Here is a 115343-nt window from a genome sequence, read left to right as displayed (position 1 = left end):
AATCGTGTTGAAATTATATCCCGGCGAGGACGACGGCTGCCGGGGCGTAAACGTTGCTGCAGGTGAAGGAGTCGGAACTCGGACCGGCTGCTGTACCGTCGGCGCCGGGCGTGTCCGCTGGCCGCCCGGAGGCATTCCATTCTCATCTCCCGTCACGGCCGGATGCACCGGCTCAGAGATCCGGATCGACGGCTGCCTGGTCGGCTCGTGAATGACACTTGGGACATTCTGATCCGGCTCTTCGGGCCCGGTTCTCTTTCTCGGCTCGGGGTTGAGCGAAGGATATTTTCCGGAGTTGTTCCGAAGATATTGATCACGCACCGCCGGGTTCAGAGGCCTCCCGCCGTTTTGCTTCTGCGCGTCAACGTCGAGCATTCCAATTTGTTTGATAACTTCAGGCCTTCGGGTTCTGTTGGACGTGAAGTCGGGGGGGAGATAATCCCTATGCTGATGAATCCACTCGTGAACGATGGCTGAATTTCCTCCGGACGACCTCCGCCCTTCCCCGTAATGATCGATGTAACCGTTTGCGAGATGAGGATAGCGGCGAATATGTTCCGGATAATAGAAGTACCAATTCGTAAAGTAGCGGGACGGAGGACCGATGACGACGATATCGCCGTGACGGTTATGATAAAATCCGCAATCGAACCAATATGGATACGGATACCAGTAATCGTACGGATACCACGTTGGATACCCGAACCAATACGGATACGGATAGCAAACGTAGTTCTCTACGTAGACCGGGTCGGGGGCTGTGGTGACGTCCTCCTGCGAATACCCGTTCTCCGTCGCGTAATCGTTTGCAGCGCTTTGGAGATCGGCAGCTTCATCGGGATTTTGCTCGATGGTTTGCTTCCACGCTTCCGCATCCTGCGCATTCTGCCGTGTCTGCGCGAGATTGAGTGAGTCGGCCCTGTGAATGACCGCATCGGGGTTTCTTCTGTACCGGTCGCCTACCCTCACTGTCAGTCCCAGATGGTCGTTGAGAAGATTGATGATCTCGGGGAACTGGATCAGCACCCGCAAGGCCGCCTGAGTCTCGGGGGGGTAATCGGCGAGGGTCTGGTCAAACTGCGAATCTGTCTTTACCTGGATCGCATCCATTTTCTGCAGGACGGAATAATATCCCATCCCGTATTTTATTGCAGTCTCGTGAATCTCCGCGGGATAATCTTTCACGATATTGTTGATCTGGTCGACCGACTCCTTACCTTCCTGCACCAATCTGGAGATCAAACCGGGATACCTGCTCAGGTTCCAGAAATCCTCCTGCTCGCTTTTCGAGTAGCTCCCGATCAATGTTACGAATTCATCGCTCGAATTTTTCTGCAGGCTGGCAATGCTGACGATCGCCGAGGGATACTCGCACGCCTCGAAGATATGGAGGCGGATCGTGTCGGGATACATCACCAGCGCATTAAGAGCCGCCGAATCTTCTTTCATTAAATGAGTGCGGCTTTGCGGTTGTGTCTGTGCGGCCGTGTGATCGCTGGAAACAACAATAGCGAAAGCACACAGCATCCAGAATAAAAGCTTCGTTTTCATAGGTTTTCAAGAGAAGTTGTCAGGTTCAGTTGTCGACTGCTACTCATTATACAATAGTACCTCTGAAAAGGATTAATTGCAAATGACTCGGGGACAAAGATATATTTCTGCAGGTGCGCTTCCGCCGAAAAATCGGATAAAAACAGGTATTCCCGGAATGAGGTGATTCCGGTCGTCTCAACATTATTGATTGTCGCCCCTGTTTTAGCTACAATAGCTTGAGTTTTGCGGAATCAAAGTTAGATCTTTGATGCTTTGACTTGCGGCCCATGAAGGTAATTCATCAATCTCAATTTCTTTGACATGGTCATGATACGAAGAGCGATGGCGATCCTTCTTTTCTCCATTCCTTTTTTCTCCGACGCTCAGTCAGTACTTGACTACACGATGCTCACAGCCGCCGTGAAGCAGTTCGAAAAAGCAGAATCGAGCATTTCGGACAGCGGATCGTACAAAAATCCATTCGACTCAAGGGAAGTCTCACTGGATATGGAGATCACCAGCCCATCCGGCAAACCGCTTGAGCTCCCCTGTTACTTTGACACACTTCAACCGAAAGGGACTTTGTGGAAAGCTCGATTCGCTCCTCAGGAAACGGGATTGTACTCGTACACGTTCCGGCTGCAAACCCGAACTGGGACCGTCGAATCTCGCTCCGGAAATTTTACTTCTCTGCCGGGGACAAAACCGGGTTTCCTTCATAAGAACAACCTGTGGACGTTCGAATTTGACGACGGAACTCTGTTCAGGGGAATCGGCGAGAACATCGGCTGGGAGTCGAGGTCTTTTGAAAACCCGAAGTGGACCTACGATTATCTCCTCCCGAAGCTTGCAGCAAACAAGGGAAATTTCTTCAGGACGTGGCTCTGCAGCTGGAACCTTCCGTTAGAATGGAAGAAAGTCCATCCTACTGTTCGTTATACAAACAGCGACCGCTATTTCAATCCGGGGGCGATACAACGACTCGACGAACTGGTTGCTCTCTGCGACAGCCTGGGGTTGTATTTCATGCTGACGATCGATTGGCATGGCGCGTTGATTCCGGATGCCGAATGGCGATCCAACAGCTACAATTCCGCAAACGGGGGTTCGGCATCGACGCCGACGGAATTCTTTACGTCGCAGCCGGCACAGGAACAATATAAGAACAAGCTACGCTACCTCGTAGCCCGATGGGGCTACAGCACGAGCATCGCCGCATGGGAGTTCTTCAACGAAATCGACAACGCTGCCTTCACACGACAGGACAGCATCCGCATTCCGCATGCCGCCGTCACCGAATGGCACATGGAGATGAGCAGATATCTGAAGGACATCGACCCGTACGGCCATCTGGTCACGACAAGCATCTCCCACCGCGACATCCAAGGACTCAATTCGATCGCATCCATTGACTTCAATCAGAAGCATATTTACAAACACACTGAAAAAATCCCGAAAATTTATCCTTCCTACATTGAAACCTTTGGCAAGCCGTACGTCGTCGGGGAATTTGGATACCGATGGGAGGACGACGACTCCGCCTATGGTGCATCCTTCGACTTTGATTTCAAGCGGGGGCTTTGGTACGGCCTCTTTAGTCCAACCCCGATTTTGCCGATGAGCTGGTGGTGGGAATTATTCGACAAAAGAAACATGACGCCGTATTTCCGAAGCGTCAGCCTGATCAATCAAAAAATGCTCGATGCCGGGCGAGGCTCCTTTTTTCCGTTCACGATTTCGTCGGGCAAACTGGAAAGTTATGGAGTCCGGTGCGGCAGCACGTATTTCATCTACCTGCTGAACAACACCGATACCGTTATCGCTGCACCCGTTTCTTTCTCTGCCGACATGATCGGGGGGATGAGTGTCCAATCGTTCACTCCGGAGAGAAGGTCCTTTGCAAACATCTCTAATTTTTCATTGCATAAAAAAACCGTTGCCATCAACGTGAGAGTCGCCGGCAAAAAGGAACTCGTTCTTATCATCAGCAAACGGGAAAAGCCCCTTTAGTGGAAACGTTTGTGAAAGGAAATGAGCGGGCAACTACGTACGACATCTCCTTCGATGCATCGAGGCACTCGAGCGGCGTGGACCTTTTCCGGTTTCAGGCGTGAAGCTGCATTGAAGTGCGAAAGATAGTCCCCCAAAAATAGACATCGTTCTTTTGCGGTCCGCTCGGTCATCAATCCCTCTCACCTCATCCCCGTGATTTTTTCGGCTTCGGTATGCCTTTGGGATGGCAGTCGATGCACCGCATCGAATGTATGTTATGCGGGCTTTTACTGTCGGCGAACGTGGTGTTCATCTTCGTTACATCGAGCTGGCAGTTCGAGATGGCGGGATGACAATTTTTGCAGCTCTGTTTTGAATCGTTGCTGTGATGATCATGGCAGGCAAGACAGCTGAGCCCTTCATGAATGCCGCGGGGCGTCCGGTCGTCTCCAGTACCCGCCTGATGAAATGCATTGGGGGCATGACACTGAAGGCAAATGCGCTGGACGGGATCATCGGAAACTTCGACCTTTCGGCCGCCGTCCCAAATGGCGGGGAACGGAAGGTCGGCAGTTTCGACATGCGTCTTCTCATACCGGTAATAGAACAACGCTTTGGGGAGGTTGACTTTTCTCTCGTAAAATATTTTTTTCGGGTCGGACGCGTTTGCGGGAACCGCTGGAATTCCCGGACGATGAACTTCGTGGCAGGTGAAACAGGGGATCACCGGCTCGGTGGATTTTTCTGAAATATTGAGCGTCCAAGGACCCTTGATGCTCAGCGGAGCTACCAGGTCCTTTATCGTCCCCTCGTAGAACATTCCGTGACACCGGAGACAATCGGCGTTCAGCTGCTCCGTGGAGTTGTGTTTCTCGTTCAGAAAGATCGCTGCGTATGTCGCCGAATGTCCTCCCGAGGTCCAGTTTGCATATTCCTCGCCGTGGCAGCGCCTGCAGTTGTCCATGATCTCCAGCCTTTGCGCCTCACTCAAAGCGACTTCCCCTTTTTCCCCTTCTGTGAAATGATGGACAAACATCATCCCTTTTTCTTTCAGGCTGTGGAAACCGTTGCTCAACGCCGTGCCGTGGCACTCTTTGCACAGGAGGGCGCGGTGGCCGCTTTTCGCCCACATGTTGGATGAACTTTCTATTTCATGACAGCTTGCACACGTCGCCTGAGGCGATGCCGCTTCCCAATAGTACGAGAAACCGCCGAAGGCAAGGAGGAGCAAAAGAATTGCGCCGCTAACAATAAGAAATAGCTTTTTTGATTTTTTCACAGACAAGGTCAAATTGAAATGCTTGTACTGTAGCTGCCTGACTGGTCAGGAAAAGCGGTTTCCTTTTTGCCATTCACCCGCGATATGTCCTCCCACCCAGTACCCGAGAGCCATGATGGTCAGCGCAGGATTGAATCCGCCGTTATTGACATGAAGGCTCGCATCGGCGATGAAAACATTCGGTGTATCGTGTACGCGGCCGAATTTGTCGGTCACGGAAGTCTGCGGGTCGTTCCCCATGCGGCATGTTCCCGCCTGATGCTGTCCGCCGCTCAAGCCGTGGCCCCCGACTGCGCGCCACGTTTGAAACGCTCCGGCCTCTTTCAGTATCATCTCCGCTTTTCGCGAAAGAAATTCGCATCCCTCCACATCTTTTGGATGACGGCGGCCTGAAAGGCGAACGACCGGGATTCCCCAAGCATCTTTGACCGACGGATCTACCTGCACGCGGGAGTCGAAATTCGGCATTTCCTGAATAGGGCCGACGACCTGCGCGTTGCGCCGGAAATATTTCCGTTGAAATTCCTTGTGCGCTTTCCCCCACGACGGCGACCCAGGAGGACGGATGCCGGTGAAGAGATACGGCAGCCGGGTGAACTCGTTCGCGAGAATTCCCCCGCCGACGATCCCCGGATTGTGGTGACTGAAGTCGCTGACAGCGATCGAAGCGCCCGGTCCGACATCATCAAAAATATCCTCTTCGAACAATCCAAAGGCGCCGGTGTAGGCATGCCCCTGCAGATTCCGCCCGACCCAGTCGTACCGATTCCCTACTCCGGTCGGGAAGTGTTTAGATCTTGAATTCAACAGCAATCGGGGAGTCTCAGTTGCGGAGGCGGCAATGACGATGATGTCGGCGGTCTGTTCCTGCTTAAGGTTCTCCCCGTCAAAATAAACGACCCCCGAAATTTTCCCGGCATCGTCGATGATCAATTCGCTGACAACGCAGTTCGTTCGCAGCTCACAGTTGCCCGTGGCGATCGCCGTCGGGATGACCGTGTTGTGCGTTCCGGATTTGGCGTTGAGCGGACAGCCGAATCCGCAGCAGGAGCGTCGTCGCACGCAGGCGGGACGACTGTTGTATTCCACCGAGTTCCGCAGCATAGGAATGGGGAAGGGATGAAGTCCGGCCCGGTGCATCGCCGCCTCAATCATTCTTGCCTCTTTGTTATACGCGAAGGGGGGCATCGGGTACGGTTTACTGCGGCGAGCGGCAAACGGATTTTGCGACGCATCTCCGGCAACGCCGATTTCCCACTCCGCCTTTTCGTAGCACGGCTCCAGGTCGTCGTAGGTGATCGGCCAGTCCTCCAGCGTTGCCCCTTCGACGTGACCATAGGTCGTCTTCATTTTGAAATCTTCGGTCATAAAACGCCACGCCATCGCGCCGTAGCTCACCGTCCCGGAACCGACACACGCCGCCACATTATTGTACGCCCCGTCGCTAGGAACGACGACTTCCGTCGTACCGTCGTCGTTCACTACAACCCTGCGGTACCGGTCATCATCCGGACCGAACGCGTTGCCGAGAACGGTGGTGCGCTGCGAGAGAAGCTCGTCGTGATCGTGCGCGTCATATGAAGCCCACCCGCCTCGTTCGAAAAGAACGACCGAAAGTCCGGCAGCGCTGAGTTCCTTCGCAACGACTCCCCCTCCTGCCCCGGCACCGACGACAACGGCATTGACATGTTTGTTGCTCATACGCTACGACCGATAACGATTTTGTCCGATCACCTGAAACTCATCCAGCCCCATCATCTTATAGCTGATAAAATTCTTATTCCCTCCGTGCCGAGGACTTCCATAGAACCCTTGCAGTGAATGTGTACGCAACAACTCGAAGAACCTCTGCCCGAACCCGTTCTTCCACGGGCCGTCATTGAGGTTCCCGGACTCCATTTCCTTCAGGAAGGAGTTCTGCTGATCCCAGGAAAGCTGTTCGAATATTTTCTGGTATCTCGCAATACACGTGCTCTCGATTGCGGCCAACCCATTCCGGTAATCCTCGCGGAATCGCCGGTACGGTCCGTCAAGCTGAGTCTTAATGAAATTCACCACTCCCGCCTCCCGTCCGCCGGGCCACTCGTCGGCAGGGATGATCTGTTCGGCGATCGCGCCGAGCAACATAGTCTCGTCGTCGGAGAGCTCCTGCGCGTCCGATTTCCGGAAATTCAGGCATCCCGAAAGAAAACCGACGCCGGCGGCGAGCATGCCGGCAAGTTTGATGAATTCGCGGCGCGTAAGGTTCGAAATTGTGTTCATCTGTATATCAGCGTGCTACCGAACATTGCAGAAGAAGACAGCGCAGTCATAGAGGGACCAAGTAATTTCTTTGCGTGCGGAAAACTTACGACTTCACAGCGCAAATGTCAAGCCGTGTCAACAATTCTCTTTCGTGAACAGGATGTCGTGCTTGATTATCCTCCCTCTTCATCTTACATTTTATTGACAACTCAATGCAATCGCTCAAGCGATCTTGATATGAGAACAAAAAGGACCGTCATCATTTATCCCTCTTTCCTTCTGGCAGCGGCATTTGCCCTGATGCTTTCCGCCCAGGAACTTTCCGCGCAAGACGAGCGGCGCAACGACCTGACGTCGCTCATTAAGCAGCATGCTTCCTGGAGCCCCGCGGATTTCCTGCTCAACAAGATTGCGATGAACCGCATCGTCATGCTTGCCGATGCCGGGCACGGCGATCCGCTCTATTATAGGACGGTCATCGCCGTGCTGAACACCTGGGTTTCGAAGCATGAAGAAGGGGCGAACAACGTCCCTCCGAAGCTCCTCCTTTTCCTTGAGATCGATTCTGCACGAGCGTCGGCATTGAAGCATTATTTTATCACGATGGACCCGCTCGAAACGATAGAGCCGATCAGTTTCCGGGGGGACCAATTTACGACCGGGACACTCGAGTTTTACGACGATCTCCGAACGCTGTCCAATCGCATCGAGGCGTTCAACAGAGGGCGGGATCAGAGCGCGCAGATCAGCTTCGACATCATCGGTCCGGAGAAAGTGATCGACCTCAGCGATTGGACATCGGAAAAGAGGGACCGGTTTTTCGTTCGCGGGCGGGATGAATATTCTTCCCAAAAAATCAAAGAAACGCTGGACGCAGACCCCAATGCGAAGGCGCTGGTGTTCTACGGCAACGCCCACCTCCAGCGGGGAAATGTTATGAAGCAGGCCGGAAGCCAGAGGGGTGCAGGGAAATATCTTGCGCAATATCTTTTGGAAAGTTTCGGACCGCAAGGGGGTGTTTACATTTGCGGGCAGGTCGACGCGGCAAAAGCGGCGTGGCTGGATGAGGGAGCAACAAATGTCGGCAAGACATTCGCCGTCGATCAGTCGCTGTTCAACGGGACGGCGCTCGGCGAGAATATGTCGTTTCCGCCGACGGATGGCTGCATTTATTATTTTGTTCCTCCGCGAAAAGCGCGGCACATCACCGATATCATTTCGGAGAACCTGGTCCGCTACATTCTCGACAGGATCGATCTGTACACCGATAGCACGAAAGAGTTCTATCGTGGGTACCTGGACACGTGGGCCTATTATCTCTCTACCGTCGCTGCGACCGATTGGCATCCGCTCGACCACGGCAATGCCCGCCTAATGGACAGCACCATCAACGCGTGGAAACGATGGAGACAAAACGCTGCGTTCGACGCGGTCGACGAGGTCGCGACGCTTGAGTACTTCAAGCGGTATGTGAACCTCATTCGCACCATTAACCAGAAGCAATCAACGTGGCATCAGATTCAGGTCGAAAAACTCGTCGGGTTCAAAATATGGTACGACAACGATGTCTCTCCCCAGGTCCGCGGCGACGCATATTGGAATACGATTGCCAAATACCGTAAGTCGGTCGTCGTCGAGAATTTGATTCAGTTGTTGTGGGTGGCATCGAAAGCAGAGCATGAAAGGGCCGTCGCCGTCCTGAAAAAGGAAACGGGGATGGATTTCACTACTGCGAAGGAGTGGACCGTCTGGCTGGAAGCGAAACGATCCGAGTGAAGTTCTTGCAATTTGGAGCAAATTGATGTAGTTTTTAATGAGACGAGCATTCCAAGATCTGCCGAAGCAAGGCCGGCGAGAAGCCACGTACGGTTGACCCATTCACCTTTCACCAATAATGAAGTGCCGCTGGGAATTTCCTCTTTGAAGAAAATCAGTTTGCTCTTCATCCTGCTTTCATCCTGCGCCTTCGCTCAGGACGATGAATCGGATGATACGCTGGTTATTCTCCATTCGCAGACGTTCTATGTTTCGGCCGCCGGCGGACTTGCTTTCGGCCAGATCATCCTGAACGCAAAAAACACAACGTTCAGCACACTCGTGGCGAACGGCGGCGGATTCCAGTACGATGTGAGGCTAGGTGTCGTCGTCTGGCCCGAGGAAAATCTTATTCTCTCCGCCGACGCGCTCGGCAGGTCGATCTCGTCGCCGAACTGGACTCTCGACGGCACCGACGTCTATGCCGGATCGAACGTCTCAGCGAGCGACGAGATGTTCGGCATCGGCATAACGAAATATTTTGTCCCATCGAACATGTATCTGAGCGCTACAGTCGGAGAGGGACGTTTTCATATCGACTATTCCGGAACCAGGGTCGTATCACACTCGGGATTTGCGTATCATCTGAAAGGGGGGATGGAGTGGTATTTGGCCGACGATTGGGGATTCGGAGTCGCGATAGGCTTTGCCCATACTGCCGCCGACGATCAATCCGACCCGGCAAATCCCGGTTATTCGGGGAAGATCACTTCCTCGAGAGTGTTCGCGGAATTCAGCGTAACGTTCAACTAGAAGCTTCGCCAAAATGAAAACAACTGCCGCAGTGATACTTCAGTGCCTTCTTTTTCTCCCCCCGTTCATTCAGCAGGGAGAGAAGCCCGGCAGGCTCTTGGTGTACGGCGACGGATTTGTGTTCGGCGTGAAAGAGCCGGAAGGATGGCGCGCCGACATAGACAGCGCCGCCAATTTTTCGGCAAACATTGTATTCATGGGACCGGGATACGACACCACTTTGCCGTGCCATATGATCCGCGTTTGCGTGAATTCCAAGGTTGACGAAAATACTGCCGCAGACCTGGAGTACGATATGAAGCAGTATTCAGACCAGTATGCCGACATCAAATTCGACGATCTCCATGTGAACCATCCCAAGTATAAGTGCTACGCGAAGATATTTTTCGTCGAAAATGACTTTTATGAATACGTTACCTACCTCAACCCCGGGAAAAGATTTACTTACACCCTCTCCGTTTCAATGAGCTCCAATGACACGTCAGCGACCGAGCAGGAACTCTCTGCTTACAGGGAGGTAGTCTCTTCGTTGCAGTGTCTAGCCACGAAATAGGGGCAGTAAAGGAAGATATGAACGTTGAACCAGCGAAGATCGGCGTACTCATCGGCAGCCTTCGAAAAGGATCGTTTACCCGGAAGACCGCGAACGCATTGATAGGGCTTTCCCCTGGACATTTGTCGTTTGAAATACTAGAGATCGGCGATCTGCCGATGTACAATCAGGATCTTGAGGAAGCGCCCCCTGCGGCCTGGTCGGATTTCCGCATCAAAGTGAAAAACTCGGACGGGCTTCTCTTCGTGACGCCTGAATACAACCGTTCGATCCCGGCGGTACTCAAGAACGCAATCGACGTTGCTTCGCGGCCGTTCGGGAAGAATTGGTGGGACGGCAAACCCGGAGCGGTCGTCAGCGTTTCCCCCGGAGCGCTCGGCGCCTTCGGCGCAAACCATCATTTGCGGCAAGCCCTCGTCTTTCTTAATATTCACACGATGGCCCAGCCGGAAGCATATATCGGGGGAGCGGCGAAACTTTTCGACGACCATGATAACTTGACCAGCGACACGACACGGGAATTCTTGAAAAAGTTCATGGCCGCTTTTGGAGAGTGGGTAGCAAAGCACACGGCTCGTCGGTAAAAACGCAGATGCCGCGCCCCCAGTTTTCTTCTTGATTCTTTCGTCGAATATGACTAGCATTCCGTAGTTCATTTCCCCGGGGGAAGAGGGACTAGAATAATACCATCGCCCCCCGGATCGCAAGAGCGGTAACGGGGTTTTTTATTTTCTTCTAAAGTCGGGTCAGACCTCACCCTATCATCCTAAGGGTCCCTGCATGGATTCCTCATCTCCGAATTGTTCCTTACCTCTTGTTCCTCCGTCTTTTTTCCCGCAAAAGTAATGGTGGGAAAAGCAGAGACGGTTCTCCCATGGAGGACACATCATGTTCTGCAAAAATTTTTCCTGCTGCTTCATTTCAATCGTATCTGTTGCACTTTTGACCTTATTGCCTCACGAACTTCAGGCGAAGAACCCCGCAAAGAAGGACCATTCATCCGGGACTAAAAAACTCACCAAGATTAACACGGACGATGTCTACCGGCCAATGGACATCAATAACGTCTTTAATTATTACTCCAACAACGGCGACGGTTCATTCAACCCGTTTTCGATCGCCGACGAGGGATTTGAGTTCCCGATCGGTTCAAATGACGGGACTTGCGTTTTCGAGGACGGGCTGGTCTGGACGACATTTAAGAGGGATACGCTCCGTTGCGGCGGCTCCACGTACAATCATGGTTTGCAGGCCGGGAGAATTCTCACGAGCGGGACAGCGAATTCGGGGCCGGTCCCATCAGATCCATCGGACCTTCTCAACAGACCCTACCGCGTTCGCCCCGACATCAGGCCAACGACGAACCGGGACACGATCGCCCTCGAAGAAAGCATCCTGCAAAATACTGAGGTATCGTACATCGGCCGCTTTCAGAGCCTGAGTGTCAACGATCTGCTCAACCAATACTGGAACGATTGGAATCAATGGCCGGCAGATCAAGGAGCTCCTTACACCGACGTGAACCAGGACGGACGATACGAACCGGCCATCGACATACCCGGCTACCCGGGGGCCGACCAAACCATCTGGATGGTGATGAACGACCTCGACACAGCACGTACGATGAATCTTTACGCGTCCACGCCGGTCGGGATCGAAGTCCAACGAACGATCTGGGCGTACAATCGCACTACAGCTGTCGGCGACGCGATCTTCGTCAGCTACACGTTCATCAATAAAAGCGGAGTTCCGCTCGACACGATGTATGTCGCCCAGTGGGTCGACCCTGACGTCGGGTATTCCGGGGACGATGCCATCGGCTGCGACACGACACGCAGCCTCGGCTTCGACTACAACGGCGAACCCCGCGATGCGAACTACGCCGACATTGGACTCCCCCCTCCCTCGGTCGGCTTCGATTTTCTGCAGGGCCCGATCGTTCCAGGTGCTGCCGCCGACACGGCGATATTCGAAGGGCGGGTCATTCATGGATATAAGAACCTCCCAATGACAGCCTTCTCATTCTTCCTCGACGGAAATATAACGTTCAGTGATCCTCCCTTGGACAACTATGGCAACTATAGCGGCTTCAGCGGATCCTTGCAATGGTATAATCTGATGAGAGGGCTTGTGAGCACGACTGGTCAACCCTTTCCCGCGAGCGTGACGGGAGGTGGAAAATATTGCTTCCCAGGTGATCCGGTCACGGGCAAAGGACCCATCTATTTAGGGTCCCCCCCGCAATTCATCCCGGGTGATGTACGCATGGCGCTTTGCTCCGGGCCGTTCACAATGCAGCCGGGAGATACTCAGGAAGTTGTGGTCGGTGCGCTCGCCGGCATGGGCGCCGATTACCTGTCGAGCATTGCGGTTTTGAAGAACAACGACGACTTTATCCAGCGCACATACGATTTTTTCTTCCGTGCCGCGAAAGCACCGCCGGCTCCCGTTGTTCATATAGCCTCACTCGACAAAGAAATTGTTCTTTCATGGGGGGATCCGGAGTACATATCGCGAACGGAGAACTCGGTCTCCTATGGGGCAACGCCGGGGAAATTTACATTTGAAGGGTACAATGTCTATCAGTATCCGCGATACAGCCCGAGCGGCGCAAAGCGCGTAGCGACGTTCGACCTTATCGACGGCGTGTTCACTATCATCGATTCCGTGTATGTCCCTTCCTTAAGGGCCGTCATCACTACTCCGACCCAATTCGGAACGGATACCGGCATATTCCATTCGATCGATATTACTGCCGATGCGATCGCAGGGGGACAGATCGTGAACGACCGCGATTACTATTTTGCGGTGACGGCGTACAATTATAATCCGGATGCGGGGTACGACGCGCACGCGCTGGAGAGCGCTCCAGTCATCCTGACCGTTCGTCCTCAATCGCCGCAGAACGGAGTCCGCATTCCCAAGAAGTCCGGCGACACATTGCGTGTAACAAAGCAAGGGACGAGCGATGGTTACGTTCTTGCGAACGTCGTCGACCCAACGATCCTGACCGGCGATGCGTATGTGGTAGGCTTCAATGTTGATTCCTCCAGCAACAAAACATATTGGGACCTCACCGATGCAACCAAGGGAATCGCACTCACGACACACCAGGTGCAATCGAGCAATACTTCTCCTCCTCCCGGGGGAAACCCCGCAGCCGTGATCGTGAACGGGGTCTCGGTGCAGGTCTTCGGCCCGCCGCCCGGGATGAACCCTGGAGGTCAGGGAGTCGGATGGAATATCCCTTCGGGAAAAAGAGACTGGTCGAGTCTGAACGGAAGCGATTACAACTTGGAAGGATTTAATGTGAGCGGGACTGGTGGCGCCATCGGCATGGGGCGCGACTGGGGCTCTCTTTTTGGGGCCGGTCAGTCAACCATCCCTCCGGAAAAATTGCACAAGGTGATGATCAAATTTTCCTCCGTCGATTCGAACTTCAACATTTTGAACCCGGGCGACCCGAATGTTTCGATGGCATACCGGTTTGTACGGCAGGCATCGTCACCTCTGGCCGATTCCACATTCCTTCCGGTCGTCAACCCGGGTCCCGGTTACGCTTTTCAAGACAGGCGAGGAGTGCCGCTTGCCGCGTTTGACGAGGACAACAACATGCAGCAGCTCGACGTCGGATTCCTGGAGAATAACGCTACCGGCGGAAAGGAAGACGGCAAATACGATCCGCCCTCTTCTTCATTGGGAATCAATAACATCTCTACGACCAAAGAGTATTTTTTTATTTTCGGGACAAATTATAGTGCGACGGTCAACAACCCGAATATCCCGTCAGACATCTTGAACGACAACTCACCGTTGATGTGGCTCATTACGGCGACGATGCGATCGAGCAATCTTTTCTCTGCCGGAGACGAATTCGAGATCATTCCAGACTATGTGAACGCCCCTGGCGTGACCTTTAGTTTCACCACGAGCGCTCCCACGCAAAAGCTTGCGGATGAAAAAGCCGATATTGCGAAGATCAACGTTTTTCCGAACCCATATTTTGGCTTCAACAGACTTGAAGCGGATAAATATACTCGCTGGGTGCGGTTCACGCATCTCCCCTCCCGGGCGACGATCCGCATTTTCAACCTAGCCGGCATTTTGGTCCGGACGCTGGTGAAGAACGACCCGACGCAGTTTGCCGACTGGGACCTGCTGAACGAGCATCAGCTCCCGATCGGATCAGGAATGTACATTGCCTATATCGACTGCGGAAGCCTCGGGACCAAGACGCTCAAGTTTGCCGTCATCCCGGAACAGCAGTTCTTAGACCACTATTAAAAAACATGTAGACATCGGATTCCTCACCTTACATTAACGACGCACGTATGACGAAGCAACTCATCTGCATTCTCATCTTTATCATTTGCTTCATTCCGGCCCTCATGCTGGAGTCGTGTCATTCATACATTGCAACAACCGATGAATATCTTCCCTACCATAAGGACCAGGTCCTGCAGGCGGCGAAACAGGTCGCCGACAAGGTTTCGATGGAACGGACCGACGGACCTCTGAACGCCTTCATCTACTCTAAAAGCATCTTTTCGAATAGCTCCGTTACGGTCATGAACGCCGATCTCTATTTGCGAAAAAAAGGTCATCCGTTCATGGGGAAGAACAACACCGAGGTCATCGGTGCTTTGCGGTTGAACGGCGAGGTCTCGGAGACCGAGTGCCTCTCGGTGTTCGGCACCATCGGAGCGGACCCTCTCGCCAACAGCAAGATGATGATCGCGTTGACGCAGCAGCAGATCGAGCTCAATCTCAAGAGCCGCGCCCCCTTTGTCAACCCACATAAGAGCGCGGGCGCATACATCGCTCTCGACCTGGTCTCCCCCCAGCTCGGACTGGACTATCTGCAAAGGGACAACCCCCTCCTCACTCCGGCCATGCTCCACTCATTGCAAATCGGGTACGGCACTCCCGACGCCGTCATGGTCGGATGTGTTGCAGCCTCGTTCTTCGTGAAAAATCCTAATACGAAATCGGGCCTGCTGGGGGCGGGAATAACTTTGGGAGGATTCATACGGCTTTTCACGATGCTGAATTTGATCGATATGGCGGATTACAACGACCTGGCGAGAACAGATTACAATTTGTCTGAGGTCAGACAAAAATACTAGCTGGCTTCATCGAAAGGGGTAATCCATGAAGATAAAGATTCTCTTCCTGCTTCTCTTTCTCATCCTCCCTGCATCGATGATCGAAGCCGGCGTCACATCCGATTCCCTCTCGGATATCTTTCCCCTCGCCGTCGGCAACCAGTGGACCTACCGCTTTCAGTCCGCGGTCTTCGATGAGTTCCCCGATGTCCATTATGCCGACACGGGCAGCGTCACCTATCTTGTCACGGCTGTCATCACCGCCAGCGATTCGCTCCGATGGCTCGTAAGAGAAAATAGAGATTTGACCTCTTATTATTACAGCCCCGGGGACGAATTCCCCGAAGCTGACACAAGCTTTAAAGTAGTTGATGTTCACAGTTTCGAGATCGTCGAACTGCTTAACGGAAAGCATCCGATATACCGGACTCCTGATTCCTCGGATAACCAGCCCGGGGGCTCGGCCATTCAGGTGTTCCCTTTTATTGCAGGCTTCGCAGACTCAACTTCTCTTAATCGGTATGCCGTCGCTGATTCCGCTCACTGCGCAACCATCATCGCGCGCGAGAATACGGATGGACATGCATCGATACTTTATCGTTTTATTTTCAAGGAGGGGGTCGGCGAGCTGAGCGTAGCCGCATCGGGAGGTCTTACAACAATTCCTATAAATACCGATCATACGCTGCAAAGTTACACAATAATGCCGGTGATCGATCCGCCCCAAACTGTTCCTTCGGAGTACGCTCTGTTTCAGAATTATCCAAATCCGTTCAACGGTTCGACTCAAATTCAATTCTCCATGCCCCATGCCGGACCGGCAACATTGACGCTGTTCGATCCTTTGGGGAGAAAAATATCGGTCCTCTTTCATGGCACGGCGCAGCCGGGAGTTCACACTATCCCGCTCTCGTCTGAATCCCTGGCCAGCGGAATGTATTTTTATCAACTCTCATCGGGGAATACAACGGTAACCAGACGGCTTGTGCTGATAAAGTGATGAGGTCAACCCTCTCCCATGGTGCCTTTGTGTCTTCGTGGTCAACAACATGAAAACTTCACTTAAGTCCGCCTTAGTCTCAGCCGCTCTTTGCTTGGCGGCATCACTCGCTCATTCCCAGACAGACTCTGCACTGTCATTCTATCCGTTGCAAATAGGCGACCGCTGGGAATATCGATCGTCAACCTATGGTGGGATGGGAGGCGTATCCATTCCTTTACACTATTACTTCGTCTCCGTCACCGGAGACACAATGCTTTCAAACGGACGGAAATATTTCATCGTACAGTCCACAGAACGAACGGAAGTTCATCCCAATTTTCAACGGATCGATTCGATGACGTCTCAGGTCTTCGCCGTCGATACCGCAAGCGATCCGCAGGAATATGTGATCGACAGTTTACTGGCTCCGGGGCATTCCTCGTTCGCCGGATGCCTTCTGCGTGGTTTGGGGGGGACGTTCGTGGAAACGTCGGGTCCGGCAAATTATTTTGGTGCTCTGCATCCTTGCAAATACTATTTCACCCTGGTTATTTACGGCCCGTTTATTTCTTATACGCTTACACAAGGCCTCGGGCTTACCTCGATCCAATCAGGCTATAACGATCTGGATCAAAGTACGGTTTCTCTGACCTCCGATACATTGGTCTATGCTAAAATCGGTGGGATAGACTACGGCACATCCGTGTTGGTCCGCCCGCAGCCCGACATTGCTTCCGGGTTTCATCTCTACCAGAATTATCCGAACCCGTTCAATGGATCGACACAGATTCAATTCTTCATGCCCCATGACGGTGCCGCCGCATTGACGTTGTTCGATCCGTTGGGAAGAAAAATATCGGTGCTCTTTCACGGCGGAGCGCAGACGGGAGTCCACACCGTCGTCCTCTCGTCCGAATCTCTTGCCAGCGGAATGTATTTCTATCAATTCTCCTCGGGGAATACGCTGATAACCAGAAGGCTGGTGCTCACAAAATAATGAACTCAATCTCGTCTCTTGGAGTCTTCATTTCGTTGTGGCCAGGAAATCGTATGAAAAAAATCTTCTTGTTAACATTCACTGCCTGCTCAGTTTCGTATTCTCAATCCGTCTTCGATTTTCCATTCGAAACAGGGTCCGCCTGGCAGTATCAGCTTACAAGCTCCGACATTGAGGGACCAAGCGGGGTCGAAACATTCTATCTTGGGGCGGATACGGTCCTCCCGAATCATCGGACCTACAAACCGTTTTTCTGCGAGTATTTCACTCTTTTCTATCTGAGAAAAGACAGCTCCAAGATCTATCAATTCTGGCCCTTCGACTCGTCGGAGATCCTTCGATATGACTTCTCCAAGAAGAAGGGGGACATCTATTCGTATCTTCCTATCTTCAACGATTCCCTCCCGATGATGATCACGCGCGACACGACAGAGAATATCTTTGGAGTGGAAAGAAGATTGGTAACAATGTCGAGCCACAACGGTTTCGTTAACGATGATGTAGTCGACAGCATTGGACTCTATTATTGGTGGGATGGTGTCGATCCGGAGTATCGTCTGAAGGGGGCGTCCATCTCCGGAAGGATCTTTGGCAGCATCACCCCGGTCAGAAATCCCGGCAAAAGCATCCCGCAAAAGGCATCTCTCTCGCAGAACTATCCTAATCCGTTCAATCCTTCCACGACCATCGAGTATGCAGTACCTGCTTCTGGCCGGGTAAGGATTTTCATTATAAATCGGCTCGGCCAGAGAGTCGCAATCCTCGTCGACGGGTTTGTCCCGGCAGGCCTCCATCGGACCGAATGGAATGCATCAAAATGCCCGAGCGGAATTTATTTCTGCACGATGGAGTGGGCGAATAGCCGGACGACTCGAGTACTGGTCCTGTTAAAGTGATGTATGCTCGACATGCAGCGACGCGGCTTAAGGCAGGGTTTTCCGGGGCTGGATAGAACGGGGGGGCGCTCTCTATTCGGCAATCGTCAATTGTCATTTGTCATCATCCGAACCCTGCTCCCCTTATTGAATCCCCATTTTTCTTGCCTAAATAGAAATGCTTTCGTATATTAGAACCCGCGATGAATATCGCGCCAGTTTAGATTTTGCCCCGTAGTGTAATTGGCAACACGTCTGACTCTGGATCAGAAGAGTCTAGGTTCGAACCCTAGCGGGGCAGCAAAGAAAAGTGGAGTTCCCTCCTAAAGTGGCCCCCTTGTAGACATAACTGCTGACTGGGTGGTCGTGACTTGCGTTTGATATTGTTTTCCAACCGTTCAAGAAGGATCTAGCATCCCCCATCGTCTCCTCTGTGGCCTTTCAGAACCTGCCGGACAGCAGTGTGCCTGCAAAGAAAAGATCGATTTTCCCCTTTCAATAAGCTACTCCACGACCCACGGCTCCAATAAATGATCTGCGATCCCGTCGATAAACCGCGATGGTTTCGAAAGGACTGCCCCGCTTTCTCTGTCAAAGATATTTATCGGATACGTGATAATAAGATGGTCCTTGGCGCGGGTACATGCCACATACATGAGCCGCAACTCCTCCTCCATTTCCTCGCTGTCCGATTGTGCCTTCATGGACGGAAAACGTCCTTCGAGAGCATAGATAATGAATACGACCTTCCATTCAAGACCTTTCGCGCTGTGAATGGTGGATAATACAAGCAGCTCCTCCTCTTTTCCCGGAGACTCAACGTCAACGACGCTTTCGTTTGGCGGTTCAAGGGCCATGTCTGCGAGGAATGTCTCAACATCATTATAGCGCTCCGCGATATTCTGGAACATCTCAAGGTCTTTCAACCTCTTCGGATGATCGTCGTACTGAGAGGTAAGTATTGGTTTGTAATAATTCAGGATGTGATATGACTTTTCCGCGGGGGACATTCTTGGCGACGAAGCGCTTTTGAGTGTATCGAAAAGCTTCTGAACACCTTTCGGATAAGCGTGATAATCCTGCCAGAACTTTTCAGACACCATAGTTTCTCGTCCATCTGCTCCATGGCCGAGCCTTTTATTCATGATGTCGTCCGCCACAGTCTCAGCGGTTCTTGGTCCCACACCTTCTATAAGCAGGAGAATACGGTTCCAGGAGACCAAATCTCGCGGATTTTCCAGCACGCGCAGATATGCGATCATGTCCTTGACGTGCGCGGTCTCAATGAACTTGAACCCGCCGTATTTTACAAAAGGAATATTTGCTTTCGTCAATTCAATTTCCAGGTCGAACGAAAGGAACGATGAACGGAATAGCACCGCCATTTCCTCGAGTTGGATCCCCTCTTCGCGAAGCGAGAGGATCTTCTCCACGACGAAGCGGGATTGCATGTTCTCGTTTTCTGCGATGACAAGATGAGGCAGATTGCCCCCTTCTTTTTTCGAAAACAGCTCTTTATAGTAAAGTCCGTTCACTGAGGAGTCACCGCTCGCTTGAGGATCTCATTTGCCAGATTCAGTATCGGTTGCGAACTGCGAAAGTTCTCTTCGAGCTTGATGATCTTGCATCCCGGAAATTCGCCGGGAAACGTCCGGATGTTTTCAATCGTCGAACCCCGGAACGAATAGATCGACTGGGCGTCGTCCCCCACAACCATGACGTTCTGATGCTTATACGCCAAAAGGCGGACGATTTCTGCTTGAATCTTATTGGTGTCCTGATACTCATCCACCATAATATACTTATACTTTTCCGACAACATTGCGCGGAGCGATTCGTTGGAACTCAGAAGCTTTGCGATGTTCAGGAGCAGATCGTCATAGTCCATAAGATTGTTGGAGGCCTTGTAACGCGCATAGCCGTCATGGACTTTCTTGATGTCATCAATATTCTCAAGATAATGAGGGTAGTCTCTCGCCACCAATTGATCTACAGGAATCAACGTATTAACCGAACGGCTGCAGAGGTCGTACAAGGTTGATTTACGCGGAAATCGCCTTGCCTTTGAATCGAATTTGAGCTGAGTTCGGATCAAATTGATGACATCCTCAGCGTCTCCCTGGTCGAGGATTGTAAAGTTGCGTGCGTATTTCAATTTGTCGGCGTACTTCCGCAACAGCCCATTGGCAAATGAGTGAAATGTCCCCCCGGCGATGTTTTCACACCTCGAATCAAGGAGAATCACCGCACGGCGCAGCATCTCCCGCGCTGCCTTTCGGGTGAATGTAAGGAGGAGAATGCTCTCCGGTCTTACACCGCACTCAACAAGATAAGACACCCTGTAGACGATCGTCCTCGTCTTCCCCGTGCCCGCCCCCGCAATAATCAGAAAGGGGCCGTCGACGGAAGTGACTGCTTCGTATTGGGCGGCGTTGAGTTCCTTTTTGTAATCAACCCTGAAGCTCTGCGGCGTCACGAGGTGCAGCGGATGAGCAGCCGGTTTTGCAAGTGTGAATTTCTTCATGGTGAAACAAAGTTACGAAAATCGCCGGCCTCTTCAAAACGACTATCATCCAAAGGGGTCAACGCAAGCGCATTTTCCTAAAGTGATCGGTGATCATCACATCGACTGTCGGGGGAGAGGGATCTCGAGATCAGTGCCTATGGGGCGGATTATATGAGATTCGAATCACGATGACATTTCTACGGAGGTCTCGCGGTTCAAGAGATTGTCGATTCGCCCGATCCCGGTCCATAAAAAACGGCTGGGATGAACCCGGCCGAGGGCTGATCCGAAGTGCACAAAAGGGTGATCGTGGAGATGAACAGCGAAGGACCCGGAGCTACAGGCTCGAAGTGCTTTACCGCTTCGCTAAGTAGGGAGCGGCCGCGATGTCGGGAAGATCATCCGTCTCACGCGAGATGAAGCGTCCGGTCAAAAGAACGGTCTTACCGTTTCCGAAGAGCAGAGGGAAAACCGGGGGACTCGCTTCTCCTCCCCCTTCTCACTTGAACTTTCGCGCAGCCTGCTCGATTTCTCCAAGTTCTCCGTTCGTCAGCGCGAACGTCATTGCCTGCGCATTGCTGCTGGCCTGTTCCGCTTTTGTCGCCCCGGGGATCGCGACGACCATGTCGCCGTGGTAATTCACCAGCCAGTTCAACGCCACCTGCGCTGCAGTTTTCTCATACTTTTTTCCGACCTCGCGAAGTGTCGCGATCAGCGGCCGCGATCGCTCAATATTTGCCGGTGAAAATGTTCCCGACCGCCGCCGTGCAAGGCCGAGAGTCTTTGCGGAGCCCGGAACGTCGTGAAATCTTCCCGTCAGCAGACCTTGCTCCAGGGGGGAATAGGCAATGATGGCAATTCCGAGTTCTTTCGCAGTTTCCAAGACACCGTTCGACTCGGCATTCCGATGCGCGAGACTGTAATGGACCTGGTTCGACGTCAGCTTCAATCCATATTTCTGCAATTCAACATGAGCTGTTCGCATCGCCCGCGCGGAAAAATTGCTCACGCCGACATACCGTATGTCACCATTGGCCGCAAGGGACGCCATCGCCTTCATCTGCCCGGCGACCGAAGCGAACGCATACGGCTGATGGACTTGATGCAGCGAGATCGGAAATGGATGCAGCAGCCGCTTTCGCTCCTCGATTGTTTTCGTGATGGAGCCGGCAAAGCGCAAGACAGGCCACCACTTCGTAGCGACCAGCACTTCCATAGGCGACGTGCCAAGCGAGGTCAGAGCTTGCACGAGCGATTTCTCGGATTCGCCCCATCCATAGACCTCGGCCGTGTCGAACCAGTTTATCCCTCCCTCCAGCGAAACGCGTATAATATCTTTTATCTGCTCAGAAGAAAGTGTCGGCCAATATCGTCCGATCACTCCCTTCCCCTTGCTGAACTGCCAGCATCCCAGTCCGATGGGAGAGACCATAAGCGTGGAATTTCCCAGTTTCCTGAGTGTGATATTTTGACGATTCATCGTATTCCTTTTTGGGCATTCTATTTTTTCGCGAGTGGAGTCGAGATGGAGAGCTTGTATCCGTCCGGGTCGTGCAGTCTCATCATCCGCACTCCCCACGACATATCGGCCGGTTCCGAGTCGAGAGTTACGCCGGATTTCTTCAGACGCGCCGCCAACTCGTCAACGTTTTGTTCCGTCGTGAGGCTGATCGAGAAACCAAGTCCCTTGATCCTGTCCCACCCCTTTGCACCGTCGTCCTGGTTGATCGTGATCCTGACGTCGCCCGCTTTCAGCGCCACTCCTCGCAGTTTCCCTTCTCTCTCAATTTTGCGGTCGACGGCAAAGCCGATGATCTCATGGTACCACTCGAGACTCTTTTGAAGGTCTTTGACAGTCAGCGAGATCGACATTGTCCGCGCGTGGAAGGAGTCCGGAGTTGATGGTACCGGAGAATGTGTTGTCATAAAGTATCCTTTAGAAAATAACTATGGGTTGTAGTTGAATGGGTTGCTGATCGGAGCAATGACTCTGACATGCTCTTATCAAAGTTAGTCAATTAGGCGTTATGATTCAAAGGAATCGTCATGCGTCATTGACTTTTTGGTTCCCTCGGATTAAGTTGTACAAACCAGCGTTTGTACATTGGCAGGACCTTTATCGGAGAATGAATGATGAAACCAGTTTTGTTTCTTGCGGTACTTGTTGCAGTATTGACCTTCGCGAATTCTTCCTATGCCGCAGAGAAAGATTCTTTGCGGGCGCCGTATGTCGCGGTCACGGAATTCGATTCCACACGAAACCCGGCGAAGGACCTGAAGGCGGCGGTGGTAGAAGCGAAGAGAACCGGGAAACGGATTCTGCTCGATGTCGGCGGGAATTGGTGCAAATGGTGTCATTACCTTGACCATTTCTGGGAAAAGAACAAGGATGTGACCAATTTTCTTCATCAGAAATTTGTCTACGTGAAGGTTAATTTCAGCAAGGGAAACGAGAACAAGGAATTCCTCTCGCAGTACCCGAAGATCCCCGGCTATCCGCATTTCTTCGTGCTCGACACCGACGGAACCTTCCTCTGGTCTCAAGACACCGGCGAGCTTGAGGCGGGGCAGGGACACGACCACGACAAGGTCCTTGCCTTCCTCAAAAAATGGGCCCCGTAATCAGTACAGCGGAATCGATCATTGGGATCGGTTCCGCGATACGTTGGTGACTAGCTCCCGTTCTTCTTTACATCTCCCAAATTCACCTGCACTCGATACGGCATTTCCGATGCCTGACGCCCCCCAACTATTTGCTCGAGCCGAAGTCTAATATCAGAGAAGATTCTCTCTTTCAAATATTGAATAACCCATGCCACGCCCGGACCTTCTTCGACAACCGGCATTCACTGTTATCCTGATCATGTTTGTATTCACCCCGCCATGTCATGGCAACGGTTTTGCCGTCGGCGTAGGCAAACCCGCTCCTCCGCTTATTACGGGAAAGTGGCTTAAGGGGGAACGGACCGATCAATTCCTCAAGGGGCATATCTATGTTGTCGAGTCGTGGGCAACATGGTGTGCTCCATGCGTCAAATCGATTCCCCATCTTTCATCTCTTCAGAACAAATATAGCGGCAAAGTTACCGTAATCGGAATCGATGTTTGGGAAGAAGATTCGTCGTTGGCCCGGCCCTTCGTCGAAAAGCAAGGAGACAACATGGCTTACGAAGTCGCGCAGGACTCCGTACCCCCTGGACTGACTTTCTTCGAAGGGAACTTCGCGAAAGAATGGATCGAAGGAGCGGGAAAATATTCTGTCGGGATCCCGCTTGCATTCATCGTCAACAACGACGGTGTGATCGCATGGATAGGCCATCCTTCCGAGCTCGACGGACCTCTCGACCAGGTGGTCTCCGGTAGATGGGATCTGGTCTCGGCTGCAAAAAAATATGATGACGAGATGGAGAAAGCTTCAAGATCCGAACCCTTCAAAGTCGCGTACTATAGCTGCTCCCGCAACGGGGATTACAAAGGAGCCGAGGCAGCATGCGAATCCCTTCTTCAACTGAGCGCCGAGGAATTCTATGAATGGGCTGGAAAAGAGTATGCATTGATCTACTCGGACGCGCGCCTTCCCCGGCAGGCCATGGAATTTGCGCGCTCAGCGATTGAAGAACGATTCCGGTCCAATCCCCGCCTGCTCGCAAATCTCGCCCGGACGATCGCGCGAGTATCGGCAAATAAGGACTCCACTGAACTGTCTCTGGCTTCAGCGGCCGCGAAACGGGCATGCCAATTAACGGAGATGAAAAAGGGGTTCGCTCTAGGAGCGCTGGCGAGAGTTCTCTTTGCGCAAGGAAAGCGCGACGAAGCGGTCGAACTTCAAAAGAAGGCGGTTGAGTTGGCGTATGACCCGGATGAAAAAGATGATATGCGATCCCTTCTGAATTTCATGGAAGGAAAATAGATCGTCAGCCTCTCTTCGCAATAGCCCCGTACTTTGTTCTCATTCCCTCTTGGAATCGACGCAAAAAATCGCTATTTTGGAACCCGTTGCCTGCTTAACAGCCGCGGTTTGAATCACCCTCCCGGATCTTATGCAGGATCAGCCTGCATAAATCAATTTTCTTTCCAGAAGGAGAACAAGATGAAAAGAATGTTCCTCGTGTTGTTGTTCGCTGCAATGACACTGCAACTTTGCGCGCAGACGGCGCCAAGCCTGACGACGGAAAAACAGAAGGTCAGCTACATCATCGGCACCGATATTGCCAGGAATCTGAAAAAGCAGGGGATCGACATCGACCCGGAAACCCTTTTCATGGGACTCAAAGATGCGTTCGCCAACCAGAAACTCGTGCTGAGCGATTCGGAGATCCAGCAGATCATGGCCGCGTTCCAGCAGGAAATGATGGAGAAGCAGTCCAAACAGACCGAAGAGCTTGCCGGGAAAAATCAAAAGGAAGGCGAGGCTTTTCTTGCGGAAAACAAAAAAAAGGACAGCGTGATCACGCTGCCGAGCGGCCTGCAGTACAAAGTGATCACAGAGGGGACCGGCAAGAAACCCGGACTTAACGACACGGTCACGACACATTACCGCGGCACGTTGATCGACGGGACGGAGTTCGACAATTCATACAAACGAGGCGAGCCGGCAACATTTCCGGTGAACGGCGTCATCCCCGGCTGGACCGAAGCCTTGCAGCACATGAAGGTCGGCTCGAAGTGGCAGCTGTTCATCCCGGCAAACCTCGCATACGGCGAACGGGGCGCGGGTCAAGCCATCGGCCCCAACGCGACGCTGATTTTCGAGGTTGAGTTGCTCTCGATTAAATAGAAAATTCCCCTTTTATAAAAAGCACAGGCCCGGCATGTTCTCCGGGCTTTTGCTTTTTAAGAGTCATGTACATAAAAATGCCCGGCCATCCTCAGCCGGGCATCCAGAGCATTCACTCTGCGCAATCTGGAATCTGCGTTAACTCTGCGCCATCTGCGAAATCATTTTATCTTCACATCGATAACTTTTTCCTTCGTTTCTTCCGTCTTGGGAAGGGTGATGCTCAGAACGCCGTCGTCATACTTCGCTTCGACGTTTCCGCTCTTCACCGCTCCCGGCAGATTGAATGAACGCTCGAATGATCCGTAGCTCCGCTCGATGCGGTGGTACGTCCGGTTCTTCTCTTCGGTTTCGTTCTTTTTCTCTCCCCGGATCGTGAGCAGGCCGTTATTGAACGTGATCTTCACGTCCTCCTTCTTCATCCCGGGGAGCTCGGCGCGGACGAGGTAGGCATCATCCGTTTCGGAAAGATCGACGGCCGGAGCCCAGGTTCCTGAGAAGAAGGCGCCGGAATCGGCCAGGTCGCCGCGGAAGAAATCGCCGAAAACGCGATTCATCTCGTTGTGAAGCCTGTCAAGCGCATGCGGGATCGGGAATTCCCTGTTCCATAACTCCAGTTCTCTGTTCGGATTTCTTTTAATGAGGGACATAGTGATTCTCCTTTCATCGAAAAATTGCTCTTGATAGTGCTATGAGATCTTTATCTCTTTTGGAAGAAACTGCTGCTTCTTCTTCAACGTGATCTTCAGAACGCCCAGGCTGTATTCGGCACTGACAGTCTGGGTTTCAACATCGTCCGCAAGGGAAAATTCCCGGCGGTATTCGACCGGCTGCGCACCGTCGTCCGCGAACGCTGACGCAGAGACTTTTGCCGAAACCGTCAGGATCGATTTGTCGATACGTGCGCTGATGCCATCCTTTGCGGCTCCGGGAACGTCAAGTCTCACGACATACGTATCCGCTAAAGCCTGTATATCGACTGCCGGACGAAGCACGCGGACTGCGTTCGCCTGGGCCTGTCCGGCGCCGTTGATTTTCACATTTTCAAGTTCCTGTGTCATGGAATTATTCTCCTCCTTCGTTATCGAATCGAAATTTCTTGTGGTTTCGCCGCTTCGCGTTTCGGAAGTGTTACCTTCAACACGCCGTTTGCGTATTCAGCCGAAATTTTTTCCGTGTCGATGCTCTCGGGCAATTGCACGGTCCGCGAGAACGTCCCGTAATGAATTTCCTGCCGAAGCACTACCCTGTTCTCCGCCTTCTCGGGAGATTTTCTTTCGCCGCTGATCGTGAGCGTGCCGTCATGTAGCTGCAGTTTCACATCTTCTTTCGGAACGCCGGGGATCTCCGCCAACACCTGCACGCCGTTGTTGTCTTCAACGACGTTCACGAACGGATAATTCTTTGTTCGATCGAACAGGGACAACTGAGCGAAAAGATCTGGGAATGTCCATTCGACTTGGGATGAGGGAGAAAAAATTTCGTCGAATGTAACCGGTTCATATTTGAACAACATACTGACCTCCTGATTTTTTTTTGTTGGTTGTTTGATGCAGCTTCATGCCCAAGTAATTTTCAAACCGCATGCCAAACGCGAATTACTTGAAATTTGAAGGAATTTTAAGGAGGGATGAAAATTCGGAGCCGCGAAGTAAGACAAGCTGGCAAAGATTCTGCCAAATCCGCTATATCTCTATGAAACTACGTCAGGCGGGATGACAAAATTTCGGAAGAATTGAACGCTGTTTGGGAAAAAGCCGCGCCGTACAACGGCGTTGTTGGCTGCTGGTTAACTGAGGATGGATCCTACCATCACGACGGTGCGATGGCATGGTCGCTTTCGGGGGGAATGCCCGCGACATTCGCTTCGCACAGGATGAACGAGGAGAATGTTCTTGAGACGGAGTCGGGATTGATTCTTTTTAATAGGGGAATTGCGGGTCAGTGAATCCCTTGGGTCTCCAAGAATCTTTCTGCATCGATCGCAGCCATGCAGCCGCTTCCGGCGGCAGTGATCGCCTGGCGGTAGTACGAATCGGCGACATCGCCGGCCGCGAAGACGCCGGGAATATTTGTCTTCGTCGAGCCGGGCTGGACCTTCAGATATTCCTTTTGGTCCATATCGAGAATGCCTTTGAAGATCTTCGTGTTGGGCTGATGTCCGATCGCCATGAACAGCCCATCCGCCTTCACCGTGGAGCTTTTGCCGGTTGCCACGTCTTTCAACTTCAATCCGGTCACCGTCTTTTTGCCGTTTACCTGTTCGCCGAGCACCTCATCGACGACAGAGTTCCATACAACGGAGACCTTCTGATTGTTCAATACACGGTCCTGCATGATCTTCGATGCGCGGAACTGATCGCGCCGGTGAACGATGGTCACCTTGGAGGCAAACTTCGTAAGAAAATTTGCCTCTTCCATCGCCGTATCTCCCCCGCCGACCACGAACACTTCCTGATTTTTGAAGAAAAATCCGTCGCACGTCGCGCACGCCGAGACGCCGTATCCCATATATTCCGCTTCGGACGGAATATTCAAAAGCTTTGCCGAAGCTCCCGTCGCCACGATCACCGTCTCGCCGAAAAATTCCTTGTCCTCCGTGACAACTTTGAAAGGACGCTTTGAAAAATCGACCGAAACAACTTCTTTGAACTGCGTGTCCGCCCCGAAGCGCTGCGCCTGCTCGCGGAATAATTCCATCATTTCCGGCCCCATGACTCCCTTGGGAAACCCGGGATAGTTCTCAACTTCCGTCGTGATCGTCAACTGCCCGCCGGGCTGCAACCCTTCGAAGACAATGGGATGCAAATTCGCGCGCCCCGCATAGACAGCCGCCGTAAGCCCCGCCGGTCCCGATCCGATGATAATAACCTTATGAGTATCTGCCATATTTCTTTTTCAATCCTCTAAGTTAGATAAAGTTATTTTGCTCTTTACATTTTCCTTTTTGCATTTTTAATTATCGTCGCGTTTCTCACGAGCCCTTCCCGCTTCGTCCTTTTGACCGGACTTTTGCTGAACTTCTTCGAAAATTCTTCCTGAGTCAACGATGATAGAACGCCGAGTGAGGGGGTAACGTTCCCTTCCCGCGGGAAGAACTCTTTATCGTTCGTCGGCTGCTGATACTTGTTCCACGGACAGACATCCTGGCAAATGTCGCAGCCATAGACCCATCCATCGAAGTGCGGTGTGAGATCTTTATCGATGTCTCCGCGGTGCTCGATCGTCAGATACGAGATGCATTTGTTCGAATCGACAACATACGGTTCGACGATGGCTTTTGTCGGACAGGCATCGAGACACGCTGTGCACGTGCCGCAGAAATCTTCCATCGGGGAGTCATACTCAAGCTCCAGCGTGGAGATGATCTCGCCGAGAAAGACCCACGAACCGAAATCCTTCGTGATGAGGTTCGTATGCTTCCCCCTCCATCCGATCCCGGCCCGTTCGGCCCAAACTTTATCCATCACCGGGCCGGTATCGACATAATAGCGCCCTTCCGATTCCGGGGCTATTTGTTTGATGCACTCAAACAGCTTCCGGATTCTCTCCGTGACAAGAAAATGATAATCATCCCCCCAGGCATACCGGGAAATTTTTCCTTCATCATCTTGTGGCCGGTGCTGGATGTTGGTATAGTAATTTGCCGCCACCGAGATCACCGACCGCGCGCCGGGTACGATCTCCCGTGGATCGACCCGTTTCCCGACATTCTCCTCCATCCATCCCATCGAGGCCTGGTAGCGACGGTGCAGCCATTCCTGCAGGCGTTTCCCCTCTTCCGTCAACACTTCAGCTTTTGCGATCCCGACTTTGCTGAAGCCGACCTCCATTGCTTTCGCCTTTATCTGTTCAGTCAGCGTCGCCATCGCGGAGAAGAAACACCTCGTCTTGTCGGACCTCTATGCTGTACGTTTTGACCCTCCCGCTGCCGTTGGTTGATACGCCCGAGCGCAGGTCGTACGTCCATCCGTGCATCGGACAGGTCACGGTGCATCCTTTTATTTCGCCGTCGTGCAATTTGGAAAAGTGCTGATGCGGACAAACATTGCCGATCGCCAGAATTTCCCCATCAATTTTAAAGAGCGAAATTTCTTCGCCGGCGACCCGCACGAGAAACCCCCGGTTCTCTTTCAAATCCGCAACCCGTGCAACCTTGTAGTGCCGCACGACGCTCCTATTCCAGGAATAATTTCTTGTCCGCCACGAGGCCTTTTTCTCCCTGTTTCAACGTGACAGCTTCGGTCTCCGGATCGTGTTCGAGAAAAAGGATCCACCCCTCTTTCTCTGCCTTGGGGAGGATTTTCTTTTTTTCGTCCAGCGTAGCGAGCGGGCGGACGTCATATCCCATAATGTACGGGAACGGGATGTGGGATAAGGTCGGGACCAAATCGCAGCAGAAAAGAAGCGTTGTGGAATCGTCGGAAATAACGGGCAGCTGCTGGGCCGATGTATGCCCGTTGCACACGATCACGCGAACACCGGGGAACAATTCTTTTTCTCCGTCAACTAATTTCAGCAATCCCCTTTCGCGCAAAACGGCAAAATCTTCCTTCATGAAGCTGCCGCGGTCCCTCTCTGTCGGCTGGAGCGCCAAGTTCAAATGCTCCCGCTGGACATGATACGACGCGCGGCGGAACGCAGGAACAATTGTTCCATCGACGATCGTCGTGCTTCCGCCGCAATGGTCGAAGTGGAGATGCGTCAGAACGACATCCGTCACATCGTCCGGCGCGACTCCGTGTTTCTTCAACGATTGTTCGAGGGTAAACTGTGAGTTGTCCAAACGATAGATATCCTTCAGCTTGTCGGACCATTTTGTTCCGTTGCCGTTGTCGACAAGGATGACCTTCCCGTTCCCGACAAGAAGAAGGCACCGGGCGGCAAGCGTAATGCGGTTCCGCGAATCGGGAGGATTAGTCTTCGACCAGAAGACCCACGGCACCACGCCGAACATCGCGCCCCCGTCGAGCGCGAAGCGTCCGGTTTCAATGGAATGAATTTCGTAACCGCCGATCTTCATCGTTGGCTGCCCTTACCGTAAACAAAAAAGGTCGGTCCTTCCGATGGATGAACCGACCTTCAAAAATTTCAACAGCAATTATTTTCTGAAATGCGATGTTGCGGCAGCAAGGTCGGCAAACGCCCGCTCCGGATGGATCTCCTTTGCGCGCGCGAACAGCACATCCTCAGTTTCCACATGATTCGGGTCAGGCACGCAGCAATCAACCGGGCAAACAGCCGCGCATTGTTCCTGGTCGAAATGTCCGACGCACTCCGTGCATTTCTCCGGAACGATATAATAAAAATCGTTCGACAATGCATCGTGCATCGCCCCCTTAAATTCCCATTGAGCCCCGCCCGCGTAGATTGCCGTGTTCGGACATTCCGGTTCGCAAGCGCCGCAGTTGATACACTCCTCGGTGATCATTGTTGCCATAACTACATCTCCTTCTTATCGTAATATTTTCTCAATTGTTAGTGTTCACAAACTGGATCGTCGGGATCAAGCTCTCGTCGAACGGCGCTGTTCCCGTCCCTTGCTCGCGCTCCATCACCCAATGAAGGCATCGGGACGTCTGTTTCAAAAAATTTTCCAGTTCAACGCCGTAGTACGAAGGCTGATACCGTTCGAGCTTCGCTATTCCCTTCAGGAATTGACTCCGCGAGCCCCGAAAATTCTCGTTGCCGAGATGGTAGAAACCGACGGCAATATGAATAATCCCTTGAAAGAACGTTCGATCGCTTCCGCGCCACTCCATCCATACTTCTTCGATCACGTCGTGGCATTCGAAAAAACGACGGCTGTTGAACAACTCAACGCCTTTTTCGAATTTTTCTCTTTCAGAAAGTATAGTAAAATCCGGCTGAAATTTCAACTAAAAAATCTATCCCTCCGCCCAACATCGCTATAAATAACGATGTTCGAGGATCTTACCCGACTTGTCAAAAACATACAACAACGGAGCGCCGGTCGGTATGTTCAATTCAAGTACCTGCTCTTTCGTCAGGTTGTCAAGATGCATGACGATGGAGCGAAGGCTGTTGCCGTGCGCCGCAACGATGATGCTTTTGCCCTTGACGAGCTCGGGAAATATTTTTTTCTCCCAGTACGGAAGCGTCCGCGCTGCCGTGTCTTTCAGGCTTTCGCTGATCCCTTCCGGATTCAACTCGGTCTTGTCTTTCGGAGGGGGAACATCGTAGCTGCGCCGCCAGATGTGCACCTGCTCCTTGCCGTATTTTTTCGCGGTCTCTTCTTTGTTGAGTCCCTGCAGCGCGCCGTAGTGCCGCTCGTTCAGCGCCTGGTCGAACTGTGTCGGGATCGGAGGATGCCCGGTCACCTGCATGATGATCGAGAGCGTTCGCTTTGCCCTCTGGAGGACCGAGCAAAACGCCTCATCGAACTTGTATCCTTTCAGTTTCTCTCCGGCAGCCTGGGCTTCCTTCTCTCCTTTTGCAGAGAGGGGAACATCGACCCAGCCGGTGAAGCGGTTCTCAAGATTCCATTGTGATTCGCCGTGACGAACAAGTACAAGATTTGCCATTGCCGTTATTTTCCTTCTGATGATTGGACATTGCGCGGATGAAAAAAGAACATTCCGTTTTCTTATTTGATGTTGAAATACTTCGCTTCCGGGTGGTGGACGATGATGGCATCGGTCGACTGCTCCGGCTCCATCATGAATTCCTCGGACAGTTTCACGCCGATGCGTTGGGGCTGAAGAAGCTGGAACAGTTTCGCCGAATCCTCGAGATTCGGGCACGCCGGGTACCCAAAACTGTACCGCGACCCCTGGTATCCCTGGCTGAAAAGCCGTTTGATATCCGGCGAATCGCTGCCGGCGATCCCCAGTTCCTCGCGGATCCTCTTGTGCCACAACTCGGCAAGCGCCTCGGCCGATTCGACGCTTAATCCGTGGAAGTAAAGATACTCTTTATAATTATTGGAAGCGAACAGCTGCGCGGAATGTTTCGAAGCGCGCGCCCCCATCGTCACAAGGTGGAAGGCGACGACGTCCATCGCATCTGAATCGATGGGAGCAAAATAGTCGGACAGACATAAATACCTGTCCCCTTCCTGCCGCGGGAAGGTAAACCGAAGCCGTTCCGATCTTCGATCGTCATTGTAAATGATAAGATCGTTGCCGTCGGACTGACAGGGGAAATAACCGTAGACCACTTTTGGGTCGAGCAATTTCTCAAGCGAGCACCGGCGTTTTATTCTCTCAAGCTCAGGGTAGATATTTTCGGCGAGAAATTGTTTGTACTCCGCCTCCGTCTTTTTCCCTTTGCGGACCTGCCATTGCCCCTTAATGAGAGCGGCTTCGTTGATGTAAGGAAAAATGGCTTCCAATTGAATATTCTCCGCCACCCGGGTCCCCCAAAATGGAGGAACGGGGATCGGCACGTTCTTCGAGACTTTTGACCGATGAGAGGATCTCGTTCCGCCATCAGTTTCTTTTCTCTCGGCTTTTTGTACGGGCTGTTCCTTCAAAGCCAATGCAATTTTCGCTTCTGAGCCGGTTAATGTCTCTTCCACTTCTTCAGCATCTTCGGCCGGTTGTATCTCCCGATGTTGAAAACTCGAAATTCCCTTCGTCTTCAGCTGCTCCATGAAATGCAGCCCGTCGAACGCGTCGTTTGCATACACCACGAGGCCGCGGTACAATCCGCGCAAATCCTGTTCTACGTAGCGGCGCGTGAGCGCAGCTCCGCCGAGAACGATCGGCGGCCGCAAGCCGCGTTCGTTCAGCATTTCCAGATTTTCCTTCATCACGAGCGTCGATTTCACCAAAAGACCGCTCATGCCGATCGCGTCCGCTTTGTAGTCTTCGTACGCGCGCATGATATTTTCAACCGGCTGCTTGATGCCGAGGTTGTAGACCTTGTAGCCGTTGTTGGTGAGGATGATATCAACCAGATTTTTGCCGATGTCGTGAACATCCCCTTTGACCGTCGCAAGCACCATCGACCCTTTGCTCGTGCTTTCGGATTTCTCCATGAATTGCTCGAGGTACGAGACCGCGGCCTTCATCACTTCCGCGGATTGCAGGACAAACGGCAATTGCATCTCACCGCGCCCGAAAAGGTCCCCGACGACTTTCATTCCGTCGAGCAAAATAGTGTTGATGATGTCGAGCGCAGAATAGCGCTTCAGCGCTTCATCCAGGTCGGCCTGAAGACTCTGCTTGTCCCCATCAATGATCCGGTTCTTTAGTATCTCTTCGATGGTCGAGCCGAGAGGCTTCTTTTCTTTCTTTGACTCTCCTTTTTTGTCCGCATAATACGCCATCAGCTCGGTCAGAGGGTCGTAAACGCACCGATCCCCCTCGAATTTCCTTTCGTCAAAGACGAGTTGACGGCAAAGCTCCCTCCCCCGCTCTTCGATCTTGAACAACGGCATGATCTTCTGCGCGTTCACGATCGCCATATCGAGGCCTGCGTCGATCGCATAGTGAAGAAAAACGGAGTTGAGGACATGCCTGATATGCGGGGCGAGACCGAACGAAATGTTGCTGACGCCGAGAAGTGTTTTTGACTCGGGAAATTCCTTTTTGATGAGCCGTATTCCCTCGATCGTTTCGATTCCGGCCTTGCGGAACTCCTCGTCCCCGCTGCCGAGCGTGAACGTGAGCGTGTCAAAAATTATATCGGTCGGTTTCATGCCGAACTTTCCAACCGCAAGCTCGTGCATTCGCTTTGCGACGCCGAGCTTTGCCTCGGCGGTCTTCGCCATCCCCTTTTCATCGATCGTCAGAGCAACGACCGCCGCCCCGTATTTTTTGCACATCGGGACGATCTTCCTGATCCGCTCCTCGCCGTCCTCCATGTTGATGGAATTAACGATGCACTTTCCGGCAAAAAGCTGCAGCGCCTGGTCGATGACCGGGGCTTCGGTCGAGTCGATCATGATCGGAAGGGTCACCTGCGTGTTAAAACGGAACGCCGCCTCCTTCATGTCACGCACTTCGTCGCGGCCGACGTATGCCACGCAGAGGTCGAGCACATGCGCCCCTTCTTTGGTCTGCTCCTTTGCCATGTTGACCATCGAATCGTAGTCTTCGGCCTGGAGCAGCTCTTTGAATTTCTTGGAGCCGTTGGCGTTCGTCCGCTCGCCGACGATGACGGGAGGAGGGTCGATGTGAAGCGGGGCGCTGATGTACAAACTCGACGATGAGGGGACAAAATCCACCGAGCGCTTTTTTGGCGAAAGATTTCCGACCGCGGCAACAAGCTGCTTGAGATGTTCGGGACGCGTACCGCAGCACCCGCCGACGACACTGACGCCGAGGTCCTTGACGAAATGGCCGAGATACTGCACGAATTCTTCCGGCGTCAAATGATAATGAGCGCGTCCGCCGATATTTTCGGGAAGGCCGGCGTTGGGAATGCATGAAACGGGAAGCGGCGATGCAGAGCAGAGATAGCGGATATTGTCGGACATTTCTTTCGGACCGGTCGCGCAGTTCAAGCCGATCACATCGATGTCAAACGGTTCGAGCGCAGCAAGGGCGGCGCCGATTTCTGTCCCCATCAACATTGTCCCCATCGTTTCGATCGTGATCGACGCGATGACGGGAACGCGGACCTTTTTGTCCGAGAAATATTCGAAGATCGCGGCGAGCGCCGACTTGGTCTGCAGCAGGTCCTGACAGGTCTCGACGATCAGAAGGTCGGCGCCCCCTTCAACAAGCCCTGAAGCCTGTTCATAATACGCCTTGCTCATCTCGTTGAAGGTGATGTGCCCGAGCGAGGGGAGCTTGGTTGTCGGCCCCATCGAACCGGCAACGAACCGGGGATGGGTCGAGCTCGAGAACTGCTGCGCCACTTTTTTAGCAATCGCCGCAGCCTTGCAGTTTAATTCATGCGCACGATCCTGGAGGCCGTACTCCGCAAGGACGATAGACGCGCCGCCGAAGGTATCGGTTTCGATGACGTCAACGCCGGCGGAGAGGAAATCCGAATGCACTTTTTCGACCGAGGAAGGTTTGGACACGACCAGATATTCGTTGCAGCCGTTGAGATGTTCGCCGCCGAAATCATCGGCATTCAGGTTCTGCGCCTGAATGCTGGTTCCCATAGCACCGTCAAAGACGATGATTTTTTCTTGGAGCAACTGTGTGAAGGATTTCATTGTTGAGGATTGTAGGCCGAAGTAGTTAGTTTTAGGCTATACGTTCTAGGTTGTGCGATTTCCCTGTTCGACTTTTTTGAGAAGGGAAATCAGCATGCGTTTAATTTCGCCCGCTGAGATGTCCATTTTTTTGTACTGAAACTGATCAACGTAGTTCAAATCTTTTGCTAAGATAAGAAAATACTCAACCTCACTGACAGAGCCGATCGCAATTCCAAGAAAATACGTGAACTCTCTATTTGATCTTCTGCCGCTTCCTTCAGCAATATTTGCAGCAACCGATGATGCAGCTCTTCGAATTTGGCTGGTCAATCCGAATAATTCATCTTTTGGAAATCTCTTTGATACTGAATAAACCTCTAATGTCAGCCGATGCGCCCTGTCCCACACCTTGAGCCTCTTGAAATCCTGCATATCCCCCCCGTTGTTTAAAGCCTATAACATAGAACTCATAGCTTAAAACCACCGACAAACAACAAAAAACCCCAACGTAAAAGCGTCGGGGTTCACGGAAATAGTATCGTTCTTCCGACGCTTTAGCTATTCATCTTGAGTGGCTGCAAGCTGTCGATTCAAATCGCCACGGGTAAAATATACAAAAAGACCATCTCAATCGCAACTGTCGAAGGGATACCCGGATTCGGCATTCATAAACCGGCATCTGCCGTTAGTTCGCCATTTTCCTCTTTGTCTCTTCAAACTCCTTCATGACCCTTTCCACAATAGCGGCAGCCGGAAGAATGTCTTTTACGAGACCTGAACTTTGCCCCATCTCGAATTCCCCTTCTTCCCAATTTCCCTCAAAGATCCCCTTCCGCTCGCGTCCTTTCCCGAGCAGTTCTCTCAGTTCCTCCTTCGACTTTCCGGACGCCTCTTCCTCTTGCGCGCGAAGGCCGAATGGATTTTTTATCAGCCGAACCGGGGCAACCTTTTTGAGCGTCAGGATCGTGCTGCCGTCATCGGCGTCGACAACAGCCTGCTTGTAGCGATCATGCGCGGACGATTCAACCGAGGCCGCAAATCGCGTCCCCATCTGAACTCCTTCTGCCCCGAGCGCCATCGCTGCGAACATCTGCCTTCCGTCGGCGATCCCTCCGGCTGCAATCACCGGAATGGAGAGTGCGTCCGCCGCCTGGGGCACGAGCGCCAGCGTAGTGATCTCATCAACGCCGTTGTGACCTCCCGCTTCGAATCCTTCAGCGACGACCGCATCGACTCCGGCTTCCTGGGCTTTCAACGCATGCTTCACCGACGCAACGACGTGGACAACGATGCATCCGGACTCTTTCAGCTTTTGAATATGCTTCAGGGGGTGGCCGGCAGAAGTAAAAACGATGGTCACATGTTCTTCAATGGTAACCCTGACCAATTCACCCGCATCGCCCCGAAGGAGAGGAATATTGACGCCGAACGGTCTGCTTGCCCCCCTTTTCGCCTTGACGATATGTTCACGCAGAAGGTCCGGCGGCATCGACCCCGCCCCGATCAATCCGAGGGCGCCGGCATTTGACACTGCCGCTGCAAGCTTCCAGCCGGACACCCAGACCATACCGGCCTGTACGATGGGCACATCGATGTGGAATAATTCCGTGATTCGCGTTCTCATAACGCGCGGGGAAGGTTCAGTTATTGCGGAAGGATTGATTTCCCAAGCCTTGAAGGACGGACACCGGGTTTGCGTCGAACGAAAAGGAATAGAACGTCGTCCCCTCGTCTTTGGGAATCAACTTGATCGTCCGTTCGCCGAATTCGCTGTTCTTGATGATGTGGAACAATTTGGGCTCGTCGACAATGACGACCGAATTCCCTTCGTGGTCGACGGTAATGTCATTCCCGCATTGCTGTACCGACAACGCTTTATCATCCTGAAGGACGATGACGACCGCCCCTCTTTTTTCTGCGGACATCACGACGTTGACGTTGTTTCCCGAATACCTGAGGGCGATATATCCCTCTTTTTCACTCTTTTCGAATTCTATGGCTTCGCTTTTTGCGAACCAATTCCCCTGGGCATAAAATTTCCCTTCGATGTATTCGTGCGCGTCGCTGTACTCCGCAGGAAGTTCCGGACTGTACCCTTCCACGTTGCCGAGAGATCCGTGCAGGTATCCCGTGCGAATTGCCGGCGTCGCGCGCTCAAAGAGCGAATGAACGCTTTCGTCGACGCGCGAAAATTCTATCAGCATCGGAAGCTCACCATGAAATCCCGACTCGCGAAGTAGGGATTGAATCGCCCGCTCGGCCCGCTCGTATCCTCCTTCACCGGCATGGGTCAGATAAAGACTGCCGTCACGCTCGAGAAGGACGAGCGTCGGCAGTTCCTGCACCCTGTACGCATCCCGCATCATCGATGTATTGTCCGTCGCGACGGGAAAACGGTAACCATAGCGGGCAATTGCGCTTTCAACCAATTTCGGGTCGCGCGCGAATGAGAACTCCGGCGAGTGAATTCCGATCACGACCAGTCCCATCTCCCGGTAGCGCCGATTCCACTCCTCGACATACTTCATCGTATTCAGCGATGCTTCCGACGTGTAATCCCAGAAGCAGAGAAGAATAACTTCCCCTTCCATCCCGCGAATGGTGAGCGGGTCAGAGTTGAACCAAAAATCTCCGCAGATTTCGGGAGCCTGGATTTTCTGCATCGGAAGCTGTTTCATGGATTCAATATAGGCAATTCATCAAGGAAGTGCAAAACAAGTAGCTTCAGCCGCGATCCTCGCTCTTCTGTATTCAACGCCGGTCTATAAACAACAGAGGGGGAAAACCGAGGATTTACTTCGCAAGCTGCAGAGTCAGCGAGGCCGAGCGGCTGCCGACGGAAGGGTAAATTGCGAGGTCCTGATTATGCCTGCTCAATTCGAGCTTGCCGATCGCCACGCCAAGGGTCCCGCCGACAAACACGTCGGACAACCAGTGGTCTTGCATCGTCAGCCTGGAAATTGCGCACAACCCGGCACATGAATAGGCGACGACCCCCATCCAGGTTTGCTCCCGCCCGGCAATGATCGTCGCCAGAGTGAAGGCGGTGATAGTGTGTCCCGACGGAAAAGAATCGTAAGGCGAAGAACCTTTGCCGTCGTATCTCGTAAAAATGGCGGCGGGACCGTACCATCGATCCCTGTCGGAAAGGACGAACGGACGGCTTCTGCCGAAAAGATGTTTGAACACCTGAACGACGATACCGGAGTGAAGCATCGCTTCAGCAGCGAGGATGCCGGTATCGGTCGTATTCGGGTCGTTAAACGCGATTCCCTCGAGACAAAAACCGGCGGCGATGCCGTACGGAAGATAGAATTGGCCGAACTGAGTCGCGACTGGACTGACCGATCGAACCCATGTATTGTCGATCCATAACCTCCGTGTATCCCGCGCGATCGGCTCGTCAATGGTGAACAACACCACGGTCGTCGCTGCAACTCCTCCCCAAAGATAGGCATCATCGCGGCCCATTTGCAACGGAGATGTCCAAATTGCCCCCTCATCCGCCAAAAAACCTCCGACGAATCCCTGTTTTTGCGGTTGAGCTTCGCTCGCGTCTGCGACGACAATTGAGTCGGCTCCGTTCATCGCACGCGCGGCCGACACAAAGAGGAGAAGGAATGCGCTATAACGGATGATCACCTTCATTACTATAGAATCGTCCTTTAGAATTTTATGAATATAGTCAATTCGTGCGCCAGTGTAAAGCTCAGCTCGGGAGGAGGGATCTGCACAACTATCTGGTCCGAACGCGCGCACAACGGGCAATGCGCGGCGGTTGACGGATCACTGACTATTGCTTTCAATCACCACAACAAATTCCCCCTTTTTGTCAAGCTTTGTGAACTTGTCGAGCAGCACCGGTCCTGTGCCGTGGAAGATCTCTTCGTCCGGGAGGGTAAGATCGAAAGCAACGCACAGCCGGCGTGTCGATCCGAAGGTGTCGCTGATGTCCTTAAGAAGCGCGAGAAGCCGGTAGGGAGTGTCCATCAGAACGATCGTCCGGCGCTCGCGCTTGAGCTGCTGGAGTTCGGCGATGCGGCGCGGACGCTTGGGCGAAAGCCACCCATAGAAAACAAACTGGTCGATGGAGAATCCGGAGACGGTCAGCGCAGGCATGAGCGAGGATGCGCCGGGGATCGGAACAACTTTGACTCCGGCCTCGATCGCCTTGCGGACGAGAAGCTGTCCGGGGTCGGAGAAGACCGGCGTTCCACAGTCTGACACGACGGCGATGCTTTTTCCTTTGGCGAGATGATCGAGAATGATGAAGGTTGCCGCCGCTTCATTGTGCTCGTTCAGGCTTTCGACCGGCTTCTCAATGCCGAAGTGGCGCAGAAGTCTCCCTCCTTCTTTCCGCTCTTCGTACACCACGATGTCGACCTGCTTGAGGACTTCGATGGCACGAAACGTCATGTCGGCAAAATTGCCGATCGGCGTGGCGACAAGATACAGCGTCCCTGTCATTGCTGCTGTCCGGATGAAATTTCATTCTCCAAAATCGGCGAGAGCTGCGGAACGCTCTTTTTTCTTTGCTCCCATTCCCTCACGAGCATAATAATTATTGCCGTCGTCGGTACGGCGATCAAGAGACCGATGAAACCGAGAAAGTAGGAAAACACGAGCAGGGAAAGAATAAGAAGGACAGGATGCATGCCCACTTTCGAACCGATGATCTTCGGCGAAAGCACTGCCGCTTCGAAAACGTGGAGGGCGGCGATCGTCGACGCGGCCAGGATCATATGTCCGGCGACGAGCGAAGGACTGAATGATGCCACGATCACGGAGAGAACGAGCATGACGATGAGGCCGAAGTAGGGGATGAGGTCGAGCACGCCTGCGACGATCCCAAGAACCAGCGGATACGGGATCCCGAAGAGCGTAAAGAAGAGCGTCACGAGAACGGCATTGATGCCGGCGACAGTGATCGCGCCGCGGATGTACCTGCCGAGGAGTTCGTCAACCTGCGCGTAGTATTCACTGGCCCGCTGCCGTCTGGAACGGGGAAGAAGCAATCTCACTCGGTGTCTGATGATCGGAAAATCCTTCAACACATAGAATGAGAGGAACGGTATGATCACCATGTTCACGATGCGGGTCACGACAGTGGAAAGTCCGCTCACCAAACCGAACGTCCCTTCGAGCAGGCCCTTCATGATCAGTTCAAGACGGGGGGCAAAACCCGTGGTCAGCAAATCGCGGAGCTGCCGGGTCGAGATCCCGTATTTTTGCAGCACAACCTCCATCCGGTTCGAGAACATCCAATTGGTGAAGTCGTTCGTGATCTTCGACGCCGCTTCAAGGATTCCGGAGAGCTGAGCGAACGCAATGGGAAGAACGAGGAGAGCGATCACGGTGAGCATTGCGACGCAGAGGAGAATAATTACGAGCGCCGACACCCAACGCGGGACCCCCCAGGCCTCGAATTTCGTCACCAGGGGATGAAGGATATACGCAAACAGCAGCGCCACAAAAAACGGGGCGAGCAGGCCGACGATAGAGTACAGGAACCACACCGTAAAAAGGAGAGTCGAAAGCCACATCAGATTCCGCGCGATGATGTTCGACCGAAACGGGTACAGAAGAAAGAGAATCGCGCCGAGGACGACGAACGGCGACGTGATCTCCCGGATGGTATAGACGAGATACAAAAGAAGCGCGATGCCGGCCGAAACGACGATCATCTCCCCCCTGCTCATGTCGAACGGTGCACGGGAAGGAATCTCCTTTTGTGGTTCCGTATTTTTTCGCCGTCGGGGCATGAAAAGTTCTTTGCTCGTTACTTGGTGCCGGTATGGCCGAACCCGCCCGCGCCGCGGACCGTTTCGTTCAATGAACCGACCTCATTCCACACAATCTTCGTGTAGCTGCTGATCACCATCTGAGCGATGCGGTCCCCCCTTTTAACGGTGAACGCGTTCTTGCCGAAATTCGTCAGGATAATCTTCACCTCTCCCCGATAATCCGAATCGATCGTTCCGGGGGAGTTGAGAATTCCGACCTGATGCTTGACGGCCAGGCCGCTTCTGGGACGGACCTGCGCTTCGTACCCGGAGGGGAGCTCGATCGAAAATCCGGCGGGGATAAGCGCCGTCTCACCGGGCTGAATTTGAACATCCTCTTCCACTGCCGCACAAACATCCATTCCCGCGGAGCCCTCGGTCGCATACCGGGGAAGCGGGATGTCCTGGGCCGACGCGGACGTCCGGGAAATTCGAATAGTCAGCTGAGTCAAAAGGTCATGAAAAAAATGTTGAGAAATGTACGGAGAGTGGCAGGGAAATGCAAACAGTGCGCGTCAATAGATCACTTTATTCAGAGGATACTCGATGATCCCTTCTGCGCCGGCACGTTTCAGCTGGGGAATAATTTTTCTGACGACATCCTCGTCAATGATGGTCTCAAGGGCGATCCATTCGCTGTCCGCAAGCTGGGAGATGGTTGGCTTGCGAAGCGCGGGGATCAGCTGGAGCACGGTGTCGACGTTGCTTTTCCGAAGATTCATCTTCAGGCCGACCTTGCTCCCCGCGTTGATCGCCCCCTGGAGCAGCATCGCGAGGTTCTCGATCTTTTCCTTTTTCCATGGGTCGGTCCAGCTTTTCCTGTTCGCGATCAGCTTCGTATTCGATTCGAGGACCACGTCGACGATCCGAAGCTTGTTCGCCCGGAGCGAACTTCCGGTTTCCGTCACCTCGACGATGGCATCGACCAGGTCGGGGGTCTTCACCTCCGTCGCTCCCCACGAAAATTCGACATGGGCATTGACCTTATTCTTTGCGAGGTAATTTTTCGTGATGCTGATTACCTCCGTGGCGATGCGCTTTCCCTCAAGGTCCTTGACCGTTCTTACGGGAGAACTTTCGTGCACGGCAAGCACCCATTTCACCTTGCGCATGCTTTGTTTGGAATAGACAAGGTCCGAGACGCTTACCACATCGGCCCCGCTCTCGACGATCCAATCGTATCCGGTCAGGGCCGCATCGAAAACGCCGTCCTCGACGTAACGCGGAAGCTCCTGGGCCCGGATCAGCATTGCCTCGAGTTCTTCGTCGTCGACGGAAGGAAAATACGAACGGCTGCTGACGGAGAAGTGGAAACCGGCCTTCGAGAGGAGGCTGAACGTCGTTTCCTGCAGGCTTCCTTTCGGAACACCGAGTTTGAGTTTCATAGGCTTACAGTCCTGCCAAGCGCTGTGCGTGAAGGTTGAGTGAAGGATAGAACAGATCGTATAAGATCCACATGACCGTACCGACGGAGATCGGGATCGACAGGTTGTCGTCAATGCCGATCGACGACGCTTCAACGACCGTGCCGATCGCGGCGGCGGCGATCGCGATACCATACTCTCCCGCACCCGCCGAAATTTTGGGCGTCGCAGCGATCACGAAAAGGGCCGAGATGAAGAATGCCGCACTCCCTTCAACGCTCTTGTGCAAAAATTTCCTCCTCCCGAACCTCCTGCCGACGAGCGCTGCCGCCGAGTCCGAAATGATGAGCACCGCGAAGGCCGTGATCGTAATGAGTTTGGGGAAGACGAGGACACAGAGCGTCGCCGAGATGAGGACATGCGTCGCGCCGTTCAACCGCTTGCTCTTTCCGCCGTGTTCATGCGAACGGAGGAGCCAGCCGAAGACTCTGTAAAATATTTTCGCCGTCGACGGATTGAAATGACGGAGAAGGTCGACAAGCAGAAACGCCGCCGTGATCGGCACGAGGAGCATCAGCGCCTGTTCCCGGGAGATAAAATAGTAAATGATCGGAATGCTCAGGGAACATAAATGAATGCTTTTCCTGATGACCTCGGCCCGGTAATCGATGTTCCGCTGCTCGACCATCGCTATTTTTTCGGCCGCGGTTTGGTCCTGGCGTTCTTGCCGTTCGCAGGAGCGCCGGAAGGAGCGGCCGCAACTCCCGAGATCGTGACTCCCGGGATCGCCGAACCCGAGCCGTTGCCGTTCTTCCGTTCGAGCGGCGGGAGCGGCTCGCCGCGAAGGATCTTATCGATCTCGTCGCCGTCCAGGATCTCGCGCTCAAGCAGCGCGTTCGACAGGCTGTGCAGCTTGTCGATGTTGTCCATCAGAATTTTTTCAGCGCGCTTCATGCAAGAAAGGATGATCTTCTTCACTTCGTCGTCGATGACATTGGCGGTGTCCTCGCTGAAGTCGCGGTGCTTCGTCACTTCCCTGCCGAGGAAAATTTCCTCTTCTTTGGCACCGTAGGTCAGCGGACCGAGCTTGTCGCTCATTCCCCATTCGCACACCATTTTGCGGGCGAGCTGCGAAGCTCGTTCGATGTCGTTCCCCGCGCCGGTCGTGAGTTCGTTGAAGATCAGCTTTTCGGCGGCGCGTCCTCCGAACGCATACGTGATCATCGCCTCAAGATACTGTTTCGAATACGTATGCTTCTCATCCATCGGAAGATAGGTCGTGACGCCGAGCGCACGTCCGCGCGGAATGATGGTGACCTTGTGCACGGGGTCGGCCTCCGGCAGCATCTTCGCCACAAGCACGTGTCCCGATTCGTGATACGAGGTCACGCGTTTTTCCCGGTCGGAAATGATGAGGCTCTTCCTCTCCATTCCCATCATCACTTTGTCTTTCGACTCTTCGAAGTGATGCATCGCGACTTCCTTTTGGTTCTGGCGGGCGGCAAGGAGCGCAGCTTCGTTCACCAGGTTCGCAAGGTCCGCACCGGAAAGCCCCGGCGTGCCCTTTGCTAGCACTTCGAGTTTCACATCTTCGGCAAGAGGAATGTTGCGCGTGTGAACTTTCAGAATTCCTTCGCGACCGCGGACGTCGGGGCGGTCGACGACCACCTGCCGGTCGAACCGGCCGGGGCGCAGAAGCGCCGGGTCGAGGACGTCGGGCCTGTTCGTCGCCGCGATCAGGATGACGCCGATATTCTGCTCGAAGCCGTCCATCTCGACGAGCAATTGGTTCAGCGTCTGCTCCCGTTCATCGTGTCCGCCGCCCAATCCGGCCCCGCGATGACGGCCGACCGCGTCGATCTCGTCGATGAAAATAATGCACGGGGCGCTCTTCTTCCCCTGGTCGAACAAATCGCGCACGCGGCTTGCGCCGACGCCGACGAACATCTCCACAAAATCCGCCCCGCTGATGGAGAAGAACGGAACGCCTGCTTCTCCGGCAACCGCTCTCGCGAGAAGAGTCTTACCGGTTCCCGGAGGGCCGAGGAGAAGCACGCCGCGGGGGATTTTTCCCCCCAATTTCTGGAATTTTCCCGGTTCTTTGAGGAATTCGATGATCTCCTGCAATTCGATTTTTGCCTCATCGGCGCCGGCGACGTCCGCGAATGTCACGCGGATGGAGCCTTCGCTCAGCATTTTCGCCCTGCTCTTGCCGAAAGAAAAAATCCCCTTGGTGCCTCCCCCCTGCATCCGGCGGAAAATGATGAGCCAGATCCCCAGGAGCAGAATCCACGGGAGCGCGCTGATCAACGCGTTGATCCAAACATTGTCTTCTTTTGTGATGTTAAAATTGACGTGATGGGATGTCCAATTCGCGATCACCGCGTCGTCGATGTTGGTGTACGGCAGCGTCAGCGTGAACTTCTCCACCCGGACTTTCTTGCCGGTCGGGAGGGTAATATCTTCCGGCTCCGTGAGCGTACCGTGAAAATCGAAATCGTTGAAGTTTGATTTTTTGACGACAGCGCGCCCGATCTTGTTGGCTGCGAGGAATTCCTGGTACTGGGTGTACGTCACATCGTACTCGGTCGCTTCCTGTCCCTTGAAGATCGTCATCACGAGGAACACGGCCATGATGATCGCCGACCACGTCAGAACGACGCGAAGCACTTTGCCCCAGTTAAAATCATCCTCGCCGCGCAGCATCGGTTTCGGACTCCGTCCCTTCATCCCTTTGGGAGGGAGGAACGGCCGTCGTTTCTGAGCGCCGTTCTGCTTCTGAGCATCATTCTCTTTTTTATCTTCTTGCTGGTGTTTCTCGTCAGCCATGGCCAACGTTCTCCTCTCTAAAAAAATGACATCATGATTTTTCAAGCCTGTAGACCGCGGGGAGGTTCCTCACCTTCTGCGCGTAGTCAAGCCCGTAGCCGATCACAAAATCGCTCGGTATCTTGAAGCCGATGTATTCGATCGGGTAGGGGATTTTCACCGCATCCTTTTTATACAACAATGTAACAACCGCAAACGATTTTGGGTTCTGCTGGAGAATCAGCTTCTTAATGAAATCGATCGACAAGCCTGAATCAACGATGTCTTCGACGATGACGATGTGCCTCCCCGTCACCTCGCAGTTCAGATCCTTCAGCAGCCTCACTTCCCCCGATGAGATCTTCGCATCGCCGTAGCTCGAGAGCTTGAAAAAATCGACCTCGCAGTCGATCGTGATCTCGCGAATGAGGTCGGCAAAGAAGATGAACGAGCCGTTGAGCACGCCGATGAAGATCGGCGTCTTTCCCTTGTAGTCTGCGTTGAGTTTTTTCCCGAGCTGCTTCACCCTCTCATGAATTCTCTTTTCGCTGAGATACAGTTCGAACGGTTCGTTGTTGACCGAGATCTTTTTCTTCATGCCGTGCGGATCGAGAGTTTGTATGCTTCGGTTGACGTTGATGTAATTTTGAACCGGTCGTCGATCCTGCAGCCGGCGACCCAGACGATGTTCCCTTCCGATTCCACGACGGGGATTCTCCTTTTTTCCGTCCGCGGAATTTTCAAATCAACAAAAAGATCGCTCACTTTCTTCTTTTGCTTCATGCCAAGAGGGACAAAAGAATCCCCCTCCTTCCACGAACGAACGCAAAGAGGAAATCTCACCTTGCCGGCGTCCACGTATTCTGTAGACGAATTTCTCCCTAATTTATTGGGGAGATTCCTGCTTTTTTTTACGGACAGCGAAAAGAATCCGTTCTCAACGGTCCCCTCATCGTTCAATACGAACGAAAAGCCTCCAGCAAGATTCATTTGTGAGAGGCGGATCCGACCGGATTCATTTTCCGCCTTCCACCCGTTGCCGCAATCAACACGGGTCCCTGGTTCATTGTCAAGAAGCGAGACCACGGCCCCAATTCGGTCGGCGGAGGGCTCGATCCCTGTCTTGAGAAAAACATCGTGCACGATCATCTGGCGGAGAAAAGGATGCTGCTTCAGCATCTCAACCTTGAGAAAGAACATCTCCCCGTCCTTCTCCGATACTGCTCCCTTCCAGGCATTCCGCACCTGGTCGTGAAGATAGCCGGCATTCATCCTGAAAACCGCCGCTGAACTCATGAGTGAGGCGGTCAACGAAGGGTTGATCCTCTCCTCGATCTTTGGAATCACCTTCCTGCGCAGGAAATTCCGGCTGTACTTGTCGGTGAGGTTTGAAGAATCCTCGCGGAATTTCAGCTTTCTTCCACGCGCGTATTCAGCAATTTCTTTGCGTGACGCGAAGAGCAGAGGGCGAACGATCGAGCCCTGGCTCCGGCTGGCCGGAATGCCTGCGAGGCCGTCGATCCCAGTTCCTCTCAGAAAATTCAACAGCATCGTCTCGGCATTGTCGTCGGCGTTATGCGCGGTAACGACGGCATCTGCATCGAGTTCGGCTTTCTTGGTAAGGAAGAACGCATAGCGAAGATCTCTTGCCGCCTCCTGGATCGAGATCTTCTTTCTCGCGGCTTCCTTCTTCGTTTCTACCCTGCCGATAAATGCCTGAACGCGGTATCCCTTCGCCAGCGATCCAACAAATTTTTCATCGGCGTCGGCTTCGCGACCGCGCAATTGATGGTTCACATGGAGGACGGCAAGGTCAAGCCCCCATTCGTGCGACAGTTCCCACATCAGATCCAACAAAACCGCCGAGTCGATTCCACCGCTCACTGCGGCCAAAACCGTGCTTCCGGGCGCGATGAGCTTCTTGGCCTGAATGTAGCGTTTGAATCTCTCAAACAGTCCGTGCGGCCGGTCTTTCTTCGCCATAGCGCTATCGACGTTTCAATAAGAACCTTTCAATCCGCTATAAGTCGATTGAAAGGGCAGATCGGTGACAAGAACAAATTATCTATAAATATATTAATTTTTTACCGCTTATGCCACTGGAATTTGATCACCTGGCCGACCATGAAAGCCATCGGGCTTTAAGAATTAAGAGAATTCGACGTTTCTTCTTTCTCTGTCCGGCATTTCCATGCCCGTTCACTTGCAAATGGCTTGTGAAGTTCACTACCTTTATCATACGAAAGAATCCTTATGTCAGAAGAACATTCCCATACGCCGGCGCCGGGCAAGCATCTCCTGGTCGCGATCGCCCTCAATGCGCTGATTTTTGTCGTTGAACTTGCCGGCGGCATTCTCACCAACAGCCTTGCGCTGATCTCCGACTCTCTCCACAACCTCAGCGACTTCCTCGCACTGATTTTGAGTTACATTGCCACACGGGTGGTACGGTGGAAGTCCAACCCTGAAAAATCGTACGGGTATGTCCGCGTAGAGATCTTCGTCGCATTCATCAACGCAACAACGCTCGTTGTGATCGGCATGTATGTCTGTTACGAGGGAATTCTCCGTTTCGCCCACCCCGAGCCGGTTCTTGGCGAATGGATGCTGGCTATTGCTGTCATCGGCTTCGTTGTGAATGCCGCCGCGACCCTTCTCCTCAAGACCCATGCCCATCACGACCTCAATTTGAAGAGCGCATACCTGCACCTCCTCACCGATGCGATCGAATCGCTGGCGGTCGTTGTCGTTGCCGGCATCATCGCATGGAAGGATTGGCGCATCCTTGACCCTCTTGTCTCGATCGGCATCGGACTGTTTATCATCAAGAGCGCGTGGGGGATCGTCGCCGAGACCGTCCACATTCTTACCGAGGGGACTCCGAGAGGGATCAACCTCGACGAAGTCGCGGCGTTCATCCAGTCATTTCCGGGAGTGGAGAATGTTCATCATCTGCATATCTGGGGGTTGTCGACCAGGATGCGGGCATTGAGCGCACACATCGTCGTTCAGGACCAATTGATCAGTACGGGGAATAAGATCAGCTCGCAGCTGGAACACGAGTTGGAGCATCGGTTCGGCATCAACCATCCGACATTTCAGCTTGAATCGTGCGTCTGCGGCGACCAGGGAGTTGTCGTGGAGTTTCATCCGACCCATAAAGCATAATCTCCGCTTCGGGCGGCACAAGAATAACATTTGTCGGGCTTGGAGTTTCGACGAACATCCATTGGTTTTCGGACGCAGTCGGAGGAGCGTTGATCGGCTATGCTCTGGGGAGGTCTGTCGGTGCAGGATTCAAGCATTCTTTGGATCACGCAGGCGAATCGGATCCATTGAGCGTTAATTTCACACCGACGGGCGTTGAGGTTTCATACAACTTTTAGCTTTCACAGTTCGGGGAAAGATTCAGATCCATTTCTTCTCCTTCGCATCAATTTGCGATAATGCCTTCGATGCGCTTTGATTCATGCATCATAGACCTGCCTTCATTTGCCGGCTCTTGATAATAGACGAAAAGCAGTATTGAAATATTTTCATTCAATACTGCTTTTCCGGAAAGAGCTTTTCCCGATCTTACGCGATCAATGACTGATGACGATGAGGTATGCTCCGATCACCGGTCCGCGCGGACGCCGGCCGTACTGGTCGGGCTGCGCATTGGCTGGCGGCGGACCGTACATCGGCTGGAACAAATATGCGACGTGCTTCACCGTGTCGACAGAAATCGTTTTTGCGCCGGTCATCGTAGGAACGGTCGCGACGACAGTGTATTTATCCGGTGAATCTTCATGGACAACGGTGACGCAGCTGTCGCGTCCCGCCGGGATATACATCAGCTTTTCCGCCGGATCCCAACCCAGCGCATCGACCCCTTCCCCGTTCGGAATTGTCGCCACAATTTTGCCGGTCGCCGGATCCACGACGGCGGATGTCTTGCCGCATCCGGCAAAGATCCGGTTCGACGTCCGGTCGTACGCGATTCCGGTCGGGCCGTCGCATGGGCTGATCGACCACGACCCGTGCGCGGTCATCGTTTTCGCATCGACGGTTTGAATGGTGTTCTTCCGTTCGTTGTTGATATACAACGTTCCTTTTCCGTCGCTTGCGGCTCCTTCGGGGGAATTGTCTTCAAGCAGCGCCTGGCCCGTGATCACTCCGGCATTCGGGTCGATCGCGGTCGCCGTCCCGGGATTGCTGTGGTTGGTCAATATGACCCGGTCGGAGTAATCATCGTACATAATTCCGTCCTGACCGCCGGCCGGTATTTTGATCTTTTTGATCAGAGCAAGCGTTTTGAGGTCGAACATGGAGACGGTCGAATCCCCGCGGTTCGTGATGAAACCGTGATTGTACCGCTGCACGAGAGCAATGCCGTGCGTGTTCGGAGTTTCCGGAATGTCGCCGATGACGGTTCCTTTATTTCCGTCCAGAACCATCACATGAAAACCCCGTGAAACGAACACCCTGCCAGTCCCGGGTTCGGCGGTCAAATAATCGGTTCCCCCCTCGCCGCCGATGCTGTATTTCTTGACGGTAAAGGTCTGTGCCCGGAGGCCGGCTCCGAATGCCATCACGATGAGCAGCAAAGAAACGAACACCAAAAATTTCTTCATACCATCCTCCTTAGTCTTTCTCCTCCGCAAAAAAATGTCATTCTTACCGTGACAATGTTATTCGTCGGACGTAAGTTAAATCTACGTCTTCAATAATTCATTCGCAAACAAAAAGCACGCACAGAAGATGCTCCGGGCTTGGTGCGAATGATCAGAGGGGAGTGGTCATTCCGAAAACTCTAACATCTTCGTTTGAACAAAACTCTCCGCATCGAGTCGGTATCCGACTTCATCCACGTCGCTCCGTTACCGATGGAGTCCGCCGGCCGTTCCGAAAAACAATGTCGAGCTTACTTTTGCAGACCCATGCCCCGTTACGCTCGGGCTTGTTCCTGAACTAGCCTTTGTCCGAACCATTCATCCTCCAATATGCCTAAAGCGTTATTGAGGATGCCTGCCATTTCGCAGATTTTTGGGCTGGGGATAGTTGCCCGACCAGACATTGAATTGATAATTGGCCGGGTTCGCTGGCTCCGCTGCGTCGATCAGATCGTTATTGATGAACGAACGCTGGTCTTTGACATCTTCGGCGGAAAGAAATTTGTGTGCTCCCTTCGCCGCTTTGCTGCTGGAGATTGACAAGGTTGTGCCATGCTTTGCCACGATACATGATCCCGATGCCTGCCCCTGCCTTCCGGTAAACCCGTCGATGGAGAGATCATTGAAATGCTCGATGTAAATGCCGTCAGAGAAATAATCGGGGAGCGAGTCCGCCCAAGCCAGCTCGAAATCGTGAATATGAATGCCGTCAACATACTGGCAGTACAAGCCCGGGATATCATGCTTGAAAATGTTTGAATCCAAACCGGCTCCCATGCCGCGAAGGTCAAAATTTCCGCCGACGGCATCGCCGTGGCGCCCCCCTTGTATCCTTAATTGAATCCGGTCGAACGTTATATTTTTGACGACATTATTCGGCGTCCCAAAAATCATGATGCCGTTTTCCGCATCGGCCGAAATATTCGAGAACGTGACATTCTTGATGAGCGCATCCCCGGCGGCATTTTGGTTAAGATTGACGGCGATATAAATCGGTTCCGCCTTTCCCCACCAATCGCCGGTGAACTGCTGCGTTTGGATCTGAATATCCGAAAAAAAGACGTTTTCAGCCCAGCCGAAAATTCCTATCCCGCGATTGGTTTCTCGGAAAATCAGGTTCTGGAAGGTGCAGTATCTTCCCCCGGTGAATCGTATCGCCGCTGAACGGGATGAGAGGATGCAATTTGTGACCACAAGATTTTCACAATCATTGGCGGCAATCCCATCGTCCGCCGTCCAAATGTTGCAGTCCGAAATGCGCGCATTTTTAGCCGTGATGTTAATTCCGTCATTGTTCGGAATCAGAGGATTGTTCAAGATGTTGATCCCCGTGACTTCCACGTCCTCGCAGTGTGAAATATTGACCGTCCAGTTGGGGGAGTCTTTGATCGTGATCTCCTTCACCAGGACATTTTCGCATTCGGCCAGGATAATAAGCGCGCCGGGGCGGTCGCTCCATGCCATCGACGGCTTGACCGGTCCGTCGGAAATTCCAAATTTCGGACTCAAAAAATCCTCTCCTTGCCGCGTACTTTTCTTTTCAAAGTCGTCGCCGTAGTGAGGAGTCGTCGTGTCCATGAATGAAATTCCGTTGCCATGGATCGTACCGCGTCCTGTGATCGCTATGTTTCTTGCTCTGTTTGCCACAATGAGTCCCGCCCGCAGTCCTTCGCCTGATTCTCCGCTCCTGTATCCTTTCAGATTAAAATCAGACTTGAGCTTATAGTCGGAGAGAGTTCGGCTTCCTTCGATGACCGCCCCTGCCTCCAGTTGAAGCGTAACGTTGCTGCATAATTCGAATGTGCCCGTCAGATATGTTCCGGACGGAAAATAAACGGTCCCTCCTCCGGAATCCGATGCAGTTTTGATGGCATTGTTAATTGCACGAGTATCGAGTGTTTTCCCATCCCCTGTTGCTCCAAATTCTTTTACATTGAACGCCCCGGCGGACCCTTTCGCAAAACACTTCGTTAGAGGGGAAGTTCCAGCTGCCACCGAAAGAATGACAGCAAGGATGAAAAGAACATGCCGTGTAAATTTCATAATAGGCTCACTTTGTGATGGTGTTACCGTCCCACATCCGAGAATTTTTGGACATGGGAAATTCTCAAGCTGTACCGCTCCGCACCTTGTTCTAAAAGATTCTAGCAGCTCTCCCAACAATTCCTCATAACGTCATTCTTAAGGATCCCAGCCTGAACATTGTCATTCTGAATGGAGTCCCGCCATACCGGGACGGAGTGGGTCCTGAAAGCACCCCTTCGGGAGAATCCATGTCAATGCCGCTTTGAACTTCCTCGCTGGCACAGTGCCATGGATCCTTCGACTCGTCCTGAAAAGCGGACTCGCTCAGGATGACATTTGCATGCACATTGTGCATGGGGACTATTTTTAAGATAGCTTCTAGAAATTGTTACTTCAAAGATTCTCTCTCTGGCGAGAAAGCACGCTCAGGTTCGATTGCCAATGTAATGGAAGCTTTTATCATCGTCAAGCGTGAGCGGCCCCGAAGGACGTCCGCACATCGGCTTGCGCAGGTCAGACATTCTTCTCTGACCTGCGAATGCCGAATTTGAGCAGCTAAATCCGGTGTACATCAGATCCAATGCTATTTCAACAGAACCATCTTTTTAAATTGCATTTGCCCGCCAAACTCCAGCCGGGAAAAATACATCCCGCTTGCAAAGCGCGATGCGTCGAACGTGATTTGATGACGAATTCCCGCAGGTGCGAACCCGTCAAAAAGCGTTGCGACCTCCTGTCCAAGTGCATTGAAGATCTTTAACGACGCATGGCCGCCGTTCGGAACCGTAAACTCAATGACCGTTGATGGATTGAATGGGTTCGGATAATTTTGGGACAATTGCAGCGTTTGGGGGATCATCTGAGGCTTCGCGACGGCGGTTATAACAGGGCTCGTCGATTCCTGCATCAGGCTGTAAAGATAAAGATGCCCGAGATTGACATACCAGATGTTGTTCCGGTTGCTGATATAGCTAAGATGCGAGCGAAGGTATGACAGGTCCCGGTCGCTGTAGAGCACCTGCGGATGCCACATGCAGTGATAGATGTCCCCCTTGGCAACGACAGAATCGAACAGCCCGTTGAGCGACGGCAGGCTGGTATCTCCTCCTCCCCAAGAAGGGGCGCCGAGTTCTACCGTTGGAAAGAACGGCTTAAAGTGACTACGATTTGGATCCCACGCGCTCAGGGCAGAATCTCCGTACACATATTCGCGCGGATTCGTCGTATCCAAATTGGCATACAGTCTCTCTGCAAGATATCCGGCGACCCCGCTCAACGAATCGACCGTTGAGTCATAATCACCGTACGGAGCAATCCATGTGTAAACGTACGGGGTCGTCTTCAGAGCAAAAAGCGGAGGCAATTGAAGAGCATTTTTAATGTCCTGGGAGGAGCCGACGACCTCACCCACAGGGTCGGAATACGGCGTCGCTGGATGAGTCCTGCTGTGAGACGCAGCTTCGACAAATCCGGAATCCAATTGCTGCTGCAGAATCCCCCACGTGTTGCGCGTGGTATAATCGCCCGAAGTAATGACGCCGACAGTGACGTAGAGATTGTACGAGCGGAAAATGTCTATGAGTGTAGGAAATCGCCCATCCTCTACAACCCAATCGGACCAATCGTCTGCGCTCACGGTGACCACCGCGTTTCTGTTGTCGTAGTACTTGCTGATCCCATCAAAATGGAAAACCACCGGGTTCGAGAGCGAATCGGCGATTTGAATAAGCAAGGAATCGCTCAGCTCCGAAAAAGCGGCCGAGACGTAAGCAATAGTATTGCCGTAATCGAAGCGGACCGCTTCGACGGCATTAAATGTATCCCGCGAGGTTTTTTCTGCGAGAGTTGTCCAGTCATCGCCGCCCGAATATTTTCGCCTCGCCTGCAACTTTTCAGCGCCGGCCGGAATTGTCATCTGAAATGTGATCGGATACTTGCAGCCATAATTCAGATGGAAAGAGTGGTCCAATGTCGCTATGAACACGCTGCTCGAAACTGCGGTGAAGGTAAGGGGCGAAGCATTGCCGGCGACCGAGACGAAGCTGGCGAAGAATAAAATGACAACAAGGAAAGGAATTTTACCATGCATGATAGTTTTGGACCTTTCGAAAGAAATTCAAATGTGTGGAACAGCACGGTCGCTTCACCGTGTCGTGTGTCAAGCGAGGTATCCGCTGGTTGGCCAGGGCGTTCGTTCCTGAGAATCCACGATCATACTGCCCTGAAACCCGCCGGTCTTTTAGAAGGCAGATTCTGCCGTAACGGAAATGCATTGTCGTGGATCCTACTTCAGCCCTTCGGTGGGAACTCAGGGTAATGGGACATAATTGCCGGAAGGGGGATGCACAAGCGGCATCTGCTTACGCTTGATTCGTTAAGTAGTTTGGCAGGCCGAGCTGCTCGATCTGCCCTCTCTGTTTTCGGCCCCAGTCATAGTGCGCTTCTTCCATCTTGAGGATGGTTGTGAGAAGATCGGCCGTCGATCCATCGCCTGCCTCACCGGCGGCATTGATCGCTGCATTGTACGCGCGAATCGCTCCCAGTTCCGCCTCTTCATCGTTGCCGATGATCTCCGGGACATTCTTACCGACGCGGATCTGATGAAGCTTCGACAGCGTGGGCATCCCCTCCAGGAACAAGAGACGACCGATGAGCCATTCGGCGTGCTGCATTTCTTCTTTCGCCTGGTGCTCGATCTCTTTGTGAAGTTTTTCGAACCCCCAGTTGTCACACATTTCCGAATGAAGCATATACTGGCTGATAGCGGTCAACTCGTCTGCCAGCAAATCGTTGAGAATGCCGATTAATTTTTCGTTCCCTTTCATTGCCGTATTCCTTCCTTTTAAGAACATCAATGAACAAACAAAAAAACCTTCCTCATCGCTCAAGCGAATCCGAAGGCTTTCACACGAAAGATCCTCCGCCTTCATTATCGAACCCGGCGGGCGACTATCAAGATGATAACGAAGAATGGAAGGATAATCAATACCTTAACGGAAGAACCCTGCGAGGGAAGCGTGTTGACGGAATGCCTCACGGACTCGACCGTCATCGAGGCAAACACCGAACCGCTATTCGCTAGTTGACATTTTTCCCGATTCAGCCGATATTTGTACGACGTTGGATCAAGGGGGGAAATCTCCGATGCGCCAGTTTCTGCAATGGATAGCGAAGGAACTATAGCCTTGCCTCAGCGCGATTCTGAACTCCAGGAAGACGGAAAGACACTCCGGAATCTCAATCTCATTTTCTTACATATTTCTGTTCCGGCCGCACGCGGCCACATTCTCACAGACGCGCTCTGGTTCATCGCAAAAGGATGTATCGAGGCATCGCGCAAAATTTGATACAGCCTTGGCTTCCCCCCATCATCCCTCGTCATCGGGCGGGCGGAAATTCACTCTCCTGCCGCAAAGGCTGGCCCCCGCATTTTCATCTAAGAAGTCTTTGAGCCCCGCAGACGTTGAGGCAGCACCTGTGCCATTCTGCGTTGGATGGTGAGCCCTTCACTTCGAACGACTCCTTTCGTCCGCCTCAATTACCTCAGTCTGCTTCACGGGCCTTCGAAATCTTCTTAACGATGACACTCTAGAATCTTAAAACGGGAATGAACCTATGGTCTTCCGTCACACTCATCGGATAAGGCACGACTTTGTCAAAAGGGTTCCGTCATTACATCACGAACATGACTCATACCGATGGTGGGTCTTAGCGAATGTTATGATCGGTACGTTCATGGCGGTTCTCGATTCTACGATCGTCAATGTATCGTTGCCTAAAATCATGGCATCGTTTGGAATTACCGTCGACAAAGTAGAGTGGGTCGTCACTGCATACATGCTGGTCATGGCGGTCATGCTGCCCACGTCCGGATGGATCGCCGATCACTTTGGATACAAGAGGACATATTTTTCCGCTCTCGCACTCTTCACCGTTGGATCCTTTTTGTGCGGCCTCGCGTGGAATGAAAATGTTCTTATCGCGTTCAGGGTTATTCAGGGAATCGGCGCAGGATTGATTATGCCGACCGGGATGGCCATTGTGACGCGCGAATTTCCCCCTCAACAGCGGGGCGTGGCGCTGGGATTCTGGGCCATTGCCGCGGCCGCGTCCGTTTCATTAGGCCCTTTGATTGGCGGATACCTGGTCGACAACATTAACTGGAACGCCATCTTCAATATCAACCTGCCGGTCGGGTGTGTCGGTTTATTCGCCACGTTTGTCGTTCAGCGGGAGTATAAGACAGAGCAGACACGATCGTTCGATGTTCTCGGGTTCACGTCAATGTCCACATTCCTTTGCGCCCTTCTTCTGGCTCTGACCGACGGCAATGCGGCGTGGAATACCGGCGGATGGACTTCTCCCTTTATCGTTTCATGTTTTGTCGTTGCAGTTTTTTCGCTCATGGTTTTCTTTGTCACGGAATTGGTCGTTGCACATCCTCTTGTCGACCTGACTTTATTCAAGGATATTAATTTTAGCTTTGCCAACGGCATCCTTTTCATCTTCGGCGTCGGGATGTTCGGAAGTACATTTCTGCTTCCGTTGTACTTGCAGCAATCCTTGGGGTACACCGCATTTCAAGCGGGGGCATTGTTTCTCCCTGTCGGAATTCTTCAGGCAATTACGGCCCCCATTTCCGGGATCCTGTCTGACAGAGTCGATCCGCGCATTCCATCAGCCGTCGGGATCGTTTTGCTGACAATCAGCTTGTTTCTCAACTGTGGGCTGTCTCTTTATTCCGAACATCAGCAAATTATGCTTCCCCTTTACATCCGCGGTTTAGGAATGGGATTCATGTTCACCCCTCTGTCGACGGCGGCCCTTTCGAATATTCCAAAACATAAGATCGGACAAGCCTCGGGCATGTTCAATATCATCCGGCAACTAGGCGGAAGTTTTGGCATCGCATTCATGAGCACGCTCCTGCTCCGGCGGACGATCTATCACATGGCGACATACGGTCAGGTTGTTTGTCCGCAGTCCGATATTTACCGTGTCGTCACGGGCAATTTGACGCGCTTCAGCATGACGGCCCTGCCGACAAGCCATTCACTCGCGAGCATGCGGGCTTCTGCGCTGATCGCTTCTCACATTGAAACCCAGTCGTTTATTCGCGCGGTTGACGACGATTTTTACATTGCAGCGTTGGTCACAATGACGGCGATCATTCCTATTCTGTTCCTGCGGACGAAAAAACGCGGACACTCGGAGAAGATTGTCGCCGCTGAGTGACCATCACATTCGCCCAACTGCAGGCCTCGTGACGACGGTCGGCTCTGCCGGGCGGACGCATGACCGGAAAGAAAAATTCTGGCGATCCCTTCACGGATTTTTATCGAGCGTCATCTCTCTGATGACATCGACTTCTTCCTGCTTGTAGGGCCTCCCATCTCTGCGGAAGACGTCGTGAAACCAGAGTGCGGGTTCGGACCCGTCGCTGTGCGTTGTATCCCCCCAGGCGTACATCGTGTTCGTCTTTCCCGTGACGAGTCCCCAGTTGATGGCGATGATCTTCTCCCTCTTCAGCATGGGGAGGATCGTTTGAAAGGTGCTGTTGAATTTTCGTGCCATGTACTCGCTGCAGATCATCGGGCGGTTGAATTTTTTCAGACTGTCGATCCTCGATCTGTGCTCGGCTGAATCGCCGTAACTGTGGTACGAAATGATGTCGGATTGGCCAAGCTGGACCTTGTTGTAATCGACCAATGCCCAATCGTGGATCCCCGATGTTACCGGCTGCCGGGCGTTGGTCTCCCTTGCCCATTGAAAGACCTTACGGAGGAGTGGTAGAGATGCATCGTCCGGTTTGTTTGGCTCGTTATAGAGATCCCAGATCAGGACGCGGTCATCGGCCCCAAAGGTGCTCATAACATCCTTCACATACTCCTCGAGCACGGGCCACAGACCGGGGTCCTTCGCCAACAGCGGGCCGGGGTCCTGTACCCATCCTGAATTATGTCTTCCCGTGACCGGCCTCGGCTGTCGGCCGGTATGCGGGTCGGGGTTCCAGCAATCATCGAAGAATACGAACATGATCTTGATATGGTGACGTGAAGCGATCTCCAGGAATTTCTCTATCCGTCCCTTGAAGCCCTCACGGTCGCTTTCCCATGCAAGATGGTGTAGAAAGACACGCATCGCCCCCATTCCGATCTTTTCCGCCCAGCCGAGTTCTCTGTTGATCGTCGTGGTATCGTAGGTTTCTTCTTGCCACATTTCAAGCTGGTTGATCGCCGTCGATGGAACAAAATCCGCTCCACACATCCATCCGTTCTTCGCCTGCCATGCCCAAGCGCGCTCCTGAGACCAAACGTTGCCATGCGGATTCTTACCTTGAGCTCGGGACAACGGAGAAGACGCTACCGTCACAAAAAGGAAAAACACTGTCGAAAGCACTCGTGCAAGTGACATAAGAGCTCCTTACGATTCACGAGGAATGCAGTAGCCGGATATCTGTTCTCCGGCAACGCCTTCCCTAGTTGTGTGAGGTAAATATACCACATTAGATCTTCTTTTGCGGAACATGTCTATTTTAAATCCATAACCCGAAGCGTGTTTGAAAATCTCAGAGTGACCAAAAACGAAAAATCTCTTCGGTTTCACACCAAAGCGATTCATTTCAGACGTGTAGCGGGGCCCGCCAGAAAGCGGCGGGTTTCGCCCTCTCCGCTGCGCGGACAGGACTCAAGGGGGACTCGAATCTGCACATGTTTCTCGGCCTTAAGCCATGGTTCAGACCTTGTAATACAGATGCGGTGCCTACTGCAACTGCTCCCTTTATGCATTAGGCCTCTATCGATTGTCCGAAATTCCACGCGTTCGAAGTCGATGGAAGTTTCAGCTAGAGTTACTACAATATTGTAACAGGAGTAACTATGAAACGACCAGCATTGAAGGAGCAGCAGGACGACACTATGAGATTGATTGAATACCATTTCAAAGAAGATGAGTGCGCACCCAGCCAGGCCAAGATCGCCCAGGAGTGCGACATTCGACAAGGGAACGTGGGCACATTCCTTGCGGCATTGGAGAAAAAATACTATGTCATGCTTAAGCACGGCATGGCCAGAGGAATAGATGTGGTTGTGTGGAATAATGAAGGAGAGAAGCGGCAGCTCATCGTGACGCGGGAAAATCGGGGAGTGTGAAGCTTACACGGCCCGTATCCTGATTGTCCTCGTGGAAGGTCCGGACGCAAGTCTGGGACTTTTGCGTTATAACTGCCCTCCCTGAAAAGGAGAATTCAAGAATCAAAGTAATCCTTGTTAATGATAAAGAATACGATTACAATGGTGATGAGCGTATGTGATTCACACCACGCAAATTCTCTACATCCTTGAATACCTTCTAGATGTCCTGGAATAAACTATATTGCCTTACCGTCGCGAAGCGATAATAGTAAGATCAACGACAAACTAAGGACATTATGACAAACGTTCGCGAGCAGTACAAAATATTAATTGTTGATGATGACAAGACCTTTCTCAAACTTCTTTCTTCAGCCCTGAATTCAAAGGACGATAACTTCCTTGTTGAAACTGCACGATCCGGCAAAGAATGTCTTCAAAAGGTAAAACGGTTTAAGCCAAATCTGGTTCTTTTGGACATCGGGATGACCGGCATGAACGGACTCGTGACGCTCCGTTTTATCAAATCGATTGATGCGTCAACTCTTGTTTATATCCTCTCCGGTCTCTCAATTGAATACATCCAGGATGGCGTTGGGATGGTACCGGCTGACGGGTATTTTACGAAAACACAATTTGTCGCTCTCCTGTCAAGTGATCAGTCCTTTGACATAATCCTGAAAGCAGGAAGAATATAGTACAGCTGGATGGGTGATTAGGCGGAAGCCTGCTAAAACTGAAGACCTCGATTCAAATATCGACTTCAGTTTCTATTGATCGGACTACGAGATTGATTTACCAGGATCGTAATATTCTCCCGCCGTCCAATCTTTTCCCACCTCGGATGTGCCAGTCTTGTGCAAGCACCATCATTCGCAGCCGATCGACATCGCGCATGTAGGATCAACTGCAGAGAATCTCCCGGCGCTCGGTGCATTGGTAGTCTTTACGTCAGAGAACATTCAATTTGCGACTCTACTACGACGCACTGCGGAGAACTTCTTTCCCTTAACAATTTTCTTCTGAAAAGGTTAAGGACGAAAACGGTAGAAATTGTTGATGTGCTGTCAGGAGAGCCAACCGGCGGATCAGCTGAGTCTTCACATGTTCATCTTACCATTTGACGGTACCCGCGAGCTTCACTATTTGCCAAGTATCGGATGTAACGTCATTTGTGAATAGAACAAACCCAAGATGTTCATCCGGATACAATTGAATTTTCGTACTAAAGCCTGGACCGCCACCGTCATGCGTGAGGACCCGTCTCCCGGATTGTCCATAGATTTGCCAACCGATTCCCTGCCTGCGGTAATTCAGCGAATCATCATTCTTTGAACTTACTTGCCATCGATACGTCATTGTTGCCATTGACTCCTGCGAAAGAATACGTCGGCCATCGAGTTCTCCGCCATTCAGATATGCAGCGACCAATCTGCCTGCGTCTGTCGCCGACCCAATAAGACCGGTAGGCGGGGTTTGGTCTGTATAAACACGTTTCATCCAGAGATGGCTCCAATGGGTTTCCCGAATATATGATGGAGCCATGACATAGAGTAACGGCGTCATCAGATTAATAGTCGGATGGCTGCCTGCTGCTTCTTCCGATTTTGTTTCTTCCATGTAAAGAAAATCTGTGTGATTCATTCCCAACGGTTGAAGAATATTTTGACGGATGTAATCTTCGTACGCCATGCCGGTTACTTTTTCAATAATGGCACCCAACACCATGTAGCCGATGTTGGAATATTCAGAATGGTCTCCCGGCTCAAACTTCAGTTTAGAATAATCCGGAAGCACTTTCTTTATGAAATCACCTTGATTAACCGGAGGATCTTCGTCGTGGTGAACCCAGCTGACGAACGTAAACGCGGACGGATCCGGTAATCCTGAAGTATGGTTGAGGAGATTCAGGATAGTTACCTGCCTGCTGGTATCGGAAGGATACTTGACTTCGAAGAAAGGAAGATACCGGAGGACCGGATCATTTAAAGAGAGCTTTCCCCTTTCCTGAAGTTGGAGGATGGCAATTGCAGTGGCAATTTTTGTACATGACCACCAATGATACACAGTATTCGGCGTGGCATGGATTACCCGCGGTTCGTCGGCCCAGCCGAACCCTTTGCCGTATATGATACTGTCGTTCTTTACCACTACGAAAGACATACCGGGAGGAGTACCTGATTCTACTAGTTTGTTCATGTACTCCTCAAATTCCGCAATATTTTGTACTTTATCCGGTAGTTTAGGCTTGGAAGCACAGGAACTGAACAGTGCAAAAACTGTAGTAAATACAGTGAATGCTAAGTATTGATTTTTCATAATCATCGTTAATCCTGTCAGACCTGATGATTGATGAAACGTAAAACGGACGCCGGATTCTATTCGTAATGATTTTAAATCAGAAGCTGCTGGTAACTATCTCGTGTAATAGCGCACGATTGTTTTGCGTTCTAACGTACCGCGGCTAAGCGGTCTACGACTCTTCGAGTCAGAGACTCGAAGAGCGGCGACGCGCAATTTCATTAAAACACAAAGCCTCCATCATCTAACGAATCAGGAGGCTTAAACCGGTCCCCCTGAACTCGGTCGTAAAATAATTGGAAGAATGTAACAGTAATCGAATGGAGAGTCAAGAAACAAATGCCCGGATGGCGGGTCTGCGGCGATGGGGTTCCGTTTAGTTCTTCCCTGTCTGTTCGTTTTCTGCCTTCAGTATGGCGAGCAGCACCTGCGCGTTCAATCTGACCTTAAAGTTAGGGTTCACATACTCAAAAATGATGCTACCATCTTTCTGAACGATAAAGACCGCAGGCACGGGAAGAATATGGTGGTTTAAGCCAGAGCCGGACTCCAGTGTTGCCGCGTATTTCGTGGATCTCTCCAATGCTTCCTTATCCACTCTGAACGCAAGCCCGAAAGCTTTCGCTGCATTCATTGTGCTGTCCGAGAGGAGCGTATAATGAAGGTCGTGTTTCACTATGCTTTTCTCAACGTTTTCCGGACGGTCCGCGCTGACTGCTACGATCTGGTAGCCCTCTTTAAGAACATCGCTTTCTATCGTGTGCAGCTGTTCCAATTGAAGATTGCAATACGGACACCATCCTCCGCGATAAAATATGAGAACGGTCGGCTTTTTTTCGAGGAGAGAATATATTTTTACCTCTTTCCCCTGGACGTCAGTCAGAACAACATCGGGGACCTTCATCCCTACGAGAAGAGGATGAATATCATCCGCCCGGTCTGCTACTCTGCCGGATGAGTCATTTTGTCCCTGTGCCACAGCATCAGCCCCCGTGATCGTAAGCGTCGCAAGGCCGACCATTAAAATAATACCGCTAACCATAGCATTTCCTCTATCAATATTTCTACAAAGTACTCCAATCTTCGAAGAATTGCTTGCCAGAGTTTATCGGATCGTCCTTGAACGCGAGAGTGACGATGGAAAGGTTTGTCAGGCCTCCCCTTAGGTCTTGAATATCCACTCAAGGTACCCGTATCCCTCTTTCACGATATCTTCTTTCGGAATGAACCGGAGCGAAGCCGAATTCATGCAGTAGCGCAAATGGGTTGGCGCGGGGCCATCATCAAACAGGTGGCCCAGATGAGAATCGCCCGCTTTGCTTCGAACTTCAATACGCTCCATTCCCAGCGATGAATCAACTTTCTTGACGATAAACCTTGCATCGATTGGCTTTGTGAAACTCGGCCAACCGGTGCCCGATTCGAATTTGTCGCGCGAGCTGAACAATGGCTCGCCCGAAACGATATCCACATAAATACCGTCGCGATGGTTATCCCAATACTCGTTCGCAAACGGTCTCTCCGTTCCATCGTTTTGCGTTACGTCATACTGGAGGTTGGTTAATTTTTTCCTCAATTCGGCGGTTGTTGGTTTCTTGTAATGTTCCATTTTCATGTCTCCCCAGATTCCTTTGATGTATTCGTCTCTTCCCGATGCGTCGTGGTAACTATAGTATCGAACGGGGTTTCTTTGACAGAATTGCTGCTGATCTTCTCCGGCTGAATAGAAGGCAGCATAAGGAACGATCTCCGTAGCGATTGGCCTGTCAAATATTTTGGCTTCCTCAAGATTTATTTTTGAACGATCTGCAATCGCCTTTTGAGTATTGTCATGAAAAAATATGGCGGACCGATATTGACTTCCTCTGTCATAAAAAGACCCGCCGTCATCTGTCGGATCGAATTGTCTCCAGTACACGTCGACCAGCTCCGAATAACTTATGATTGCAGGGTCATAGATCACCTGAACTGCCTCGCGGGCGCCTGTGGTCCCGGTGGAAACGAGTTCATAAGACGGGTCTTTAACATGACCTCCGGAAAAGCCCGAGATTACTTCCTTAACTCCGTCCAGCTTCTCATAGACGTCGTCCATACACCAGTAACATCCTCCGGCAAAAGTGGCCGTATCCAGCCCGCTGTCGGATGCGGGAATCAATCGTGTCGTGTTTCCCTCTGCAATTTCCTTAGCACAGCCGTTGAGCAGAGCAAAACCAAATAAACATACTGCTGATATTAGATTCATCGCTACCCTCTCGTATTTATCGAATGACTGCTTGAAGATGAAAGAGCACCATCAATGAAGCATCCGGTACTCATGACCGGCTGCACGCCCGCAGGAACGGTTGTGCTACTTCGTCGTGTCGGACTTCATCACGCTCTTCATCATCTTCGTTTTCTTTTCCACCTTCATGTTCCCGTTCATGTCCATCATATCTCCCTCTTTCATCATCATTTTCATCCCCCCCTTCGTGACTACCTCACCGCTCGGCGTGACCTTTGATCCGTTGGGCATGGTCATCTCCTTATCCATGACCATCGATTTACCCCCCTTCATCATCATCATTTTCCCGTCTTTCATCATGACACAGTCTTTCATCATGCTTCTCTTTTTGGACATCATATTCCCCATCTTCTTGGTCGTGTCCATTTCCATATTCTTCATGGTCCCCATTTTATCCTGGCCGTAGGCCGAGGCCATGGAGCACAGGATTAAACAAAAGGCCAAAAGCATCGTGTTCTTCATTTCGTTCTCCTTGTTTGCGGTTTTTTCTGCGTGAATTGACGATGGTCAGTGTGGTTGCAAATCTTCGCTTTCTTATCCAAAGGTGAATGCGTACGCCTCAATCCCTGGTGTTTCAAACTGTAACAGCAGCTTATGAGCACCCGGCTTCTCATGCAAATTCACTAAACTGTAGAGCCGCTCTGAATTGAGAGTCACCATTCCATTTTGCACATCACTTCCCGCTTCGGATTCATCAATGCTCTTTCCATCCAGAAGAACCTTGATCCTTTGAGGCGATGTCGTTCTTCCGGGATGAAGAACGAGATAAACATGGTCAGCAATAAAATAGTATTGCAATTCCGCATTTTTTCCTGCAACAGCATTTTCGCTGCGGATGTTCCATTCACCTGAAAGGCTGAAGGAGTTGATCTTGATGTTTTTCGGGAAGATAAATGTTTTCTGACCCGGAGTTAATGTTCTTGTCGGGAAAAAATATTCCATTCTCGCTGCCCCTAAATATGTTTCAGGAGATTGCTCACCATCCGGCAATTCGTCCGGCAGGTTCGTTATTGCCCCAGAAAGCGCCTTTCCATTCTCCTGCAAGAGTTCGCGAATCGCCATTTCCATCTCGTCATATTCTCCCTCACCGAAATGAGTTCTCCGGATCCGCCCCTTTGCATCGATAAGATATTCTGCCGGCCAATATTCATTCTGGTAGTTGTTCCACGTTTTGTAATCATTGTCTTGCGCGATCGGATAGTGGATGCCATACATATTTGCCGCATTCAAAACATTATCGGCATTGTGTTCGAATTGGAATTCCGGAGTGTGAACACCGACAACAACAAATCCCTTATCCTTGTATTTCTCATACCACGAGGTTATATGTGGGAGGGTACGGATGCAGTTGATGCATGTATACGTCCAGAAATCGACCAGCACGACCCTTCCGCGCAGACTTTGTATGGTGAGAGCAGAATCCGTGTTAAGCCATTTTTCTATTCCTGCAAAATCCGGCGCGACTTTGTCTGCATTCAGCAAGGATTCCTTTTGGCTTACATCGACGATTTCTGAAGCGTCTTTTCCTTTAAGAAGATCGAGTTGTGCTGCGATCGCATGATTGCTTTCAAATGCGTTCAACGTTGTGCCAAACACAGGGAAGAGTTCGAGCAGTTTTGTTTCAACCACTTTGTCGTAATTCGTCTGAATGGCGAGCGCCGTCAGGAGCATCATCACGCCGAAGGCCTGCTGGATTCTTCCCAAATGTTCTGAGAGGGATCGTGTCCGCCGGATGATGTGCTGCCCGCCATACGCAAAGAGAAAAAGAGGGATTCCTGTCCCGAGCACATAAGCGAATGTGATCATAACGACATCGAGGGTGACTTTGCCGGTCGCCGCAAGGGTTGCAATAGCGGCTAAAATGGGACCGGCGCACGGCGACCAGACCATTCCGAGTGACAGCCCCGTGATAAATCCGACTCCAAAACCGTTTCCTTGATTGTTATGATGTCCGAATACACCGCTGAGCCTGCTGATATACACTTCGATCAGACTCGAAAGTGAGGGGATGATCATTGTAAGACCAAGAAAAGCAATGATGATCACGGCCGCCAGACGAAGTCCATTTGGATCAAAATGGAAAATATTGACGAGATAGGAGATCGCTAAGGTAAAAAAACCGAAACTCGCCATGATGCCGAGCGTGATTCCAAGCGGTCTCTGGTGCCCTTTTCCAGCGACAGATGAGGAGAGAACAATCGGAAGAATCGGCCAAATACAAGGAGCAAGGATGGTCACTAATCCCGCCAAAAATGCAAAAGCGAGGAGGAGAATCATAATGCATCACTCCATTAACAAATTCGAAGAATTTTTGCTTACAACAGATTTGACGTTGCGGGGGGAAAATCCTTACAAAGGCGGAGGAGATATTGTCAGGCTAAATTGAGGGAATCCTTCATCTTTTGCTTTTCTTCTGAGGTCAAGAACTCATTTGAAGTTAGGCGTTTTGTGGCTTTTGTGATGAGCTTTGTCTGTTTTAGAAATCTCCTGCAGAACTCACAGACGAAAAGATGGAGGTATAAATGAATGGTTTCGGCAAAGGTGAGAGCGTTTTCCTCTCTCTTCGACATCAGGAATGTTGCCTTTGTGCAGGGAATAATTTCCATACAATCATCTATCCTTACGAGTTGATCCAATTCTTTTCGATGCATTGTCTGATCTGAAGTTTGGACCGGTGCATGATGACCCAATAGTTAGACGCAGTGAGCTCCAATTGCTTACAGATCTCCTCAGATTTCATTTCATCAAGATACTTTGAAACAAACACCAACCGTCCATGATCCGAGAGCTTTGATAGGCACTTCTGGAGGATCTCGAGAAACTCTTTCGAGCGGAGAATCTGGTATCCGCTTGCATTCCAGCTCACCGGTCCGGCTGACGACTTCCATTCTCCTTCTTCATCGAAATATTTGTCAAGTTCAGATGTTCCATCCTCGTCAACGAGCGGAACGGATTGGCCTTTGGCGCTTTTCCTGTAGTGATCGATGATCTTATTCTTAAGAATTGATATGAGCCATGTTTTCTGAGAACTTTCGCCTCTGAAAGATCCAAGGTTCTGCAACGCCGAAAGAAATGTTTCCTGAACGAGATCCTTTGCCGTTTCCCTGTCGCTGACGCGAACACAAGCAAATTTGAAGAGGGCGTCGGAGTATTCTTCAATCCAATGGGTTTGCGCATGAGCAGGTAATTTTTTCGCTTTTTCAGGCATAGATGCTCGAAGAACTTGAACACTTTCAGCAAACAATATGGAAAATATACCTGAAATTGGTGAAGAAACAAAAGAACTCGCAGAGAAAATCTGCAAATGTGATAACCCGACAAATATACAGCTGGGCGATTTCAACGGGGCTTACTCATCTTTAAAATCCACCCATCGCATATCCGTTTTAACTTCTTCTTTCTGATCGCACGCGACCAACTACGATTTGAGCGAGGATAGGCGTATTTTTCTATACAGCTGCAGCTGTTGGTTGGAGACATCAAAGGGAATTCGCGATGAGGTCAAACATTTTTTGCAGGATATTGGGACGGAGAATAAGGTTTTGCCGCCGAGACGAAAACGGAGTGTCTCTATGCACTTCGTAAGGATGTGAAAGTGAGTCGCAACGAAAAAAGTGCAATGCTGGGTGTAATAAGTCCCGACTGTTCACCCGATATCAAGGAAATCGAGCAAGAAGCTAAAAAAGAAACTGCCCAGGATAGACCCGGGCAGCAGTGTAATAGTGAAGTAGCGGGGGAGGCTCTCAGGATGAACTCAGCAAACAATTTCTACGAATCTTCACCGCTCCGTTTGCAGATTTCAGAAGACAGTATGCAAAAACAAACGAACAATCGTAACAGTAACAGAATCGTAACGGCGACAAAGGCTTGCGCTCGTGAGAGTTGCATGTCTGAGTTGCTGCTACAATTTTCACAGTTCGCATTTCCGAATAGCTAACCTGTAGCGTCAAATAGTATTTTGTCGGCGTTAGTTTTTTTTGAAAAAAGGATTATAGGATTCTTCAACCCATCTGTTGCACAAAATATCGATTGGACGTATTGGATCTGATCGGGGTACCAACGGGATACCAATGCATTCATCGGAGCTCCTTTCTTAATTTTCGTTCATAATCAATAAGTACTTGACTTTCCATGAGACCTTTGCTACTATTAGACCATAAAACGAAATCAGTCTAATAGGCCAAAAATGAATAAAGACGATATTGTAAGAGCAGAAATTCTACAAGCTGCTGAACGTGTGTTCCAAAAATGGGGAAACAATAAAACTACAATGGAAGATATTGCCCGCGAAGCAGGTAAGGGAAAGAGTACACTTTATTACTATTACGAGAGCAAAGAAGAAATATTTGATGCCGTAGTTATTGTTGAATTCGAAAAAATCCTTCAAAAGGCGAAAGAATTATCGCAAGGGGCTGAAACAGCAAAAGAAAAGTTGATTACCTATATCGTTGAATCAATCAAAGAAATGAAAAACAGGATCAGCGCGTACACAATCATCCGGGAAGAAATCAGACAGAATAAGAATTTCATCGGTAAGCTGAGAGAGATGTTTGACGCAAGAGAAGAAAAATATATCAAGGAAATATTGACGTTCGGCTTGGAAAACAAAGAGTTCACATTTATTAATAGAAGTGAAGTAGCGATTTCTGCAAAGACAATCACAGGAATGATGCACGCACTTGAACTTTACTTATTATTGGAAAATGACGATACCGCTCAGATTGACATTGCTGCTCGGTTTATTGCAAACGGACTTTGATTTTTTTTTATCATTTATTCGACCAAAATACGATAATAGTCTAAAGGACTACGATATGAAAAATGAAATGAACCTCCTTGTTTTCTCACTTCTTGGAGTAGTGTTTTCGCTGTGGAGTTGTTCCAGCAATGCAGGCAATCAGAATGATCTTGCCATCAAGGTCCGAGTAGAAAAAATAAAACCCGTCGACGTAAACCAGGAGCTTGCATACAGCGGCACCATAGAAGAATCCGAGACGATACCGCTTAGCTTTTCATCGGTGGGAACGGTGTCAAAAGTATTTGTCTCCGAAGGTGCGATGGTAAAGAGGGGACAACTCCTTGCTACACTGGACAATGCGACGTATCAAAATACTTATGCTATGATGCAAGCGAGCCAGCTGCAGGCAGAGGACGCCTACAACCGCTTAACACCGATGCACAAGAACGGCAATTTGCCGGATGTGAAATACGTAGAAGTAGAAACCGGCGTGCAAAAAGCAAAGGCTGGAGCAGCAATTGCCAAAAAGACCTTGGACGACTGCAGTCTCTATGCAACAAGTGACGGCTACATCGGCAGACGATCGATCGAACCGGGAATGACCGCTATGCCGAATCTCACATCGATCACGATTGTAAAGATCAACAAAGTCTTTGCCCGAGTCGCCGTTGCAGAAGATGAAATTTCTCTGATCCAAAAGGGGCAGAAAGCAAATATCACAATCGGTGCATTGGGATCCACACACTTTACCGGCGTAGTGGAACAAGTCGGCGTTGTCGCGGAACCAATTGCGCACACCTATAAGATCAAAATCGCAATTGAGAATAGCGATCGTGCAATAAAACCCGGGATGATTTGCACTGCCACCATCGAGAGTCCAAGCATGCCGCATGGCGTGGCTGTTCCAAGCAGAGCTGTTATGATCGATGAAACGGGAAAGAATTTTGTATACGTCGTTTCATCAGAGAATAGAGCAATGCGGGAATATATTGCAACCGGTCAGTTGCTGAATAGCGGTATTGAAGTGCTTGAAGGATTGAAAATGAACGATCCGGTCGTTGTGGAAGGTCAGCATAAACTCACTGATGAAGCCTTTGTCGAAATTGTGAATTAATGGAAAATGAAAAGTACATGAATATGGAAAAGAAACATACATTGCTCGAAATGCTTCTGCGGTACAAACAAGTGCTGTATATATTTACTGTCGTTGCCGTTCTTGTGGGAGTGGCGGCCCTTTTCATGATGCCGCGCGATGAATATCCGGAATTTACGGTACCAATGGGTCTCATTGTTGGCGTGTTCCCTGGTGCTTCTTCTCAACAGGTGGAAGAACAATTGACAACAAAAGTGGAGAATTATCTTTTCCAGTATAAGTCGGTTGATCGCTCAAAGACCTATTCCGTCTCCAAAGAGAACGTCATGCTCATCTACGTTCAGGTATCAGAAGCTGAAAGGGATAAGGATAGATTTTGGGCAAAATTGCGTCTTGGTTTGACCGATTTGAAAGCAGAACTGCCCGCCGGTGTGACTTCTTTGACAGCGGACAATGATTTCGGCAGTACGTCTGCCCTGCTGCTTGCTGTCCAGTCGGAGACGAAAACCTATAAAGAACTTGAACATTATATCACACTCTTTGAAGAGGATGTCCGCAAAGTGCCGTCGGTTTCAAAGGTGAAGCACTATGGACTGCAAAAAGAGCAGATCAGTGTATATATGGATGATGCCAAGCTTGCGAATTATGGCATAAAACCCATCCAAGTTCTTGCCGCTCTTAAACCACAAAGCGCGGTGAACTATGTTGGAGAGCTTGATGACGGAAAATATGTACATCCGATCCATATTTCCTCAAACCTCAAAGCCGAACAGGATGTAGCCAGTCAGATTGTTTATTCCGACCCACAGGGCAATGTTGTACGCATCAAGGATATTGCAAAAGTAATTCGTGAATATGTAGATATGGATTCTTATATCCGTGTCAACGGAAAGAAATGCCTGCTTGTTTCGCTTGAAATGAAATCAGGGGAAAATGTCGTCCGTTTTGGTGATGAAGTACAAAAAGCCATCGATAAGATCTCTGTCTTGCTTCCGCCTGATATAAAGATCATCACTATTTCCGATATCCCCAACGTTGTTTCGAAATCCATTGCAAATTTTCTCAAAGAATTTGCCATTGCGATGATAGCGGTATTATTGGTCACCATTCTCCTGCTTCCGATAAGGATTGCCCGTATTGCGGCAATGTCCATTCCAGCTTCTATTCTAACAGCGATCGGGATTATGTGGGCGAGTGGTATGGAGCTGCAAACCGTTTCGCTTGCCGGCTTAATTATTGTACTTGGCATCACCGTGGATGATGCCATCGTTATAGTCGATAATTATATAGAGAAACTGGACCATGGTATGGCCCCGTTTGATGCAGGAACAAAAAGCGTGACACAACTCTTCAGTTCTGTGCTTTCCGCTACGCTTATCATCATCGTGTGTTTTCTGCCGATGCCGATATTTATGAGCGGTACTGCCGGCGATTTTATTAAATCACTTCCGATAACCATTGTCTCTGCACTGCTCATATCATTGCTCATATCAGTCTCTATCATACCATTGTTAAGTTACACGTTCATTAAAACAGGTGTAAAAGATAATTCATCAACAAAAGAGAAACCCACATTCCTCGACAGACTTCAACTATTCTATAACGGTGCCCTAGAGGAAGCATTTAAAAGAAAGAAACTGGTCGTCTTTGCGGGTTGTTTTTCGTTCATCATCGGACTCGTTTTGCTTGCGATCACTCCACAGCAATCATTTCCCAAAATAGAAAGGAATCAATTTGCAGTGGAAGTATTTCTGCCCACCGGAAGTTCTTTGCGGAAAACAGATTCGGTCATGACAGATCTTGAAAGGATACTTCAAAAGGATTCGCGCGTTCGGGATGTAGCGTCATTCGTTGGAACAAGCTCGCCTCGTTTTAATGCTCTCTATGCGCCTCACTTTCCTGCAAAAAATTATGGCCAATTAATTGTGGTAACGGAATCGAACAAGGCTACCGTTGAGATTCTTGACGAATACAGCAAGAAATTAGAAGGTAAATATCCACTTGCCAATATAAAATGGGTGCAATTGGCGTTCGAAACATTCAAGGCTCCCATCGAGATCCGTATTTCGGGTGATAGCATACAGACCATCAAACAGACTGCAAATCGTGTTTTTGATATTGTGCGCCAATTCAAGGATATCGAATTCGTACGCACCGATTATGAACAGCCTCTGCAATCCGCCGATCTGGTTGTAAAGAAAGATGAGGCAACGCGTCTTGGCTATTCGAATTCGCTTCTGGCTTATTCGTTGATGGTTGGCACAAGAGGATTCCCGATCACGACAGTATGGGAAGGAGATTATCCCGTCGACGTGATATTGAAAATCGATAAAAAGACCAAATCCAGGCCCAGTGATATCATGAATCAATATGTGACCTCTCCATTTATGTTCTCCTCTGTTCCGGTCCGTCAGTTGGCAACGATAAAGCCGGGGTGGACAGAAGGAGGGATTGTACGGCGTAACGGAGTACGGACCATAACCGTTCTTGCGGAAATAAAAAGAGGATTACTCGCTGCGCCGATATTTAATAAAATCAAACCTCTCGTCGATAACATGGACATGCCTTCCGGCATTTCTATCGAATACGGTGGTGATCATCAAATGAGCGACGAGAATATTACGCCGATGTACAATTCACTTATAGTAAGTATCATCTTGATCTTCCTTATCCTCATGTTTCAGTTCAAGAACATCAAAACAACGCTTTTGATCATGGTGACGCTTCCGTTAAGCGTTTTTGGCGCCGCGATAGGAATATTTCTAACGGGATATCCTTTCGGAACAACAGCTTTCATCGGGTTGATCGGTCTATTTGGAATCGTTGTCCGAAATGGCGTAATATTTGTTTCGTATGCAGAGGAACTTCGTCATGAACACGGCCACACGTTGGAAGAAGCGGCAATCTCAGCGGGGAAAAGAAGAATGCGTCCGATATTTCTTACGTCAGCCGCTGCCGCAGTAGGCGTTATTCCGATGATTGCAAGTGGTTCTTCGCTGTGGGGACCGCTTGGTACTGTAGTATGTTTCGGGCTACTCTTTGCACTGGTGCTCTCGCTGCTGGTATTGCCCGTGTTGTACTATTTGTTCCATATAAAAGATTTTGAAGAAAGCGAGGCAATGTGAAAAAATATATTACAATCTGCCTGATATGGATCTGTGCGTTCCCTGTTTTTGCGCAGCGAGCACTGACGTTGGAAGAAAGCAAACAGCTCGCGCTGCAGAATAATGCCAAGGTGAAGAATGGCGAGCTGGAATTAGAGGCCGCACAGCAGACACGCAAGGCAGCATTCACCAAATTTTTTCCATCGATCAATGCCAGCGGTGCAATGTTCGGAGCGAAAGAGAACCTGATGGAGATTTCGACTCAAGGAGGAAACCTCCCCGTCTATGACGGAAATCCTGCAAGGCTCTTAACTGCAGCACAGTTTGCATATATGCCGGCTTCAACGATGGGATTACTGAAGTCTGGAACGTTTGGCTTGGTGTCAGCGGTGCAGCCGATCTTTGCCGGCGGCAGAATTTGGAATGGCAATCGGCTCGCATCGTTGGGCGAAGATGTGAGCGAATACAAGAATCGACTTGCGCAGAACGAAGTACTGTTAAGGACGGAAGAGCAATACTGGCTTTTGGTTTCGCTGAATGAAAAGACAAGGACCGTACAACGCTACGAAGAATTGCTGAACAGTTTGCTGGCACAGGTGGAAGATGCGTACGCATCCGGACTTGTTACGAAGAACGACATGCTCAAAGTAGAAGTGAAACGGAGCGAAGTGCTTCTCAATAAATCAAAGCTAGAAAACGGGCGGAGGCTTGCGATGATGGCGTTTTGCCAGCATATCGGCATCCCCTACGATTCATCGTTAGTGCTCACAGATTCCTTAACGCTCGAAGGATCTCCGGAATCGTATTACGTGGAAAATACTGAGGCGCTGAAAAACAGATCGGAGTACCAGTTGCTACAAGCTTCTGTGCACGCGGAAGAATTACAGAGCGATATGAAACTCGGCGAGTATCTTCCGCAGGCCGGGATCGGCATCGGCGAATTGTATATGAAAATGGATGAGAACAAAGACAGATCGTTGGGGATGGTTTTTGGCACGGTTTCCATTCCAATCTCTGGTTGGTGGGAAGCATCGTACACATTGCAGGAACGGAATATCAAAGAAAGGATTGCCAAGAACTCAATGAAGGATAATTCGGAATTGCTGCTCCTGCAGATGCAAAAAGCATGGCAGGACTTCATCGATGCCCGAAAACAAGTTTTGTTAAGCGAAGAGGCGAACACCCAGGCTGACGAGAATCTAAAAGTGAACCAGGACAGCTATAACAATGGTATGAGTAATCTTTCTGATTTGCTGGAAGCACAGGCACTCCAGCAACAAACAAATGAGCAGGTTATAGAAGCAAAGGTAGGTTATAGGAACAAACAAACAGCCTATTTGCAGATAACGGGGAGATAATTGTCTGCACAACTTTGAGAGCGCGGGTTTGAAGCAGGTGATGAAAAAAAAGAGGCCGACTCTTTTCAGAATCGGCCTTTCCAGTAGCGGGGGAGGGATTCGAACCCACGACCTACGGATTATGATTCCGACGCTCTAACCAGCTGAGCTACCCCGCCGCTTGAAACTTTGATTCTGGTGGCAGCGAAGTCCTGACGTTTTTTGTCGGGACTGAGCTACCCCGCCGCTTGAGATTTTGATACCGGTGGCAGCGAAGTCCTGACGTTCTTTGTCAGGACTGAGCTACCCCGCCTTGAATAGATGAAAACGGAAAAATGAAATGCCAAGAAGATCTGTGAAGCTTCACGAGCAAAAGGTCATGAACTTCTACACCAATATAAAAAAAACTTCTCATCTCTGCAATTGCAATTTGTGGCTGATGGTGAAGCGATTTGGAAGAGTGCAATAAGAAAGCCCGGCATTATCCCGGGCTTTAATGATCACTATGGTACTGATTACTTCACCAGCATCATCTTCTTCACCTGCGTCCTGCCATTAAACTCCAGCCGTGAAAAATATATGCCGCTTGCGAGACGGGAGGCATCGAACGTCGCCTGGTGGTTTTCTCCTGCGGTCGCGGCGCCATCGAAGAGGGTCGCCACTTCTTCCCCCAGCGCGTTGAAGATCTTCAGCGTCGCCCGCCCGTCGGCCGGGACGGTGAACTGAATGTTCGTCGAAGGATTGAACGGATTCGGATAGTTTTGCCCCAATGCGAAGACATTCGGAGCACCGCCCAGGTTGATCGTGACAGTCTTGGAATAAGTAAATGCTCCGTTCCTGTCGATCTGTTTCAGCCGGTAAGAATATGTTCCCGCCGCTCCGACGTTGTCGGTGAAGGAGTAGTTTTTAGGTGAGTTGGACGTTCCCGACCCGCGAACAAACCCGGCCTTTGTCCAATTGCTGGCTGCTAATTCTTGACCGTTGATCGCACTCTCTCCCCTGTTCTCGGATCTTTGAACCTCAAACCCAGAGTTCTGAACCTCCGTCGCCGTCTTCCAGCTAAGTACTGCATTTCTCTGATTCGCCGCAACGGTGAACGAGACGAGCTCCACCGGCAATGCTGCGACTCCCTGCAGCGATGGGTAACCGCGGTTGACGCCGGGATCGATCGTCCAGACATTCGTAAAATCCCAGCCCGCATCCGTGTATGTGGATTGCATCTTCATCGCGTCCGTGCTGTCCCCCGTCCCTCCCCCAGCACTCACAGATTGGCCGCTCGTTTGCACATTCCAGAATGAATTGCTTACGGTCACGCCGCCCGAGCCCGACGTGTCGCCAACCAAGCCTCCGTCATCGAAACCGCCGGTGACAACCGCGACGGAGTAGCAGTTGGTGATCGAGATGGTTAGTAAGACTTTACCCACCAATCCCCCCGCCCCAACTCCGTTCACCGAACCCAAAGCATAGCTGTTGTCGATGCCCTGATACGTTCCTCCAACGAGCCCACCGACCCATACGCCGCCGCTCACGTGAGCGGCGGAATAACAACCGGTAACGGTCCCGTTGTCGAGGGCGACAAGCCCCCCATCCCACGCTGCAGTTCCAGTGACGGTCCCCGTGCTGTAACAATTCATGATCGTAGCAGCGCTTAGACCAACTAGACCGCCGACATACGCATACCCAGCTATATTGACATCCACCAGACCGAGATTCTTGATCGTTCCACCTTGGGCGAAACCGAAGAGGCCGATAAATGATATATTGTTGAGGATGTAGAGGCTGTCGATCGTGTGCCCCTGGCCGTCGTACGAACCTTGGAATGTGTTCGTTCCATTGCCGATGGGAGTGAAGCCCGTGCCGCAGGCCCAAGTGCTGCTCTCCGCCGCGTCGATGTCCGATGTCTGGATGAAATAACTTGTCCAGGAGCCCATGTTCTGCGTGACCCAATAAAGATTGGGGAGCGAATCGATTTGGTATGGGTTGCCGCAGCTGCCGTCCCCCGCGGGCGCCGCCGCGGTCTGAGAAAATAAGTTAGCTGCGCCAAGGAAAATTAAAAGTGTGCAAATCAGAAAGGCTCTCTTCATGCTTGACCTTCATTTGAGGTGAGTGGATAATGATATTGATAATGAATTATTTCGAGAATGGCGTGAATGCTCCATCCCGTGAACGAAAGAGTGAGATCTCGCTCATGCTATCGTCACCGTTATCCTGAGGAGGAACGTTCCTTGCGACAACGAACGCCGAAGATATTCCATCGGAAGGTTCCTTGCCACTGAACTTCCGCTCCGGAAGAATGTACTATTGCAAGAACCTGCGGGTCACCGTACTGCCCTGACGTGGATTCTTCTGCTAAAGGGATCCCCTTGGGAACTCAGCCTTCTTTTGGAGGACTCCGTTGTGAATGACAAAGGCCGTGACTTCATCCATATCTTGGTCATTGACATTCTTCGGAAGGAACTTTTATAAACTGTCTTCTATTCTCTCTGTTTCCTTGTTCTCATCTCATGAGAATAAGGGAGTCTAGGGATCAGTTTCGTGGATCTCACCGACGCGAGACGCTTGATATGAACATCGATTGAATCGGCAGAAATGCAAATCGGAAGGAAGCAGCCTCAAAATAACAGTGGCACGAAAAAGAATCAAGAAGAAAAAAAATAAAATGGAAGAAAGCACTGAGTGCCGGCGGCGATGATGAAAATCTCAACATATGCCCCGTCTAGCGTTCGAGGCGCCGAATTTAAGGTACGTAACTCACCCGACAGTGTTCCATAACCAAGGGGGCGCGCGGAAACACGAAATCTGGTTGTGCTCCTTTTCCTTACCGGGGTCGTGCCCGGCGGAATCTTTCAAGACCATCCCAATGGGGAGATGGGACCTTCAGGAGGAGGACGGCTACTCAAAATTGCCCGCCCCTTGCAACAAAATAAGTTGGCATCAAAGGGAAAAATCAGTACATTGGCTATACGACTCATGTCTTGTACCTTTGCCGGGTGCCGGTTTCCAGCCCCCTGGATTTCTTCCGATCCTTCACTCCACTGGCAAATGCACGCTATCGCCGTGCGTCTCCGTTCGACCGTGAATCGGACGGCATTCTCCATGTCTGCTCCGGCGGAAATCTGAAAAATTCCGCAGGGAGAGAATAATCCACGCGGTCATTTCTCAACAGCTATCTGGAGTCCAGTGAACAGCTACTATCATTCCTTCCATATCCCTGTTATGGGTACTGGACACTCTGTCGACACACCGATCAGGGTTGCTCCGCTAGGCATTACCTCCGTCATCTCGATCGTCGACGACCTTTTGCTGGAAAGAATCCGTAAACACTACAGTGAAAAGTTCGCTCTTCCGTACGAAAAGATCCCCCGCTATGCTCAGGATGGAAGAGCGCGAAGGATCACGGCGTATCTCGAGACGGTAGCGGAGATCGTGCACAGGAAAATGGATGCGGTGAAATCGCTTCCGTTTTTCGCCGAGAACGACAAGAAGAAATATTTCGACCTCCTGCCGGACGGATCCCATCCCAAAGAAGAGTACGCCAAATTCGTCGGGATGAGCCCTGGACCCGAGCGCGACCGCCTGGAAAAAGACCTGACGAACGCGATGGTGCCGGGGTCCATCGACGTGAACATCATGGTCAAATTGGACCGGATCAATCTCGATAAGCACGGGAAACCGCTGAGTGAGGAATTCAGCGATGCAAAGGCCGCCTTCCGTGGGTATGCCAACAGTACGCTCAGATCCGGCATCGTCCTCTCCGCTGGGATTAACCAGAGCCTTTTCGGCTATATGACCCGGTTCAAGGATTTTTACAGGGATGCAACCGGCGAACTCAAAAAGAAAATAATTTTGAAGGTCACCGATTTTCGGTCGACGCTCGTTCAGGGGAGGTTGCTCGCGAAGAAGGGGCTTGAGGTGTTTGAATTCCGGATCGAATCCGGATTGAATTGCGGCGGACATGCCTTCGCCTCGAACGGCCACCTGCTTCCGAGCCTTTTGAAGGAGTTCAAGGAAAAGCGTGATGAACTCGTCGCGGAATTTCAACCTCTCATACACAAGTACTACGAGGCAATGGGCTGGGAATACCCGAAGGGAATAAAGGCGACGCCGCTCATTACCGTCCAGGGGGGCATTGGGACGAACGGCGAGGCTCGCCGCATGATGGAAGATTTCGGAATGGACCGCACGGGATGGGCGAGCCCGTTTCTCCTCGTCCCCGAAGCAACGTGCGTGGACGATGCAACGCGTGAACTGCTGAGACAGGCCGGAGAAGACGATTTATATCTGAGCGGCTTCTCTCCCCTTGGCGTTCCGTTCAACAACATCCGCCGCAGCGGCTCCGAGATCTCTATCCGGAAAAAGGCGGAAGCGGGAAAACCCGGATCCCCGTGTCCGAAGGGATTTCTGGTATCGAATACTGAGTTTACCACCGTCCCGATCTGCCTTGCTTCGTCGGAATACCAGGATCAGAAGCTGAAGGAACTCGAGGCCTCGCAATTATCCGCCGCGGAAAAAGAAGAAGCGCGAGCCGATATTGTCGACAAGGCCTGTCTGTGCGAGCATCTGGGGAACGGCGCGCTCATAGCGCTCGGAATTGTTGCTGAGTCAAACTCCCCCCAGGCGATCTGTCCGGGCCCGAACATCGCATGGTTCAAGAAACTCTATACCCTGAAAGAGATGGTCGATCATATTTACGGAAGGGGTGAATCGCTCGTTCCGCCGGAGCGGCCGCACATGTTTGCAAAAGAGATAGAGATGTACGTCGACTATTTTGAAAAGGTCGTCCAGCGATGCACCTATACCGAGATGGAAGTCAAGAAGCTGCGTGAGTTCAAAACAAATCTGGAAAACGGGATGGATCTTTGCCTTCGGTTCGCAGAGAAAGTGCCGTACGAAGGAGAGAACCTTGCTTCTATTCCTCGCTGTGTTGAGAAAGAGCGGGCGCGGCTGAACACCATCTTCGCCGAATTCGAGAATGAAATGCTGGTGACCGTGCCTCGGTAGATTGAGCATGAGCCGATCGTCGGACGTCCTTTGAGCATCGGCTTGCTTGTGATAAAAAAGCGTCGCCTGACATCAGACACCCAAGCGTTGGTTGTACCGGACCGGGTCTTTACTTTTATCCGTTGATTGCATACCTTTTCTTCACGCTCCCCGAATTCCCCTTGCCGTCGCGCCCTGGGTCAAATATATCGGACGCGAGCCGCCCCCGAGAAGAATCCCCGGCGCATAACTCCTCAGCACGCGAGCGCCTTTATGAATATCCTCCTTGTCAACCCATATTTTCCTGACACCTTCTGGGGATTCCGGCATGCCCTGAAGTTCGTCTCAAAAAAAGCCGCGTACCCTCCGCTCGGACTTCTTACCGTCGCAGCTATGCTTCCATCCGCATGGACCAAACGGCTCGTGGATATGAACACGGGCGAACTGCGGGATACCGATCTCCTGTGGGCGGACTATGTCTTTCTTGGAGGAATGTCGATCCAGGCAAATTCGGTCAAGGAAGTCATCGTACGCTGCAAGACGCTCAAGAAAAAAGTTGTAGCCGGCGGTCCCCTCTTCACTGCCCGGGCATCCGAGTTTGGCGACGTGGATCATCTCGTCCTGAACGAAGCGGAGATCACGCTCCCCGAATTCCTTGAGGATCTTGCCCTCGGGTCGCCGCGGCACGAGTACCGAACGGATCGCTGGGCCGACGTAACGACGACACCTGCCCCCCTGTGGCATCTGCTCAACACGCGGCGATACGGTTCAATGAACATTCAGTATTCCCGGGGATGTCCGTACGACTGCGAGTTTTGCGATATCACGGTCCTTTACGGACGCGTTCCAAGGACGAAGGCGAAGAATCAGCTCGTGGCCGAATTGGATGGTCTTTACGGGTCAGGGTGGAGGGGAGGGGTCTTCTTCGTGGACGACAACTTCATCGGGAACAGAAACAAGCTGAAGAACGAAATTCTTCCCGCCGTTATCCGATGGATGGAAGGGAAGAATTATCCTTTCATCTTCAACACCGAGGTCTCCATCAATCTCTCGGACGACGATGAGTTGATGCGGCTGATGGCGAAGGCAGGTTTTCATACGGTCTTCGTCGGAATAGAATCGCCGCACCCCGCCAGTCTGGAAGAGTGCAGGAAGATCCCAAACAAGAACCGCGACCTGATCTCTTCAGTGAAGAGACTCCAGAAAGGCGGATTTCAGGTGCAGGGGGGATTTATCGTGGGGTTCGACAGCGATCCGGATTCCATCTTCCAGAAGGTGATCGACTTCGTACAGGAAAGCGGCATCGTCACGGCGATGGTGGGACTTCTCAACGCTCCCGTCGGCACCCGGCTGTACAACCGGTTACGCAGGGAGGGGAGGCTTTTGACGACGATGAGCGGCGACAATACCGACTTCTCGATGAACTTCATTCCGCAGATGAACCGGGAAGCCTTGCTGAAGGGGTATCGGTATCTGCTCGAGCACATCTACGCACCGAAGCCGTATTATACGAGAGTGCGAAATTTCTTGCGCTCGTACACGCCGCCGAAATTTGCCCGGCTGCCGATCTCTCCACGGGACATCAGGGCGCTTCTCTCCTCGACGTTCCTCCTGGGGATCGCCGGCAAAGAGAGATTTCATTTCTGGAAGCTCTTCTTCTGGTCCCTCTGCACCCGTCCGCGAATGTTCCCCATGGCGATTACGTTCTCCATTTACGGATATCACTTCCGCCGTATTCTTGACCTCTATACCACGGGATAAGGCACTCCCGCTTCAGTAGATCTGGTACAAAAAAAATCCCGCCACGAAGGCGGGATTTTTTTTCTCAGAGTCGGTCAATGACTCATTCAACGGTCACGTTCGTGGCCTGGAATCCTTTCGGACCCTTCTCGACGTCGAACTGGACCTTATCGCCTTCATTCAGCGATTTGTATCCGTTCCCGACGATTGCATTGAAATGGACGAAAACATCATCGCCCGTTCCGCGCGAGATGAATCCGAATCCTTTGGTTGCGTTAAACCATTTGACGGTTCCTTTTTCCATGGAACTAACTCTTTCTATATACGTGTACCCCAACGGACCGTTGGGTAAGGTGTACGCCGAACATTCCATCTCTTGTGAAGCGCTAATTCGGCGTCGCAATCTTGGAAGGATTCGAACGATTCGTCAGCAGATCTCTAAAGCTCCCAGCGGGAGAAACAGGCGGTGTACTGTTATTGGTATTGTTAATATACATCAATGAATCGAGATATCCTAGTGATCTCGCAGTTATTTTTTTTCCATAAAAGGGGGCCGGGAAGAGTTGACGGAGGGGAATTTTCACCCTTTTCAATCAATACAACCAAGTGATCAATTATTGATTAGGATATCATAATAGATATGCGTATATTATTACCAGCCGCAAGTAGCGGCCGACCGCATCCGTGCAGCATTGCATCGGGAAGCGGACATTTGAGACTCGCTCTCCGATGATACGAAGCTAGAGGCAGCCCGGATAACTTCGGTCCCCCGCAAGCCAGCGGGGTTCCCCCAGTGTAAACCCTCCGCGCAGCGCAGAGCGCGCATCCGCAGTAGGCGGACGTCAGATCTTCTGCTAGTTCCCATTGTTTCCAGCGTGTTTCTTCATTTATTTGTAAGGATTTATTATGTCATTTTCTAAACTTGGTCTTGCCGACCAACTCGTGCAGGGTATTCTCGCTACGGGATACACTGCCCCCACAGCGATACAAGAGCGGGCGATTCCGCTGGCGGTCGCCGGCCGCGACATCATCGGCTGCGCAAAAACGGGAACGGGCAAAACGGCGGCCTTCGTGCTGCCAATGCTCAACCATTTTCTGACACATTCCCACCACAAAGGGCATCAGACCCGCGGGCTGATCGTGACCCCGACACGCGAACTTGCACAGCAGGTCGAGGAATCTGTCGTCGGTTACGGACGGTTTGCTCCTTTCCAGAGCCTTGCCATTTTCGGCGGCGTAAACATGGAGAACCAGATCAAACGGCTCGCGCGCGGGATTGACATTGTCGTTGCGACCCCGGGACGGCTGCTCGACCATCTCAACCGGGGAACGATTGACCTGTCGCATGTCGAGATCTTGGTCCTCGACGAAGCCGACCGGATGTTCGACATGGGGTTCATCAAGGACATCCGAAAGATCATTGCACGCCTCCCGGTGAAGCGTCAGACCCTGCTCTTTTCCGCCACCATGTCCGCAGAGGTGAGGAAGCTGGTCGCATCGATCCAATCCAATCCGGAGCTGATCGAGATCGGCGAGCTGCGGAAGCCGGTCGAGGCTGTGAAGCAGGTGTTTTATTCTATTCCACAGGAAGCGAAGATCGACCTTCTCCTTCATATCCTCCAGACTCAGGAGCTGGACAGCGTCCTTATCTTCTCACGGACAAAGCACGGCGCCGATAAGATCCAGAGGAAACTCGAGCGGGCCGGGGTCAATGCCGTGGCGATCCACTCCAACCGCACTCAGGCCCAGCGCCAGCGTGCCCTTGCGGGGTTCAAACAGGGACACTTCAAGGTGATGGTGGCGACGGATATCGCGGCGCGCGGAATTGATGTGGACGGGATCTCCCATGTGGTGAATTTTGACACTCCCACGTTCGCAGAGGATTATATCCATCGCATAGGACGAACCGGCCGCGCCTCCTCTACCGGCGATGCGATCACTTTTGTTTCGAATGGGGAACAAAAATTCCTGAAGAGCATCGAGCGGTATGTCGGAGACAAGGCCAACTTGCACCGCTATCCGGGATTCGACTATTCGGCAAAGCCGGCGACCGAGGAACGCGCCGCTCATGGTCATGACGGCCACGGACAAAAAGAACGGACGGACGGACGGCACGACGACCGCCGGAATCGTTATCCGAACGATCGCTCCGGGAGACCATCCCGCGAAGAACGGGGAAGCGGTCATCCTGCAGGAAGGCCTCGCGGAGAACGGAGCGGTAAGTGGGGGCATTCGCAGCAACGCGACCATCACCGGAACAACAGCTCCGATCAGCCAAAGGACGGATCCGTCCCGGAGAATCGCCGGCATGAAAGAACACACGCGACCGCCGTACCCCGTCATCCGAAACCCTCCCAAACACTTTCCGAAGAAAGAGACTGGAGAAAGTTGGTGGCCTCTACGGAGGAGAGCGGAAAATTTCGAAAGAAATTGAAGAAGCTGTTCCTTCGCAAAAAGGCGTGACGGGGTGGCGATCCGTCAGGGCGCATGGAGAAATCCATCGCGCCCTTTTTTATTTCAGGGGATCAGTTCAATCTCTTCGTCACTATCGGAACGCACGACGCTCCTCGTTTCTCTCCCAATCAGATAACTCTGTAAACTCCAATGAGTTCCTTATCACCGCCAAGCACGAGCCAGCCTTGAAGATCTGAGGCGGCGGTTGCCATTTGGATTCGTTATCCTTAGCTTTGTATACCAGCAAATTGACCGCCGCATGAGATCCGAGGAGATTCTGTTAGATCATCGAATGAGGTATAAATGAAAACTAAATTTGTGGTTCTGACGTTCGCGCTTCTCTCCGCCGCATGGACCGCAAGCGCTCAGCTCTCTCCGCAACAAGCACTCAAGGGGATGATGCGCGGCATCAACATCGGCAACACGATGGAGCCGCCGACGGAAGGAGCATGGGGGAATCCGCCGGTCCAAGAGCGGGCGTTCGACGATTACAAAGGGGCTGGATTTACCGCCGTCCGGATCCCCATCACGTGGGACGCACATACGGACACGACAGCCCCCTACGCCGTTGACAGTGCGTGGATGGCGCGTGTAGAGCAGGTCGTCGACTGGGGATTAAAGCGCGGGCTCTTCATCATCATCAACGCCCACCATGAGACCTGGCTGAAAACATCCTTTACTGCGGCTCATATCGCCCGCTTCGACAGCATCTGGAGCCAGATCGCGGCACGCTTTGCGGACAGATCGGACAGCCTCATCTTTGAGATCATCAACGAACCATACCCCATGTCGCAAAAGAACGTCGACTCGCTGAATGCCATGGTGCTGAAGATCATCCGCCGCTCCAACCCGACGCGCATCGTCTCCTTTTCCGGCTACATGTGGTCCAATTCCGACCAGTTGGTAATCGCCGCCATTCCCGATTCCAGCGACAAGTATCTGATCGGCTACTATCACTCTTACGACCCGTACCCGTTCGGCCTCATCGGCACGGGGACCTACGGCAGCTTCTCAGACCTCCTCGCCACAAAGGCGAAATTCGATCAGGTCACAACATGGTCGGTCAGAAACAACATCCCCGTCGTGCTCGGTGAGTTCGGCTACATCGACACCGCAGACTATAATTCGCGTATGCTCGCCTACGGCACGGTCGTGGACCAGGCGCTGAACCATAACGTCGCCGCATTCGCCTGGGATGACGGCGGAGATTTCCCCGTTTATGACCGATATACCGAAGTCTTCAACGAGGTCAAAGATATTCTCATCCATGTCTCCCCGCAGTCGCCGAATGGGCTGAAGATCAGCCAGGGAGCGGGGCAATCCATACACCTTACCTGGACCAACCGAAACGCGGAGAGCGATAGCATTGTTGTCGAGCGGCGGTCCGGAAATAGCGGCTTCATCCGCATCGCGATGCTCCCCCCCGGCATTTCCCTTTTTACCGACTCGACCACGTCCGGCGGCGTCAGCTATTATTACCGGCTCAGCGTTACCCGGAGCGACTCGACGGAACTGCAATCGTATCCGATCACCTTCAAGCCGGCCGTCACGCTCGTGAATCCGGGCAGGGCGACCGCAGTTCGGTTTAATCTCTCGGACAACTACCCTAACCCGTTCAATCCGTCAACGATGATCGAATACTCGATCCCCGCCCGGTCGCGAGTGACTCTCCAGGTGTTCAATACGCTCGGGCAAAGAGTCGCGGAATTAGTGAACGGCGACGAAGAGGCCGGCACATACGACATGACCTTCGACGCAAGCGGTTTGGCTTCGGGGATGTACTTCTACAGGCTTCAGGCGGGAACGTTAGTGGAAACGAAAAAAATGCTTCTGTTGAGGTAGGCGGTCAAAGAATTATTATGCAGTGACCCCCGGGCGGTCAAATGCCCGGGGGTATTTATTTGATGGGATCGTCAAAAGTCTTTGCATTCACATCCCCCCTGCCACCATTCAAACGACCGAAGACGAACGCACAGAATGGAAATGCCACCTCCAACCGCGGCCGGATGGGCAAGAATTTCGAGCCCGATCAGATTATTGATGGCGACAGTGATGGAATCCCTGGAGTGTCCGAAATATGAATGATGCGTCGAGAGGAACTGATCGATCTCGAACGTATTCCCCAGCTCGACCTTCATCGGCAGGAGCGTTGCTTTCAACTCCCTTTCCCCGATCAGCGAAGTATCCTGACGTTTCAGGATGTTGATATCGTGGAATTCGAGCAGGTGGGAACTCGCAACGCCATTCTCGAAACCGAAGAACGCAACCGAAACATAGTTTCCTTTTATCCCCTCCGCAATAAGTCTTTCCACGACGCCGGTGTACGGCTCAAGAGAAGCAATTGCATCCGCTTTGAAGGACGATGCGATAGCGGCAAGAGTATGTCCCCTGCCGCACGCTCGCCGGGCAATTCTTTCGATCTGATTCTCTCCGTCGCTGAAGGGGATGGCGTTGCCGGAAATCGCAAAATAGACGCTGTCATTGCCGCGAAAGATCTTGCACCCGTAACCGACGCCGTTGAGCCTCTCCTTGTTATCGAATGACGTGAACTTGCTGTCAGCGCCGATGACGATGAAGTCGCGGGTGCAGTACGCAAAGACCGTCGTTCCCTGACGAGTCTGTCCGAAACAGACCGAGGAAACAAGGAGGATGTAAAAAGCTGAGATGTGAAAACGAATCTTCATATTCATCGCCTTAGGTAAGGATTATTTCGAAGCACTATCGCTTTGAAAAGTCTGTTTGCAGCGCGTAGATATTCCCAATTTCTTTTCGCCAGAAATGCGGCCCAATTCCCCAGAAGGGACCAAACAAAAAGCATTCTGTTCGCACCGGTGAACCTCGTGCTTCCATGCATGAAATACTGGAGCGCCAGCCCTCTTCTGTAGTACGATTCCGCGCCCGACAAGCGGTTCGCTTCCTCTTTGTGATGATAGACAGGGAGCTCCGTTAACACATGGATCGCCGGCAACTCGGGGAAATGAAGCGCGACTCCGTAATTATCGCCGATGCCGTTCGCATCGAGGAGTTCATCATAGGGGCTCGCAACCAGCCATTCCTTTTTGACGACACTCGCCCCCAACCCATAGAACGCCGTCGTAAAAACCGGCTTAGTGAATTGTGTGACAAGCGGCCACCCTGCCAGCGTGTACGAATTTCCCCTCGTTGCGTAAAAATGGGACATAAGAAGCAGAATCCATCCGCCGAAATACCCGGTTTCAGTTTTGTCGATGTCATACCAAACACTCTGCTGGAAAATGAATTTCCAGAATAATTCCCCTGCCGACGCGGCCGGATATTCGTATGCCCAATCTCCCTTTTCATTCTTCTCATACACCAACCCGGTGGCAATATTCGCTTTTGGGTTTTGGAGAAGGAATTCTTTGATCCTGGCGACATAGTCTTTTGGAAGCTCGAGATCGTCGTCGCAGAGAAAAATGTGAGAACCCGCCGATCTCCGGATGCCGATATTCCGCTGGACGCAAACCGCGGCGCCGGTTCGCACATAGATAATGTTCAATCGGGGAAAACTCTCTGCCGGATCATGCTCTTCACGACCGGTACTCCCGTCCACGACAATGACCTCATCCGGCAGCACGCTTTGCTGAGCCAGTGATCTCAAGATTCGATGCAGGCTTTCGCGCCGGTCGCAGGTCGGAATAACAGTGCTGATTGTGATCAATGCTTGGCGCAAGAACAATTGTGAAATGAAATTCCTTGACGCCTCAATATAATAAGATTCGTTGCGATAATCAGATCGCATTGCCGCAGTGAGAATCTTTCTTGATTCTCAATCAATAAATCTGTACCTACGAACACAAGGGGCGCGACGGGGCGGCTTGCGATGAAAATTCGTCCAACCCTTTCCCCCGCGAGGCAATGATAGTGTCACTAGACCGATGCATTGCAATAGAAGGGAATAAATGACGACGGCTGGGAACACGATGCGCCGGAGCGACCGGGCAATACAGAGTGAAGAAGCTAAGGACGTTCTGGAAAACGCAGAGTACGGCGTCCTCTCCATGGCTTCGCCGAACGGGGAGCCATACGGCATCCCCCTCAATTTCTGCCTGATGAACAATGCCATCTATTTTCATTGCGCCCCCGAAGGGAGAAAAATTGAACTGCTCCTCCGGAACAACGCCGTATCATTCTGCGTTGTCGGAGAGACCGAGGTGCTGCGCGATCAGTTTGCCATGAAGTACGAGAGCGTAATCGTATCGGGAAGAGCAGAGGACGTGACGGGGAACGAGAAGCAGTCGGCCCTCGAGGGCCTGGTCAAAAAATATTCGAAGGCGTTCTATGCCGAAGGAGCTGCAAAGATCAGCGCCGACATTGAAAAGACAAAAGTCTACAAGATCATGATCAATACTATCACAGGGAAGGCCCGCCGTTAGCGGTAAAGGGGGAGAAATCAATGGAATCTCGAGCTCGGCAAATTATCTGCCTGATGATCTCTGCCGCAATATTCGGCTGCACAACTAACACTTCGCCGGTCGGAGAGCCGGCGGCTCAATACACTAAAATCGGCGGATACGTGAGCACCATGCTGTCGCCGGCCAGCTCGCCGTATCTGGTGCAAAGCAGCCTGATCGTCGATTCATCCAGCACCTTGATCATCGACGCCGGAACACAGATCTATTTCGAGGACACGACCGGCATCATCGTGTACGGTAAACTGTTGTGCCAGGGAACCGTCTCACAGCCGGTCCTTCTTACACCGCTGAACACATCGTGGAAAGGGATACAAATAACCCGGTCGTTTTTCACTTCGACCCTGAGTTTCGTCGTCATGGAGAAAGTCGACGTCACGGCCCCTGCCGACTCTGAGCGGAACGGGGCCATCGACATTTCAAACGCCGACGTGATCGTCACGAATTCGATCTTCAGAAATAATAGATCGACGAACGGCGGTGCGCTTTCCCTCGTCAACTCCCGGTCCAGCGTGACGAACAGCATCTTTCTGAGCAACCATGGAGCGGTATTTGGGGGAGCGGTCTTTTCTGCCTCCTCATCCAACACGATCGTCAATAACACCTTTTACGAAAACTCGACGGACAACTACGGAACCGCACTCGTGCTGATGTCTCCTGTTTTGGACGATGTCGAGAACAATATTTTCAACTCTAACACGGGGAGGGTCGGCGACTCGGGAATAGCACTCTTGCAGACCGATTCAACCCATTACACGATCGCCTATAATTTTGAGCAATTCAACGGGAACAACCCACAATTCGTCTCGGAAACGGATCTCCATCTCTCGACGACATCCCCCTGCATCAACGCCGGCGATCCGCTGCCGCAATTCAACGACATGAACGGAACGCGGAACGATCAGGGAGCGTACGGCGGCCCGCTTGGCAACTGGTGATCATAAAGAAATCGCGTATCAACGACGAGCCCGGCCGCGAGCGCCCGGCCTTTGCATTTGCCTTTCTGTGGCCGGAGCGGTAGATTTGCGTAATGCCGTGGCGGAATTCTTCCGATTATTATTCTACCGACCAACAATTATCAGTACGCAGCCGGTTGGGAAAAATCCCCCTTTACTTGTCCGACAGTTCGGAAACCTCCGGATTGCTCACCTCGATCATTCATCATTCAACTTAAACACGGGACGGCAATGGCATACGACGAGCATCTTGCGGAAAGAATCAGAAAAGCTCTTGCCCACCTTCCCCGGGTTCGGGAAAGGAAGATGTTTCGCGGCATAGCATTCATGGTCAACGGAAAAATGTGCGTCACCGTCGGTCACAACGAAATGATGTGCCGCATCGACCCCGCCCTTCACCACTCGGCTCTTCAACGAAAGGGATGCCGGACGATGAGAATGAGAGGGCGAGAATACATCGGCTGGGTCCTTGTTTCTGAAGAAGGGATGAAAACAAAAAAGGATTTCGATCATTGGATCTCCCTGTCGTTGAGTTTTAATCGATACGCCAAGACATCCAAAAAGAAAGATAAATGAAAGGAGCCCTGTGGCGGAAATAAGACACAAGACGATCCCGACAATGCGGGCCGTCATGCTGACGGCCAAAGGAGGTCCCGATGTTCTCAGAGTGGTCGAGGTGCCGATGCCGGTTCCCGGCCCGGGAGAGGTCCGAGTCAAAGTACTGGCTACGGGCGTCGGTGCAACGGATGTTACCATGCGCCGCGGCTCGTACATTTTCGCGCCGCGGATCCCGTTCATCCCCGGCTACGAATCGATCGGCATCGTCGATGCAGTAGGCAAAGATGTCGCTTCTTTAAAAGAAGGGGACCGTGTCTGTGCCCTGTTGGTGTATGGAGGATACGCGGAATATGTGGTGCGGGGGGCCGAGCACTGGATCAAAGTACCGTCCGGCCTGAGCGATCTTGCCGCTGTCTCGCTCGTGCTGAATTATGTCACCGCATTCCAGATGATCCGGCGAAAAGCCCGCCTGCAGCCCGGACAGTCCGCGCTCGTCAACGCCGCGAACGGCGGGGTCGGTCAGGCATTGCTCGATCTGCTCCGCGCGCTTGGCATTTCGGCAATCGGCGCAGCGGCGCAGGCACATCATGAAATTGTCTCTTCCTACGGCGCGATACCGATTGAAGGACGCTTCGCACCGCTCGATGACGGCGTTCATCGGGTTCGTCCGCAAGGAGTGGATGCGGCCTTCGACGCGGTCGGCGGCAGAGCGACCGGCGAATGCATCGCTTCCACCCGCAGAGGGGGTACGACGGTATGGTACGGTTTCGTCGGCGCCAGAAAAACCTCCGAACTTGTTCATTCTTATGCTTCGCTTTTTATAGGAAGTCGGTTGAAAAGGCGGCGCGGCACATTTTATGGGATCACCATGTGGTACCGAAAAGACCCTCTGCCATTCCGCGAAGATTTGCTGGAACTCTTCAGGCTTCTCCAGGAGAACAAGATCGCCCCCCGCATCGCACAGACATTCCCCCTGCTCGACGCCCGAAAGGCGAACGAGCGGCTTGAAGCGGGCGGAATCGAAGGAAAAATCGTCCTTGTCGCATGAGCATGCAAGGAACGAAGGGGGTCAAAATCAAGTTATAGGAAATTGGATCTCCGCCGCGCGAAGCTTCCATGAAGTTGCGCAGAGCCTCCTCTTTTCTCAAGCGCGCTTTTATCGCGCCGTATGATCGTTCACCGGACATCCGTTAAGCAAACGATGCGAAGGAGAGTCGTCAATGAGGCGGACAAAAATTCTGAGTATTGCGCTTGGCGCGCTGACGGCGTTATTGTCGGTTAACTGCAATACAAAATCCGAGGCAGCACTGATGGAAGACGAACAACAGAATAAAAATCCGTACTATTCGAGGACCGACACGACTGTTTTAAACCTCTCTAATGCCGCCTGGAAAAAAATTCTGCCGTCAAAGGTGTACGCCGTCGCACGGGAGAAAGAAACCGAATGGGCGTTTACCGGAAAATACTGGAACTTCGAAGGCATCGGCACGTACTACTGCGCCGTGTGCGGCAACAGACTCTTCAGGTCGGACTCGAAATTCGCGAGCACCTGCGGCTGGCCGAGTTTTTTTGAAACTGCCCGGCCTCAAGCCGTCCTATATCAGCGGGACTACTCGTTGGGGATGGAGAGAATAGAGGTCCTCTGCGGCCGCTGCGGAAGTCACCTCGGGCATCTGTTCGACGACGGACCGCCGCCGACGCACAAACGTTATTGTATGAACTCGATCGTGCTCGATTTCGTCCCCGACACGACCCAGCAAAAATCCAACGACTGAATTTCAAGGATGTATCTATGGGCCGACTCCTTGCCTTTAACTCGATCTCACTGGACGGATACTTCACGGATGCGAACGGAGATATGTCGTGGCTGTACAATCCCAAAAAGGACGAGGAGTGGGATGCGTACGTCGCCGGCAACGCCAGCGGCGACGGGGTCCTCGTTTTGGGGAGGGTCACCTACGATCTGATGAAAAAGTATTGGCCGACTCCGGCTGCAGTGGAGAACAATCCTGTCGTCGCAAAGCGGATGAACTCCGGACAAAAAGTTGTTTTCTCCAGAACCATAGAAAGTTCGGACTGGGAGAATTCAAGGTTTGTGAAGAACGACATGGCCGGAGAGGTCAGGAGGTTGAAAAACATGCCCGACGTCCACATGGCGATCCTTGGGAGCGGCAGTATCATCGCACAGTTGACGCAGGAGCGGTTGATCGACGAATACCAGTTCGTCATCACGCCGATGATCTTGGGGAGGGGGAGAACGATGTTCGATGGAGTCAAGGATAAAGTACAATTGAAGCTGACAAGATCACGTACGTTCTCCAACGGAAACGTCGTGCTCATCTACGTGCCGGCGTCGTAGCCGGAGGCTGGATCTTTTCGGCACTTCGGCGCGACGGGATCGCATTTCCCCGCTTCTTTCTATTTTCCGCGTTTTGAATTTCTGCACGCCAGGCGATCGTATATCGACATGCGCAACCTTAGAGGTCGCCCTGCAGAAATGCCGGAATGATGGCAATGTATGCAGAAAAGTCGTCCTGCAAAAATACCACGGTTATGTCCCCTGCATATACACATGGCATGCTGACGCTGCTTCACGGCCGTGACGCATGGCGCGTGCGACCAGACTCGCTCCTGTCATCGCATCCCCGGCGGCAAAGACACCGGGAACAGACGTCGCATACTGGGCGGCCTTGATGTTTCCCCATTCATCCAGAGCGACCTGCAGGCCGTTCGTCAATTGTCCATGTTCGACATGGACAAAACCCATGGCAAGGAAAACCAGGTCGACGTCAAGAGCAAACTCCGACCCGGCAATTTCATACATTTCCCTGCCGATCCCCTTTGCATCTTCCTTCCATCCAACCCGCACGAATTCTCCCCGCTCGACCTTCGTTCCGTCCCCTGAAAATCTCTTCGCTGAAACGGACCAATCACGATGACACCCCTCCTCATGCGACGATGAGTTCCGCAGGATCTTCGGCCAGTCGGGCCAGTCGGGATTGTACGGTTTGTCCCACTCCCGGGGCTTGGGCAGAATTTCAAATTGATACACCTCTTTGGCTCCCTGCCGCACCGCGGTACCAACGCAATCATTCCCCGTATCGCCGCCGCCGATGACAACAACGCTCTTGTTTTCCGCCCAGATGATCTCATCGCGCTTTTTCAGACCGGCGACGTATTTGTTCGAATGAGTCAGATACTCCATCGCCTGATGGACCCCGTCCAGCTCCGCTCCGGGAATATTCAATCCGCGCGCGCGGCCGGCGCCGGGAGTAAGAATGATCGCGTCGAATGTACTTCGCAGTTCATCCGCCGAAATGTTTTCTCCAACATTCACATTCGTCTCGAAGCGAACCCCCTCCTCTGTCATCAATTTTATTCGCCTGTCGAGAACCCATTTCTCAAGCTTAAAGTCGGGAATTCCGTATCGGAGGATCCCTCCGGCTTTATCCGATTTCTCGAACACCGTCACTGAGTCTCCAAGCTGGCGCAGTCTCTTTGCAGCGGCCAGGCCGGCAGGCCCAGAGCCGACGACGGCGACCCGTTTATGCGTTTCTTTATTGGGAAACTCCGGCACCACCCAGCCGTTCTCAAACGCGCGCTCGGAGACGAAGAGCTCGATCTGACGTATCGAGACCGCGCTGACGTTGATTGCCAGCGTGCAGGCGGCTTCGCAGAGTGCAGGACAGACGCGCGCCGTAATTTCGGGGAAACTGTTTGTCCATTCGAGCTGCTGGTATGCTTCGCGCCACTGGCCGCGGTAGACGAGATCGTTCCAGTTGGGAATGTCGTTGTGAAGCGGACAGCCGAGCCAGTGGCAGAACGGAACCCCGCATGCCATGCACCGGGCCCCCTGCTTCTTTATTTCTTCTTCGGTGAGAGGGTTGACAAACTCGTGATAGTCGTGGATCCGGTCGACGACCGGCCGGTATGTCGGATTGACGCGCGGATATTCGAGGAAACCGCCTGCTTTTCCCATTGTAATCGCCCCTTCTGAGATGTGAGTAAGAGAGTGTAGTCTGTTGTGAGTTAAACGTGCATCCGGCCATGACAGGCCGTCCCGCGAAAGCAACCAAGTCTTGAGGGAGTTTCAAAAATCCTATCAGCCGGCTTCACCCAACTGTGCCATTCGCGTTCACTGCTGCGATGGCGGAGCGGGCGCCGGCTGAGGAGGCTGGTCGGAAAATTGAAGACTCGACGTTACGACGATCTGTTCCTGCTCTACTCTCAGGTTCTGATTATAGGGCGTAATATAGACGGTCTTGGATTTGTCCCCCGGGAGCGTCACCAGCACGCTGGGTTGGACCGGCTGTGGTCCGGCGAATTCAAACTCGGGGCGGTAGAACTTCGAGATATCGACGTCGCCGAGGTGGATCTTTTTGCCGAAAATTTTCGTGTAAACTTCGAAGGACGCTTTCAGCACCTTGACCGAGATCCTGTTCGTCTCCTGATGGTATTTGATCTCCACCTCCCCGTTGGCCACCGATCCGTATGAAAAAAATCCGACCTTAACGCTCGCATCCGCGGCGAATGCCGCCGCATTCGGCTTCAGATCGATGTGCGCGTTCTTGACCTCCCAGGTATATTCTCCTTTGATTCCTAAAACGTCGTACGGCGCCTTTCCGCTGACCGGCCCGACAGCTGTAAGAAAACCGTTCAGCGTCGACTGGCGGACGATGACGATGGCGTCAGGCGGCTGGGCGTAAGAGACAAGAGCAAGAACGAAGGTAAGAAGAATGAGCGGATGGATCAGTTTCGTGTGCATTGCAGGTTCCGATCACCAGGAGAGCAGTCGACGCATTAATTCAACTATCTGCAAAAGTTTAAAAAATAAAACGATGAATGTCAATCATGTCACATTCCCGTCACTGAGATTCTGAACGGAGCGAATGGCGAAGGCATACGCCGAAACAGTCTCGCAAAGCCAATCCTTCGGGACCTCGGAGGTTCGTCCGCCTTCAGCGAGTCCGCCGGAGAGACATCGACACGAACTGAGTCGCCGCGAACCGACGGAGAGATCCGTCATTCTGAATCCGACGTTGAGCGAACGCATCGTGCGTTTGCCAATACCTGTCTCACTTCCTGATCGTCCAAAAATCGTCGGCCAAATTTCTGTTGGCAAGATAGTCGTACGGAATTGTAAAGTATCCTTGTTCTCCCCAGTCCTTTCCCCATGAATTACGGACGATGAAACGGCGGTCGCTGTCAGCGTACCCGATCCCCACTACGGCATGCCCTCCGACAGTACGCTCGCCGGGCAAAGGCATGTTAACAACGCCGGTTTGTGCGACTTTTTGCGACTCGAAGCTCTCGTAGACGGTGAAGCCGAAGACGAACGGGAATCCCTCCGCAAGACAGGTCCGCATTTCGTCAAGCGTCAGAATGCGGTGATACGAGGTGATGAGACGCTTTTTCGCCTCGGCATAGCATGCCGGCGTCGGCTTGTCCTCGAATTTTGAGATCACGTATGGCCACTTTTTCTCCGGACAAACTCCTTGTTTTGCGAGCGATTTTATGCCGTCACGTATTTGCGCCCCCGAATCGGACATGATGGTATGTTCGATCGCTCGCTCGTTAAAGTAGATGAAAAGCCGGCTGACATCGACAAGCGGCGTGCCGTTCTTCAATTCAATGAATTCAAGCGCCCCGGCAAGTGCATTCGCGGTGCAGCTGCCGAGTTCTCCCTGGTTCTCGACCGGCGGGCATTTTGAACGAAGATCGACCGACGCCGGGAGCGACGGAGGAACGGCGCGAGCCTGGCTGTACAAGAGATCCTGGTGGTCGGGAAGGTCCGGCACCCATCCATATCCTGGTTTTCGTCCCGCAGGTGCTGAAGATTTTTTTCGACGTTTAACGGCCATGGTCAATGCTCCCTTCTTTGACTTGTGTGGATGGAGTCGTAGCGGGCAAATGCAGTCTGATGCGATGCAGTAAAAATCCTCCCCCGCCGTTCAGGATTCACCGGAAAGATTCTTGGAGGATGCCCCGTGAGATGAGCAAATTCACGCGAAGATGCTCACTTGCCAAAAATTAGGACTTTTTGGAAGAATTGTCAAGAAAGGAAGGCCGTTGGCAGCGCCGAGAATCACATTCCACGCTCTATCCCAGACTCAGTTTGGGAGCGGCGTCGTCGACTTGTCTCTTGGCGGGAGACAACGGGAACGAGATCTGCTCCCTTCCCGATCGAGGATTGGGGACGAGAGAACCCTTCCCTCATAACCCCGGATGCGGGATCAATGATCAAATTTTGAAGGGGGAAATGCCGTTCTCGTCCACGCGGCTGATGATGAGCGTGGTTTGCTCAGGTTTTGTCTGGCCGACAGAAAATGCGGCGGCGATTCTTTTTGCTGCGGGATCGATCGATCGCTGGTTATCGGTGTATAACTTTGCAAGTATCTCCCCGGCTTTTACCGGATCACCGATTTTTTTTGAAAGGACAATTCCGGCCTTAGGGTCGATAACATCGTCAACCTTTGTTCTGCCGGCGCCGAGGTCGATTCCGGTGAGGCCGATCTCGAGCGGGTCGATTCCGGTAATAACGCCGGTACTCGCCGATGTGATCTCGCTTGAATATTTCGGCCGGCCATATTTTTCCGGGTGTTCAATGAAGGATGCATCTCCCCCCTGACGCTTCACGAGCTGGATGAATTTTTCATACGCCCTGCCGTTCCTTACGGCATCCTTGCATCGCTCGATGCCTTCGGCAAGCGTCTCAGCCTTCTTCCCCAGCACCAGCATCATTCCGCCGAGCACGTATGTCAATTCCATGACATCGGGGACGTCCCTGCCCCGCAGGCATTCGACCGACTCGACCACTTCAATCCAGTTGCCGACGGCGTAACCGAGGGGCTGATCCATGCTCGTGATAAAACCGATTGTTTTCTTCCCAAAACTATCGCCAATCTTTACCAGCGCGGCGGCGAGCGCGGCGGCCTTTTCATATGTCGGCATGAAAGCGCCCCGCCCGGTCTTGATGTCCAGCACGAGCGCATCGATCCCTTCCGCGAGCTTCTTGCTCATGATGCTTCCGGCAATCAACGGAATCGATTCCACGGTCGCGGTCACGTCGCGCAACGCGTACATCTTTTTGTCAGCGGGGGCGATCTCTTTTGTCTGACCGACCATCACCGCGCCTATCTCTGCGATCACGTTCTTGTAACCGGGGACCGATAACGACGCGCTGAACCCCGGAATCGATTCCAGCTTGTCGAGCGTCCCGCCTGTATGGCCGAGTCCATGTCCGCTGACCATCGGAACCGGTACGCCGCACGCCGCGACGATCGGCACCAGAGGAAGAGAGATCTTATCGCCGACGCCGCCGGTGGAATGTTTATCGACTTTGAGCCCCGGGATCGCAGAGAGGTCGACAACTTCCCCGGAGTGAAGCATCAGCCGGGTGAACTCGCGCGTCTCCTCCGCATTCATTCCGGAAAAATACGTCGCCATCAGAAAAGCGGACATCTGGTAATCGGGAATGGTTCCTTTAACGAACCCGTCGATGAGGAATTGCAATTCATCGGGCGACAAAGCGCCGCCGTTTCTTTTTTTGCGGATCAGTTCGTTGGCTGTCATAGATCAGAGAAGCGTCAGTATCTGGGGAAACGTATCGACGATCCATTCAGGCTGCGCGGCGGTCATCTGTTCGCGCGTGCACGTGCCGTACGTCACGCCGCAGGTGGCAACGCCGGCATTTTTCCCGGTGAGAATATCCCGTTCGGTATCGCCGACCATGAGCGTTTCGTTCGCGGCCCACTGCTGCTCGCGAAGGATCTTGTTAAGGATCGCGGGATTCGGCTTGTGGGGCATGCCGTCGGTCCCCTGGAGCTGCGAGAAATATTCCGCGATGTCAAAATGGGTCAGAATCTTCTTTGTCGTTTCGCTCGACTTGATCGTCGCTGTCGCAAGATTGATCTTTTTAATGTGAAGGATTTCGATCGTCTCCTTGACGCCCGGGAAGAGTTTCGTCGTGTCAAGAGAACGGGGACGGTAATAATCGCGGTACATTATTGCCGCCTCGGGGATCCTTGGGTGGAGCCGGTCCGGCAGGAGGAGCGTGAAGGTTTCCTGCAGCGTCTTGCCGATATGGGGATAGAGATCTTCTTCCGTGTAATTTTGAACGCCAAGCTGCTGCAGAACCCACAATTGCGCACCGGCAATATCGCGCTTCGAGTCGAGCAGCGTCCCGTCGACGTCGAAGATGATGTTTTTGAGCATTGTGATTCTAGATTCTGACTTGTTCCAGGTTTTGAGCGTCAGGTAATAGGCGTTGGGTGCTGACACCGCGGTCGTGCGTCCTAAAACCTTGCTCACTGATCATTGTTGACTGTTCACTGAATCACATCTCCACCTTCACGGTAAATTTTCGTTTGCAGCGGTTGCATTGCAGTTCAACGGTCACCCAGTTATTCCGTTCGTAGTATGCCATTTCCGCCAGTTCCCCGTCGCATGAAGCCGAGATGCAGCGCTTCAGGTCGACCCGGTAGGCCCGGTTCTTCGGCTCTTTCGACGGCTCATGTTCCATGGTGATTCTTCCTTCGGAGCAAACGTTCGCCGAGAAATATGCCGGCGATCGTCTTTCCGTCCGCAATCTCCCCCCGCTCGGCCATTGCGATCGCTTCGTCGAGCGGAACGCGGAGAAGTTTCATAGTCTGTTCCCCCTCTTCCAGCGCCTGTCCCTGGGGGGAGAGAGAAAGATCCTGTGCCATGAAAATATGGAGCCGTTCGTTGCAGAATCCCGGCGTCGTCATGAGGGTGGTCAGCTTTGTCCATCGGTTTGCGAGATAACCCGTTTCTTCCCGAAGTTCGCGCTCGGCGCAATGCTGGGGGTCTTCCTTGCCGTCGAGCTTCCCCGCCGGCAATTCAACCACCTCCGCGCCGATCGGGTACCTGAATTGTCTGACCAGCAGAATATCGTTGTTCTCGAAGACCGCGAGCACGACGGCTCCCCCCGGATGCTGGATGATTTCCCTGACGGCCGGATTCCCCGAGCTGTACTTCCCATGGTCGACGACCAGGGTGACGATCCTCCCCGAGTAGATTTTTTCGGTTCGCAGAAGTTCAAATCCCATCAGCGCCTTCTTTCTTTGATATGGACAACCTGCTGCGGAACGGCAAACTCCACCTTCGCTTTCATGAGCGCTTCGTATGCCTGGACGCGGAGTTTTTCTGCTGCCGGCCCCTGTTCGCTGAATGATCCAACGCGGCAAAACAGTTTGAACTGAATCCCCGCCGGATCAAGCTTCATAAGGTTCACTTCCGGCGGCGGCATTTTCAGGACATCGGAATGCGAACGGGCAAGGTCGAGCAGAATTTTTTTCACCTTAGCGACGTCCGAACCGTACGCGACGGTCACTTCGACGATCACCCGGATCGCAGGGGCGGGGAAAGAATAATTCACGATGCGCGTTTTGATCAGTTCGCTGTTCGGAACGATGAGCAGATTGTTGTCCGCGTCGACGATCCTGGTGCTCCTGAGGCCGATCTCGAAAATGTCCCCTTCTTCGCCCGTCGGGATCTTCACCCGATCCCCCTTGCGGAACGGCCGGTCGAGCATGATCACAAAGCCCGAGATCATATTGGAGATCGTCTCCTGCGCCGCCAGGCCGACGGCAAGGGAACCAACGCTCAGAAGCGCCAGCAGACTCGAGATGTTCTGTCCGAAGTGGTCGAGGACGATGATGACCGCGATGACCCCGACGATGATGTTCACAAACCGGTTGACGAGCGGGGCGAAGGCAAGGTCGAAATTCGACGATTCTTTTTCGGCGACCGAATGGAGCGCGTGCCGGATGAGGGTGTCGGCGACCTTGACCCCCAGTGTCGTCAAGACAACCGCCATCAGCACATAGAGGGCCGCGTTGGAGTATTCGAGGAATTTCAGGAACGACGTGTTGCCCGCATCGAGCCCTTCGCTGAGTTCGCGGAGACCGAAGTACATCCCCAGGATCGCACTGATCGACATCACCCGTTCAAGGATGATCTCGAGGATCTCGTCGTCGATCGCGGTCTTGGTGAAGGTGAAAATTCTTCGTCCGATGCTTTCCAGGAAAAATTTTATCCCCTTGCCGAGGATGAGGATGAGCAGAAAAAGAATGAAGCCGGCAACGGTGTGGAACAACAGGCCGGTGCCGAAAACTGCCTCGAGTTTTTTCAACAACGTATCGCTGATGACAACGAGAAATGATTTCATGGGAACACGTGCGGGTTATTTTCTGCTTCCCGGTTTTATCGCCGGAGTTCCTTCTTTGCAGAGCGGACATGCATCCGGCGCGTAGGTGACGACATCCATCTGAAGGACGGAAAACGATTCGGCGTTGAACGTCGTTTTGCCGCTGCTCCGGTCGACAATGTAACCGACGCCGGCAAGCACCGCACCGGCCCTTTCAACAAGTCCGATGATCTCCTTCACCGAGCCGCCGGTCGTCACGACATCCTCGACGACGAGCACGCGTTCCCCTTTCATTATTTCGAAGCCGCGGCGAAGCGTCATGACATTGTTTTCCCTCTCCGCAAAGATCGTGCGGGCTTCGAGCATCCTGCCGACCTCGGTCCCGACCACGATGCCGCCGATCGCGGGGGAGATGACCAGTTCAATTCCGCTCTTCCCGAAATGCTTCGCGATCTCGCCGGCAAGGAGGTGAAGGTATTTGGGATGCTGGAGGACCTTTGCGCACTGAAAATAGTGCGGGCTGTGAAGCCCCGAAGTGAGCAGAAAATGTCCGTCGAGCAGTGCGTTGGTCTCTCTGAAGATCCTGAGGATATCATCGTTGGGAAGTTTCATGAAGGGTTGGTGCTAAAAGGTGAGGTAGTGATTCTTTCTTTAAAAGTTTTCCTTTTTAATCTTTACGATGTAACAAGCTATCACCATTCATCCTCGATCTCCTCGAGTTCTTCTTCCATCTCGGTCTTTTCATGAAGATCGTTCGTTTCCGTTGCGAGCTCTATCCCCTGCCGGTAGATCTTTTTTGCTCCGGCCGTATTGTTCGTTTTGGAATAGAGGCGTCCGAGCTGGTGATACGCCGCCACGTACCGGGCGTCGCGTTTCAGTAAATCCTCGAGCGCGGCGATCGCATTTTTGGGTTCGCCAAGACCGACGTACTCCAGTGCGAGCGCATACCGGGAGAAGGAATCGTCGGGGTCCTTGGCGAGCAGCTCCGTCAGCGCCTTGATCCGTTCCTGATTGTTCATGAGTTCGGGCGCCTCTTATGCCAGCGAGTTAATTTGCTGCGCCAATGCAAAATCCTTGGCGGTGAGTCCCCCCTCGCTGTGTGTGGAAAGACTCAGCGAGACCTTATTCCAGCGGATATCGATGTCGGGATGGTGGTTCATTTTTTCCGCAAGCAAGGCGACCGATTGCACAAACCCCATGGCGCGTGCAAAGTCCTTATGGACGAACAACTTGTGAATTTCGTCCCCCCGGCGTTTCCACCCCTTCGTCGATTTCAATTCACCGGCAATCTGCTTTTCCGTCAACAAAGCCATCTCTTCGCCTCCTTCACGCTTCTACTTTGAACGGTTCCAGCCTGTCGCTGAAATCAGGCCGGTAGTAATCCTGGCTTTCAAATTCCTGCGCCCACCCGTTTTCGAACCCGAGTTTATCCAGAAGAGCCAGCACTTTGTTGTACTCGCTTTCACGGATGCGGCGGTCCAGCAATTCTGTCGTCAGCGCTTTGTGCGTCGGATAGTACTGCGACATGACGCTCAAGGTCACCCGATTATCCAGCTCTCCCGCAATCCACCGCAAGGTCTCTTCGGAAGTGGCAATATCATTCGGCAGCACAAGATGGCGGATGATCAACCCTCTGTTGACCAGCCCGTCGTCGCCGTACACGAGCTCGCTGCCGACCTGACGGTGCATCTCCGAGACCGCAGCGCGGGAAATTTCGGTGTACGACTTCACCTTCGAATACTTGTATCCAAAATCGTCGTCGCTGTATTTCAAGTCGGGGAGGTAAATATCAAAAATACCGTCGAGGAGCTTCAGCACTTCGACGGAATCATAGGCATTGGTGTTGTAGATCAACGGGAGACGGAGCCCTTGAGGAATTGCGATCGCAAGGGCGCGAACGATCTGCGGAACAAAATGCGTGGGGGAAACAAATCCGATGGCATGAACTCCTTTCGCCTGAAGCTCGAGCATCATTTCCGCCATTTGATCGAAGGATCTCTCGTTCATCCGCTCGGCCTTCCAGTTCTGGCTGATCTGAAAGTTCTGGCAGTAGACGCAGCGGAGATTGCAGTTCCCGAGAAAGATATTCCCCACCCCGTTCTCGCCGCCAAGCGCCGGTTCCTCGCCGAAATGCTGGCAATACGACGAAACGATCGGAAGATAGCCGGAATAGCAGCGGGCGAGTTCGTTCTTCAGGCGGTTGTTGCCGCAATCATGGGGACACACTGTGCAGAACTCCAGCATGGCCTCGAGCCGCTCCAACCGCCGCTGGAATTCGCCCGACTCAAAGAGGGGGATGTACGATGGAATAAATGTCATTCGCCTACATTAGTGGTGCAACAATATAAAAAAAATCGAAAAGGAATTCCAGAGGGGGAGCGCAAATCTATTTCAGTGCTGACCGGATTATCTCCAGAAGCTCTTTCAACAATCTGTCACGCTGTCCTTCGTCTCCCGGCGCGATAAAACCGCGCCACTCGCTCAGGAGGAACAGATAGTGAAAGCGGCAATAAAAGCATGTTCACCCGGTCCCCTGGGACTTCCCTCTGGGAAGCACGCCCTGCAAGATGGGGACGCATCCGGAAGAGCCATCCCTTCGGGAGAAGAGCGAAGTGACATAAATTCGAGACTGCTTCTAAACCTTCTTCAATGCCTGTTCGAAATCCGAGATCAAATCGTCGATCCCTTCAACGCCGACAGAAATGCGGATCATTCCCGGAGTCACTCCGTGCTGCTTCAGTTCCTTGCCGGACATATTCACGTGAGATGAATAGACCGGAATGCTGACCAGCGTTTCCACTCCGCCGAGCGACATTGCGTTCACGGCAACGTTGAGCGCATCGCAGACCTTGACGGCCGCTTTCACTCCCCCCCGCACCTCGACGGTCACCATTCCTCCAAAGCCGCTCATCTGCTTTTTCGCCAGCGAATGATGCGGATGGGATTCAAGTCCCGGATAGATAACGCGCAAAACCTTTGGATGTCTTTCCAATCGCTTGGCCAGGGCCAGGGCGTTTTCATTCTGGCGGCTGACCCTGAGTTCAAATGTCTTCAGGCTCCTGAACAGCAAATACGCCATGAACGGGTCCGCACAGCCCCCCAGATATTTCGCCGTGATCTTTATCTTGTCGATCGTCTTCTTCGGGCCGACCGCGATGCCGGCAAGGATATCGCTGTGTCCGCCTAAATATTTTGTGGCGCTTTCCATCACGATATCGACACCGAGGTCAAACGGCTTTTGGTTCAGGCAAGAGGCGAATGTGTTGTCGATCATCGTCAAAATACCGGTGCGATATTTCTTCTCAGCCCTTTTCACCTGCGCTACAAGGAGGCCGATATCCACGATATTGAGCGTCGGATTGGTAGGCGTTTCAAAATAGACAAGACGTGTCTTTTTTGTAATGAGTTTGTCAAGCGCTGAGAGATTGTCAGGATCGGCGTACTTCACGCCAATATCGCTGTCCGGAAGCGTGTCGCGGAAAAACCGGTACGTCCCCCCGTAGAGCGCCGGCGTGCTGACGATTTCTTCCCCGGCGTGGACGAAGGTCAGGATCGCCGTAGAAATTGCGGCCATGCCGGAGGCGAAGAGTGCGGCGGCTTCCCCCTCCTCCATCAACGCGATTTTTTCTTCGACGTCGTGTACAGTCGGATTGTGGTAGCGCGAATAGACGTAAACGGAAGTATCGCCGTTCGCATAACGGACCGCATCGTTGGAATCGTCGAACCGGTATGTCGATGTCTGATAGATCGGAAGGGAAACGGGGCCTTTATACGGGTGAAGTTTTTTTCCGTGAATCGCTTTTGTCGCGAGGGAGAGTTTTTTGAAGTCCATAGGGAATAATGTGTTGGAAGAATTCGTTTGGTTCCGCAGATCTAGACCGCAAAATAGTTTTCAAACTCCTCGACCGTGTCCGTCCGATAGTATTCCCCCCGTTCTTTATTCAGCACATACCCGCTCATGTAATTTCCTTTCGCGATTGCCGAAAGGGCTTCACACAACACATCGATCTCCTCTTTGGTGTTATAGATGCCGAAGCTGGCGCGGACAAATCCGGGGAGGGTCGACCGGTCCCGGGCAAGAATGCGCTGCTCCATATCTTTCGCCTCCGCCTCGTCGACGTTGAGAAGACACTTCACGTACGGATGCGCGCAGAAACATCCGTTGCGGGTCCCGATTCCCCACTCATAGCTCAAAATGGAAGCGACGAGCGCATGGCTGAGGTCGTTGACGTTGAACGTGATGACGCCAAGCCTGTCGTTTGCATGCGCGGCCTCCTTGTCGCCGTACAACGAAACGCCGGGGATCTTTTCGATCTTCTCGAGCGCGTACCGCGTCAGCGACGCCTCATGTTCGATGATATCCCTCCAGCCGATCTGTTCGATAATGCGGATCGCCTGCGCAAGTGCGACGGCGCCGACGATGTCCGGCGTACCGGCCTCTTCTTTGTCCGGCAGATCGGTCCAGTAAGCATTTTCCAGATTCACAATATCGACCGTTCCGCCGCCGACGTATTCGGGATCCCCCTCCTCGAACGTCTGCCGGCTTCCGACGAGCACGCCGACCCCAAAGGGGGCGTACATTTTATGAGCGGAGAAGGCAAGAAAGTCGAGATGCTCGGGATCCCCCTTCCTTTTCATGTCGACGGGACGGTGGGGAACAAGCTGTGCCGCGTCGACCATGATCTTGGCGCCTATCTCGTGCGCCCATCGGGCATACATGTGCACCGGATTGATGAACCCGGTGACGTTCGACGCCCCGCTCACCGCGATGAGTTTGATGGCGGAACCGTGAAGCGAAATTTTCTCCTTGAAATCCTTCTCATCGATGCGCCCGTCGGGCGTCACTTCGACGTGCACCACATGCGCCGCCTTCCGCCACGGGAGCTCGTTCGAATGATGCTCCATCACCGACGTCAACACGACGTCCCCCGGTTTGAATGAAAAACGATGGGCCAGTTTGTTGATCGCTTCGGTGGTATTCTTGCAGAAAAGGACGACGCTGTCGGAAAGGTCCGCATTCACAAATCTGGCGATCGTCTCGCGCGCCTCTTCGAAGACCCAGGAGGATAATTTCGATTTGAAACCGGTCCCGCGGTGGACGTTGGAGTACCACTTCAGGAATTCGTTCACCTTGTCGGTGATCAGCGAAATCGTCGGCGTGCTCGCGGCATTGTCGAGATTGACGTAGCGGCGATGCTTTCCGCCGAGAAGCGGGATTTCCTCATCGATGCCGACGACATATTTTCGGATCGTACGGATGGAGATTTCGTTCCCCTGTTTCTTCTGAAGGGGCTTGGGCATTCCAACAACTGCGGTCATGGGATCACTTCTCCTCGATGCTTATTCCCATTCAAAATACTTTTTTTGAGGTGGAAGGTCAAGCGGTTGAAAGGCAGGCAGCGTATCAGTGTGAGAATCTCCCCTCTCGCCCAAGGGTCTCGAATGTGGGACGATAGTACTGCCGAAATGTTGCCGGATGAATGCTGGGATTACAGAGCCATTGCCAGCCATTCTCCTGCTGTGTGAAGCATCCAGGCGACCGGACCATAGATGATGATCGCGGTCAGGAAGAGCAGAACAAAATTCCGCGAAGAGAGATATCGCTCGCGATACGCTCTTCGAAAAAGATAAGCGGAAAAAGGAAGGTTGATGCAGACCGCGGTGATAACGCCGGGATTGTATTGTTGCATCCTGATCGATGCGGCAATGTGGGGAACCACCACATTGAGCAAAACGATCGCCTGAAGGAGAAAAAGAAGAAATAATTTCCCGCTCCCCTTTTCACCATTGACGCAAAAGATCGTCACAGCCCAGGGAACCGCCGTCGCAAGAAAAAGCGAGCAAAGAAGCTGCGCAGGAGTGAATTGAATGTCAAGCGATAAAGGGAGATTCTCCTTGATGAGCCCCAGATGAGCCATCACCCATGGCGGCATCGTCAGCGCCTCTTCGAGATTGTGGACGGTCAGGATGATCGGAATAAGCCACAACATTCGCCTAAAAGAGAGCGACCGGCCGAGCTGTGTTATCGGATTATTCATCAAGTGAACACGATCATTCAATCGTCATCGTCGTCGTGGCTCTCCTGGTTGATCATGAACGCGCTGCGAACGGGAGCGGGCATATCGGACGAAGCTCCTTTCACCGACTTCCAGATGATCTCGTTGAATTCGTTATCGGGGACCAAATCCTCCCTCGAAAGATTGAACGCTTCCATTCTCTCCTGTCCGAACGCGCCGAGGGCATTTTTCTCTTGAAGGTCGATGATGTTGTTTCTTGCCATAAAAGGCGTCAGGTCGGGCTGCGGCGTGAAGGACGCGAACATCGGCGTTGCGCTCGCATCGTACTGGCTCATCGGCGGCAGGCCTAAGATCAGCTCCATCGTGCGCAGCATGCCCGAGGTGGAATACATCGTGTGGTCGACAACGTGATGTCTCGTGTACGGGCTCACAACGAGCGCGATCGAGCGATGCGCATCGACATGGTCGGGACCGTTCTGCGCGTCGTCTTCAAGGACGAACACCGCCGATTCCTTCCAGTATTTGCTGTGCGAGATCCGTTCGACGATCGTGCCGAGCGCCTTATCGTTGTCGGCGACCATCGCCCGCGGAGTGAGCGAACCTCTTCGCGAGCCGGCTGTATGGTCGTTCGGCAGTTTGATAATCTCAAACTGCGGCAGCGAATCGCCCGCCTCGTACGCGTCGAATTCCTGGAGCCACGCGTCCACGCGCTGGACATCGGGATAATTCAGATCCCAGCCGCGGTAATCGGGAGAGGTCCTGCCGATCAATGCTGAAGCTTTCACCCGGTTTGCGCCTTTTGTTGTATCCTCCTCGTCGACGAACTCCCCGTAATTTCTCATCGAGACATTGTGCCTCACGCAGTCATCCCAGATATAGCCGTTCGTCGGGCTGGTGATACCTTCGCCTTCGTACACGTACTCCCCCCCGCGGCCGCCGTAAAACGTCGGCCACGTTTTCTCGACGAAGTCTGTCGCGTATGCGGCCATCGACCAGTTGTGTCCGTCCGCGCTGACTTCGGCATCCTCATAATAATTGTCGAGTAAAGCAAACTCTTCCGCAAGCGCATGATGATTCGGCGTCACATCCTTTCCAAAAAGACACAGCGCGGAATCGCCGTTCCCTTGCGGGATATCGCCAAAAACCTGGTCGTACGTCCTGTTCTCTTTGATGACGTAAAACACATGCTTGATCGGCGAGATTGACGAGGTCGATTTTGGGATCGGATTCTGATCGTCCCATTGCGGAGCCGGACGAGTCCGCGTGAGCGGCGTATTCTGAACAACCTGAGCCGTATAACTTGCCAATTCTTCTTTTGAAGGAAGAGGGATAAACGACAGCGATCCGACCAGCAAGCTTGCGATGTATTCATGGTGCGGATTCGCTTTTGAGATCATCCCCTTTCCGTTGGCAACGAGGAGAAGGTTCCCGGCACAGCGGACCGCCGTCGGATACCAGCCGGTCGGGATGAATCCCAGCGAACGGCTCGCTCCGAATTTTTCGACATCGATCACCGCCAGAAAATTATTATCGGCATTCGCGACATACAGCGTGGAGTTGTCCGGAGAAAGCTCGAGCGAGTTCGGCGTGCTTCCCCCGAGCGCGTCGGGAGAAAGAGAAGTAGAAATTGTTTCGATCACCTTCATCCCGTCAAGCCCGATCACCGATACCGAGTTGACGTTCGCGTTCGCGACAAAGAGCCTTTTTCCATCTTTCGTCAAGACCATTTCATTCGGATGGTCCCCGACGGAGATCAGTTTTCTGAGCAACATCGAATCCAGGTCGACGACGGCAACCTGCGCGCCCCCCCAGACGCTCGCATACACGAGATGCCGCCCTTCGTCGACGGCACAGGAATACAAAGGATGGGAGAGTTGAAGCACTCCGGTAATCGTTCCGCTCGGGAGCGCAATTTTATAGAGCGAGTTATTTCCTTTCGCTGCCACAAGAAGGAGCGAATCCCCGTCAGCCAACGCGATATCCGCCGGCGAAATATCCTGTTGGGAATATGGCTTGCCAAGCTCAATGGTCCGCAGAAACGAGACAGAGTCGTGTTCAAACGCGTATTCATTAACGCCGTTGTCGTTTCCGGCTGAAACATAAATCCGGTTGCCGCGGCTGTTGAAGCGAATTCCGAGCCACGATTTTTTTATCGGCAGCGTTTGAATGACACGGCGGCCCGTGACGTCGACAAGCGAGATCGTCTGCTTCCCCTCCCCGCTGTTGACGACGGCTGCGAATTTTCCGTCAGCGGAGAGATGCATCCCGAGCGGAAGATCGCCGAGATCGACCGAGGTGCCGGCGGGAGACAGGATCCATCCGTTCGGCAGCAACGTCCGGCCGTCATTCATTTTTCCGGGCAGCTGCCGATCGGACAGGGTCGGAGTTTGTGAGCATGCCGCGAAGATGACCGCGGCCAGCGCCATGAACGCAAAATTTTTCATTGTACCTCTCCCGAGCCGTGATACTGGATGAACTGGTGATAATATAGAGAGAGATGAGTTGAATGTCATCCGGTTTTTTGTTAAGTTTTCATTACGGAATGAATTAACCCAACGGCGGATAACGCCCGCACGGCGCGGGAACTATCGCTGACGACCATTCGCGGCCTTCACGGCGCGGCGGAACAATTGCATGTTTGCATTCTTTCTTACCGTCCTCAATACCCCCAAAAGCGTCCACAAAGAGTTCGAGCGGGAGGCCATCCCCCACTCTGACATCCTCTATAATTACGCGCTGCGGATGACGGGCAATGCGGACGACGCTCGGGACCTCCTCCAGGAGACGTTTTTGAAGGCGTTTCGCTTCTGGGATAAGTATGAAAAAGGAACCAACGTGCGCGCATGGTTGTTCCGTATAATGAAAAACACGTACATCAACGTCTACCGGAAGGCAGTGAAGGAGCCGGATACCGTTGACTACAACGACATCCAGAACTTCTACAACGTCATCCGTGAAAATTCTGCCGACCCGAACGATCTGCAGGAAAAATTGTTCGGTAATCTGCTGGACGATGATGTTACAAAAGCTCTCGAGTCGCTCCCGGAGGAATTCCGGACGGTCGTGATCCTGTGCGATATCGAAGGGCTGACGTATGAGGAGATCGCAGAGTTTGTCGAATGTCCGGTGGGAACGGTCCGGTCACGCCTGCACCGCGGGAGAAAGCTTTTGTACGCGAAGCTGTACGAGTATGCAAAGAAGCGCGGGTTTGTCGGTAAAGATTGATCGAACACAAGAATAATTCCGGGGCGGCAGCGGTGGATTGCAGAGAGTTTCATGAGTTGATCAGCGAAGCGGTTGATAAGCGGCTCCATGCCGCCGCTGCCGATAGCTTTGCCGCACATGCCGGCGCCTGCCGGTCGTGCCGCAATGAATTCGAGATGGAGCGATTGACAAAGTCGATCGTCCATGAAAAAGTCCGCCGGCAGACCGTGCCGGGCGCCGTCTTCGATTCCGTCCTCGCCGAGGTGGACCGCCTTCGTCCCGTTTCGCGAAACCGGCCTGGATCTTTTTGGGGAGAGGCGTTCCTCAATCCGGCCGTTGCCCTCGTTGCCCTCCTGCTCGTCGCCGTCGGCGCCGTTTCCCTTCTCCAAAAGGACAATGCAATTCCGATCTCAAGCAACAAGAACATCATCTCCCAATCGGTGAACAACTACAGCGCGGCGATGACCGGCACACTGAAGCCATCTCTGGTGAGCCACGACCCGGATGATATCAAAGATTACCTGGCGAAGGGAACAGCGTTCGACGTCAGCGTTGCGTACCTCGATGGATGCGACTGGTGCGGCGGAATTCTTTCGGATGTCGACGGAGTGCGGCTTGTCCATGTCGTGTACAAGATCGGAGGCGAAGGTCTGCTCTATGTGTATCAGGTGGATATGAACGAAGCAATGAAGGGGAATAAGGTCGGGCTGCCAGAAAACGCGAAGGCCTCATTGACAAAAACAGGATGGTATTTTGAACAGACTCCCGACCGGTGCAACGTTGTGCTCTGGAGACATAAGAACACGCTCTGCGCGGCGGTCAGCAAAATCGACAGAAGCAAAATGATCGCCCTGCTGGGCGAGAAAGACCCATGGTAACGACAATGACGAAATTCAACAAAACGAATCTTCTTTCTTCGGCAACATTATTGATGTCAATATTGGTGATGTTCGCATTCATCGCCGGCTGTGCAAAAAAGGATGAAGACGATTCTTCGTCGAAGTCGGAATCTTCAGCATCGGGGAATTACATCGGCAACGTCGCGAAGGTGAGTTCCGTCCAGAAAGGCGAGGGGACCAAGGTCGCGGATTTTACGTGGACCGACGAAAACGGGAAGAAGACCTCGTTTGCCGACTTCTCGAAGGACAATGTCGTGCTGATCAATTTCTGGGCGACCTGGTGCGGACCGTGCAAAAGAGAATTGCCGGACCTCGTTGCAATCCGGAACGAATACAAAGACCAGAATATCAAGATCCTCGGCATTTCCGTGGACCAGGACGGCGATGTTCTCAACCTCGTACACAACTTTGCTCAACAGGCCAATCTCGCGTACCCGATCATCATCGACAATGGAGAACTTCAGGAGGCGTTCGGCGGCATCAGGGGCATTCCGACGTCGTTCTTCGTAAATAAGAAGGGGGAAATTGTGAGGAAAATGATCGGCCTGCAAACAAAAGAAACATTCAAAGCGGAGCTGCTGGCGGCTGCAAAATAAGCATGCTCAGACTCCGGCAAGCAGTCTATCCCCCAGGTACGCCGGCAAGCCCGCACTGATAATTTTCTCCCTCGCGGACGCGGCGTCATACTCCGAAACCACGTGTTCGTATTCCCAGCGCTCATCGTCGAAAATCCCAAAACTCAAACGGCTGTCCCGATTCCGCGGCTGGCCGACGCTTCCGACATTGATGATAAATCGTTTCCCCTTCTGCAATTCCTTTATCTTCAGATCTTCGCAATACACCCCGCTGATGTGCGAATGTCCGACCCAGCAGAGCGGCGTCGTTAGATACTGAAAATACTGCTGCGCATCGAAGCTTGTCACGATATAATTCCATTGCTCCGGAGCGTCCGGGGAGGCATGGACAAACGTCGACTGATGGGCGACGATCGTATACGGAAGCCCCGATAAGAATTCGCGATGTTCAGGGGCCAGTTGCCGGGCGGTCCATTCAATTGCCGCCCGCGCATACCGGTTCAAGTGCTCGGCCTGCTCGACGTCCAGGACCGCCTGATCATGGTTTCCAATAATGCACGAGACCTTTCGTTCGCACATCATCGCGACACATTCATTCGGTTCGGCGCCGTAGCCGACGATATCACCGAGGCAATAAACTTGTTCGATCTCGTTCGCGTCGATTATCTCGAAGGCTTTTTGGAGAGCCTGAAAATTGGCATGAATATCGGAAAGAATGGCGATGCGCATGGAAGAATGTAATAGAAGTCCGGACAAAAGTAAACCATCGCGTGAGAGATAGTGTTACGGCTTGCGAAATCGCTGCCGGGTGGTGTCTCAGTTTGTAATTTGCCAGGGCTCTCTTCTTTCTCTGTAGCCAGAGAAAGAAGCAAAGAGAGCCTCTCGGAATCGGAACCCTCGCGATGCTTTCCTTCGCACACACCCAAGAAAACGGCCCCTCAAACCAAATCACATGCTAGCCGTTTTCTTAACGCGCGCATCGCGCCCAACGCACAAACCCGCCGATTCCTCGCTTAAAATTTCAGCAGCCATTTTATAACGATTTGAAATCGTCCGGTACGAGCGGGGGGAAGGATTCAATTTGAGCCATTGCCAGCTGCCTTGAAACTCTCTCGAATTTCCGTTACCTTACCAATGAGCGAAAGCTAAATCTGAGTTATGCAGGTTTAGCTTTTAATTTTTCCTTTTTTCCCTTTTACTTTTTCCTTTACCACCGTGTGCGGAATTTGCGGGATCCTTCATTTTGAGGGGAATACTCATCCGGTCGACGAGCAGCTGCTCCGCAGGATGACCGAGAAGATCAGGCATCGCGGACCGGATTCCGACGGGATATACGTTTCCCCCAAACAGAATCTCGGCTTAGGCTTCCGCCGTCTCGCCATCGTCGACCTTTCCCCCGCCGGCAACCAGCCGATGTGCAATGAAGACGGTACGGTATGGATCATCTTCAACGGCGAGATCTACAATCACGCGAAGCTCCGTCCCGCACTTGAAGCGGCAGGCCACCGCTACAAATCCCGCAGCGATACCGAAACGCTCATCCATGCATACGAAGAATACGGACCGCAGTTCGTGCAAAAGCTCGAAGGGATGTTCGCCATCGCGTTGTGGGATGAAAAAAAACAGAAGCTCTTCCTTTTCAGGGACAGGATCGGCATCAAACCGGTCTATTATGCAGAGGCGAACAACCGCCTGCTGTTCGGGTCGGAGATAAAAGCAATTCTCGAGGATCCATCGATCCGGCGCGAGGTGGACGAAACCGCCCTGTCGCACTATTTCACGTTCATCGCGACGCCGGCGCCGCAGACGCTTTTCAAGGGGATCAAGAAACTCGAGGCGGGGCATTATTTGGAGGTCTCGCCGAACGGCAGCGTCAACAAGCAGCAATACTGGAACGTCTTTCAGCCGGTGGACGGCGAGGACGTGCAGAGCGAGGAATACTGTTCGCGCCGCATCATCGAGCTCCTGCGGGAGTCGATCGAAAAAAGGATGATGAGCGACGTCCCGTTCGGCGTTTTTCTGAGCGGCGGCATCGATTCGAGCACGAACGTTGCCCTCATGAGCCAGCTCATGACCCGTCCGGTCGACACGTTCTCGGTCGCTATCGAAGGGCAGGAAAAGGTGAACGAATTCTCCTATGCCCGGCAGATCGCAAAGGCGTTCAAGACCAATCATCATGAGATCGTCATCAACGATGACGATTTCATCCGCCTTTTTCCCGAGGTCATCTATCACCACGACGAGCCGTTGGCGGACCCGGTTTCATTCCCTCTTTACTATGTCTCAAAACTCGCCCGAGACAACGGGACGATCGTCGTGCAGGTCGGCGAAGGGAGCGACGAACAATTCTGCGGCTACACTCTCTACAAACGCATTCTCCGTCTGCAGGAACAATTCCGGTTCATCCGGTCCATGCCCCAGGCGCTCCGGTCGACAAGCTACGCGATGCTCTCGACGCTGTTGAAATCGCTCCGCGTGGACTACCGGCAGAATTACATAAAGAATTTTTTGTCCAACGGCGAGCCGTTCTTAGGCGGGGCGACAGCTTTCGACGACGGAGAAAAATCGAAACTGCTCACGACAGCCGCGATTCCCTCAAGCATGTTGGTTGATGAATCGTACCGGGCGGTGCCGGGGGACGACTATTCCACAAAGATGATCTACTGGGAGCTGAAGAACCGGCTCCCCGAGCTGTTATTGATGCGCGTCGACAAGATGACGATGGCAACGTCGGTCGAGGCGCGCGTGCCGTTCCTCGACCACAAGCTTGTCGAGTTCTCGCTGAAAATTCCCTGGCAGCTGAAGATCAAGAACGGCGAAACGAAATATATCCTCAAGAAAGCCGTCGAAGGGGTCATACCCCGAAATATCATCTACCGGAAAAAAATCGGCTTTGCCGGCTCCGGCAAGAACATGCTGACAAAAAAGATTCTTGAGTATGCCAAGCCGTACCTGTTCGATTATGAGGATCCGTACACCGATACGGCATACATCCGTGACCTTGTGGGCGAATATGAAAAAAGGGGGATCAACTATTCCACACAAATCTGGAGCCTCATTAATTTCAAGATGTGGCACAAATCGTGGATCGCGGGAGAAACACTTACGTAGGATCAACTTTTACGGGACGGCTTCATGAAGGAAATGATCGACACACAGGATGAACAATTAAAGTCGAGGGTCAGGGATTACTGGAACGCTCATCCGTGCGGGACACAATTCACGCATCTGGAATGGGGTTCGAGGGAGTTCTTCAGGGAAGTCGAGCGGTTCAGGTATGAGACGCAGCCGTTCATGAACAGGATCGTCGGGTTCGACCGTTTTGCCGGGAAAAAACTTCTGGAAGTCGGCTGCGGTCTCGGCACGGATCTTCTTCAGTTCGCGAAGGGGGGAGCTCTCGTCACCGGAGTCGACCTGACCCCTCAAAGCATCGAGCTTGTCAAAATGCGTTTCGCTCTCGAAGAGCTGCCGGTCGATGCGCGCGTTTCCGACGCGGAGAACCTTCCTTTTGACGACGCCACGTTCGACGTCGTCTATTCATTCGGCGTCCTGCATCATACGCCCAACACTCAAAAAGCGATCGACGAGGTATACCGCGTCCTCCGTCCCGGCGGAAGGATCGTCATCATGCTCTACCACAAAAATTCGCTCCACATGTGGCTCGGCATCCCGCTCTTTACGTTCTGGAAATTTCTGAAGGAGAGGAAGAGCAGCCTGACCCGTTCGACGACGGCCGAAGACTGGGTGCGCATCTACGACGGAGGGGAGAATCCTTTGGGGAAAGCGTATTCAAAGTCCGAAGCCGAGCGGATGTTCGGCAAATTCAAGGACCGCTCTTACACCATTTGCGATTCGTACCGGCGGCGTTTCCCGAAATTTGTCAACCTCTTCAACCAAAAGCTTCTTGCCCCCTGGTGCGGGTTCTGGATGATGATTAAAGGAGAAAAATAGATTAAGTATGAGAGATTAAAAATGAAAAAGCCGCGGTAGAGAGCCGCGGCTTTTTGATTATTGCAGCATCACCCTTCCTTTATTTTATCATCATCAGCTTTCGCGCGGAAACAAAACGTCTGTTCGGGTCGCTAAGCGATACGGCCTCAATGCGGCAGATGTATGCCCCTGACACACGAGCTCCATCCCATACTCTCTGGTAGTAGCCTGGCTGAACCTCCTGGTTCACAAGCTCCGCGACACGTTGTCCAAGAATATTGAAGATCTCGACCTTTACCCGGCTCGCCACGGGAACTCCAAATTGTATCATTGTAGAAGGGTTAAAGGGATTTGGATAATTCGGCGAAAGCTCGAATTCTGTTGGTATCCCTTTTTGAGTTTCGTTCGTAACACCGGTGAGAGGCCAGCCTCCCTCATGATAAAGAGACTGAATTGCCGTGCTGTCCAGTGCATAGTTATATATTCGAATCTCGTCGAGATCGCCATCATAGAAATTTAAAACCGACGCATTGTCGCGGGCAAGTGCTGCACCAAACGAAAACTGATGATGTGTGTTAACAGTCGTTGTTCCAATTATTCCAACATGCCACAGGGTATAAGAATTCACGGTCGACCCATTGATATAGAGTTTGAGGCGGTTGGCTTCCAGTTGGCTCCCATCAAAAACATAGGCAAAATGAAACCACTGGTTAGTTGTCATGGGAGATGCGATTCCTATGTAATTCGTGGCACCATTTGTATCTGCAAAAACTGTAGCAAGTATGAAACCCTGATAGTGACCGATGGCCCATTGATACGGTCCCGATCCCCCTGCGTTCTTACCAAGCATGTAACCTCCATCCTCGGTAAGAGACTTGTAGGATCTTGTATTTGCCCAGCCCGAAACGCTAAATTTTGCTATTGGTGCACAAAAGACACTGTCAAGAATATCTCCGCAGCGGATGATAGAACTGGAGCCATTAAAACTATAGGCACTGTTCGCTGCACCAAAACGATCTGTCGTGAGACTTGCTCCAGCAACGGTGCCATTAAGACCGCTACCACTTGAATCATTAGCGTTGCCGTCAAATGGATAATATGCAACCAATTCCGGACGCGAAATATTCGGCATAACATTAACACTGCCGTTGATAATGACGACAGTATCGCTACCTGTGTTGAAGACTGCATGTTGAATGGTGATAGGGATAACGCCAATGGAATCTGTTACTACTGCAAATCGTGCGTTAAAAAGCACGCCATTATTTCGAATTTCATTTGCCCC

At 52.2% G+C, this 115343-nt stretch carries 102 protein-coding genes, 2 tRNA genes and 1 riboswitch (1 of these 105 running past the window's edge); of the genes, 38 read left to right on the top strand and 66 right to left on the bottom strand.

The genetic code is table 11. The features are described 5' to 3' along the window. Positions 1-1551, bottom strand: the 5' portion of a protein-coding gene (locus VMF88_13785) for a hypothetical protein (protein ID HTY12126.1). 177 nt of this gene lie to the left of the window's left edge; 1551 of the gene's 1728 nt are visible here — the first part of the coding sequence; the start codon lies at positions 1549-1551; its stop codon lies off the left edge, out of view. 324 nt (positions 1552-1875) lie between these two features. On the opposite strand from VMF88_13785, the gene VMF88_13780 reads away from it, so the two are divergent. Beyond that, complete coding sequence (locus VMF88_13780) at positions 1876-3543, top strand: DUF5060 domain-containing protein (GenBank protein HTY12125.1); 1668 nt, start codon at positions 1876-1878, stop codon at positions 3541-3543. Positions 3544-3730: 187 nt separating this feature from the next. Here VMF88_13780 and VMF88_13775 read toward each other — a convergent pair whose 3' ends face one another. The 3 genes from VMF88_13775 to VMF88_13765 are packed head-to-tail and all read right to left on the bottom strand — an operon-like array spanning position 3731 to position 7066. After that, entirely contained in the window at positions 3731-4804 is a 1074-nt protein-coding gene (locus VMF88_13775) for a NapC/NirT family cytochrome c (protein ID HTY12124.1), read from the bottom strand. Positions 4805-4849: 45 nt separating this feature from the next. Continuing rightward, positions 4850-6505, bottom strand: a complete 1656-nt coding sequence (locus VMF88_13770; protein ID HTY12123.1) for a GMC family oxidoreductase — start codon at positions 6503-6505, stop codon at positions 4850-4852. Positions 6506-6508: 3 nt separating this feature from the next. Next, a complete protein-coding gene (locus VMF88_13765; GenBank protein ID HTY12122.1) occupies positions 6509-7066 on the bottom strand; it encodes a gluconate 2-dehydrogenase subunit 3 family protein in 558 nt (185 codons plus the stop codon). A 219-nt stretch (positions 7067-7285) separates the two neighbouring features. Here VMF88_13765 and VMF88_13760 point away from each other — a divergent pair, with 219 nt between their 5' ends. The 10 genes from VMF88_13760 to VMF88_13715 all read left to right on the top strand — a co-directional run bounded on the left by VMF88_13760 (position 7286) and on the right by VMF88_13715 (position 18429). Next, the gene (locus tag VMF88_13760) at positions 7286-8824 is read left to right on the top strand and encodes a hypothetical protein (GenBank protein ID HTY12121.1); all 1539 of its coding nucleotides are present in this window, start codon (positions 7286-7288) and stop codon (positions 8822-8824) included. 144 nt (positions 8825-8968) lie between these two features. Beyond that, positions 8969-9616 (top strand): hypothetical protein, encoded by a 648-nt coding sequence (locus VMF88_13755; GenBank protein HTY12120.1) that lies wholly within the window; start codon positions 8969-8971, stop codon positions 9614-9616. A gap of 13 nt (positions 9617-9629) precedes the next feature. Continuing rightward, positions 9630-10169: a hypothetical protein gene (locus VMF88_13750; protein HTY12119.1), complete on the top strand. Its 540-nt coding sequence runs from the start codon at positions 9630-9632 to the stop codon at positions 10167-10169. Positions 10170-10186: 17 nt separating this feature from the next. Next, entirely contained in the window at positions 10187-10753 is a 567-nt protein-coding gene (locus tag VMF88_13745) for an NAD(P)H-dependent oxidoreductase (protein ID HTY12118.1), read from the top strand. Between the two features lie 367 nt (positions 10754-11120). Beyond that, on the top strand, positions 11121-14453 hold the full coding sequence (locus VMF88_13740; protein ID HTY12117.1) for a T9SS type A sorting domain-containing protein: 3333 nt from the start codon (positions 11121-11123) through the stop codon (positions 14451-14453). Between the two features lie 47 nt (positions 14454-14500). After that, on the top strand, positions 14501-15295 hold the full coding sequence (locus VMF88_13735) for a hypothetical protein (GenBank protein ID HTY12116.1): 795 nt from the start codon (positions 14501-14503) through the stop codon (positions 15293-15295). Positions 15296-15320: 25 nt separating this feature from the next. Beyond that, on the top strand, positions 15321-16274 hold the full coding sequence (locus VMF88_13730) for a T9SS type A sorting domain-containing protein (protein HTY12115.1): 954 nt from the start codon (positions 15321-15323) through the stop codon (positions 16272-16274). A gap of 49 nt (positions 16275-16323) precedes the next feature. Beyond that, the gene (locus VMF88_13725) at positions 16324-17253 is read left to right on the top strand and encodes a T9SS type A sorting domain-containing protein (protein ID HTY12114.1); all 930 of its coding nucleotides are present in this window, start codon (positions 16324-16326) and stop codon (positions 17251-17253) included. 53 nt (positions 17254-17306) lie between these two features. Then, complete coding sequence (locus VMF88_13720) at positions 17307-18149, top strand: T9SS type A sorting domain-containing protein (GenBank protein ID HTY12113.1); 843 nt, start codon at positions 17307-17309, stop codon at positions 18147-18149. A gap of 207 nt (positions 18150-18356) precedes the next feature. After that, positions 18357-18429 (top strand) — tRNA-Gln (locus VMF88_13715). Positions 18430-18631: 202 nt separating this feature from the next. On the opposite strand, the gene VMF88_13710 is transcribed toward VMF88_13715, so the two are convergent. The 4 genes from VMF88_13710 to VMF88_13695 form a co-directional block, all read right to left on the bottom strand. Then, positions 18632-19663, bottom strand: coding sequence for an ATP-dependent helicase (locus VMF88_13710; protein ID HTY12112.1), 1032 nt, complete (start codon positions 19661-19663; stop codon positions 18632-18634). Continuing rightward, the gene (locus VMF88_13705; GenBank protein HTY12111.1) at positions 19660-20652 is read right to left on the bottom strand and encodes an ATP-dependent helicase; all 993 of its coding nucleotides are present in this window, start codon (positions 20650-20652) and stop codon (positions 19660-19662) included. The genes VMF88_13710 and VMF88_13705 overlap by 4 nt, the downstream gene beginning before the upstream one ends. Positions 20653-21133: 481 nt before the next feature. Next, the gene (locus VMF88_13700; protein HTY12110.1) at positions 21134-22114 is read right to left on the bottom strand and encodes an aldo/keto reductase; all 981 of its coding nucleotides are present in this window, start codon (positions 22112-22114) and stop codon (positions 21134-21136) included. Between the two features lie 20 nt (positions 22115-22134). Continuing rightward, complete coding sequence (locus VMF88_13695; protein ID HTY12109.1) at positions 22135-22560, bottom strand: VOC family protein; 426 nt, start codon at positions 22558-22560, stop codon at positions 22135-22137. 204 nt (positions 22561-22764) lie between these two features. Here VMF88_13695 and VMF88_13690 point away from each other — a divergent pair, with 204 nt between their 5' ends. The 3 genes from VMF88_13690 (at position 22765) to VMF88_13680 (ending at position 25411) form a co-directional block, all read left to right on the top strand. Further along, entirely contained in the window at positions 22765-23256 is a 492-nt protein-coding gene (locus VMF88_13690; protein ID HTY12108.1) for a thioredoxin family protein, read from the top strand. Positions 23257-23446: 190 nt separating this feature from the next. Next, entirely contained in the window at positions 23447-24544 is a 1098-nt protein-coding gene (locus tag VMF88_13685; GenBank protein HTY12107.1) for a thioredoxin domain-containing protein, read from the top strand. 180 nt (positions 24545-24724) lie between these two features. Next, complete coding sequence (locus VMF88_13680; protein HTY12106.1) at positions 24725-25411, top strand: FKBP-type peptidyl-prolyl cis-trans isomerase; 687 nt, start codon at positions 24725-24727, stop codon at positions 25409-25411. Between the two features lie 161 nt (positions 25412-25572). On the opposite strand, the gene VMF88_13675 is transcribed toward VMF88_13680, so the two are convergent. The 3 genes from VMF88_13675 to VMF88_13665 are packed head-to-tail and all read right to left on the bottom strand — an operon-like array spanning position 25573 to position 26927. Beyond that, positions 25573-26061 carry an Hsp20/alpha crystallin family protein gene (locus VMF88_13675; GenBank protein HTY12105.1) on the bottom strand — a complete coding sequence of 163 codons (489 nt, stop codon included), beginning with the start codon at positions 26059-26061 and terminating at the stop codon, positions 25573-25575. 39 nt (positions 26062-26100) lie between these two features. Beyond that, positions 26101-26472 carry an Hsp20/alpha crystallin family protein gene (locus tag VMF88_13670; protein HTY12104.1) on the bottom strand — a complete coding sequence of 124 codons (372 nt, stop codon included), beginning with the start codon at positions 26470-26472 and terminating at the stop codon, positions 26101-26103. Positions 26473-26492: 20 nt separating this feature from the next. Beyond that, positions 26493-26927, bottom strand: coding sequence for an Hsp20/alpha crystallin family protein (locus VMF88_13665; GenBank protein HTY12103.1), 435 nt, complete (start codon positions 26925-26927; stop codon positions 26493-26495). 219 nt (positions 26928-27146) lie between these two features. Here VMF88_13665 and VMF88_13660 point away from each other — a divergent pair, with 219 nt between their 5' ends. Next, on the top strand, positions 27147-27359 hold the full coding sequence (locus VMF88_13660) for a hypothetical protein (GenBank protein ID HTY12102.1): 213 nt from the start codon (positions 27147-27149) through the stop codon (positions 27357-27359). On the opposite strand, the gene trxB is transcribed toward VMF88_13660, so the two are convergent. The 20 genes from trxB to tilS all read right to left on the bottom strand — a co-directional run bounded on the left by trxB (position 27353) and on the right by tilS (position 47466). Then, complete coding sequence (trxB, locus tag VMF88_13655) at positions 27353-28300, bottom strand: thioredoxin-disulfide reductase (protein HTY12101.1); 948 nt, start codon at positions 28298-28300, stop codon at positions 27353-27355. The two genes, VMF88_13660 and trxB, sit on opposite strands and share 7 nt — an antisense overlap. Positions 28301-28344: 44 nt before the next feature. Then, entirely contained in the window at positions 28345-29280 is a 936-nt protein-coding gene (gene queG / locus VMF88_13650) for a tRNA epoxyqueuosine(34) reductase QueG (protein HTY12100.1), read from the bottom strand. Beyond that, complete coding sequence (locus tag VMF88_13645; GenBank protein ID HTY12099.1) at positions 29264-29581, bottom strand: Rieske 2Fe-2S domain-containing protein; 318 nt, start codon at positions 29579-29581, stop codon at positions 29264-29266. Before VMF88_13645 ends, queG begins: the two co-directional genes overlap by 17 nt. A gap of 7 nt (positions 29582-29588) precedes the next feature. Next, positions 29589-30434 carry an MBL fold metallo-hydrolase gene (locus tag VMF88_13640; protein HTY12098.1) on the bottom strand — a complete coding sequence of 282 codons (846 nt, stop codon included), beginning with the start codon at positions 30432-30434 and terminating at the stop codon, positions 29589-29591. A gap of 78 nt (positions 30435-30512) precedes the next feature. After that, complete coding sequence (locus tag VMF88_13635; protein ID HTY12097.1) at positions 30513-30851, bottom strand: YfhL family 4Fe-4S dicluster ferredoxin; 339 nt, start codon at positions 30849-30851, stop codon at positions 30513-30515. A 31-nt stretch (positions 30852-30882) separates the two neighbouring features. Next, entirely contained in the window at positions 30883-31290 is a 408-nt protein-coding gene (locus tag VMF88_13630; protein HTY12096.1) for a DUF309 domain-containing protein, read from the bottom strand. A 30-nt stretch (positions 31291-31320) separates the two neighbouring features. Then, entirely contained in the window at positions 31321-31956 is a 636-nt protein-coding gene (locus VMF88_13625; protein HTY12095.1) for a 2,3-bisphosphoglycerate-dependent phosphoglycerate mutase, read from the bottom strand. A gap of 62 nt (positions 31957-32018) precedes the next feature. Then, complete coding sequence (gene metH / locus VMF88_13620; protein ID HTY12094.1) at positions 32019-35546, bottom strand: methionine synthase; 3528 nt, start codon at positions 35544-35546, stop codon at positions 32019-32021. Positions 35547-35591: 45 nt separating this feature from the next. After that, positions 35592-35960, bottom strand: a complete 369-nt coding sequence (locus VMF88_13615; GenBank protein ID HTY12093.1) for a four helix bundle protein — start codon at positions 35958-35960, stop codon at positions 35592-35594. A gap of 102 nt (positions 35961-36062) precedes the next feature. Then, positions 36063-36140, bottom strand: a riboswitch (SAM riboswitch). Positions 36141-36213: 73 nt separating this feature from the next. Continuing rightward, entirely contained in the window at positions 36214-37176 is a 963-nt protein-coding gene (locus VMF88_13610; GenBank protein HTY12092.1) for a nitronate monooxygenase, read from the bottom strand. Next, positions 37169-38206, bottom strand: a complete 1038-nt coding sequence (locus tag VMF88_13605) for a thioredoxin-like domain-containing protein (protein HTY12091.1) — start codon at positions 38204-38206, stop codon at positions 37169-37171. The genes VMF88_13610 and VMF88_13605 overlap by 8 nt, the downstream gene beginning before the upstream one ends. A gap of 115 nt (positions 38207-38321) precedes the next feature. Then, complete coding sequence (locus VMF88_13600; GenBank protein ID HTY12090.1) at positions 38322-39176, bottom strand: phosphatase PAP2 family protein; 855 nt, start codon at positions 39174-39176, stop codon at positions 38322-38324. Positions 39177-39314: 138 nt separating this feature from the next. Next, positions 39315-39995 carry a 16S rRNA (cytidine(1402)-2'-O)-methyltransferase gene (rsmI, locus tag VMF88_13595; protein HTY12089.1) on the bottom strand — a complete coding sequence of 227 codons (681 nt, stop codon included), beginning with the start codon at positions 39993-39995 and terminating at the stop codon, positions 39315-39317. Then, positions 39992-41290: an AI-2E family transporter gene (locus tag VMF88_13590; GenBank protein HTY12088.1), complete on the bottom strand. Its 1299-nt coding sequence runs from the start codon at positions 41288-41290 to the stop codon at positions 39992-39994. The genes rsmI and VMF88_13590 overlap by 4 nt, the downstream gene beginning before the upstream one ends. 17 nt (positions 41291-41307) lie before the next feature. Continuing rightward, positions 41308-41763: a dUTP diphosphatase gene (gene dut, locus VMF88_13585; GenBank protein HTY12087.1), complete on the bottom strand. Its 456-nt coding sequence runs from the start codon at positions 41761-41763 to the stop codon at positions 41308-41310. Positions 41764-41826: 63 nt separating this feature from the next. Further along, positions 41827-42696 (bottom strand): ATP phosphoribosyltransferase, encoded by an 870-nt coding sequence (gene hisG / locus VMF88_13580; GenBank protein HTY12086.1) that lies wholly within the window; start codon positions 42694-42696, stop codon positions 41827-41829. 4 nt (positions 42697-42700) lie between these two features. After that, complete coding sequence (locus VMF88_13575; protein HTY12085.1) at positions 42701-43363, bottom strand: SEC59/DGK1/VTE5 family protein; 663 nt, start codon at positions 43361-43363, stop codon at positions 42701-42703. 2 nt (positions 43364-43365) lie between these two features. Beyond that, positions 43366-45504, bottom strand: coding sequence for an ATP-dependent zinc metalloprotease FtsH (gene ftsH, locus VMF88_13570; GenBank protein ID HTY12084.1), 2139 nt, complete (start codon positions 45502-45504; stop codon positions 43366-43368). A 31-nt stretch (positions 45505-45535) separates the two neighbouring features. Further along, complete coding sequence (gene hpt, locus VMF88_13565; GenBank protein ID HTY12083.1) at positions 45536-46081, bottom strand: hypoxanthine phosphoribosyltransferase; 546 nt, start codon at positions 46079-46081, stop codon at positions 45536-45538. Beyond that, on the bottom strand, positions 46078-47466 hold the full coding sequence (tilS, locus tag VMF88_13560; protein ID HTY12082.1) for a tRNA lysidine(34) synthetase TilS: 1389 nt from the start codon (positions 47464-47466) through the stop codon (positions 46078-46080). The genes hpt and tilS overlap by 4 nt, the downstream gene beginning before the upstream one ends. 270 nt (positions 47467-47736) lie before the next feature. Between tilS and VMF88_13555 the strand changes: the two genes are divergently transcribed. Further along, entirely contained in the window at positions 47737-48651 is a 915-nt protein-coding gene (locus tag VMF88_13555) for a cation diffusion facilitator family transporter (GenBank protein HTY12081.1), read from the top strand. A 416-nt stretch (positions 48652-49067) separates the two neighbouring features. On the opposite strand, the gene VMF88_13550 is transcribed toward VMF88_13555, so the two are convergent. From VMF88_13550 to bfr, 5 genes are all read right to left on the bottom strand, one after another. Continuing rightward, positions 49068-50099: a hypothetical protein gene (locus tag VMF88_13550; GenBank protein HTY12080.1), complete on the bottom strand. Its 1032-nt coding sequence runs from the start codon at positions 50097-50099 to the stop codon at positions 49068-49070. A gap of 381 nt (positions 50100-50480) precedes the next feature. Then, positions 50481-52181: a glycosyl hydrolase family 28-related protein gene (locus VMF88_13545; protein ID HTY12079.1), complete on the bottom strand. Its 1701-nt coding sequence runs from the start codon at positions 52179-52181 to the stop codon at positions 50481-50483. A gap of 124 nt (positions 52182-52305) precedes the next feature. Then, the gene (locus VMF88_13540; protein HTY12078.1) at positions 52306-52518 is read right to left on the bottom strand and encodes a hypothetical protein; all 213 of its coding nucleotides are present in this window, start codon (positions 52516-52518) and stop codon (positions 52306-52308) included. A 228-nt stretch (positions 52519-52746) separates the two neighbouring features. Next, positions 52747-54252, bottom strand: coding sequence for a T9SS type A sorting domain-containing protein (locus VMF88_13535; GenBank protein HTY12077.1), 1506 nt, complete (start codon positions 54250-54252; stop codon positions 52747-52749). Positions 54253-54523: 271 nt separating this feature from the next. Continuing rightward, complete coding sequence (gene bfr, locus VMF88_13530; protein HTY12076.1) at positions 54524-54988, bottom strand: bacterioferritin; 465 nt, start codon at positions 54986-54988, stop codon at positions 54524-54526. 895 nt (positions 54989-55883) lie between these two features. Here bfr and VMF88_13525 point away from each other — a divergent pair. Then, complete coding sequence (locus tag VMF88_13525; protein HTY12075.1) at positions 55884-57398, top strand: DHA2 family efflux MFS transporter permease subunit; 1515 nt, start codon at positions 55884-55886, stop codon at positions 57396-57398. 90 nt (positions 57399-57488) lie between these two features. Here VMF88_13525 and VMF88_13520 read toward each other — a convergent pair whose 3' ends face one another. After that, complete coding sequence (locus VMF88_13520; protein HTY12074.1) at positions 57489-58577, bottom strand: glycoside hydrolase family 2 TIM barrel-domain containing protein; 1089 nt, start codon at positions 58575-58577, stop codon at positions 57489-57491. A 464-nt stretch (positions 58578-59041) separates the two neighbouring features. Here VMF88_13520 and VMF88_13515 point away from each other — a divergent pair, with 464 nt between their 5' ends. After that, entirely contained in the window at positions 59042-59314 is a 273-nt protein-coding gene (locus tag VMF88_13515) for a hypothetical protein (protein ID HTY12073.1), read from the top strand. 278 nt (positions 59315-59592) lie between these two features. Beyond that, on the top strand, positions 59593-59991 hold the full coding sequence (locus VMF88_13510) for a response regulator (protein ID HTY12072.1): 399 nt from the start codon (positions 59593-59595) through the stop codon (positions 59989-59991). Positions 59992-60406: 415 nt separating this feature from the next. Here VMF88_13510 and VMF88_13505 read toward each other — a convergent pair whose 3' ends face one another. From VMF88_13505 to VMF88_13480, 6 genes are all read right to left on the bottom strand, one after another. Continuing rightward, a complete protein-coding gene (locus VMF88_13505; protein ID HTY12071.1) occupies positions 60407-61612 on the bottom strand; it encodes a serine hydrolase domain-containing protein in 1206 nt (401 codons plus the stop codon). 358 nt (positions 61613-61970) lie between these two features. Then, a complete protein-coding gene (locus tag VMF88_13500) occupies positions 61971-62636 on the bottom strand; it encodes a peroxiredoxin-like family protein (GenBank protein HTY12070.1) in 666 nt (221 codons plus the stop codon). Between the two features lie 120 nt (positions 62637-62756). After that, entirely contained in the window at positions 62757-63836 is a 1080-nt protein-coding gene (msrB, locus tag VMF88_13495; protein ID HTY12069.1) for a peptide-methionine (R)-S-oxide reductase MsrB, read from the bottom strand. Positions 63837-63941: 105 nt separating this feature from the next. Next, on the bottom strand, positions 63942-64337 hold the full coding sequence (locus tag VMF88_13490; protein HTY12068.1) for a DUF6799 domain-containing protein: 396 nt from the start codon (positions 64335-64337) through the stop codon (positions 63942-63944). 72 nt (positions 64338-64409) lie between these two features. After that, positions 64410-66152, bottom strand: coding sequence for a cytochrome c biogenesis protein DipZ (locus tag VMF88_13485; GenBank protein HTY12067.1), 1743 nt, complete (start codon positions 66150-66152; stop codon positions 64410-64412). A gap of 343 nt (positions 66153-66495) precedes the next feature. Beyond that, entirely contained in the window at positions 66496-67083 is a 588-nt protein-coding gene (locus VMF88_13480) for a sigma-70 family RNA polymerase sigma factor (protein HTY12066.1), read from the bottom strand. Positions 67084-68061: 978 nt separating this feature from the next. On the opposite strand from VMF88_13480, the gene VMF88_13475 reads away from it, so the two are divergent. The 4 genes from VMF88_13475 (at position 68062) to VMF88_13460 (ending at position 74168) form a co-directional block, all read left to right on the top strand. Further along, the gene (locus tag VMF88_13475; protein HTY12065.1) at positions 68062-68634 is read left to right on the top strand and encodes a TetR/AcrR family transcriptional regulator; all 573 of its coding nucleotides are present in this window, start codon (positions 68062-68064) and stop codon (positions 68632-68634) included. Positions 68635-68689: 55 nt separating this feature from the next. Further along, positions 68690-69727: an efflux RND transporter periplasmic adaptor subunit gene (locus VMF88_13470; protein HTY12064.1), complete on the top strand. Its 1038-nt coding sequence runs from the start codon at positions 68690-68692 to the stop codon at positions 69725-69727. Then, on the top strand, positions 69727-72831 hold the full coding sequence (locus tag VMF88_13465; protein HTY12063.1) for an efflux RND transporter permease subunit: 3105 nt from the start codon (positions 69727-69729) through the stop codon (positions 72829-72831). Before VMF88_13470 ends, VMF88_13465 begins: the two co-directional genes overlap by 1 nt. Before the next feature lie 68 nt (positions 72832-72899). Further along, on the top strand, positions 72900-74168 hold the full coding sequence (locus tag VMF88_13460; GenBank protein ID HTY12062.1) for a TolC family protein: 1269 nt from the start codon (positions 72900-72902) through the stop codon (positions 74166-74168). Positions 74169-74252: 84 nt separating this feature from the next. Here the strand turns inward: VMF88_13460 and VMF88_13455 are convergent. Both VMF88_13455 and VMF88_13450 read right to left on the bottom strand, forming a co-directional pair. Next, a tRNA-Met gene (locus VMF88_13455) sits at positions 74253-74326 on the bottom strand. Positions 74327-74662: 336 nt separating this feature from the next. Next, on the bottom strand, positions 74663-76231 hold the full coding sequence (locus VMF88_13450; GenBank protein ID HTY12061.1) for a T9SS type A sorting domain-containing protein: 1569 nt from the start codon (positions 76229-76231) through the stop codon (positions 74663-74665). A 1132-nt stretch (positions 76232-77363) separates the two neighbouring features. Between VMF88_13450 and VMF88_13445 the strand changes: the two genes are divergently transcribed. After that, complete coding sequence (locus tag VMF88_13445; protein ID HTY12060.1) at positions 77364-79148, top strand: hypothetical protein; 1785 nt, start codon at positions 77364-77366, stop codon at positions 79146-79148. A gap of 252 nt (positions 79149-79400) precedes the next feature. Further along, a complete protein-coding gene (locus tag VMF88_13440) occupies positions 79401-80888 on the top strand; it encodes a B12-binding domain-containing radical SAM protein (GenBank protein HTY12059.1) in 1488 nt (495 codons plus the stop codon). A gap of 82 nt (positions 80889-80970) precedes the next feature. On the opposite strand, the gene VMF88_13435 is transcribed toward VMF88_13440, so the two are convergent. After that, positions 80971-81171 (bottom strand): cold-shock protein, encoded by a 201-nt coding sequence (locus tag VMF88_13435; GenBank protein ID HTY12058.1) that lies wholly within the window; start codon positions 81169-81171, stop codon positions 80971-80973. A 602-nt stretch (positions 81172-81773) separates the two neighbouring features. Here VMF88_13435 and VMF88_13430 point away from each other — a divergent pair. Next, positions 81774-83330 carry a DEAD/DEAH box helicase gene (locus tag VMF88_13430; GenBank protein ID HTY12057.1) on the top strand — a complete coding sequence of 519 codons (1557 nt, stop codon included), beginning with the start codon at positions 81774-81776 and terminating at the stop codon, positions 83328-83330. A gap of 294 nt (positions 83331-83624) precedes the next feature. After that, entirely contained in the window at positions 83625-85163 is a 1539-nt protein-coding gene (locus tag VMF88_13425) for a cellulase family glycosylhydrolase (GenBank protein HTY12056.1), read from the top strand. 71 nt (positions 85164-85234) lie between these two features. Here the strand turns inward: VMF88_13425 and VMF88_13420 are convergent, their stop codons facing one another. Together VMF88_13420 and VMF88_13415 are read right to left on the bottom strand one after the other, a co-directional pair. Next, a complete protein-coding gene (locus VMF88_13420) occupies positions 85235-86005 on the bottom strand; it encodes a hypothetical protein (GenBank protein ID HTY12055.1) in 771 nt (256 codons plus the stop codon). A 2-nt stretch (positions 86006-86007) separates the two neighbouring features. Next, the gene (locus VMF88_13415) at positions 86008-87081 is read right to left on the bottom strand and encodes a glycosyltransferase family A protein (protein HTY12054.1); all 1074 of its coding nucleotides are present in this window, start codon (positions 87079-87081) and stop codon (positions 86008-86010) included. 160 nt (positions 87082-87241) lie between these two features. Here VMF88_13415 and VMF88_13410 point away from each other — a divergent pair, with 160 nt between their 5' ends. The 6 genes from VMF88_13410 to VMF88_13385 all read left to right on the top strand — a co-directional run bounded on the left by VMF88_13410 (position 87242) and on the right by VMF88_13385 (position 91624). Then, positions 87242-87715: a pyridoxamine 5'-phosphate oxidase family protein gene (locus VMF88_13410; protein HTY12053.1), complete on the top strand. Its 474-nt coding sequence runs from the start codon at positions 87242-87244 to the stop codon at positions 87713-87715. Positions 87716-87735: 20 nt separating this feature from the next. Next, positions 87736-88689, top strand: coding sequence for a hypothetical protein (locus VMF88_13405; GenBank protein ID HTY12052.1), 954 nt, complete (start codon positions 87736-87738; stop codon positions 88687-88689). Between the two features lie 249 nt (positions 88690-88938). Beyond that, positions 88939-89283: a TfoX/Sxy family protein gene (locus VMF88_13400; GenBank protein HTY12051.1), complete on the top strand. Its 345-nt coding sequence runs from the start codon at positions 88939-88941 to the stop codon at positions 89281-89283. Between the two features lie 10 nt (positions 89284-89293). After that, on the top strand, positions 89294-90313 hold the full coding sequence (locus VMF88_13395; GenBank protein ID HTY12050.1) for a zinc-binding dehydrogenase: 1020 nt from the start codon (positions 89294-89296) through the stop codon (positions 90311-90313). Between the two features lie 172 nt (positions 90314-90485). After that, positions 90486-91040 carry a peptide-methionine (R)-S-oxide reductase MsrB gene (msrB, locus tag VMF88_13390; protein HTY12049.1) on the top strand — a complete coding sequence of 185 codons (555 nt, stop codon included), beginning with the start codon at positions 90486-90488 and terminating at the stop codon, positions 91038-91040. Between the two features lie 17 nt (positions 91041-91057). Continuing rightward, on the top strand, positions 91058-91624 hold the full coding sequence (locus tag VMF88_13385; GenBank protein HTY12048.1) for a dihydrofolate reductase family protein: 567 nt from the start codon (positions 91058-91060) through the stop codon (positions 91622-91624). A gap of 192 nt (positions 91625-91816) precedes the next feature. Here the strand turns inward: VMF88_13385 and VMF88_13380 are convergent, their stop codons facing one another. The 16 genes from VMF88_13380 to VMF88_13305 form a co-directional block, all read right to left on the bottom strand. After that, on the bottom strand, positions 91817-93244 hold the full coding sequence (locus VMF88_13380) for a glutamate synthase subunit beta (GenBank protein ID HTY12047.1): 1428 nt from the start codon (positions 93242-93244) through the stop codon (positions 91817-91819). A gap of 156 nt (positions 93245-93400) precedes the next feature. Then, the gene (locus tag VMF88_13375; GenBank protein ID HTY12046.1) at positions 93401-94030 is read right to left on the bottom strand and encodes a hypothetical protein; all 630 of its coding nucleotides are present in this window, start codon (positions 94028-94030) and stop codon (positions 93401-93403) included. A 310-nt stretch (positions 94031-94340) separates the two neighbouring features. After that, entirely contained in the window at positions 94341-95126 is a 786-nt protein-coding gene (locus tag VMF88_13370) for a C1 family peptidase (GenBank protein HTY12045.1), read from the bottom strand. Positions 95127-95505: 379 nt separating this feature from the next. Next, complete coding sequence (locus VMF88_13365; GenBank protein HTY12044.1) at positions 95506-96837, bottom strand: thymidine phosphorylase; 1332 nt, start codon at positions 96835-96837, stop codon at positions 95506-95508. A 3-nt stretch (positions 96838-96840) separates the two neighbouring features. Continuing rightward, complete coding sequence (locus VMF88_13360; GenBank protein ID HTY12043.1) at positions 96841-97479, bottom strand: HAD-IA family hydrolase; 639 nt, start codon at positions 97477-97479, stop codon at positions 96841-96843. Between the two features lie 121 nt (positions 97480-97600). Continuing rightward, complete coding sequence (locus VMF88_13355; GenBank protein HTY12042.1) at positions 97601-97786, bottom strand: hypothetical protein; 186 nt, start codon at positions 97784-97786, stop codon at positions 97601-97603. Then, positions 97776-98333: an NUDIX hydrolase gene (locus VMF88_13350; protein HTY12041.1), complete on the bottom strand. Its 558-nt coding sequence runs from the start codon at positions 98331-98333 to the stop codon at positions 97776-97778. Before VMF88_13350 ends, VMF88_13355 begins: the two co-directional genes overlap by 11 nt. Beyond that, complete coding sequence (locus VMF88_13345; protein HTY12040.1) at positions 98333-99454, bottom strand: mechanosensitive ion channel family protein; 1122 nt, start codon at positions 99452-99454, stop codon at positions 98333-98335. The genes VMF88_13350 and VMF88_13345 overlap by 1 nt, the downstream gene beginning before the upstream one ends. Positions 99455-99469: 15 nt before the next feature. Next, positions 99470-100045 carry an orotate phosphoribosyltransferase gene (pyrE, locus tag VMF88_13340; GenBank protein HTY12039.1) on the bottom strand — a complete coding sequence of 192 codons (576 nt, stop codon included), beginning with the start codon at positions 100043-100045 and terminating at the stop codon, positions 99470-99472. An 80-nt stretch (positions 100046-100125) separates the two neighbouring features. Continuing rightward, positions 100126-100452: a tetratricopeptide repeat protein gene (locus VMF88_13335; protein ID HTY12038.1), complete on the bottom strand. Its 327-nt coding sequence runs from the start codon at positions 100450-100452 to the stop codon at positions 100126-100128. A 15-nt stretch (positions 100453-100467) separates the two neighbouring features. After that, positions 100468-100746, bottom strand: a complete 279-nt coding sequence (locus VMF88_13330) for a 4a-hydroxytetrahydrobiopterin dehydratase (GenBank protein HTY12037.1) — start codon at positions 100744-100746, stop codon at positions 100468-100470. Between the two features lie 13 nt (positions 100747-100759). Continuing rightward, positions 100760-101752 carry a radical SAM protein gene (locus tag VMF88_13325; GenBank protein ID HTY12036.1) on the bottom strand — a complete coding sequence of 331 codons (993 nt, stop codon included), beginning with the start codon at positions 101750-101752 and terminating at the stop codon, positions 100760-100762. A 316-nt stretch (positions 101753-102068) separates the two neighbouring features. Further along, entirely contained in the window at positions 102069-103265 is a 1197-nt protein-coding gene (locus VMF88_13320; protein HTY12035.1) for an aminotransferase class I/II-fold pyridoxal phosphate-dependent enzyme, read from the bottom strand. A 41-nt stretch (positions 103266-103306) separates the two neighbouring features. Continuing rightward, positions 103307-104752 carry an aminotransferase class V-fold PLP-dependent enzyme gene (locus VMF88_13315; GenBank protein HTY12034.1) on the bottom strand — a complete coding sequence of 482 codons (1446 nt, stop codon included), beginning with the start codon at positions 104750-104752 and terminating at the stop codon, positions 103307-103309. A gap of 170 nt (positions 104753-104922) precedes the next feature. Beyond that, on the bottom strand, positions 104923-105471 hold the full coding sequence (locus VMF88_13310; protein ID HTY12033.1) for an HXXEE domain-containing protein: 549 nt from the start codon (positions 105469-105471) through the stop codon (positions 104923-104925). 17 nt (positions 105472-105488) lie between these two features. Then, complete coding sequence (locus tag VMF88_13305; GenBank protein ID HTY12032.1) at positions 105489-107894, bottom strand: bifunctional YncE family protein/alkaline phosphatase family protein; 2406 nt, start codon at positions 107892-107894, stop codon at positions 105489-105491. 190 nt (positions 107895-108084) lie between these two features. Here VMF88_13305 and VMF88_13300 point away from each other — a divergent pair, with 190 nt between their 5' ends. The 3 genes from VMF88_13300 to VMF88_13290 are packed head-to-tail and all read left to right on the top strand — an operon-like array spanning position 108085 to position 110149. Then, complete coding sequence (locus tag VMF88_13300) at positions 108085-108675, top strand: sigma-70 family RNA polymerase sigma factor (protein HTY12031.1); 591 nt, start codon at positions 108085-108087, stop codon at positions 108673-108675. Further along, complete coding sequence (locus tag VMF88_13295; protein HTY12030.1) at positions 108672-109532, top strand: hypothetical protein; 861 nt, start codon at positions 108672-108674, stop codon at positions 109530-109532. Before VMF88_13300 ends, VMF88_13295 begins: the two co-directional genes overlap by 4 nt. A gap of 5 nt (positions 109533-109537) precedes the next feature. After that, positions 109538-110149, top strand: coding sequence for a TlpA disulfide reductase family protein (locus tag VMF88_13290; GenBank protein HTY12029.1), 612 nt, complete (start codon positions 109538-109540; stop codon positions 110147-110149). Positions 110150-110155: 6 nt separating this feature from the next. Here the strand turns inward: VMF88_13290 and VMF88_13285 are convergent, their stop codons facing one another. Continuing rightward, on the bottom strand, positions 110156-110857 hold the full coding sequence (locus VMF88_13285; GenBank protein ID HTY12028.1) for a metallophosphoesterase family protein: 702 nt from the start codon (positions 110855-110857) through the stop codon (positions 110156-110158). A gap of 486 nt (positions 110858-111343) precedes the next feature. On the opposite strand from VMF88_13285, the gene asnB reads away from it, so the two are divergent. Further along, on the top strand, positions 111344-113239 hold the full coding sequence (asnB, locus tag VMF88_13280) for an asparagine synthase (glutamine-hydrolyzing) (protein ID HTY12027.1): 1896 nt from the start codon (positions 111344-111346) through the stop codon (positions 113237-113239). A 24-nt stretch (positions 113240-113263) separates the two neighbouring features. Then, positions 113264-114079, top strand: coding sequence for a class I SAM-dependent methyltransferase (locus tag VMF88_13275; protein HTY12026.1), 816 nt, complete (start codon positions 113264-113266; stop codon positions 114077-114079). A gap of 79 nt (positions 114080-114158) precedes the next feature. On the opposite strand, the gene VMF88_13270 is transcribed toward VMF88_13275, so the two are convergent. Beyond that, a partial coding sequence (locus VMF88_13270) for a LamG-like jellyroll fold domain-containing protein (protein HTY12025.1) occupies positions 114159-115343 on the bottom strand: 1185 nt, incomplete at its 5' end.

The organism is Bacteroidota bacterium (genome assembly GCA_035506275.1).
Lineage (GTDB): Bacteria > Bacteroidota > Ignavibacteria > UBA10030 > UBA8401 > JAGVPT01.
This window is presented reverse-complemented; position numbering and strand designations above follow the sequence as displayed.

Bases quoted from the DNA above. Each gene is read 5' to 3' on its own strand.
- VMF88_13685 (HTY12107.1), top strand. From the start codon at position 23,447: ATGCCACGCCCGGACCTTCTTCGACAACCGGCATTCACTGTTATCCTG.
- rsmI (HTY12089.1), bottom strand. From the start codon at position 39,995: ATGACAGGGACGCTGTATCTTGTCGCCACGCCGATCGGCAATTTTGCC.
- VMF88_13545 (HTY12079.1), bottom strand. From the start codon at position 52,181: ATGAAATTTACACGGCATGTTCTTTTCATCCTTGCTGTCATTCTTTCG.
- VMF88_13475 (HTY12065.1), top strand. From the start codon at position 68,062: ATGAATAAAGACGATATTGTAAGAGCAGAAATTCTACAAGCTGCTGAA.
- VMF88_13375 (HTY12046.1), bottom strand. From the start codon at position 94,030: ATGCACACGAAACTGATCCATCCGCTCATTCTTCTTACCTTCGTTCTT.
- VMF88_13335 (HTY12038.1), bottom strand. From the start codon at position 100,452: ATGAACAATCAGGAACGGATCAAGGCGCTGACGGAGCTGCTCGCCAAG.
- VMF88_13480 (HTY12066.1), bottom strand. From the start codon at position 67,083: ATGCCTGAAAAAGCGAAAAAATTACCTGCTCATGCGCAAACCCATTGG.
- VMF88_13310 (HTY12033.1), bottom strand. From the start codon at position 105,471: ATGAATAATCCGATAACACAGCTCGGCCGGTCGCTCTCTTTTAGGCGA.
- VMF88_13355 (HTY12042.1), bottom strand. From the start codon at position 97,786: ATGGAACATGAGCCGTCGAAAGAGCCGAAGAACCGGGCCTACCGGGTC.
- ftsH (HTY12084.1), bottom strand. From the start codon at position 45,504: ATGGCTGACGAGAAACACCAGCAAGAAGATAAAAAAGAGAATGATGCT.
- VMF88_13385 (HTY12048.1), top strand. From the start codon at position 91,058: ATGGGCCGACTCCTTGCCTTTAACTCGATCTCACTGGACGGATACTTC.
- bfr (HTY12076.1), bottom strand. From the start codon at position 54,988: ATGAAAGGGAACGAAAAATTAATCGGCATTCTCAACGATTTGCTGGCA.
- VMF88_13445 (HTY12060.1), top strand. From the start codon at position 77,364: ATGGGTACTGGACACTCTGTCGACACACCGATCAGGGTTGCTCCGCTA.
- VMF88_13670 (HTY12104.1), bottom strand. From the start codon at position 26,472: ATGACACAGGAACTTGAAAATGTGAAAATCAACGGCGCCGGACAGGCC.
- hisG (HTY12086.1), bottom strand. From the start codon at position 42,696: ATGAAACTCAAACTCGGTGTTCCGAAAGGAAGCCTGCAGGAAACGACG.
- VMF88_13695 (HTY12109.1), bottom strand. From the start codon at position 22,560: ATGACAACACATTCTCCGGTACCATCAACTCCGGACTCCTTCCACGCG.
- VMF88_13370 (HTY12045.1), bottom strand. From the start codon at position 95,126: ATGGCCGTTAAACGTCGAAAAAAATCTTCAGCACCTGCGGGACGAAAA.
- VMF88_13360 (HTY12043.1), bottom strand. From the start codon at position 97,479: ATGCTCAAAAACATCATCTTCGACGTCGACGGGACGCTGCTCGACTCG.
- VMF88_13760 (HTY12121.1), top strand. From the start codon at position 7,286: ATGAGAACAAAAAGGACCGTCATCATTTATCCCTCTTTCCTTCTGGCA.
- VMF88_13555 (HTY12081.1), top strand. From the start codon at position 47,737: ATGTCAGAAGAACATTCCCATACGCCGGCGCCGGGCAAGCATCTCCTG.
- VMF88_13520 (HTY12074.1), bottom strand. From the start codon at position 58,577: ATGTCACTTGCACGAGTGCTTTCGACAGTGTTTTTCCTTTTTGTGACG.
- VMF88_13485 (HTY12067.1), bottom strand. From the start codon at position 66,152: ATGATTCTCCTCCTCGCTTTTGCATTTTTGGCGGGATTAGTGACCATC.
- tilS (HTY12082.1), bottom strand. From the start codon at position 47,466: ATGGCGAAGAAAGACCGGCCGCACGGACTGTTTGAGAGATTCAAACGC.
- VMF88_13420 (HTY12055.1), bottom strand. From the start codon at position 86,005: ATGAAGATTCGTTTTCACATCTCAGCTTTTTACATCCTCCTTGTTTCC.
- VMF88_13735 (HTY12116.1), top strand. From the start codon at position 14,501: ATGACGAAGCAACTCATCTGCATTCTCATCTTTATCATTTGCTTCATT.
- trxB (HTY12101.1), bottom strand. From the start codon at position 28,300: ATGGCAGATACTCATAAGGTTATTATCATCGGATCGGGACCGGCGGGG.
- VMF88_13410 (HTY12053.1), top strand. From the start codon at position 87,242: ATGACGACGGCTGGGAACACGATGCGCCGGAGCGACCGGGCAATACAG.
- VMF88_13440 (HTY12059.1), top strand. From the start codon at position 79,401: ATGAATATCCTCCTTGTCAACCCATATTTTCCTGACACCTTCTGGGGA.
- pyrE (HTY12039.1), bottom strand. From the start codon at position 100,045: ATGAAACTTCCCAACGATGATATCCTCAGGATCTTCAGAGAGACCAAC.
- VMF88_13720 (HTY12113.1), top strand. From the start codon at position 17,307: ATGAAAAAAATCTTCTTGTTAACATTCACTGCCTGCTCAGTTTCGTAT.
- VMF88_13345 (HTY12040.1), bottom strand. From the start codon at position 99,454: ATGAAATCATTTCTCGTTGTCATCAGCGATACGTTGTTGAAAAAACTC.
- VMF88_13285 (HTY12028.1), bottom strand. From the start codon at position 110,857: ATGCGCATCGCCATTCTTTCCGATATTCATGCCAATTTTCAGGCTCTC.
- VMF88_13450 (HTY12061.1), bottom strand. From the start codon at position 76,231: ATGAAGAGAGCCTTTCTGATTTGCACACTTTTAATTTTCCTTGGCGCA.
- VMF88_13465 (HTY12063.1), top strand. From the start codon at position 69,727: ATGGAAAATGAAAAGTACATGAATATGGAAAAGAAACATACATTGCTC.
- VMF88_13745 (HTY12118.1), top strand. From the start codon at position 10,187: ATGAACGTTGAACCAGCGAAGATCGGCGTACTCATCGGCAGCCTTCGA.
- VMF88_13725 (HTY12114.1), top strand. From the start codon at position 16,324: ATGAAAACTTCACTTAAGTCCGCCTTAGTCTCAGCCGCTCTTTGCTTG.
- VMF88_13780 (HTY12125.1), top strand. From the start codon at position 1,876: ATGGCGATCCTTCTTTTCTCCATTCCTTTTTTCTCCGACGCTCAGTCA.
- VMF88_13615 (HTY12093.1), bottom strand. From the start codon at position 35,960: ATGCAGGATTTCAAGAGGCTCAAGGTGTGGGACAGGGCGCATCGGCTG.
- VMF88_13625 (HTY12095.1), bottom strand. From the start codon at position 31,956: ATGGCAAATCTTGTACTTGTTCGTCACGGCGAATCACAATGGAATCTT.
- VMF88_13405 (HTY12052.1), top strand. From the start codon at position 87,736: ATGGAATCTCGAGCTCGGCAAATTATCTGCCTGATGATCTCTGCCGCA.
- VMF88_13590 (HTY12088.1), bottom strand. From the start codon at position 41,290: ATGCCCCGACGGCGAAAAAATACGGAACCACAAAAGGAGATTCCTTCC.
- hpt (HTY12083.1), bottom strand. From the start codon at position 46,081: ATGAAGAAAAAGATCTCGGTCAACAACGAACCGTTCGAACTGTATCTC.
- VMF88_13765 (HTY12122.1), bottom strand. From the start codon at position 7,066: ATGAACACAATTTCGAACCTTACGCGCCGCGAATTCATCAAACTTGCC.
- VMF88_13750 (HTY12119.1), top strand. From the start codon at position 9,630: ATGAAAACAACTGCCGCAGTGATACTTCAGTGCCTTCTTTTTCTCCCC.
- VMF88_13415 (HTY12054.1), bottom strand. From the start codon at position 87,081: ATGCGATCTGATTATCGCAACGAATCTTATTATATTGAGGCGTCAAGG.
- VMF88_13430 (HTY12057.1), top strand. From the start codon at position 81,774: ATGTCATTTTCTAAACTTGGTCTTGCCGACCAACTCGTGCAGGGTATT.
- VMF88_13505 (HTY12071.1), bottom strand. From the start codon at position 61,612: ATGAAAAATCAATACTTAGCATTCACTGTATTTACTACAGTTTTTGCA.
- VMF88_13680 (HTY12106.1), top strand. From the start codon at position 24,725: ATGAAAAGAATGTTCCTCGTGTTGTTGTTCGCTGCAATGACACTGCAA.
- msrB (HTY12069.1), bottom strand. From the start codon at position 63,836: ATGAATCTAATATCAGCAGTATGTTTATTTGGTTTTGCTCTGCTCAAC.
- VMF88_13605 (HTY12091.1), bottom strand. From the start codon at position 38,206: ATGAAACAGCTTCCGATGCAGAAAATCCAGGCTCCCGAAATCTGCGGA.
- VMF88_13550 (HTY12080.1), bottom strand. From the start codon at position 50,099: ATGAAGAAATTTTTGGTGTTCGTTTCTTTGCTGCTCATCGTGATGGCA.
- VMF88_13435 (HTY12058.1), bottom strand. From the start codon at position 81,171: ATGGAAAAAGGAACCGTCAAATGGTTTAACGCAACCAAAGGATTCGGA.
- queG (HTY12100.1), bottom strand. From the start codon at position 29,280: ATGGCGACGCTGACTGAACAGATAAAGGCGAAAGCAATGGAGGTCGGC.
- VMF88_13400 (HTY12051.1), top strand. From the start codon at position 88,939: ATGGCATACGACGAGCATCTTGCGGAAAGAATCAGAAAAGCTCTTGCC.
- VMF88_13320 (HTY12035.1), bottom strand. From the start codon at position 103,265: ATGGACTTCAAAAAACTCTCCCTCGCGACAAAAGCGATTCACGGAAAA.
- VMF88_13700 (HTY12110.1), bottom strand. From the start codon at position 22,114: ATGAATCGTCAAAATATCACACTCAGGAAACTGGGAAATTCCACGCTT.
- VMF88_13690 (HTY12108.1), top strand. From the start codon at position 22,765: ATGATGAAACCAGTTTTGTTTCTTGCGGTACTTGTTGCAGTATTGACC.
- VMF88_13575 (HTY12085.1), bottom strand. From the start codon at position 43,363: ATGGTCGAGCAGCGGAACATCGATTACCGGGCCGAGGTCATCAGGAAA.
- VMF88_13730 (HTY12115.1), top strand. From the start codon at position 15,321: ATGAAGATAAAGATTCTCTTCCTGCTTCTCTTTCTCATCCTCCCTGCA.
- VMF88_13365 (HTY12044.1), bottom strand. From the start codon at position 96,837: ATGACAGCCAACGAACTGATCCGCAAAAAAAGAAACGGCGGCGCTTTG.
- VMF88_13330 (HTY12037.1), bottom strand. From the start codon at position 100,746: ATGGCTTTGTTGACGGAAAAGCAGATTGCCGGTGAATTGAAATCGACG.
- VMF88_13490 (HTY12068.1), bottom strand. From the start codon at position 64,337: ATGAAGAACACGATGCTTTTGGCCTTTTGTTTAATCCTGTGCTCCATG.
- VMF88_13635 (HTY12097.1), bottom strand. From the start codon at position 30,851: ATGGCAACAATGATCACCGAGGAGTGTATCAACTGCGGCGCTTGCGAA.
- VMF88_13770 (HTY12123.1), bottom strand. From the start codon at position 6,505: ATGAGCAACAAACATGTCAATGCCGTTGTCGTCGGTGCCGGGGCAGGA.
- VMF88_13305 (HTY12032.1), bottom strand. From the start codon at position 107,894: ATGAAAAATTTTGCGTTCATGGCGCTGGCCGCGGTCATCTTCGCGGCA.
- VMF88_13325 (HTY12036.1), bottom strand. From the start codon at position 101,752: ATGACATTTATTCCATCGTACATCCCCCTCTTTGAGTCGGGCGAATTC.
- VMF88_13665 (HTY12103.1), bottom strand. From the start codon at position 26,927: ATGTTGTTCAAATATGAACCGGTTACATTCGACGAAATTTTTTCTCCC.
- VMF88_13640 (HTY12098.1), bottom strand. From the start codon at position 30,434: ATGAAGATCGGCGGTTACGAAATTCATTCCATTGAAACCGGACGCTTC.
- VMF88_13540 (HTY12078.1), bottom strand. From the start codon at position 52,518: ATGCACAATGTGCATGCAAATGTCATCCTGAGCGAGTCCGCTTTTCAG.
- VMF88_13300 (HTY12031.1), top strand. From the start codon at position 108,085: ATGTTTGCATTCTTTCTTACCGTCCTCAATACCCCCAAAAGCGTCCAC.
- metH (HTY12094.1), bottom strand. From the start codon at position 35,546: ATGAAATCCTTCACACAGTTGCTCCAAGAAAAAATCATCGTCTTTGAC.
- msrB (HTY12049.1), top strand. From the start codon at position 90,486: ATGAGGCGGACAAAAATTCTGAGTATTGCGCTTGGCGCGCTGACGGCG.
- VMF88_13380 (HTY12047.1), bottom strand. From the start codon at position 93,244: ATGGGAAAAGCAGGCGGTTTCCTCGAATATCCGCGCGTCAATCCGACA.
- VMF88_13705 (HTY12111.1), bottom strand. From the start codon at position 20,652: ATGAAGAAATTCACACTTGCAAAACCGGCTGCTCATCCGCTGCACCTC.
- VMF88_13535 (HTY12077.1), bottom strand. From the start codon at position 54,252: ATGCATGGTAAAATTCCTTTCCTTGTTGTCATTTTATTCTTCGCCAGC.
- VMF88_13510 (HTY12072.1), top strand. From the start codon at position 59,593: ATGACAAACGTTCGCGAGCAGTACAAAATATTAATTGTTGATGATGAC.
- VMF88_13290 (HTY12029.1), top strand. From the start codon at position 109,538: ATGACGAAATTCAACAAAACGAATCTTCTTTCTTCGGCAACATTATTG.
- VMF88_13600 (HTY12090.1), bottom strand. From the start codon at position 39,176: ATGAAGGTGATCATCCGTTATAGCGCATTCCTTCTCCTCTTTGTGTCG.
- VMF88_13675 (HTY12105.1), bottom strand. From the start codon at position 26,061: ATGTCCCTCATTAAAAGAAATCCGAACAGAGAACTGGAGTTATGGAAC.
- VMF88_13500 (HTY12070.1), bottom strand. From the start codon at position 62,636: ATGGTTAGCGGTATTATTTTAATGGTCGGCCTTGCGACGCTTACGATC.
- VMF88_13315 (HTY12034.1), bottom strand. From the start codon at position 104,752: ATGACCGCAGTTGTTGGAATGCCCAAGCCCCTTCAGAAGAAACAGGGG.
- VMF88_13525 (HTY12075.1), top strand. From the start codon at position 55,884: ATGATCGGTACGTTCATGGCGGTTCTCGATTCTACGATCGTCAATGTA.
- VMF88_13425 (HTY12056.1), top strand. From the start codon at position 83,625: ATGAAAACTAAATTTGTGGTTCTGACGTTCGCGCTTCTCTCCGCCGCA.
- VMF88_13275 (HTY12026.1), top strand. From the start codon at position 113,264: ATGAAGGAAATGATCGACACACAGGATGAACAATTAAAGTCGAGGGTC.
- VMF88_13350 (HTY12041.1), bottom strand. From the start codon at position 98,333: ATGGGATTTGAACTTCTGCGAACCGAAAAAATCTACTCGGGGAGGATC.
- VMF88_13515 (HTY12073.1), top strand. From the start codon at position 59,042: ATGAAACGACCAGCATTGAAGGAGCAGCAGGACGACACTATGAGATTG.
- VMF88_13470 (HTY12064.1), top strand. From the start codon at position 68,690: ATGAAAAATGAAATGAACCTCCTTGTTTTCTCACTTCTTGGAGTAGTG.